We start from the raw sequence: 105,610 nt of genomic DNA, 5'->3' as shown, positions 1-105,610 counted from the left end.
GGGCGACCATAGATTTTATGTTCCTCACTGCGAAAACAGGTGAGGAATTGATGATTTTTTATCCTTAAAAATCAATTTGTTTTGTGTTCCTCACTTTTTCTGTATATATGCGAGAAAAGTGAGGAATACGGTGAGGGGTAAAATCCATTTCCTCACAGCACCTCACTTTCTGACTCACTTTTTAATCTTCATTATTCCGGTTAACAATGCTGAGTTCCTGCCCGTTACGAATAATCAACCTGTCTTGCTCTAACTTGGTTAACCAGCGACTGAAATTCTTCACATTCGCGCCCATTGCCTTTAAATCATCACGGACAAGAGCAACGCTACAAGGTTCTTTCAGGGCAGTGCGTGACCGAATGCACTGCCATAATGCTGTGTGGTTATCGGTTTTATTGGAAACATGACCGATGTCTTCTTCTTCAACCGGATCACGTGGTTTGTCAATCAGAGCCAGTGATGTAATATCCTCACCGTCTTTATCAGTAAAAAGCTCCACCACGCGCATATCATAGGCTTTGGTTTCAGGTTCTTCGGCATCTTTCATTTTGGTACAGGTGATAACCAGTGCGCCTTTTTTCCCTTCCCGGTTGATCCGATATTCAACATCCAGCGCAGCACGAAAGGCACTGGAACCCCTTGCGCCTTTGCTTTCATCTTTGCCGGAATGGTGAACCACGAGAATGCTTGCCCCTGTCTTGGCTTTTAATTCATTACAACCCCGAACAAACGCGCCCATATCTTTTGAATCATTTTCATCAGCCCCACCAAAACAGCGGGCGAGGGTATCCAGAATAATCAGGCGGACAGGTTTACCTGTTTCACATTTAACCTGTTGGGCGGTAATCACCAGTTTATGCACTTCAGCAGGCGAGACCGGAAATACTGGCTATTGATCAGATACATATTTTCAACCGTCTTAATCCATACCTAACTCAATCAGAGTTGTATTGGTGTGTTCTAAATAATAAAGGTGCTCAAGCTGAAACTCGCTCATAGCATCACGGGGATCGCCAATAATGCTATGTTGTTGCTCCCACTGTTTAGCTGTCAATCCAGCCAGAACAATACGGCTCAGCATATTTGATTTATTGGTGTAATGGCGTGGCAATGTCGTTTTTTCCAGCTCGATACGTGCCATTTCCAACGCTGAACACATGGGTTTAAATGTATTAGTTCAGATTAGTTCTGACAGTGCGTCTAAAGTCGTGAATCGTGAAGTTAGGGATGCTAGCAGGTAATGTACGTCTTACTTTGGCAAGTGCAACGGGTAGGGTGGTTTCCTGAATATGTGGGATCATGCGGTGTTGCATTTTTCTTGCTGGTAGAACGTACTGGCTACCACAAGACATTGGTTTTAATTCCATAAACCAATCGATAACTTGTGGACATAGAGGAATATCTACCGCATCACCGTTTTTGCTACGTTCTGCTGGAAAATGCCAAATACCATTAGCAAAATCGAATTCCTCCCAACGAGCAGCGCATAGCTCCATTTTGCGCAAACATAGAGCAAGTAGTATCTTAAAGCTGATTTCATTCTGGCGGCTGATTGTAGATGTTCTGAACGCTCTCAGAACAATGATTAGTTCTTCTCTGGTTAACCATCTATCGCGTGATACTTCTTTCCCGCCTGCATCCGCAACTTCAAACGCTGAACAGGGGTTAACATCAATGATCTGACGCCTGATACCATAATCAAATATGCGTCTGACCCATCTGAGAACATCTGTTGCTATGGTTGGTGCGCCCCTATCAACGATGCTTTTTAGTATTTCATCAATATGGAAGGGTTTAACATCCTCGATCTTCATGTCACCGATACGCGGGTTAATATCTTTATCTATACGTCTGCGTAATATGTCGGGGTGTTTCCAGCGAGGAAGTATCTGGCGCTCGAAGTACTCGGCTGCTAGGTCTGAAACTTTGATAGCATTCTTTTCAGCTTCAATTTTTGCCAGTGCTTCGGCTTTGCGTTCCTGTTTCTCCATCGCAACGTCATAGCCTAGTGACACACGGGCAGATAATTCTTTTGTTATCTCTCTGGCTTTAGCAAGGGATATATCAACATATGAACCAAGCAATACGGATCTGCGTTTACCCGCAAATTTATACCTGAAACGCCATACAGGAATTTTATAGTTTTCTCTATAGCTCAGATATAAGCCATTCCCGTCTGTTCTACCTTCGAATCTTTCCCCTGACTTTATCCATGCCCTGATCTGCTTATCTGTGAGTTTTGGCATTGAGTTATCTCCCATTACTAAGTCGGGTACACCTAAAATAATTTCTAACATCCTAGGTGTACACCTAGGTGTACACAATAATCATGCGCTATTGTGATTCACTCTGCAATGCTCTGATAGTAAAAAAGCCAGTCTATACAAGGTATATTCTGGCTTTGTGGTATGTTGTGAACTACTGTGAAACGTTATTCAATATTTTGAATCTGTTCTCTCATCTGCTCAATCAACACTTTTAATTCAATCGCAGAATTAGTCACATCCGCATTAATTGATTTTGATGCCAATGTATTCGATTCGCGGTTAAATTCCTGCATCATAAAATCGAGGCGGCGGCCGACAGCTTCTTTCTTTTTCAGAATATTACGAGTTTCTTTGACATGAGCATCCAAGCGATCCAGCTCTTCTGCCACATCAATACGTTGAGCCAATAAGATCAACTCTTGCTCAAGACGGTTATTTTCCAACTGAATCTGGGCTTCTTCCAACTTGGTTTGTAACCGTTCACGTTGCCATTGCAGGATGGCTGGCATCTGTACACGGACCTTGCTGACTTCCTCAGTTACGGCATCCAAACGTTGTTCAATCAGTGCGTTAAGCGCTTGGCCTTCAGTTTCTCGGCTTTGGATAAAGGCATCCAGCGCCATATCGAGTTCTGCAAGCAATTGTGTGCTGATGGCATCCAGATCTTGTTCTTCGGCAGCCATTACACCCGGCCAGCGCAGAATATCTACAGGGTTAATTTCCCCTTCATTGCTCAGTTGTTTAATCCAGCCTGCTGCTTCAACAAGTTGTTTGGCCAGATTTTCATTAAGAATCAGTGTACCCTGAGCGCGGATATCCAGCTCAAAACGTAGGTTACATTCCACTTTGCCGCGAGTCAGGCGGGAACGGATACGCTCACGGATGACTGGTTCCAGACTTCTGAATTGCTCTGGCAGACGAATATAAGTTTCCAGGTAACGTTGATTGACAGAGCGCAATTCCCAGGCTGCATTTCCCCAATCTCCCTTGATATCTCGCCGCGCAAAAGCGGTCATGCTACGGATCATAACTCATTCCCAATTTATAAAATGATGAATGATTATAACGTTCCAGGCAGATGCAGGATAGGCATTCGCCACGTTAGGCCGTATAATGCGCCCCCAATAAAGTATTAACAGCGGAGAGAACACTATGAGCCTGGTAGGAATGCGTCCGGCAGGAAGAGCGGCAGGGCAGGTTCGTCCTATTAAAATAACCCGTCATTACACTAAACACGCAGAAGGTTCTGTGTTGATTGAGTTTGGGGACACCAAAGTGTTATGTAATGCCTCCGTTGAAGAAGGAATTCCACGTTTTTTGAAAGGTCAGGGGCAGGGTTGGATCACGGCAGAATATGGTATGTTGCCACGAGCGACAAATACCCGTAACGCCCGTGAAGCCGCTAAAGGCAAGCAAACTGGTCGTACGATGGAGATTCAGCGTCTGATCGCTCGCTCACTGCGCGCTGCCGTAGATTTGAAAAAACTGGGTGAATATACCATCACGTTAGATTGTGATGTCATTCAGGCAGATGGAGGCACGCGTACCGCCGCTATTTCCGGCGCATGTGTAGCTTTGGTAGATGCGCTGGATAAGCTGGTTGCTAATGGCAAACTGAAAGAAAGCCCGTTGAAATCAATGGTAGCCGCAGTTTCTGTTGGTATCGTTGATGGAGAGGGGCGTTGTGACTTAGAGTATGTAGAAGACTCTGCGGCTGAGACTGATATGAATGTCGTCATGATGGATGATGGACGAATGATTGAAGTTCAGGGCACGGCAGAAGGTGAACCGTTTAGTCATGATGAATTGCTGTCATTACTCTCCCTTGCGAAAGAAGGATTGGCAACTATTTTTGCCGCGCAGCGAGATGCGCTAACGCAATGTTTTCCAAAAGAAGATTCTCTAAAACAAGATGAATTGAAAAAATAAATGGATCAGGCGGCTGAAGAGTCGCCTTTTTTATGTCTGAGATAATGGCGATAAGAATCAAATGATGCACAAGAGGAGAACCCCATGAAAGCCTATCAGCGCGAATTTATTGAACTGGCACTGGAAAAACAGGTGCTGAAATTTGGCGAATTTACGCTGAAATCCGGTCGTCAGAGTCCGTATTTTTTCAACGCAGGGTTATTTAACACCGGACGTGATTTGGCATTGCTTGGCCGTTTTTATGCTGCGGCATTGCAGGATAGCGGTATTCAATGCGATTTGCTATTTGGACCAGCTTATAAAGGTATTCCAATTGCAACTACAACCGCAGTGGCGTTGGCGGAACATCACGATATTGATATGCCTTATTGTTTTAACCGTAAGGAGGTAAAAGATCATGGGGAAGGAGGAACACTGGTTGGCAGCCCATTACAAGGAAGAGTTGTGGTAGTTGATGATGTGATCACAGCAGGAACCGCTATTCGTGAATCAATGGAAATTATCAAACAACATGGTGCAACGTTGTCTGGCGTTATTTTGTGTCTGGATCGTCAGGAGCGTGGACGGGAAACACTTTCGGCTATCCAGGAAGTTGAGCGTGATTATCACTGCAAGGTCTTCTCTATCATTACCTTGAATGATTTGATTACCTATCTGCGTGAAAACCCAGAAATGCAGTCTTATTTAGAGGCGGTGGAAACTTACCGCAGAGAATACGGTATTTGATAGTTCGTTCTGGTTGATTGCTCTGTAAAAATTACAGACTAAAAAAATCCCTCGCCCAATGGTGGGCGGGGTGAGTAGTAGAAATGACATCCCGCAGATAATGTGGAAGGAATGTCATTACTGAGCGATTAGGTAGTCAACTCAGCTAGCCAAAGCATGTTAACACAAATTTATACAAAAAACGTTAGTGAAAAACGCATGTTATTATTTCCATATCCTGTCATGAAAAGATCCCAGAATAAAAAATGTGCGTAACAGGTTTGGGAAATTTATTGTAGTTGGGTCAATATCAAGGGCCAGCGTATTTCAAATTCTTTCGTCGGTCGATAGCGGAACTCAGAGCGAACAAAACGAGAGAGCATGCCTTCACAAAAAGCCAGTAATTGTGATGCTAATATAGTTTCGTCATAACTGAACCCTTGTCCATCCCGTATTTTTTTCTCTTTTAAGATTTGGCGAAGCTGTACTTCAATACGCTCAAACAGTTGGTTGATACGGTTTTGTAATCTGTCTTGTTCAAACATCAGGGCATGGCCTGTCATGATACGGGTTAAACCTGGATTTTTTTCTGCAAAGCCCAAAATGAGGATCAGGATTAACCGAATTCGAGGAATGGTCTCTTTTTCATCTTGCAAAATCAGGTTGATGCGAGAAATTAAAGAGTCTTCAATAAACTCAATCAGGCTATCAAACATCCAGGTTTTGCTTGGAAAATGACGATAAAGTGCAGCTTCAGAAACTCCAACGTTGGCGGCAAGTTTTGCAGTTGTAATACGCTGGCTGCCATCGCTGGATTCAAGCATATGTGCCAGTGCCTGCAAGATTTCTTCACGTCTGTTTTTCTTTTTTGTACGTTCTTTTTCTGCCATGTGTGGTAAACCCCTGCTAAGACAGCAAAACAAATCCAGCGATACCCTTTATCTTCCAAGTCAAGACTTGAAAGATAAAGGGTATACATTTTGCCCATGTTGATGATGGGCAAAAATATAAAAGTTGGTTGACGGTATCAGGCTTTATGGAAAGTTATTGACGACCGGAATGACCAAAACCACCAGCTCCACGTTCTGTGCTCTCAAAATCTTCAACCAAATTAAATTCAGCCTGTACAACGGGCACAAAAACCATTTGGGCAATACGTTCGCCCGGTTCGATGGTGAATGTCTTATCACCACGGTTCCAAACAGAAATCATCAGTTGCCCTTGATAATCAGAGTCGATGAGCCCTACCAGATTACCAAGCACTACACCATGTTTATGACCCAAACCTGAGCGGGGAAGAATGACCGCAGCCAATTGTTCATCCGCGATATGGATAGCAATCCCTGTTGGCAGAAGTTCGGTCTGGCCAGGTGCCAGTTCCACTGCGTTATCCAGACAAGCACGTAAATCTAAGCCCGCAGAACCAGGAGTAGCGTAGGTCGGTAAAGGAAATTCTTGCCCGATGCGGGGATCAAGAATTTTAACGTCGATTTTTTTCATCATAGCGTTTGAATATCTCGTCTAATAAGCGGTGGCTGAGTTGTAATTTATTACTGTGCGGTAAGTTAATGCGGCCATCATGCCAGAACAGATGTAATGCATTAGTATCACTGTTGAAGCCATGTTCAGCCAGAGATACATTATTCGCACAAATCAAGTCCAGATTCTTCTGCTTGAGTTTTACGCGGGCGTATTCTTCCACATTCTGGGTTTCGGCTGCAAATCCAACGACAAAGGGACGATGTTTTTCCATTGCTGCAACATTCGCTACGATGTCAGGATTTTTGACTAATGTATAGGTGATTTCATCACCCTGTTTTTTGATTTTTTCATCTGATATCTGCTTGAAACGGTAATCAGAGACGGCAGCACAGCCGATGAAAATATGTTGTGAAGCTGCGATTGCTTGCACTTGCTCGTGCATTTCCAATGCGCTGGTTACGTCAATACGTTTGACATTTTGAGGCGTAGTCAGATTGACAGGGCCTGCAATCAGTGTGACTTTAGCTCCACGTTCTGCGGCTGCCTGTGCGATGGAGAATCCCATTTTACCGGAGCTATGGTTGGTAATAAAACGGACAGGATCTAAGGCTTCACGAGTTGGCCCGGCTGTAATTGTTATTTGCAGGCCCATTAAATCTTGAATAGGGTTAAAAAGTTGCGTTGCCAGTTCGACAATCGCCATAGGTTCAATCATTCTTCCCGGCCCTACGTCGCCACAGGCTTGGCTTCCCTCATCCGGCCCCCAAATCAACACATTACGTTCTCTCAGTATATTGAGGTTATGTTGGGTGGCTTGTGCACGGTACATTTGCTGGTTCATCGCAGGAACGACCGCCAGGGGGGCTACTGAAGCTAAACAGATAGTTGTGACTAAATCGTTTGCCATACCAATACTTAACCGAGCTAATAGATCTGCCGTCGCAGGAGCGAGAATAATCAAGTCAGCCCATTTTGCCAGCTCAATATGCCCCATCGCCGCTTCTGCTGCCGGGTCTAAAAGATCGTCAGAAACCGGGTAACCTGATACAGCCTGTAATGTCAATGGGGTAATAAAAGCTTCTGCTGCCGGAGTCATCACGACGCGTACCTGAGCACCATAATCACGTAAACGCCGTACTAACTCTGCTGTTTTATAAGCGGCGATACCTCCACTGATGCCGAGCACGATATGCTTACCAGAAAGCCCTTTACCGGAAAGTTCTGCCATTCTGATTGTCCACCTGTAAGTTACAATTACTCAAGATTCTATCATAAGAAAATAGAGTGTTGAGCATATGGCGTTGAGAGCTCTTGTTCTGTCGCTGAGAAATACTAAGTTTGCGAAGCGCTACGCAAACCATACGCACAAGACTGGCGGTGATTTTTTCATCATGGGATATTGATGATGTGGATATTAAAGCCATAGGGTGTCATCTTCATGGCTGTTAGCCAGCCAGCAAAAGATATTTAAGGGAGGAAGTAGAATGGATATCACAATAGTGGAAAAAGACGATGAATTGCATTCAGATCTTGCTCCCCGAGAGAAATTGCTGGCGTATGGTGCGGTTGCTCTGACGGATGCGGAGTTGTTGGCCATATTTTTACGCACAGGGGCTAGAGGTGTGCCTGTTGTAAAAATGGCGGAACATCTGCTGCAATCATTTGGCTCATTATATCACTTGCTTTCTGCCGATTATGCTGATTTTTGTGCGCATAAAGGCATGGGTGTGTGCAAATATGTTCAGTTACAGGCGGTGTCTGAATTGGCAAGGCGTTTTTTCTCCAGCCAATTTATCCATGAAGATGTTATGAGCAGCCCTGCCGCGACTCAACGTTATTTGCAGGATTTATTGTCCTGGCAGGATCGGGAAGTTTTTGTCGTGCTGTTTTTGACAAATCAGAATAAAGTGATTTGTCATGATGAGATGTTCAAGGGAACAATAAACAAAGTTGAAGTCCATCCGCGTGAAATCGTAAGACAGGCGGTTAAAGTTAATGCAGCATCTATTATTCTTGCTCATAATCACCCTTCCGGTAATCCAGAACCTAGTCTGGCAGATAAACTGGTGACAGAAAAAATCATTGATGCGTGTAATTTAGTCGGTGTTAAGGTTTTGGATCATATTGTCATAGGCAAACAATATTGCGTTTCTTTTATGGAAAGAGGTTGGATTTAATACGGTTTTTTCACGAACCGGTCAGATCTTAGTTGTGCGGGACTTGAGCATCAGCGAATGAGGGCGTATACTACGCCACCTTTGAGGATCTTGGGCTTGGCGAGAAGAGCCTATCTCAGTGAGTTTTTGGCTGAGAAAATGTGATTCTTTTCAGTAACGTTCTTTATCAGTAAAGAAAATTTGCTGAGATGGGCTCCTAAGCCTGACGAGGCGGCCATACCTAATACAAAGCTCGAGCTGATTTGATTTTTGGAGAATAGACATGTCCCGAGTCTGCCAAGTTACTGGCAAGCGCCCTGTGAGTGGTAACAACCGCTCTCACGCATTAAATGCGACCAAGCGTCGTTTTCTGCCTAACCTGCACTCTCACCGTTTCTGGGTTGAGTCTGAGAAGCGTTTTGTAACTCTGCGTGTATCTGCTAAAGGTATGCGTGTGATTGACAAAAAGGGTATCGATACAGTTCTTGCTGAACTGCGTGCCCGTGGTGAGAAATACTAAGGAGCTGAAAAATGGCTAAAGGTATTCGCGATAAAATTAAACTGGTTTCTTCTGCTGGTACTGGTCACTTTTATACCACTACGAAGAACAAGCGTACTATGCCTGAAAAACTGGAAATGAAAAAATTTGATCCAGTTGTTCGTCAGCATGTAATGTACAAAGAAGCTAAAATCAAATAATTTTAGTGGATTTAAAAAACCCAGCGAAAGCTGGGTTTTTTATACCTAAAATACACCAATCCCTCCTTAATCTTAAACTTGGTTATCGGTTACCCGTGAACGTAATATGACGTTCAGTTATACTAACGCTTTTTGATATATGAACTGTCAGGCGTGGCTCAGAAAATGACTAGAAAAACCTTGAATATCTTACATACGGAATCGTCGCGTGGTTGGGGAGGGCAAGAGATTCGTATTCTGACGGAATCTCAGGGGATGATGCGTCGTGGGCATCATGTTGTTATCATTTGTTGCCCAACTTCGACACTTTACCGTGAAGCTCACCATTATGGTGTTCCTGTCGTTGCGTTGCCAATTGAAAAAAAACGTCTTTCATGCTTTATGGCAATGCGCCGTTGGTTGAAGGCTGAAGGCCATCGGTTTGATATCATTAACACTCACAGTTCTACTGATTCTTGGCTGGTAGCTGCGGCATGTTCCACATTAAGGGGAATGCCACCAATAGTTCGAACCCGTCATGTTTCCACCAATGTTTCAACCTCCATAGCGACCCGCTGGCTCTATTTGAAATCCTGCCAGCACATTGTGACAACAGGGGAGAAGTTGCGCCAATATCTCCATACGAATAATGGCTATCCGCTATCTCATATGACATCTGTACCGACAGGTATCGACTTGACACGTTTTAAGCCTGAAAATAAACAACTGTGCCGCCAGCGTATTGGAATTGCAGATAAACCGACTCTGGGTATTGTGGCGACAATGAGAACCTGGAAAGGGCATCGTTACCTGTTGGATAGCTGGAAAATACTTCATCAACGCTATCCTGATTGGCAATTACTGTTTGTTGGAGATGGCCCACAACGAAAAAATCTTGAGCCCAGGGTTAAATTAGAAGGACTGACGGATAGTGTCATTTTTCTTGGTAATCGTCAGGATGTTCCGGACTGTTTAAATGCGATGGATATTTTTGCATTGCCTTCGTTTGGAAATGAAGGGGTCCCACAAGGTATCATGCAGGCAATGGCGTGCGGATTACCCGTGGTCTCTACATCAGTGGGCGCTATCTCTGAAGCTGTGATTGATGATGAAACAGGCTATGTTATTGAACCTAAATGTATTGAACAACTAACTGAAAAATTAGATCTGTTAATGAGAAATGCAGATGTACGTTTGCAGATGGGAAATGCTTCATTTAAACGAGCCACACGTTTGTTCAGTATGGATAATATGTTAGATAAAATGGAGTCTATTTTTGTTGTTAGTGATAATCATTAGTGGGAGATCGTATTGTTTTGCTCTCATATTACCATTTTATCTAATATGTGACTAATATACTATAAGTGAAATAGAACAAATGAAATAAAACTCTTGTTTGGCTTTTGTATGGAACAATCTATTCAATATGTCCTAAATAACTTTGATGTATGTTCTCTTGAGTTGGTCTCTGAGTGGATAATTTTATAATTCATTATTATGCAACCTAAAAACATTTTGATTATCAATATTGCACGTTTTGGTGACACGTTACTTGTAACACCGGTAATTCGGGCTTTAAAGTTAAACTGGCCAGAAGCCAATATTGATGTATTGGCGCATAAAAGAACAAAAGAGATCCTTGAGAATATTGATGAAATCAATTCAATAAATGTTTTTTCAAAAGGAAAAGCGAAGTGGGTTAGTTGGTTTTCTCGTCAGAGTTATGATTTGGCATTAGTATATAATCATGATAAACCTTTACTACAATATGCCAGACGAAAAGCAAATCGGGTTGTTTGCTTTTCTGATACATCCCGCAAAACCCCAAATGAATTGCTTATAGAAAAACCCCAAAAACTTATGCAGGCTCAGCAGGAAAGGGCATTGTTAGCTAATGCGTTAGGGATTGAGATTTATGATTGGCGGTTGCAGTATTGTGTGAGTCAAAATGAAGCAGAATATGCGAGTTCTTTTCTCCGGCATTATGGGTTGGAAGATAAACTAAGGATTGGTTTTCAACTACAAAGTTTTCCTGCGAAAGCTTACCGTGATTGGCCTGTAGAATCTTTTTATGAGTTAGCCCAGCGTATTTATGCTCGTTATCCTGCTGCCCACATTTTACTGTTGGGTAGCCAGGATGGGGCGGCAGCGGCAGAAAGATTATCTGAAATGTTGGGAGTACAGAGATGTACATCTCTGGCGGGTAAAACGACGATGCGCCAAAATGCGGCGATTATGAGCCAACTTAATTTGTATGTTGGTGTTGATACCGGGACGACACATTTGGCAGGAGCATTAGGGATCCCAATGGTTGCCATGTACCATAGTTTCCATCCTGGTCGTTTTCTTGCTCCACAACAGCATGCAAAATTGGCTGTGATTGAACATCCAATAGATTATCAACAGGCAACCCGTCAAGATAACATGTCAGACATATCAGTAGAACAAGTCTGGGATTCAGTGAAAAAAATACTAGAAGTTCAATAAAAGGATAATAAAAACGATGAAAATAGGATTTATTGATGTCACCGTTACCATGTCCTATGGTGGTATTCAAACGGCGGTCTGGGAGCTGGCTAAAGCTTTAACAGATGCAGGACATGAGATCCATATTTTCGGCGGAATAGGTGATATCAGGCCTGAGTTGAAGGATCGGAATATCTGTGTGCATACTTTCCCATTTATCCCCAGAGAACGAGTAATCAATATTGGCCGTCGTTTTCAACGTATTGTTGAACGCTACTCATTTGCCCGTCATGCCCGTGAAACAGTGATTGCTGAAAATTTCGACTGGGTAATATTGACTAAGCCTTTTGATTTCTTCTGGCCCAGAATGATGCCAACCAACTCCCATACTAAGTTTTGCTATATGAGTGGGGGAACCAGCTTTTTTAAAGGTGACAGAATATTAGGGAAAAAAATATCGGCATGGGTTGCTTGCAGCCATTTTAATGCTTGGCAGATCCAGCATCATTTCAAACAATTTCCAAATGTTATCTATAATGGTGTAGATGTTGATAAGTTCAAACCTGCCAATTCTGATGTCCGCAGCCGGCTAGGGATTCATGAAAATACATTTCTACTGACTTTTGCTGGTAGGTTAGTCGGATGGAAAGGCATGAAAATTGCTGTTGATGCGATGGACTTGTTACGTGATAAGGATGTAAAACTGTTAATTATTGGAGCAGGTGAAGAACTGAAACGGCTTGAAAAAAAAGCGGCGGAATTAAAGTTAGGACAATCAATTATTTTTCATCCTCCTGTTGGTCATGATCAGTTACCTGAGTTTTATGCTGCCGGGGATGCAGGGATCTTCCCAAGCATTGGTGATGAAGCATTTGGTATTACTATTGCGGAGGCAATGGCATGTGAGCGACCTGTCATTGCCAGTTATATTGGTGGTATACCTGAAGTGGTAGGAAATGAGAATCAGTCCGGCATTCTGGTGACGCCCGGTGATGCAGAAGCTATTGCTGGAGCTGTTAATCATCTCTTGTCTTTACCAGACAGAGGAAAAGGAATGGGTAAACATGCTCGTCAGAGAATTGAAATGATGTATACCTGGGAGCATTCGGCGGGCCGTTTATTGGATACGATAAAAAAGTCATGAAGATTGCTTATATTGATCCCTATCCTGTACCTGATTTTCGTGTTGCTTCACTGCAAATTTTGCAGAATGTGGATGCTTTTGCCCGTCAGGGTCATCAAGTCAGCCTGATTACACCAGCGGGTCAAAATGGTGTAGAGGAGATCCTTGGTAGAAAGTTGCCAACATCTGTTGCATTGATCGCTTTACGCGATGTGCGCCGTAAGTGGTATTTCCCCATCAATACGCAAAAATTATTTTATTTTCAGGTTTCCCGTTGGTTGCAAGAACATCAGGTCGATGCCATTTTTACTCGTAATATTAAAATGGCAAATTATCTCTTGCATAAGCATCCTGATATTCCACACTTCTTTGAAAGTCATGAAATTTTTTCTCAGTCTTTTAAAGAGTCCCATGACTTGAATAAACGGGCTAATAAGCGCAAATATTCTAGGCTCAGACAAATTGAACAACAGGTTTATCATCGTGCCCGGACTGTTTTTGTTCTGACTTCATTACTACGTGACGATATTTATACAGAATATGGGGTTAAAACCCCGATTATCGTTGCACCTGACGGTGTTGATTTGTTAGCCGTTGAAGCGACAAAGATGACATCTTCGGGCAAGCAATACCAGAAAGGAGAAACAACACAGGTATTGTATTTAGGTAGTTTGCATCGCTGGAAAGGCGTACCTACTGCGATGAAGTCTATGTGTCACCTTAATAATGTTGTATTGAATATTGCTGGTGGAAATAGCACGCAGATTGAACAACTCAAATCTGTAGCTCAACAAATTGGCGTAAGTGATCGGGTTAATTTTCTGGGGTTTGTCCATCCTAAAAACCGTTTCCAAGTCATTGCAGATAATGATATTTGCATCCTGCCATTGACAAAAACCAGTATTGGCAGCCGCTATACTTCCCCTCTTAAACTTTTTGAATATATGGCGATGGGCAAACCCGTTGTTATTTCTGATCTTCCTTCCATTCGTGATGCGGTTGATGAAAACGCGGTCAGCTTTGCAGACAGTGAAAATGCGACAAGTTTCGCACAACAGATTCAACTACTGATTGATAACCCAACTGAAATAATGGCTAAAGCAGAACACTCTCAGAGATTAGTCGCGGAGCAATTTAATTGGGATCAACGGGCAAAGTTGATTATGCAAGTGATAGAAAAAAATCTGTTTTGATGAATGAAAGTCAAATAATGGGACACCAGCCCGTCTCATTTATTGGATATGGGCTGGTGTATCTGAAATTAGTGGTTTTTCTGTGCTATTCTGGTTTCTTTTTGGGCGCTATATAAGGCGATCATTAATCCCAATAAGATACCTATTTCATTAATATAAGCATTTTCAAACATCCCCCTGACGATAAAAATACCAATAAATGCGGCAAGCATAATGATACCCGCTTGTCGGATTATGCCACTATTTTGACGTATGATTTGGCTTCCGGTAAATATTGCTGAGAATGTCATTAATAGTGTGGTTATTAGACCCAGGACGCCACCGGCAAACCAAAGCGATAAAAATACATTATGTGGTCCAATCGAAGTTCTGTATGTCCAGTCAGGATAATCGGCAACACGACTATTATAAACTTGGTGATATACCTGATTACCGAAACCATAACCTTTGACAGGGTTTTCCATAATCAACTGCCACGCAGAGCCTTGGGTTCCATTACTATAGCGGTGGCTGCTATCAGTTTGGGTAAGCTTATAAAGCAGTAATTTTGTGGCAGGATTCGATGCTGCCGACCAATGAGTGATCCCGGCCAATAATGCCAGACATATTGCCGCAGCAATGGTGATTTTCCATTCTCTATTAATCACAATAATAAACATTGTGGCTGCTACGATAGCAACCCAGGCACCACGAGAAAGTGTTCCAAGCAATAAGAATAGGCTGATGGCTGAAGCGATAAGCAACAATAACCAACTCAGTAAAGAATGTTTTTTCCATAATGCCCAAGTACATAACAACACAGGAAAATAGAAAATAAATCCGTATGAAAACTCCCGGTGATTAAAATTAGTAAATGGCATTTCACCTGTTGAATCGTAATTGATAATGTATTTCGCGAGATCGGTCAGTGAAATAGCTAACATACCAATAATAAAAGCAATCAAGATCATTTTTGCAATGTGTTGTTTACTTTCCTGATAGAGCACAATGGGAAGTGTGAAACTAAACAGCAGCAGGCCATTTAAGATAGGCTTATTCATCTCTTTGAAACTCAATGCAGGATCAATCGAAATTCCAATAGAGTAGAACATTGCCAGTATAAACAGCAAAATGGATAAAAAGAGAGAATTTCGTAGTGAGTTTATCACCTGACGAAAATCGGTTACCAGATAACACAGTGCTGTTATGCAGATCAGGATCATGACAAGATTTTTATATCTTGTAATATCTGGCAGATAAACAAGAATAATGTACAGTCCAATAATAGATAAGTTCCACAGGGACTTTTTATTTTCGATTATGTTTAGCCTATTTTTGATATCAAGAAGCATGGGGCGGCCTATTCTCTCAACGATTTTGACTGGATTTAGCTATAAATAATACATGAAAACGGTATCGTAATCTGCTGAAATAGGGTGCTGTAGATCGTTTATTCAAGGAGTCAGTATGCCGGAATTACCAGAGGTTGAAACCAGTCGCAGAGGAATTGAGCCACATTTAGCTGGTAATGTGATTCAATATGTTGAGGTAAGGAATTCGCGTTTGCGCTGGCCTGTTTCTGAACAGATCATGACATTATCAGATCAACCAGTGCTCAGTGTGCAGCGTCGGGCAAAGTATTTGTTGCTCGAATTGGCTGATGGATGGATTATTGTCCATCTTGGAATGTCCGGTAGCTTACGTGTCTTATTGCATGAATCTCCTCCTGCAAAACATGATCATATCGACCTGGTGATGACAGACGGTAAAATTCTCCGCTACACGGATCCACGGCGTTTCGGAGCCTGGCTATGGAGCGATGATCTTGAGAAATGTTCTGTACTGGCTCATTTGGGCCCTGAGCCCTTGTCTGATGTATTTGATGGCTCATACCTTTACACGCTTTCGCGTAATAAGAAAACGGCTATTAAGCCTTGGTTGATGGATAACAAAGTGGTTGTTGGTGTTGGCAATATTTATGCCAATGAAGCTTTGTATGTGGCCCATATCTTGCCTGAGCGCCCTGCTCATTCCCTGACACAGGAAGAGGCTTATCTATTAGCAGATACGATAAAGCAGATCTTACGTCGTTCTATTGAACAAGGGGGGACTACGCTGAAAGATTTTCTGCAATCTGATGGAAAACCGGGGTATTTCGCGCAGGAATTATTTGTTTATGGCAAGAAAGGTGAGCTTTGTCCAATGTGCGGAGAAAAAATAGAGAGTATAAAATTAGGGCAGCGCAGTGCGTTTTTTTGTCGGCAGTGCCAGCATTAATTGTATCTTTGGGGGCTGAATTGCCCCCGACGAGTATTATTTACCTAATTTTCTTAACATTGCCAGAGCAACAGGCTCCGGCAGGAATGATGAAACATCACCATCATGACGAGCAACGTCTTTGATTAAGGATGATGAGACAAAAGACAGACTTTGAGAGGGCAACAGGAAGACACTTTCCAACTCAGACATAAAATGTCGATTCATATTGGCGAGTTGCCATTCATATTCAAAATCAGAAACTGAACGTACCCCACGAATTAAGATCGTCGCCTGTTGTTTTTTAGCAAAATTAGCCATTAATTCGCTGAATCCTGCAACCTCAACATTATCCAAATGAGCAGTGACTTCTTTTGCTAATGTGACACGTTCTTCAAGGTTGAACATAGGGTTTTTTCTATCGCTATTGGCGATGGCAAGTAAAACATGATCAAACATATTTGCAGCACGGGTCACTATATCGAGATGACCATAGGTAATAGGATCAAAAGTACCGGGGTAAATTGCTTTTTTTTTCATTGTCTTTGACTCTCTGTTTGGGTCAACTCCCAGAGTGCTGCATATTTATTGAATGTGTACTGAGCATTGACAATTGCTAACATTAATCCTTGTTTACCATCAAGGAAACCCGCTCTTAACAGCCACGTTTTGAAAAATGCGCCCAGTGTATGGCTGATAATGGAAGAATAACGGGTTGTTTTACCCTGCTCGTAGCGATGTTTAGCCCAATCTTTCGCGTAATTTAATTGCTTCTGCTGGAATTCCATCAGATTTCGGCAAGTTAAATGACGTAAATCACCTTTCAATGTCACGATACGGGCGCCTTGGGTATCCAGTGATTCATGCACCTGATTATCGTTATATTGATAACGTTCACGACAATAGAGACGAATGACTTTATCAGGATACCAGCCGCTGTGCTTCATAAACCGGTGCAGGAATAAATTAAGGCGCGCGCAGGCATAGACTTTATTGTTGTCGGGATTTTCCAGAACTTGTTCAATTGAAACCTTTAACTCAGGAGTGACTCGCTCATCTGTATCAATCATGAAAATGTAATCACCACTGGCATAGGACTGTGCGAGTTGCCGCTGAGGGCCAAAACCAGGCCATTGAGTATTCGTGTAAACTTTGGCTCCCATTTCTTTGGCTATTTGACAGGTTGCATCAGTACTACCAGAATCCAGAACGATAATTTCATCTGCCCAGTCTACAGATAGCAGGCAATCACCAATCACGTCGGCGGCATTTTTGGCAATCATGACGACGGATAGACGTTTTCTCATGCTCATCAATGGCTCCGTGGTGGGAGATAAGGTTCCAGTAGTTTTAACAATCGTTGCAGTGCGCCCTGATTCTCGTGTAAGACCTCCGCGGCATGACGACCGTAATAAAGGCGATAATCTTCATCCGTCAGCAGGCTATTGACAGCGGTACTCAAAGATTGGCTATCTGTCACAGTAATAAGCCCATCAGCTTTATCCAGTTTGGCACAGATATCCTTAAAATTGAATGTGTGTGGCCCCATAATGACAGGGATCGCATGAGCCGCAGCTTCCAGTGGATTATGACCGCCACGTTCGATTAAGCTGCCTCCGACAAAGGCTAGATCTGCAATACCGTACAGTAGCATCAGTTCACCCATAGTATCACCAATAACAACCTGGACATTAGCATCGGGTATAGTAGCAGAACTCCTTAATACCGAGCTTAACCCTGCTTTTTGAGTTAATTCTTCCGCTTTAGCAAAACGTTCAGGATGGCGGGGAACCAAAATCAGCAATAAATTGGGATGTCGTTTCAATAAATTTCGATGCGCATCCAGTATGATAGTTTCTTCACCATCATGGGTACTGGTTGCAATCCATACAGGCCGATGTGCAGCCCATTGACGACGCAGAGTCACCGCCTTAGCGGCCAATTCAGGTGTAACAGAAATATCGAATTTGAGACTGCCTGTGACAGCCAGTTGGGTACGTTTTAGCCCTAATTCAATAAAACGTTCGCCATCTTCCTGATTTTGTGCAGCGATCAACGTGATTTTGTTTAAAATGGCTTTAATAAAACTGTTAATTTTCTGATACCCGGCGGCAGAACGGGCTGAAAGCCTTGCATTGGCAATAACCAGCGGTATACCACGTTGGTGTAATTGGGCTATTAAATTAGGCCATAGCTCAGTTTCCATAATAATCATCAACTTGGGATTAACGTTATCAAGGAAACGACTCATAGAGCCAGGCAAATCATACGGCAAGTAAACGTGGTTAACATCATCTCCTAGTGCGGAAAGTACCCTTTCGGAGCCAGTTGGCGTCATGGTTGTTACAGTAATTGGCAGAAAAGGATAGTGATGCCGTAAAATCCTGACGAGAGGAATAGCAGCTAATGTCTCTCCAACTGAAACTGAATGGAGTAATATCCCTCCTGGGGTAACTTTTTGGGCACAAAAACCATAGCGTTCACTCCAGCGTTTACGGTACGCCGGAGATTTACGGCTGCGCAGTAATAAGCGCAACCAGATGATAGGTTGGATAAGGTAGAGAAGTACCTGGTATAAGCGAAGCAACATTCTATCAAATTCACTAAAATAGATTGCGGCTATAGTATCACATTGGCTTGAAGAAAGTGTGCAAAATGCGGATAGGTTGTTCGTATTCCCTTAAAAAAAGTATGCCTACTTTTATGATAAGTATTGGAAATAGAAGGCACGATCTGGTCATTAGTTTAGCCTATAAAATGACTTTTAGCATCCATGACAAGGCAATGGGGAAGTGATCTGGGCAGGAAATTACGGTAAATTACCGGACCCTGATAAAATTGATACTAAAACAAATAATCGCTATTTAAGTTTGATCCCGACAGATGTTGTGATTGAAACTGCTCGGAGATATTCATCATGAAACCTGTTCGTCTTGCCATTGTTCGGCAAAAATATCGCCCTGATGGTGGTGCTGAACGTTTCATTTCCAGAGCTTTAGAAGCATTGGGTAATGAAAATCTACAATTAAATGTTATTACCCGCTCTTGGCAGGGAAGCATAAATCCAAACTGGCATGTACACTTGGCCAATCCGTTGAAATGGGGACGCATTAGCCGTGAGAAGGGGTTTGCTGATGCATCCAGGGCGCTTTGGCAAAAGGAACAATTCGATATCGTCCAAAGTCATGAACGAATTGCGGGATGTGATATTTATCGGGCTGGTGATGGCGTACATCAGCGGTGGTTGCAGCAAAGGTCAAGAATCCTGCCAGCTTGGAAAAGTAAACTGCTTTTTGTCAGCCGTTACCACCGTTATGTCATGGATGCGGAGAAGAGAATGTATTTGTCTCCAGAGTTGAAGAAAGTTATCTGTAACTCTGAGATGGTCAAACAGGAAGTTATGGACGATTTTGATTTGCCAGAAGAGAAAATTTCTGTGATTTATAATGCTATTGACCAGTCACAGTTTTTTCCTGCCGGAGAAGAGGAACGGGTTGTCTTGCGACAGCAATATGCCATCCCAGTACAGGCTAAATGTCTCGTATATGTTGGATCGGGTTTTGAAAGAAAAGGGCTGAAAGCCGCAATTGAAGCAGTTAGTAAGACGGAAGCGTATTTATTAGTGATCGGGCAGGACAAGGAAGAAAATAAATATAAACAACTCGCTCATTCTCTTGGTTGTTATACTCGCATTCGGTTTCTAGGCGTACAAAAAAAGACATTGCCATTTTATCAAATGGCTGATGGGTTATTGCTACCGACATTATATGATCCTTTCCCGAATGTCATTCTGGAAGCAATGGCATGTGGCTTACCGATTATAACCAGTAAAACCTGTGGCGGGGCTGAGTTCATTGACTCAGGAGTAAATGGCTTTGTATGTGATGCCTTGGATATAAAAGGATTATCTGAGAGGATTTCCTTAATACCTTCAGATCATTTGACCAGTCAAATCGCTATGTCAGCAAAAGAAAAGATAATGGGTTATACCCCGGCTTATTTATCTCAGCAGCTTACTGGGCTGTATAGCAAGGTGCTTTCTTTATGAAAGGGCACATTCTGTTTATCATTGATGGATTGCCAGGTGGTGGTGCTGAAAATGTTGTAATACGTCTGTGCCGTGGATTGCAACAGAAAGGCTTTGATATCACATTATTATCATTGTCTGATAAATGCGAATATTCAATTCCTGAACATATTGACTTGGTTATTGATGCTGATAAATATTCAGGCCCTTTTAGAAGACAGACTGAAATTTTTCGTAGAGCAAAATCAATGGATAAGGTTTTGGAAAAAATCTTGCGGCAAAAAGGAATTCCTGCGCTGGTAATATCCAATTTACACAAAACCGATCGTATAGTTGCAAAATCTAAAGTATTAGAAAATTTGAATGTATGGTTTTGTATTCATGGTGTATTTTCTAAATCTTACCTCGAAAATAAAACAGGTCTGGCACGTTGGCTTAAGAAGCATAAAATTCAGCGTATTTATCAGGATCGTAATTTGATTTGTGTTTCTGATGCAGTTGGCTTGGATTTACAGGAAAATCTATCTGTTGCTGCCAGAAGAATGGACACTATTTACAACCCATTCAACATAACTGAAATTAAATTGAATTCCTTAGAAAACAACCCATATTCAGGTCAAGATTATATTCTCCATCTTGGACGATTTCACGAGGTGAAACGCCATGATCGTTTGTTAGAAGCATTTGCCATAGCTGCTATTCCTTGCAACTTATTAATTGCCGGTCATGGCGATGAAAAAATGACTGATAAAATTAAACAGAAAATTGTGGAACTTGGTTTACAATCCAGAGTTAAACTAATCGGGTTTTTAACAAATCCTTTACCCGTGATACGTGAAGCTAAAGCTGTTGTTCTGAGTTCAGATAGTGAAGGCTTAGGTAATGTATTAATTGAGGCTTTGATCTGCCAGACTCCAGTTGTCAGCACAAATTGCCCTGGTGGAATCAGTGAAATTATGGTCGGGGAATTAGAACAATATAAATCAGAACTGACTTCAGAATCATTGGCAGAAAAAATGCGTTTGGTTTATCAGAATCCTCCTTTAATTACGGAAAATATGTATCAGAAATTTGACTTGGATGTTGTCGTTGGTGAGTATTTATCCCTGATAAAGCAGTAAAATTTTTGATGTTATTCTTTGAGATGTCCTAATGGCTGAAAAAAAATTTAAAAAATTACGTGAAATAAATAGAAGGAAAAATTATTTTTTCAAAAAAATAAGGTTTAATATAAGTAAAATATTTATTGATAAATGGAAAAAAAGAGAATTTTCTCTTATAGGTGTCAAAAAGGTGCTTTTTTTACGAGATGATAATAAAATTGGTGACATGATTGTATCCACACCGGTTTTAAAAGCATTATCTCAGCAAGGTTATGAATTACATGTATTATCAGGTCGAACTAATTATTGTGTGATAGAAAACAATCCACATATAGGTAAGGTCTACTTCTATCCTGATAAAAATACAGATATACTTAAGTTAGGCTTGAAATTGAAACAGGAAAAGTATGATCTTATTATTGACATGGGTGATCAAATTCCTGTTATCTATCTTTTGTTTATAAGATTCATTAATTCTAATCATGTAATTGGGTTTAATAAAGATAAAATAAATATTTATAACAAAAATATAACTTATTTAGGTTATGATTTACATATTACAGAAAGATATAAATCTTTGATGAATCATATGGATATTTATAATTATAATATGCAGTATGACATATATGTTCCTGATGGTATCAAGGATAAAGTGCGTGATTTTTACTCTCATTTGCCAGGGGAGGTAACTGTTGTTATTAATCCCTTTGCTGCTGATGAAAAGAGAGATCTTTCTAAAGAACAATTGATTGGAATAACATCTCATATTGGTTATTCATATCAGTCAGTCAATATTATATTGATTGGTAGTCCTGAAAAAATAAGTATGATTTCATATTTAGATAACTGTATTTTCAACCCATTTTGCAGTTTTCTCAGTGCTGTAGAAATAATAAAACATGCTGATTTGATTATTTCACCGGATACCTCAATTGTACATGCTGCTGCTGCATATGAAAAAAATACAATCGCATTATATGGTAATGATAAGCATGGAAATTATATCAATAATGATGTATGGGGGCCGGGAAATAAAAATGCTATCCAATTAGTTCAGAAAAATATTAATAGCAAAATCAGTGAAATACCTCTAGAGGTTATCTTAGAAAAGATAGATATCTTTTTGTCCTCGTATACTTTCACTGAGTAATAATATTTCATATTTCTGTAATAAGGTATCTTTCTTATGACCAAACCAGCATTCATCATCACAATTGATACTGAAGGTGATAATCTTTGGCAAAATAGCGATAGAATTTCTACCGAAAATACTCAATATCTGCCCAGGTTTCAAAACCTTTGTGAGCGTTTTGGATTCAAACCCGTCTGGCTAACAAACTATGAAATGGCGATGGATGATAGCTATATCGAATTTGCTAAGGATGTCATTGCCAGAAACACCGGTGAAATCGGTATGCATTTGCATGCCTGGAACAATCCCCCTATGGTTCCTCTGACTGATGATGATATGCGCTATAAGCCTTATTTGATTGAATACCCTAAAAATCAGATAAAGGCAAAAATTGATTTAATGACAAATCTTCTTGAAGAAAAACTTCAGACTAAGATGCTGAGCCATCGTGCTGGCCGTTGGGCATTTAACGAATATTATGCGCAATTATTGGCCGAGTATGGTTATCAGGTAGATTGTTCTGTTACTCCGAAGGTTAACTGGCGTTTTACCAAGGGAGATCCGAATGGAAATGGTGGAACAGATTATAGTCGTTTTCCATCTCATGCTTATTTTATGGATTTGCAGGATATTGCTAAAGAAGGCAACTCTTCTTTATTACAAGTGCCAATGAGTATTCAGTATAAGCACTCTCCGATCATGAATTTTATTAAACAAAAATATGATCATTTGCGAGGGAAGCAACGTTCTCCATCGGTTAATTGGTTACGCCCAAAAGGTGGGAATTTGCAACAGATGAAAGCTGTCATCCGGCAAACTTTGGCATCTGGTAATGATTATGTTGAATTTATGCTGCATTCATCCGAATTTATGCCGGGAGGAAGCCCGACTTTTCAGACGGAAGAAAAAATTGAGTTGCTTTATCAAGACTTAGAAGAATTGTTTGGATTCTTGAAACCACAGGTTCATGGTATGACATTGTCGGAATTTTATGACTATAAAAATAATGCACTTTTATAATTAACAGTCCAAACTATTATTGGAAATAAAAAATATTTTTTTATAAAGTCGTATAAAAATTAGCTTAATATTAAAAAGCCATTTTATGGAATAGGATATGGAAAAAGTAAAATCATTTTTCTGGGGATGGAAAAAATGTAATTTCGAACAATATAAAGAAATTCACGCTCTTTTTGGCGGTTGTGTACTAACACATCCCAACATCGTCTCTTTTTTAAATAAGCATATTGAAGGTAACCCGCTCTCCTTCTATTTTAAAGAAAAAGGAACTGCCGTTAAGGGAGCTTGCTTCTTTGTTAAAAACCAAAAATTAGTAGAAAAAATCCAGGGCACCTATCCACTCCCTTATGATGAAGTGATTTTTCCTATCGCAACAGATGCAAAGTTATTTTTACCTATAAAATCAAAGAGATTATCTCCTATTCATAAAAATAATTTTATCAATGCCAGTTATAAGGCTCCTTTTAGTAAGCGTCAAATCTGCCTGATTAAAGAAAATTTCTCCTACAAAACCCGCCGTAACCGCAAGAATGAGATAAACAAATTCACTCGCGCAGGCGGAGAAATTCGTCTTTCAAGTGAATTCAGCGCTGAAGAATTGGTTGATATTTACATCAATTTATACCAAAAGCGTTGGAGTTATCGTCATTCGCCAAAAGAACGTCAGTGTTTGCTTGAAATATACACAGAGCTTCGAGAGCACATATTTGGTTACGTATTACTTATTAATGGTTCACCTTGTGCGTATGATTTTGTATTACGTGCCGATAGTCCTAAATGGATTTCATTTGATGCTATTAATGGAGGATATGATCCTGAGTATGCACATCTCAGTGTTGGTAGCATTTTGATGTGGGTTAATATCCAGGCAGCAAAAGCATTATGTCAGGCAGCAGATAAGACTATGCGTTATTCGTTGGGTAATCCTACTCTTGAATATAAAAGCCGCTGGTGTGAGATCTTCCCACTAGGCAAGGTTCTTATTTAATATATTTTGCAAGAACAGCATGACTTCTGCCGGGGTAATACTTTGCATCGAATTATCCACTGATTTCAAGGTATGCTGTTCTTTCCCGTACCCGCCAATCAAGCCAGGATCTGTCGGGCCAAACAGAGTAATATTTGGACGATCCAGGGCGGCAGTGAGATGGCTTAATCCTGTATCAACAGATACCACCGCTTTTGTGCCAGCAAGAGCCTGTGCGACTTCTGCTAATGTTAATTTTGGTAACACATCAACATGAGAAAAACCATCTGCCAGCCGTAATGCTCTCTGGTATTCATGTCCTGCTCCCCAGGGGAGCTTGATGCGCATACCCGTTGGTTGAATCTCTGCGATCAGTTGCCGCCAATGGTTTTCTGGCCAATGTTTCTCATCACGTGTGGTGGCATGCAGGAATACCAGATAATCATTTCCATTTTCTGATTGTTGGTTCAGAAAGTGGCGAGAGATAGAATAATCACCTGATTCTATAGGTTTTTGATAACTGAGACTCTCGGCAAACAATGCGCGAATTCGTTCTACAGCATGTTGCTGTTTGCTCACAGAATGGCGTTGATCGTAGAAAAAACTGGCCAGTGGCTCACGAATGCTTTTTTTGTCATAGCCATGTTTTGGACCATGGGCTAGGCGTGTCACTAAAAAAGCACTTTTTAACAGCCCTTGAGCATCAATAATTGCATCATATTTTCGTTGCTGTAATTGTTCCCTGAAACGTGCGCGTTCTTCACGGATATCTTTCCTGAACCAATTTTTTCTCCAGCGACGAATGGCAACAGGGATAACATTTTCAACTGCACTGTGCCATGTGGGTATTTGGGCGAATCCCTCTTCAACGACCCAATCAAATTGAATACCCGGTATGTACTGCATGGCATCTGTCAGTGCGGGCAGGGTATGTAACACATCGCCCATTGAAGACGTTTTTACCAGTAAAACACGCATTAACCCTGATTCTCCGCCTGTAAAAGCTTTTCCAATGAAGCTAAAACTTGCTCTGGTTGAATATCAATAAGACTCTGATGATAACCACCCGCACTGTCACCTTTCCTGATTTTATGAAAACCCGTAATCAGACGGATCACTTCGGCTTTGTCCGATAGTGGAGGAGTGAAGTCAGGGCTACTTGGCCCATATAATGCCACCAGAGGGCGGTTCAGAGCTGCTGCGATATGCATCAAACCTGAGTCATTTGTAACAATGGCATCACACGCTGCGATAATATTGACTGCCTGTTCAAGGGAAGTTTGTCCTGCGAGATTAAGACAGTTTTCCCGTGCATCTTCACTTAGAAGCGCCCGGATATCTTCACCAGCTTCATTATCCTTAGCTGAACCAAATAACAATATTTGATAACCCTTTTGAGTAATTAACTGTTCAGCCAATGCGGCGTAATGATAATGTGGCCAACGTTTAGCCGGGCCAAACTCCGCACCGGGGCAAAAACCGATAATCGGGCGATGATCGGCGATGTTAAAGGCTGTTGTTGATTCAGCAATGTCTTCGTCACTGACAGCTAACTGAGGCCATAGCAGGGGTTGGGAAAGATCTTCAGCACTGTGTACAGTTTTCCTGTCATAGGCGAGAGCAACATAGCGCTGAACCATGAGTGGAAAGGCACTTTTATTCAGGACACGGATATCATTCAGGAAACCATAGCGCATTTCACCCCGCCAGCCTGTACGCAGAGGGATATTGGCAAAGAAAGGCACCAAAGCAGATTTGAAGGAGTTGGGGAGTACGTAAGCGTGATCATATTCACTTTCACGCAGTGTCAGTCCTAAACGACGACGTTCACCAAGCGCAAGCGCTCCGTGTCCCAGCGGCATTGCCAGCGCCTGATTAACTTCCGGCATCTTTGCCAGTAACGGGCGGCACCACGCTGGTGCCATCACATCAATTTCTGCATTTGGGTACAAAACCTTCAAGGTGCGGTAGAGGCTTTGCGACATCATCATGTCACCCACCCACGATGGGCCGATCACCAATATCTTCATAGAAGTCGATTAATTATCCTGATTGAGCCATTGCATATATTCAGTAACGCCTTCAGCAACGGTTTTGAATGCGTTGTCATAACCTGCTGCGCGAAGTTTTGTCAGATCAGCCTGAGTAAAGCTCTGATAGCGACCTTTTAGCTTTTCTGGAAATTCAATGTATTCTACAGCAGGAGATTTTTCCTTATGGAATTCAATAACAGCGTCAGCAACCGCCTGGAAAGATTCAGCTCGGCCTGTACCACAGTTAAAAATGCCGGAAACACTATTTTTCCAGAACCACAGGTTTACTGCTGCAACGTCGCCAACATAAATAAAATCGCGTTGGAAATGTTCGCTGCCTGCAAATAATTTCGGGTTCTGGCCTTGGTGGATCTGGGTGTTTAAATGGTAGGCGACACTGGCCATACTGCCTTTATGTCCTTCACGTGGCCCGTATACATTGAAATAACGGAAGCCGCAAATTTGAGAATCGGCATGTGGCAAAATATCGCGAACATACTGATCAAAAAGAAATTTTGAGTAGCCGTAAACATTGAGAGGTTTCTCATACTGGCGTTCTTCAATGAAATTATCACTGCGCCCACCATAAGTTGCGGCAGAAGAGGCGTACAGGAATGGGATCTGACGATCGAGGCAGTAATGCAATACATCTTTAGAGTACTGATAGTTATTGTCCATCATATACTTGCCATCCCATTCGGTTGTGGATGAACAAGCACCTTCATGGAAAATGGCATCAATATCGCCCAAATCATCACCTGCAACGATACTGGCAATGAAATCTTCCTTATCCATATAATCGCTGATATCTAAATCAACCAGATTAACGAACTTTGTACCGTCTTTCAGATTATCAACAACCAGAATATCCTTATAACCTTCGTCATTCAGTGCCTTGACAATATTGCTGCCAATAAACCCTGCGCCGCCAGTGACAATAATCATTTGGCCCACCTCTAACTAGTCAGTTCACTTTATTTTAATGCGTATCATATCACTTAACCCTACTAACGACAGCAGGTGAAATAGGGGAATATCCTGAAATCCTGCTGCATCGCAGTCTCAAGGCCGTGATCAGCTTTACAAAGTTGATATTATCTTTCTGGCTGTGTCGTCACTGTCAGGATCTATAAGTAAAATACACCATACCTTTCACTTATCCAGGTAATCAGGAGAGAAATAATGTCAGCGTCGTTTTATCAGAAAATTAATGATCAGTTGGAACAAACCCGTGCGGAAGGGCTATTCAAAAGTGAACGTATTATTACTTCTGCGCAAAATGCCGATATTGCTGTTGCGGATGGCAACAACGTCATTAATTTCTGTGCCAATAACTATTTAGGATTGGCTAATCACCCTGACCTGATCGCTGCCGCAAAAGCAGGAATGGATAGTCATGGATTTGGTATGGCATCCGTGCGTTTTATTTGTGGTACGCAAGACACCCATAAAGAATTAGAAAATAAAATAGCTGAATTTTTGGGCATGGAAGATGCCATTCTGTACTCCTCATGTTTTGATGCTAATGGGGGGCTGTTTGAAACATTATTCGGCCCAGAAGACGCCATTATTTCAGATGCACTGAACCACGCTTCTATTATTGATGGTATTCGCCTATGTAAAGCGAAACGTTATCGCTATGCCAATAATGACATGCAGGAATTAAGGGCACAGTTGGAGAAAGCAAAAGCAGAAGGTGCTCAGAATATCCTGATCGCAACTGATGGTGTGTTCTCCATGGATGGTGTCATTGCGGATCTGAAATCTATCTGTGATTTAGCAGATGAATTTGGGGCGTTGGTCATGGTTGATGATTCTCATGCGGTGGGGTTTGTTGGCAAGCACGGTCGTGGTACTCATGAATATTGTGATGTCATGGGGCGTGTTGATATCATCACTGGCACGCTCGGTAAAGCGTTAGGTGGGGCGTCCGGTGGTTATACCGCCGCACGTAAAGAAGTTGTGGAATGGTTGCGTCAGCGTTCACGCCCTTACCTGTTTTCCAATTCCTTGGCTCCGGCTATTGTTGCGGCCTCCATCAAGGTATTGGATATGTTGAAAGATGGAGACGATCTGCGTGAACGTCTCTGGAAAAATGTCAACTTGTTCCGTGAAAAAATGACGGCTGCTGGTTTTACACTAGCGGGTGCAGATCACGCCATTATTCCGGTTATGTTGGGAGATGCGAAGCTGGCGCAGGAATTTGCCTCTGAGCTGCTGAAAGAAGGCATTTATGTGATTGGTTTCTTCTACCCTGTGGTTCCTAAAGGTCAGGCACGTATTCGTACCCAGATCTCTGCTGCTCATACCGAAGAACAAATTGAACGTGTTGTGGCTGCATTTACACGTATCGGTAAGCAGTTGAATATCATTACATAAGGTATCACTATGAAAGCGTTGTCAAAATTAAAGCCAGAAGAAGGTATTTGGATGACGGATGTGCCTACACCGGAACTGGGGCATAATGATGTGATGATTAAAATCCGTAAGACGGCAATTTGTGGAACGGATGTGCACATTTACAACTGGGATGATTGGTCTCAGAAGACTATTCCTGTGCCGATGGTCGTAGGGCATGAATACGTGGGAGAAGTGGTCGCAATTGGTCAGGAAGTCAAAGGATTCAAAATTGGCGATCGTGTATCTGGTGAAGGTCATATTACCTGTGGTTATTGCCGCAATTGTCGTGGTGGACGCACACATTTGTGCCGTAACACAACAGGAATTGGGGTAAACCGGGCTGGCTCATTTGCTGAGTATTTAGTTATTCCGGCATTCAATGCTTTTAAAATTCCAGACAATATTTCGGACGAACTGGCTGCGATTTTTGACCCATTTGGCAACGCTGTTCATACTGCACTTTCCTTTGATTTAGTTGGAGAAGATGTACTGGTATCGGGTGCCGGTCCTATCGGTATCATGGCTGCGGCTGTGTGTAAGCATGTCGGTGCACGTCATGTTGTGATCACCGATGTAAATGAATACCGTCTTGATTTAGCACGTAAAATTGGCGTTACTCGTGCTGTGAATGTCAGTAAGGAGAACCTGACGGATGTTATGTCAGAACTGGGCATGACTGAAGGCTTTGATATTGGTTTGGAGATGTCCGGTGCTCCTCCTGCATTCCGTACCTTATTAAGCACTATGAATCATGGCGGGCGTATCGCTTTATTGGGTATACCTCCTTCAGATATGGCGATCGATTGGAGTCAGGTCATTTTTAAGGGACTGTTTATCAAAGGCATTTACGGACGTGAAATGTTTGAAACATGGTACAAAATGGCGACACTTATTCAGTCTGGTTTGAATTTAACCCCAATTATTACTCACCAATTCCCGGTAGATGATTACCAGAAAGGCTTTGATATCATGCGCTCAGGGCAATCTGGTAAAGTTATCCTGAATTGGGATTAATTGAATCTCTGACAAAATTTTAAGCAAGCCGTTAAAACAGATTGCTAAAAATCAGGGCAGACGCTCACTCTTTATGGGCGTCTGTTTTGTTTTCCAGTGTTTTATCTTTTTGTGGTCTCAAATGGCCCGTGCTATGCAGTTTCTCTTGTTTTGATGTGGAGTTTTGTAATTTTTCAAAACCCTGATTTAAGACATCAACAATGACACTGGGAACCAATGTTTCCCCAACAAGCCTGAAATACTCCAATTTGGATTCTAATACCGTTACAGATTTGGTTTCAGGAGATTTGATGCATTTTTGTTTGGTGAGCGGGCTGATTTGTGAGTTGCTCTGTTTACTGGTTAGAGAATGATTGAGCAGCATACTGGGTGTTACCAGTTCAATGTCATCTGGCAGCGTTGCTAACCCTTGCTGTAATGCCCGAATAGTAGTTGAGTAAGGATGCCCAATGGCGATGGCAGAGCCTTGTTTGCGAGCCAGAGTAATAGCCCGGTTGAGTTGGTGCAGCGCTTCTGCTTCTGTTTGTACATCGTCCAAGAAGATATTCCGGCGGAGCACTTGTACAGGTGTTCCCATGGAGGCTTTAGCGACCTGAGTCTTACCGATAGTTACGCTGTCCAGAAAATAGAGATGATATTGAGATAATGCATTCATCACTTTTTTCATACCAGTGAGATTGGAGGTCATCGCGCTGCCCATATGGTTGTTCACACCAATCGCATGAGGAACTTTTTTTATGGCATCGTGAATAATGTCTTCAATTTCCTCACTGCTCATGGCAGGATGCAGAGTATTTTTTTCTAACGGTTGTTTACTCATTGGCGCCATTGGCAGATGTATCAAAACCTCTCTACCTTGCTTATGGGCTTTTTGCGCCATTTCTCTGCCATATGGAGAATCAGGAAGTACGGCAATGGAAATTGCAGCAGGCATCTGCAATATCTTATTTTCATTGTGAACACGGTAGCCAAAGTCATCAATGACAATAGCTAAGCGTGCGGCATGGGCATTCAGCGTAAATAACAAGAGAGTGATAAACGACAGAACCCAAAACTTTAGCATCCGAAAGCGCAATATCCCAAATAATAGAGTGAATGAGTGAACGCACTTTATTAATAGATATTGCACAATTATTTCCCTCTCTTATTTTCCTAACCACGGTAATGGATTGACGGTACGCCCCTGACGGCGGATCTCAAAGTATAATGAAGGTTGCTGTTGCCCGCCGCTGCTACCAACCAGAGCTATCGGCTGACCTGCCCGGACTTGCTGGCCAACACTAACCAACAGGCTTTGGTTATAACCATAAATACTCATATCTCCCTTACCGTGTTCAAGCACGACAACCAGACCATAGCCTTGTAACCAGTCTGCCAGTAATACCCGGCCATCTGAAATTGCTTTAACTTCTGTGCCTTCGGCTGCGGAGATTACCATGCCTTTCCAGCGTAACTCGCCTTGTATTGTTTCCCCGAAGTTGTGAATAACCCGCCCACGCACAGGCCAGATTGCTTGCCCGGCAGGGCGACCAAGCCCACCTGTTCGCGCCATAAGTGCGCGTTCATCTTCTGTAGGTTTATAGCTGGAGCCTTTTTGTTGAGCCTGTTTCTGCTTGGCTGCTATTTGCGCACGGACACGTGCAGCCTCACGCGCTTCACGCTCAGCGCGGGCTTTGGCTTCCCGTTCTGCTTTAGCAATTTTATTACGCAGACGAGTTTCGTTTTGCCGAAGCTCAGCCAGGCTTTGTTGATCTTTCTTCAATGAAGATTCAAGTACAGTCAGTGTTTTTTTCCGGGCAGAACGGGCAACTTCCATTTTTTGCTTTTGTTGCTTTTGGTTGCTGAGTAACGCTTGTTGCTCATTCAGTTTTTCTTGTTGCAGCTTTTTTTGTTGGTTAAGCTTGTCAGTTGTTTTTTGCAATTTAGTGATAGTTTCCTGACGAGCCTGATTCAGATAACTGTAATAAGCGAGTATGCGTTCTTTACGCTGTGTTTCCGGGCCATTAAACAATAATTCTAAACCTTGATGATTCCCTTGCCGGAATGCGGCATCTAATTGGCTGGCAAGTAGCTTACGCTGCTCTTTTTGCTGCATTTGCAGATGGTGAATACCTTTCGTCAATGACGAAATTTCATTTCCCAGTTTATTCAGGTGGACTTGTGTACTGTGGAGGGAACGCCCGACTTCTGAAATCGTCCCCTCTTGTTCCTTGAGTTGGTTGAGGAGCTCTGTACGTTGTTTTTGTTGTTGTTTGACACTTTTCTCTTTCTCGGCAATATTCTGTTGAATATCTTTAAGTTGGTTTTTATTTTCTGAAATTTGATTGGCAAAGGCTCCCGTGCAGAAAAAAGCAAACAATAAGGCACAGAACAGTAATGCACTGTTCCTTGGTTGCCACTGTTTCTGCTGGTGAGGACAGCTTTTGAAATCCTTATTATCAGCCATTTGATTCAATACCTTGCCACGCCCTACTATATTTATAGTGTTTGATTTATAGCGCTTGCCAACATCTGTCTGTCGCGCCCGATTATTTCATGTGAAATTGCCTCTGACCAGAGAATGGTCTATTTTTTTATCTTTTTGAACCACAATATAAATTTTAGTTAACTTAGCTCATTTATTATCGAAGATCCCGTATATGTCCAGTTTGGCATGAAATATTTTAATGACGTATGACAATCAAGTGATTAGTGAGGATTTTTTATTTTTTCTCGAAACTCTCCGCAAAATCTGCATCAGGTTGATGCTAATTGGCTGTAATTGACACAACACACAGGTATACTCTGTTACCTTAGATTTTTGTTATTAACTAATGGGAGTTGTTGCCCTCCATGCTGCAAGAAATCATGCAATTTATTAGCCGGAACACGATCCTGAGCCTCGTTTGGATTGCCCTGTTGGTGGCTGTCATTGTCCTGACAGTAAAAAGTGTATTCTCTAAGAGTAAAGATATCACTCGCGCACAGGTGATCCATTTAATCAATAAGGAAGATGCTATCGTCGTTGATTTACGCTCTCGTGACGATTTCCGCAGAGGGCATATCATTGGTTCTGTTAACCTGACACCCTCTGAGATTAAAGAGAATAATCTGGGTGAATTGGAAAAACATAAAAAGCAGCCTGTGATCATTGTCTCAGCGAATGGACTGGAATCTAAAACACCGGCAGAGAATCTGGTGAAAGCAGGCTTTGAACAAGTTTATACCCTGAAAGAGGGAATTGCCGGGTGGACGGGTGAAAACCTACCATTATCCCGAGGCAAGAAATAACGAATATAGATGTAAGTAGTATATACCCAATAGATTTCCAGATGCAGCACGACGGCAAGGAAGTGAATCCCTGGGAACGGAGCATAGATAACGATGTGACTAGGGTGAGTGAACGCAGTCAACAAAGCTGCAACTTGAAAGATGAAGGGTATACTTATACTTACATTATCAAGGTTTAATAAGGACGTATCAAAAGGTAAAAATTATTATGTCAGAACAAAACAACACCGAAATGGCTTTCCAGATCCAACGTGTATATACGAAAGACATTTCTTTCGAATCACCTAAGGCACCTCAAATTTTCCAACAAGAATGGCAGCCAGAGGTTAAATTAGATCTGGATACCGCTTCCAGTGAATTAGTTCAGGGAGTCTATGAAGTTGTCCTGCGTGTCACTGTTACGGCGACACTAGGAGAAGAAACCGCATTCTTGTGTGAAGTTCAGCAGGCTGGTATTTTCTCTATTGATGGTATTGAAGGAACTCAACTGGCGCACTGCTTAGGTGCATATTGCCCGAACATTTTGTTCCCATATGCTCGTGAGTGCATCACTAGCTTGGTGGGTCGTGGTACTTTCCCACAATTGAACCTGGCACCAGTTAACTTTGATGCTTTGTTCATGAATTACTTGCAACAGCAGGCTGATTCTCAGTCTGATGAGGCAACACAGGAAGCCTAATGAATACCGCTTCTATGACAGTAATCGGTGCCGGTTCATACGGCACCGCTTTAGCCATTACACTAGCCCGTAATGGACATGATGTTGTCCTTTGGGGCCATAACCCCGCACATGTCCATGCCTTGCAACAAGCCCGTTGTAATCAGGCATTCTTACCGGATGTTTCTTTCCCTGATAGTTTACAGCTTGAAGCCGATCTAAAAAGTGCTGTTTCAGCCAGCCTTAATATTCTGATTGTGGTTCCTAGCCATGTTTTTGGCGATGTCTTACAGCAGGTAAAACCGCATTTACAACCAGATTCTCGTATTGTTTGGGCCACTAAAGGTCTTGAAGCGGAAACAGGGCGTTTATTGCAGGAGGTGGCGCGTGAGATATTAGGTCATGAAATCCCATTGGCGGTAGTCTCTGGCCCGACATTTGCCAAAGAACTGGCAGCGGGTTTACCGACAGCGATTGCCGTATCAGCGACAACACCTGAATTTGGTGAAGAACTCCAGCAGCTTTTCCATTGTGGCAAAAGCTTCCGGGTATACAAAAACCCTGATTTTATTGGCGTGCAACTTGGGGGAGCGATCAAGAACGTTATTGCCATTGGTGCAGGGATTTCGGATGGCATGGGGTTCGGTGCTAATGCTCGCACTGCGTTGATTACCCGTGGATTAGCGGAAATGAGTCGCCTTGGTGCTGCTTTGGGGGCCGATCCATCCACATTTATGGGAATGGCCGGATTGGGTGACTTAGTGTTGACATGTACTGATAATCAATCCCGTAACCGTCGTTTTGGTATGATGTTAGGGCAAGGAATCAATGTTGACGCTGCACAGCGTGAGATTGGACAGGTTGTTGAAGGATATCGTAATACAAAGGAAGTCCGGGCATTAGCCGAGCGGGTTGGAGTTGAAATGCCTATCACAGAGCAAATCTACCAGATATTGTATCGCAAAAAAAATGTAATCGAAGCCGCTCAGGCATTATTGGGAAGAGCCACAAGGGATGAAGGAGAAAGTTCCCACGCTTAATTAGATTAAAATCACCATAAATATTTTTTCCGGCATATGTCCAATAGATTCCAAGATGAAAGACATAGTTCTGGGATAAATCAGGTGCGAATCCATTCGCGATGGTGAAAAACAATCACATGAGAATGATTGATATGTCTCAAGAAGAACTGAATGAAGTTTGGAAAAATATAAAAAATGAGGCGAGAGCGCTGGCAGATTGTGAGCCCATGTTAGCCAGTTTTTTTCACGCGACATTACTTAAACATGAAAACCTTGGCAGCGCTTTGAGCTACATGCTGGCAAACAAACTGGCGACCCCGATTATGCCGGCGATTGCGGTCAGGGAAGTTGTTGAAGACGCTTACCGCAGTGAGCCAAAGATGATTGAATCGGCCGCTCGTGATATTAAAGCTGTCCGGTTGCGGGACCCTGCTGTTGACAAATACTCCACTCCTCTGCTGTATCTGAAAGGTTTTCATGCGCTACAAGCGTATCGCATCGCACATTGGCTGTGGAAGCAAGATCGTAAAGCGCTGGCGATTTACATGCAAAACCAGATTTCTGTTTCTTTTGGTGTGGATATCCATCCTGCGGCGAAAATTGGCTGTGGCATCATGCTTGACCACGCAACAGGAATTGTCATTGGTGAAACCGCAGTAGTTGAGAATGATGTTTCTATTCTGCAATCCGTGACACTCGGTGGTACAGGTAAAGCGTGTGGAGATCGGCACCCAAAAGTGCGTGAAGGAGTAATGATTGGCGCGGGTTCAAAAATTCTCGGCAACATAGAAATTGGCCGTGGTGCGAAGATTGGTGCGGGTTCAGTCGTATTAAGACCTGTACCGCCGCATACCACTGTGGCAGGTGTACCGGCACGGATTGTTGGTAAACCGGAAAGTGATAAGCCGTCTCTGGATATGAATCAGCATTTTAACGGAATGAATAATGGCTTTGAGAATGGAGATGGGATTTAAGATTTTTTCTCTTTCGTTAATAAAGAATTAAATACATTCAGCGCGGTTAGGCGCTGAATGCTTGTGTTTTAATCCCGCAACAGCGCACCCGGATAACCCAGTTGCCGCCACGCTTCAAACACGACCACTGATACAGAATTCGAAAGATTCATGCTACGACTATCCGGTAGCATAGGAATTCTTATTTTCTGTTCAGACGGCATGTTATCCAGCACATAAGGAGGTAACCCGCGAGTTTCCGGGCCAAACATCAGATAATCCCCATCACGATAATTGACATTACTGTGCGCCGGAGTACCTTTTGTTGTTAGTGCAAATAGGCGTGCTCCAGAAGGGGATTGTGCATTGGTTGGACTAAGCCCTTCACTTTCCAAAAATGCATTGTAGTCGTGGTGTTGTTTGATATTGGCAAACTCATGGTAATCCAGCCCTGCACGACGCAGACGTTTGTCATCCCATGTGAAACCTAATGGTTGGATGAGATGAAGTTGACAACCTGTATTGGCACACAGGCGAATGATATTACCCGTATTAGGCGGAATTTCTGGTTCGAATAGGACGATGTTTAGCATGTTTTGATACTTTCATTACAATAATATTAACTGCATGAAGAGAGTTCATAAAAATTGGATTAGAAATATAAAAACTGTTTACAATCACTAAAGCATTTTTATTCAAAGACTAATAAGCACCATCTCTTTTAAGTACTACATTAATTGTCTTAAATAAAATTGTAATATCATTCCAAAGCGCCCAGTTCTTTACATACCAGCTATCAAGATATACACGTGTTGCATAATCCACATCATTACGTCCACTTACTTGCCAGAGACCTGTCATTCCAGGTTTTGCCATGAGGTAATACGATTTGTCATCTCCATAACGCTCAAGTTCTTCTTGAACTATGGGTCTTGGACCAACAAGACTCATTTCTCCTTTAAACACATTTATCAACTGTGGAAGTTCATCAAGACTAGTTTTACGTAAAAAATGGCCGATAGGCGTGATTCTTGGATCATTTTTGAGTTTGAAATCTTTCTGCCATTCAGCTAAAGCATTTTGATCTGTTTTAAGTAAATTTTCCAAAACTTCCGCTGAGTTGCTAATCATAGAGCGAAATTTCAGACACTTGAATCGGTGTTCTCCTTGCCCTATGCGTTCATGCCCATAAAAAGGGGATGCTCCATCACGGGAGACTTTCCAACCGATGAAAAGAAATAGAGGAGAAAGAAGAATCAGTAGGAGAGAAGAAACGACAATATCAAATGTACGCTTAAGAATTATGGATGAACGCTTAGCTAGATTATTTTTAACTCTAAGCATTAAAAGTTCATGACTAAAGAAGTGGGACATATTTGTGCTATAGAGAGGAACACCACGTAATGTTGGGACTATCGATATATTTCGAACTCCATGAGCGGAGAGATAGCGCAACCATTCATCTTGCAATTCGTGTTGTTCATATTCAAGAGCGATAAAGATTTTATGCTGATGATATTTTTCCAGTAACTGCTCTGGAGTGATATGGAATAGAGGAAGTGTACTGACTGGACTGGTAGAACAATTATCGTTTGGAGCTACAAAACCAATGACTCCAAATCCAAGTAATTGTTCGCTGCATATAGCTAAGTAAGCGTCGCGAGCATTATTTCCGTTGCCAATGATGATAGTAGGCATACTCCAATATTTGAGTTTAATTAATAACTTCTTTGTCAGCCATCGAAATAATGGCAGGGTAAATATGGTAATCAGCCAAAACATTGCCCATTGATGGCGAGAAAAATTCCACTTAGAGATAGCAACTATTGCCAAATCAGCTATAGCCAGCCCGATTAGCATTAGGAGTGTTTCTTTCAGTTCATTCCAGAATGGCTTGCGGTAAGTGTAATGTCGTAAATGTCCCCAGGACCAAAAACATGTGACTAAGACAATGATCAGAAAACTCCAAGCTCTGGCTATATCTGATCCACTTTTGAAAACTAGAGAAAATGGAACATTTGTGCGAGTACTTTCAACCCACCATGAAAAAATAAAAGCGCCTGCCATAGCCAATAAATCGCTTGCCATCAGAGAGAAGCGATTAACAGATGCTGAATAGTTTCTATATTCAAGATGTTCTTCTTTTGAATGCTGGAACATTTCCGTTAATGCCATAATATTTACCTAAATTTAAAAGGGTGTTCGATAGGGCATTGAAGTGATTCCTCTACCGAAGTTGTTATTATTTTTGCGTCGCAAGTGTATCTAAGCAAGTTTTAACAATTTCTTTTGCTTTGTTTATATCATCAGCCTCAACATAGCAACGTAGCTCAGGTGCATTACCGGATGGTCTCAGATGAACAATGGTGTTGTTACTAAGAGTCATCCTTAAACCATCAGTGAGATTAATATGAAGAATTTGATGGTTACCTAACCCTAATAAAGTCAATAGCTGTTTCGGATCCTTAATCCCCTTATTTAAAAGTTCCTTACTTAATATCGTTGGAAATTCTTTAAGTCTGTCAGAATGGGTATAACGTGAAGGTAGTGCATTTACTAGTGAAGAAATTCCTTTATCTTTACTTGAATTCAATACGATAAGTGCGGGTAAAAGCGCATCACGAGTGGGTAAAGCGGTCAATTTACTGCCTTCTACATCAATATCACTACCGAGTAAGAAGCCACCATTAGCCTCAAAACCAGCAATACGTTTAAATTGATGTGAAAGGGAGGCAAATTCGGCAATAACATAGGGGGAGCCGATTTTAGTTGAGACAACATCAATGAAGCGACCACAACTCTGTACTACGCTGTTGCAGCTCACAGGAACAGCCAGGGCTTCAATATCTAATGCATCAGCACATAGTAATCCAAGTATGTCACCCCTCAGCCATTCTCCGTGTTCATCTGCCAGTAGTGGGCGATCTCCATCACCGTCGGTAGAGAAGATAGCGTCCAGATCAAATTCTTCTGACCAGTTTTTAGCTTTGAGCCTATCTTCTTCTGTTACAGCTTCTGTATCAATAGGAACAAATTCATCGGTACGTTCAAGCGAAATAACTTCTGCTCCTAGTGATTTGAAGAGAGGAACATAAAGATCACGCCCAGCACTGGAGTGTTCATAAATACCTATACGTTTCCCTGTCAGCCGATTTGCGGAAAACAGAGAATGATAGCGATTTATATAGGCTTCTGCTGCATCTGGTAAGACGGACAGAGTTGTCATTTCAGTAAGTGGTTCAAAAATAACCTCGGCTGATAGGATAGCCATTTCATCGTCCTTAGAAATTTCTCCATCAGGCCGATAAAACTTGAGTCCATTACGGTCAAAAGGAATATGGCTACCAGTAACCATGATGCACGGCATTCCATCTTGCATTGCTTTATAGGCAAGTGCAGGTGTAGGGACCACACCATAATAAATGGGCTCAACGCCAGCTTGTCGGAGGGCAGTTGCACAAGCTACCGCTATGTCAGGACTGCTCGGACGATTATCGATCGCTAGTGCAATCTGAGAAGTTGCGTATCGCTTTTGCATTACGGATATAAAAGCATGAGTAAAAGCCGCACATGCATCTGGAATGAAATCAACAACCAGGCCACGGGCTCCGCTAGTACCAAACGCGATACCACTACCAGAAATAACTTCTCGACTATTTAGCTTCTTATTATTCATTTTCTTCTATTTCTACTCTGCCATAACGATCACTGAGACGAACGATATCATCTCCTCCAAGGTAAGCGCCCGATTGTATTTCTATTACTTCCAGCGGAACCTTACCAGGATTTTCCAGAGTATGTACAACCCCTACTGGTATATAGGTAGATTCATTCTCGGTAACCAAATAGGAGTTATCTCCTTGAGTTACTCTGGCCGTCCCCGCGACTACAATCCAGTGCTCTGCACGATGATGATGCATCTGGGTAGACAGGCTTTCACCTGGCTTCACAGTAATGCGCTTAACTTGATAGCGTTTCCCTTTATCTATGGAATCGTATTTTCCCCAAGGGCGATAAATCTCCCGATGCAAACGATGTTCTGAACGACCAGATTGTTTCAGATTTTCGACAATCTTTTTGACATCTTGAACCTGAGTTTGATCTACAACCAACACAGCATCTTTGGTCTGAACTACAACCAGATTTTTTACACCAACGAGACTGACAAGGCTGTTTTCAGAATAGACATAATTACCGTTGCTGTTGTACTGTAGGACATCACCCTTAAATACATTACCATCTTCGTCTTTTTCTGATATATCCCACAAAGAAGACCATGAACCGACATCAGACCAGCCAGCCGATAAAGGAACGACAACGGCATCCGTTGTGTTTTCCATCACCGCATAATCAATTGATTCACTTGGACAGGCAAGAAATGCTGACTTATCTACCCGGACAAAGTCGAGATCGGGATTAACAGTTCCTACAGCAGTAACACAAGCTGAATAAATATCGGGTCGGAACGTTTTAAGTTCTTGTAGAAAGCGACTGGCGCGAAACAGAAACATGCCACTGTTCCAGTAATATTCACCACTTTGTAAATATTGTTCTGCTGTAACAGTATCTGGTTTTTCAACAAATTGTGCTACTGCAAAGGCACCTTTCTGCTCAGCTCCACGTTGAATATAGCCATATCCAGTTTCTGCATGAGTAGGAACTATACCGAAAGTAACAAGTTTTCCTGCAGTTGCATGGGGAATTGCTTGCTGTACTACCTGTGTAAAGGTTTTTTCATCTCGAATTACATGATCTGCCGCTAAGACTAATAACAGAGGATCTTCATCATTGTCTACGGTTTGAAGAGCGGTAAGTGCTGCTAAGGCAATTGCTGGCGCCGTATTACGCCCTAAAGGCTCTAGGATAATGTTGTGCCCTAATTTGCCTACGTGTCGTAGCTGTTCGGCGACTAAAAAGCGATGTTCTTCGTTGCAAATAACTAAAGGTGATTTTGTTGATAGTTCATTCAAGCGTTGCACAGTTGTCTGCAACATAGTAAATCTACCATCGAGTTTAAGAAATTGTTTTGGGTATAACTCGCGGGAAAGAGGCCATAACCGACTGCCGGAACCACCAGCCATGATGACGGGAACAATTGAACTCATAATATACTCAATTAATTAATAATGAATTTGTTTTTTTGCTTGGAACTCTTGCCACTTATTTTCGACAAAGGAAGTAAATTCCTGAGAAAATCTTGCTTCCGAAAAACGTTCGGCATTTTTCCGGCAAAATTGAGGGTGAAACTGACTAATATTATGTTCAAAATGTTCCACTGCTGAACAGAGTGATTCCACATTCTGTTCTTCGAAAAACAATCCTGTCGGCTTGTCATTTCCTAATGGACGAACTGTTTCGAGAGCACCACCTTTACCAAATGCAATAACAGGGGTTCCACAGGCTTGTGCTTCAACAGGTGTTATACCAAAGTCTTCTTCCGCAGCGAAGACAAATGCTTTGGCCCGTTGCATATGAGATCTGAGTTCTTCAAATGGTTGATAGCCGAGTAAAGTAATATTAGCGTGTCCATCAGCTAGTGCAGCAATCCGTTTGTATTCACTGCCATCACCTATCACAACAAGTTTTTTGTCCGGCATCTTAGTGAAGGCTTCAACTATCAGATCCATCTTTTTATAAGGTACCATTCGTGAAGCAGTAAAATAGAAGTCTTCCTTTTGTTCAATACAAGGGAAGTCTTCTACAGCAACTGGTGGATAGATAACTGTTGCATCACGACCATACACTTTTTTAATTCGTCTAGCGATAAAATAAGAATTAGCAACAAAATGGTCAACACCATTAGCTGTGCGATAATCCCATAGCCGTAATTTATGTAACAGCCATTTGGCGATCCAACCTTTGAAACCTTTATTTAACCCCGATTCTCTTAGGTATTGGTGTTGTAAATCCCATGCGTAACGCATTGGTGAATGGACATAACTGATATGTAATTGATCTGGACCTGTTAGTACTCCTTTGGCAACGGCATGGGAGCTTGATATCACTATATCGGCATGAGAAACATCAAGTTGCTCGATTGCTAAGGGCATTAGTGGTAAATACTTTTGATAGTGCTTCTTTGAACCTGGAATTTTTTGAATAAAAGTAGTTTTGGGATGAATATTATTAAAATGACTACGTTGGGAATCAGTTAAAAAATCAACAACAGAATACATATTGGCAGTGGGATACAAATTCAATATAGCAGAAGATACTTGCTCAGAACCCGCGTAACTCTGTAGCCATTCATGGACCAATACTACTTTTTTTTCATTTAACTTGCTCATTAGCTACTTGCTCCAAAACTTGCTGAATCCGTTCCGCAACCTTATCCCATGTAAACATTTTGGCTCGTACTGTGCCTCGTTCAACTAACATAATTCTTAGATCCTGATCTGTAACTAATTGATTAATTCCATTAGCCATATCATCAATTGAATAAGGATCAATTAACAAAGCTGCATCACTAGCCACTTCAGGCAAGGAAGTAACATTTGATGTCAATACTGGAATCCCACACGCCATCGCTTCTAGGATTGGAAGCCCAAATCCTTCATAAAGCGAAGGAAACAGTAGCCCTAACGCACCGCGGTAAAGGGAAGGAAGATCACTATCATTTACAAATCCGTGAAAAACGATTTTTTCAGATAGATTGAGTTCATTAATCAATTTTATTAATTCAGTGGTTGGGTTACCTGTGAAGAGTAATTTAATACTTGGGTTAATATTGGCTTTTGCAAAGGCTTGAATAAGAGATGGCTCATTTTTATGTAGCTTTCTGTTGCTGACACAAAGTAGATAAGGATGTCCTAATTTTAATGGTTTTACTTTAATATTAAATGAATCATCAACACCGTTTCCGACATTAATAACTTTATGTTCAGAAATACCACTCCACTCTATAATTCTTTTTTTAGAAAACTCTGATACTGTTAATATCCTATTGCTTGTGAAACATCCTCTTTTTATTACGTAATTATAAAAAATTTTTTTTAAAAAACTGCTATTTTCTTTACGATCCAGATGATTTAAATCATGTATGGTGAAAACAAAACTACATTTTGAAGTTAAAGGAGGAATATACCCAGGATAAAAAACAACATTGTTTTTGGAAAACCTTAAAGATTTAAAAGCTAGCAATATAGTTGAAATAGGACTAGAAGGTTTGCATTTAAGATTGAACGCTCCATCCCATTGTCTTCTCTCATATATTTCTCTGGAAAAACGACCGATTCCTCCCATGGAAAACCATGAGTTATCGAACCATATTTTTTTATACATTAGATTTTACCATCACATGTTAATATTTATTTCTAGATTTTAATTAGCAATACAGATAATGCACGTGTTACTTTAATCCTACTTTAGGGTTAAAGTAACACGTGATTCAATACCAAAAGAATCGTAAGTAATGCAATGAAGAAAGGTGGATTTTCATTTTTACTATCAAGAATATATATGATGTCGGGAATGCAATGCTAAAAGATCAATTAAAAGTAATTTTCTATCAGTTTAATATATTTATACTAAAAATCTTCTTTGTGACTAAATATGTTCATCCTTAAAGAAGTCATTTATTTCTTGCTGCAATTGATTATTATTCATAAGCATTGAGAACTAAGTTATATAGAAGGGTAGCTATTATTGTTGGTATTAATATAATTAATTGTATCTTATAGGGTGTTAATGATGGAGGGGCTTTTCTTTATATTATCGTTGCATTTGATTGTCATGTAAAAACCGAGATAAATCCAAGGGTAAAACATATATAATTGAGCTCCGAAAATAAATGGAACAAAAAATAAAACAATAAATACAATTCCAATAATGTCAAATTTAAATAACAGGGATATGATGAAAATAAATCCTAGAAAACCAAAAAGTCCATTTTCTATCAGAAGAGTTAGTAGCCCTCCAAAACCTGTCAAATCCCATTCTTTAACTTCAGGAAATTCACCTCGATATTTTGGGTCGTTTCTTACTAACGAATAAGCTCCTAGTCCAACCCCTACTACAGGGTTATCCAAAAAAATTTTAGGTCCTATATATGATGCAGATATTCTTCCCATGACAAAGTTATTGTCATCAGACCTGTCTTTTAAAATCTCTTTATAATTGTTTATATCTGCTATATAGTTGTAAGCCACCTTATAGATTGTGAATGTTGATACTAGCAAACTAAATATTATAAAAAAAGAAAATCTTATAAAATTTCTTGGAATCAAAAAATTCTTAAGAAACCTATTTTTCATCATAAAATAAACAGTTAATAAAATCGAAATAGACACTATACCTGCTTTTGATTGTGTCAATCCCATGGCTAATGTGAATGTTAGTATATATACTATTTTCCTGTTTCCAACTAACTCCAAAAAAAGTAATGTGCTTATGAAAAGTCCATAAGGACCTCCTTCTACGTAAAAACCCCTCAGTCTATGCACTTCCCCGTAACTTACAAAGTTAGTTTCCATGGTTAGGTCAATGAAAAAAATAATGAGTATTGATATTGTTAAATAAAAGTTATACCTAATGAACTTTGATATAAGTGAACTTCCATTTTCCTTTCTATCCATTGCTAAATTCATTATAACTATTGCAGTTGAAATGCAGAGTATTAATTCTACAAATCTAACTAGTGATATAATATACTTTGATTTTAGACCACCATAGTTTGAATATAAAGACGTTGGAAAAGAAGCAACAATAAAAGAAAAGAATAATAGAAAAATGAAAAATAATATTGGATGAATAAACTTTTTATTGACTCTACGAATGAAAAATGGAGAGATCGATAAAGCGAATAGTTCCCATAATTTTAATCCTCCAATAGTAACATTTGTAAATTGACTCCCAATTGCATAAATAAAAATTATAAGTGATGAGTATTTAATAGAGAATGTATTCATTTATATAGCCCGCAAATCCTAGGTAACCGTTCGCCAGCACTTCTTGACAAACTATATTCTTACTATCTTTAAATTATATGTGACATAAAAATTCAAATTTAAGGTAGCATTACTGCAATTTCGCATAACTAGAAAATAAGTAATACTTAGTTATGGAAGGCCAGTGTATGGTTACTCTGAGGGAACCTACAACAAAGCATGTGTATGCTGCTGAATTTGTTCAGAGGATAGAAGCAGATCTGTCTCATAAATAGGCGGTTTCAATAATGACGACCAGTATTGCTTCAGCCGGATATTGAGTAGTGGTTCTGACGTGGCTTTTCCCTCCTTATTTGCATAATTACTCCAACTTATATGTATGAATTAGGAAATGTTTTCTATACAGTTTGTGTAACTGTGTCTTAAGATCTTAGCTATATTCGTTCATATTAGTGAATTGAATTAATAATTAAAATTTTCAATGGGGCACTTAAATCTTTTCTCAAAAAAAATATGTTATATTGCTATTTCCATCGTTTGGTGATATCAACGTCAATGAATTTGATAGAGTCAGTTTTGATATTCTCCTGAAATTGAATTCACTGAGTACAAAGGTGACAGAGTTTCCGATGAATAAAAGAATCGGTCATCGTATCACTGCATATTTATATTAAACATAATACGTAGACACGTTTTCATTTTTTCGAACTCTTTTCTTCTGGCCCGATTTATGGCTACGCCGAATAATGAAAGCCAAACGAATATATAGAATTTTGGAAAGAATTTTCTTGTGACTATTAATCTATTTCTTATGGAGTAATAATCAGCAATATTATTTTTTCCACCACCAGTACTTGCTCCCTCCTTATGATAAACATGACTTTCTGAACAAACTCCGATTAGAAATCCTTTTGATTTTGCTCGCAAACAGATATCCAATTCTTCAAAATAAAGGAAATAATCTTCACTTAATAAGCCAACATTATTGAGGCATCTTTTAGTGAGAAACATGGCAGCACCAACGACATAATCTATTTTTTCGGCAACTTCATTGTCATTATACTTTATAGAAGCATTTTGCATCCACGCATATTGTTTTGTAGTGCATAACAATTTATTATGTATTCCCCCTAAACTTTGCATCTTGGTTCTGTCATCGAAAAGTATAAGGCGAGAACCGCATATTCCTATTTCAGAGTTACTCTTGCATTTTATTATTAGTTCTTCGATTGCAGATGGATGAACTTCCGTATCGTTATTTAAAATCCAGACATACTCCATATCAGTTTGATTTAACGCAAACAGTATACCTATATTATTTCCACCTGCATATCCAAGATTAGAACCTGATTGGATTAATAAAATTTCTTTATTTCTTTGACATTTATGTTTTTTGATATTTTCAATGGATATTTCAAAAAAATTAGTTGGATTACCTGCAATAATAGGTAATTCATACTTTAATTTCAAATAAGAATTATCTGTTGATTTATTATCAACAACTATAATATTATAATTATCATAGTTTGATTTTAGTAGGCTTTTAACACATGAAATAGTATCTTCGGCACCATTCCAGTTTAGCACAATTATATATATCATAACCTTATTTCCAACTAAGAGTCTACTTCGATAGGACAATATTCTAAATAATCACATTACAAGCCAAATAAAGCACGGATTCATAATTTTAAACACGCTTTTTCTAACGAACCAAAATACGAAGAAAGGCAATTGAGTCAGCTATACTATACTCAATAAACTTGGATATGTATGCCAAGAAATTGATATTTCATTGATTTTTTTAAAGATTCTTTATTAAAATAAAACAGCATCTTGAAGTTAAATTACTATATGAGTTCTTTCAACAACGACTCACTTTGAGATCGTTTTTCCCCTGATAGAGCTCTTATTCTCCTTATTCTCCTTATTCTCCTTTTTCTCGATTGTATACAGGGTGTATAAGCGTGTGCTTTTAACCTTTTTTCAACCAATTTGTATCATAAACCTTATCCAGATGAAGCGAAACTTCATAACTATGTCGTTCTGACTATACCAGTCTAACTTGAAGATGCCGATTTTAAAATCTGAAAGTTGTCAGTTAGTCGAGTCGTGAGTTCTTTCGCCTTTTCTAGCAAAGTGACATGACAAAAGTAACGAAGGGTTTCACGGAATGTCTTCGCATCCGGAAAATAGACATTGTTACACACCTCATTCATATATTTCCATAATTGCTCTATAGGATTAAGGTTTGGGCTGTAAGCAACTGTCTTGAACATAAAAATTATGGCGCAACGTGATGGTAAGATTCATTCCATTCTTCGTTCTTTCTGAGCATTGCATTCAGGATAGTCAGCAACTTACGCATACAGGCAACCAGCGCCACTTTTTTGGCTTTTCCGGCGGCAAGCAGACGCATGTAAAACGCCTTTATCACTGGATTAAATCGGGTACAAGCGCAGAGATGTACAGTGCTGTTCTTACCCCAGCCCTGCCGCCAAAAATGGTTCGCCGACCGCGCATAGTGCCTGAGTCGCGGTTTACGGGCGCAACACCCACAAGTGCGCTGATTTCACGCCGTGAGAGGTGACCCAGTTCCGGAACCTCAGCCAACAAGGCGGCAACCGTCATAGTGCCAACACCTTTAACGCTGCTCAACCGTTCAGAAAGCGCTTTAAAGTGGCTCTTGAGATGCGGGTTCATGTCTGTATCGATTCGGGCAAGTTCACTTTCCAGCGCTTTGATAATGATATTAATGCTTTTTCTGTTTTGCGGATGGGAAGGGTACAGCCGGTTACGTTCAGCCACCAACACCGTAATTAACTGGCGTCTGCGCACCACCATAGCCGCAAGAATCTGACGTTCAGCGTCTGGCAGAGCCCGGATAAAACGTTCCCGTTCCGGATGACGATTAATGACCTCCGCCATCTGTGCGAGTACTCTGGCGTCAATACGGTCAGTTTTTGCCAGATATCCCATCACACGGGCAAAGCCACGTGCCTGTCTGGGGTTAATAACAGCAACGTCAAAGCCTTCTGCCTGAAGCGAGCAGGCCACGGCGGCTTCAAGCCCGCCAGTGGCCTCCATCAGAATCAGCGCAACGAAATGCGTTCTCAACGCAGCAAGAATGGTATCAAAACATCAGAGTCGTTACTTGCAGTGAACTGTGCAAACTCATGACTGGCAGCGATGTCCAGTATTGCTTTAGAAACATCAATTCCCACACGGAGTGGATTTGGCAGACTCATTATTACCCCTCCTTGCAAATACGTTATGGAGTACGGACAACTGTTCGGGTTTCAGATGGTATGCGCCAATCGCTTACAGACGGGCTAGGAACCCTAGGCGGCATCAGGCTGCATACACCGCACCAAATCTAATCGTATTTATTTTAACCTACATTTAAGATACAAGGCGGCAGGTAATACAATTCAATATTAAGGACATACGTAATCTCTTTCACTAATTCTGCCCAGTGGTAACCTGCACCATCCAGAATAATATGGTTTTTTTGCGAAAGCGGGTAAGTTTCCCGGATTGCCCCGAAAAAATACGCGATGTTTTCAGCATTGATACTCGGATATTCACGGATCACCGTGTCTTCAATGCGTTGTAAATTGAGGGCATCCAGAGTATTGAGACGGGTACGACTACCTGTGGTTTCGACCCCTTTACCTGATTTTTTCCTGCTTTCATCCAACCATAGCTGAATTTTGTGGACTAGGGAGGATGCACCGCATCAATAAATAGGTTCGGTTCATTCTGACCCGCCCGGTTTTTCAGAGACAAGTAGTCATCAATAAATTGTTGCTGCTTATCCGCATCGAATTTATGAGGAACTTACTTGGGTTTTTTGTAGTTGAAACTCTGGCAATGAAGCCATTTCGTCATTCCACCCTCGCTGAAAGGCACCTGCCAATGTGATCGAACATAGGGCACAACTTGAGTTGTAGTATGCACCAAATTTGCCGTTAAATAATCAATCAGGTCAGCGGGTTTTTCGGCAGAGAGATGGCTTTCAGAACCGCCATTTTCCGAGGTGAGCTTTTCCTGAACGATGAAGTTTTTTAGGTGACGGCTGACCGTACTTTCATGAATACGCAAGACCTAGGCGTGTCCAGCCCTTTGATGCCAACAGCACGACCTTGATGTGATCATAGACTCGACTATCACGAGTGGTATCATGCATCAATTCGAGGGTACGTTTTTGTTCTGGTGTCAGATGAATTTTCATGGTTGCAAGTATGATCTGGTTTGGATAAGAAATTAAGCATTTTCAATGGTGATTGGTATAGAAATTGATATTTAGATTCGAGTTTTGAGCGATTCAGCTAAAGCAATAGAATACATGATATAGTTTTGCACAAAATATATTTAATACTGCATTTTTCATAATTAGAAATTATCTTTTTTTGATTATTTTAGCAGGTATTCCACCAACCATAGTGAATGGAGGTACATTAGTATTTACAACTGATTGAGCCGCAATAATAGCACCTTTGCCAATTTTAATGTTGCCAAGGATTACAGCGCCATCACCAATCCAAACATTTTCTTCGATAAATATCGCTCCTTTGGAAACCAATGGGCGTTCATTTGGCCTGATAATGAATTCTTTTTCGAGATCTTCAGTATAACCATGAGAATGATCTGTGATTATAACTTTAGAACCTATTAAGCATCCTGAACCAATTACAATGGAGTCTAAAGCGGTAATATGAGACCAATCAGATATGCTTACATTATCACCAAATTCTATTTTTGAGTTATCATTAATTGGTTGTATCCATGTTCCTTGACCGGAAGAAAAATTGTCACCAAAAATGATTTTCTCATGGTTAAGTATCCTAGAGCTTCTCCAATCTATATTGATTTTTTTTCTATATAGAAAGGATAGTAACAGATTTAATAATTTGTTTTTTAATCTATATGATAATGAGATAAAAATATAGAAAAATTTGATCATAAGTACTACTCAGTTAAATTTTAATATGTCTTCACAAGGGAAAATTATTCTTAGGTCAATTGGTTGGGCTTGTGAGATAATAAGATAATATTATTTGAAACTATTTATAATACATGAAAATATAAAGTACATATCTTCAATGGAAGACAGATTTCTCAACTTGTTATATATATTCTTAATGTATATAATTTTTAATTTAGTTTTCATCTTTATTAAGATAGCTAGAAAGATCCCGTTGTTTTATCTTACTTTCGCCATCGTGCATGATGAAAAAATCACTAGCTTTTAACATTGTTAGAACTTGGTTTTTATCATACACACCATTCCCAACTAAATTATATTCTTCAGAATTATATTTCAACCAAAGAAGATCGACTGTTTCTTTATCTATTAAATAGAAAAATTTAGTTATGAAATCATAATAGCTATTATGATCAATGCTATCACATACACCAATATTCTTAGCTAAATTTCTATGAACGAATATTTCAGCTACATTTTCCTCAACGATGTCCCGAACTTTATACTTGGTTTGGGCAAATTCATATGCAGTTCGGGTTCTTTTATCATCAGTGAATGACCACATCTTAATTAAATCATCTGTCAACCCAAATTGAAACATATCACACATTGACCAAGGACGAAACTTACACACGGACATTGTAAGTTCGATTATTCTGTTTTCTATAAAATTATTTGGATACGGAGGATTATTAACAAGAATTTTTCTAAAAAATGGTAGAGTTGTCCAAGAGTAAAACCTTTGATCAGTTCGAGTTTTGAGAGCATATTTACACTTCAATTTTCTGGCTTGCATCAACCCCTCGAGTGTTGTCTTTTTTTGTAAGTTTATATTATGCGAACCACTTATTTTTGGTTTTTTGTTTAAGATAACATAGGATTCATTCTGTAACTTACAAATAATATCTGTATTGGAATCATCCCAGGTTGATACAATTATATTTATATTATTATAAAATTTTTTATAGAGTAGTACAGTTTCGTATGTGAAGTCTCTTTCAGAAGCTATTGGACCTTGAATTATAATAGCGAAATCCGAGAAATCGACATTATCGGTATCCCATATATGTTCTACTGGAACATCTTTAGCTTTGGCCGGTCTTTTATGATGAGAAAAAAAATATTTAGATTTTGATCTTTTATTAATAGAATAGATAACGAAATCTTGAAGTTTATCCAGAAAGAAAACAATTAACGGAGAGAAAAAACAAATAATAATTTCTAAAGATTCTTTAATTTTTTGTCTTCTCTCGTATTTAATTTTCATTATATCTTTTACCTATTGAATATAAATTAGAAATATAAGAAGTGATAATGTATATAAGTAATGATATGCAGATTACAAATGTTTTATAAAAAGTATTTGTAATAATTTCATATTTACTGTCATCTAAAATAATAAATAAAAGTGTTGAAATAAAAATGACTCCTCCTCCAAGAGGGAGTAATTTAAAGATAAGCCATTTATTGAATTTAAAAAAAGTTAGTGCTCTCTTGATATTAAAAATTTCACAACTTATTGACTGAGATAAGAGAACTCCGCCTATAGCGCCCTCTAAACCATATAATTTAGAACCTAAAAAACTAAACAATACTGAGAATATACCAGCAACAGCTGTAATTTTGATATAATTTGTTTCTCGGCAACTAAAACAAGCTGAAGTCAAAGTTGCTTGTATAGATTCAATATAGATGAGAAGTGAAAAAAATAGGAAACAAATAAATCCAATAGTGCTGATATTAGGTTTTATAAAATGTATAATTTCATTACCAAATGCATTTAAAAATAAACATCCGATCAGGGCGATAATCGATACTTCAAAAATAACACTCATTATTTCTTTGTTAAATGAACCAGCCCCATTTCTTGCAAAATTTTGAGACCATTTCGGTGAGTTCAGTTGTATAGGTATGTTACATACAGCAAGTACACCAAAGAATAGTTGATAAATTATAGAGTATTTTACAACATCTTCTGCTGCTAGGGTAAATGATATGACATAGATTGTCGAATTAAATACAAAAAGTGAAGGTACGTAGGTTAATGTCCAATCTCGCAAATTTGGGAAAATTTTTCTTATAATTTTCTTGTCATAATGGTAGTTCCATGCTTGATATAAATCTTTTCTACTTATAAAACAACTCAAGGATATAATAACTAAAGATTGAAACAAAATAGCAATATGTAGAGAGTATATATTAAATTGTAAATATAAAAATGCATATACACTGAATAGGAATATTAATGAAGATAATAGTCTAATTGTTTTTTCTATTAAAGCACTTATATTGACAAAAACAAGTGATAGAAGAATGTTGGAAAATATTCTTAAACAAGATAAGGTTACAAATAGACATATTAATGTGGTTATTTTATTAATGCCTGTTATGCTTATTGTTAGTGAAGGTATTACAAGTAGAAGAATAACTGTTCCCGAAAACGTAAGTAAAGTTTTAATTATAGTATAATTAAAATTTTCGGGTTTAGATATTTCACCCTTTTTAGCAATTGAAACTTCTCGAATAATAGCTTGTGATATACCAAAATCAAATATAGATATATAGGGTATCAACGCAGCAAGCAATACCCAAGTTCTCATCTCTGATATATCGAGAAAGTGAGCTGCAATTTTTATTGTTAATATACCTTGTATTGTTTGAATAGCAATACATAGAAGAGATACTATACGCGTTAACAATTGCTTCTACCTTATCTATGATGATGCAAAAAATTGTAATATTCATCTGGGGTACCACAGAAAATAACATTTTCTCGCTCAACTATATTGAATTTTATTTTACTTCCTTTTTCTATTAAATAATTATACATGGGAGCAATATAAAGTTCGTTATTTGTCCACTCTTGAGAGGGTAAGCTTGCCATGAAATCAAAAGTATTAATATAATCAGCTGCTTTAGAAAAATGATATAATCCTGTAGAGCATAGATTAGAAACAGGCACTTTTTCAGTAGTTAGTTCAACAAACTCGGATTTATCATCAGGTTTTACATATGACCAATTATTACCATTGCCTATAAAAACCTCAAGATAGCCATCTACATCAAGCTTATTCTTAGGATAAATGAAATTAGGTCTGAATGTGTCTATGTTAAATATAGTGATTGAATCATTTAGGAGCTGATTTCCTAAATTTTTAAGAGCTAGCGCTGCTGTTTCTGCTTGCCCCCTTGTTGTGGATTCTAAGATATGAATATAGTAATCCTTTATACCAAGTTGTTTGATTTTATCAGTTACAAATTCAGGGGTATCATATATATCACGAATAATAAAAATAAACTTTTTTGACTGGAAGTAATTAGAAAAACTTAGTATGGAATGTTCAAAAAGCGTTTTCCCATGGGCATCTAGCATATACTTTGGTTTATCGAAACCGGCTGAGAAAAAACGCGAACTTGAACCAGCCATTGGTATTATTATCATAATTATGCCTCATTGAATTCTTTGAACAATCTAAATGCATTTGCTAAAAGTGCATATTGTCTTCTTTGATTATCATTATGTAGTGGCAACATAGATATAAAAAGATGGACTTGCATAGCACAAAGAGCTTTATAAGAGATATTATATTTTTCGTTTATTAACAAAACGAAATTACTTTGTATTTGGCTAATATCTTTATTTAGATTAATTGTAAAGTTAATATTTCCTGATGTGGTATCGACATTAAAATCATAGAACCCTGAAATAATCCAATCGTATAATCCAATAACTGAATGTGCTAATTTTGTTATATCATAATATATGCTTCCATATATTGTTAAATTACCTTTTGCATCTATTCCTCTTGGGTCAATAACTTTTATTCTATCAGTTCTAAAATCATATAGAATATTGCTAAAACAAAAATCTCCGTGAATGATAGATTTATTTCCGACTGGGATACCATCAATAAAATCTTCTGTTTTACTTATTATTGTTCTTAAAGATATTGGTTTGTCTGAGTTTAAACTCCATTCTTTATCAATGGAAAATTTTTGCTCTTTTAAGAATATATCTATTCGTGAACGGGTTTTATCAGAAAATAGACTTTTTAAACAATCGGAACCTGAAGTTTTTTTCTCAAATTTATGGCAGTCATCTATAAATGTAAAACATTTTTTTATAATTTTATCCCAAATTGTAGGTTCGATCTCTGAAAAAATATATAGTTCATTTAAAGGCGTATTATATAAATATTCTAATTTATATGAATAATTACCGTGATCGTCAATGTTATCACCTAAATATTGAGGTGTATAAATTTTCAATTGGAGGGGAATAGAGGAAAACCAATTAGCTTCTGCTTTAATCTTTAGATTGTTGCTACTTCTCTTTTCAATATAATCTCTATTTATCTTTAAATCATTAAAAGCTCTTTGAGTAGTGAATTCAGCTTTTGACTGATAGTACTTATTTATATGTCCAAAGTCATACCAATTTAAATTTTTTTGTACCTCCAATGTCTTATTTTTGTTGTATATTTTTATACCTTCAACAAAATCCCATCTTGCCTTTATTATTGATCTGATAAGTAATCCTGGATCAGATATAGAAAAATATCCTGCTATTATACTTTCATTTTCTTCGAAAGAACCCCATGTGTATCCATCATTTTTTTCTGATGTAACGATAATATCTTCACCCCAAGGTATAGGTTTTATTAAGGTATCTCCAAATAGTATTTTGAGAGTTTGAGAGTCCTTAAATATTATGCTATTAATTGCAGTGACTAAAGATTCACCTAAGGTTATACTATCAGGTAAATAAATTATTTCGATATTATTTTTAACAAACCATATTTTATCATCATGTGATAGTTTATAGCTTTCAGGAAGAGATATATAAATATCTTCGTTCTTTTGTGCTAGTTCAACCTGGTATTTATAGAGTCTTTTATTGCCAAGAGGTAATAGACAAGGGGGAATATCACCAAACTCAGCTTTTAAATCTTGCCCAACATAGGCGGCTGACATTATTAATAACATTTTAAAGGTTAATTAGTTTAGATATTTCATTTTCAGAAAGTTTGACAAATTCGTCCGGTCTTATTGCTTTATCATCTACATAAAAACCATCAGTCCCACACCACGGTTTTCCTACCACAATTTCATCATATGGAACACTATGTTTATTTAACCATTCAGTAATTATAGGAATTGTGTGAATATTTATCTTTCCTATATTGCCATCAAAAGAGTTCATATTTCTTGCAGTATGGATAACTATATAATATCCAAGTTTTTTAAAACTCAAAAGTCTTTCAATTACATCCAATCTAGGTGATACATTCTGATAATCCCTTGTATCAGTATTTGTTAATGTACCGTCTAGATCAATTATAATTTTCTTCATATTATTATGAGACATAGTATCCTCAAATTTGTGATAGTTAGGTATGATTTGTCTAACTAAGAATCAAAATAAATCGGCTAAATTAAATAGAGATGCCTTTTCATCTTTTGAAGAAAGTTTTAATTTAGTGTTATTTGGCCAGTCAATAGATAATAAATCATCATTCCAGATGATACTTCTTTCATGGCTAGGAGTGTAATAATTAGTTGTTTTATAAAGAAACTCAGCTGTGTCACTGAGTGTTAAGAATCCATGAGCAAATCCCTCAGGGATCCAAAAATGGCGTTTATTGTCAGCACTCAGATTAACCCCAATCCATTGCCCAAATGTGGGAGAATTCTTGCGAATATCAACAGCTACATCAAAAACTTCGCCTGATATACACCGCACCAGTTTCCCTTGAGTGTAAGGTTCTAACTGATAATGAAGCCCACGTAATACTCCTTTACTGGATTTAGAGTGATTATCTTGAACAAATGTTACGGAGCGTCCAACAGCTTCTTCAAAGACTTTCTGATTGAAACTTTCGAAGAAAAAACCGCGCTCGTCTCCAAATACCTTAGGTTCGAATATTAATACATCAGGGATTGCTGTTTTAATTACATTCATCGGGGGAAATCTCTGGATATGAGGATTGAGAAGGGTCTTACCTACTAATTTGATTGCTGATCTCTTTCCACTATTTTTAGCAGATATTGACCATAGTCGTTCTTAGCCAGCGGAGTAGCCAGTTTTTTGAGCTGAGAAGCATTAATAAACTTTTTACGGTAGGCAATTTCTTCAGGACAGGCAACTTTTAGTCCCTGACGTATTTCAATAGTTTGGATAAAATTACTTGCTTCTATCAGGCTTTGATGAGTACCAGTGTCTAGCCAGGCATAACCACGTCCCATCATAGCTACCGATAATTCGTTTTGTTCAAGGTAGAGGCGGTTAATATCGGTAATTTCTAGTTCACCTCGTTCGGAAGGAGTGAGACTTTTAGCCATTTCTACCACGCGGTTGTCGTAGAAATAGAGCCCAGTCACTGCATAGTTACTTTTAGGTTTCAGCGGCTTTTCTTCCAGAGAGATGGCTTTTCCTTCTTTATTAAACTCTACTACACCATAACGTTCAGGATCATGTACATGGTATGCAAAAACTGTTGCGCCGTTGGTTTTTTCAGAGGCCTGTTCCAGCTGCTTTTGTAGATCATGACCGTAGAAGATATTATCTCCTAAAACTAGAGCGCAATTGTCTTCACCAATAAATTCCTCAGCAAGGATAAATGCCTGAGCCAAGCCGTCGGGGCTTGGCTGCACTTTGTATTGAAGATTAAGTCCCCATTGATTGCCATTCCCCAGCAATTGTTCAAATCGGGAAGTATCCTGAGGTGTACTGATAATAAGAATGTCCCTAATCCCAGCTAGCATCAATGTGCTTAAGGGATAGTAGATCATAGGCTTATCATAGATAGGCAGTAGTTGCTTACTTACTGACATCGTGACAGGATAAAGGCGGGTGCCAGATCCTCCTGCCAGAATAATACCTCGGCGTGTTGTCATATTGTTTAACTTACTATTATAAAATGAAAATATTGCAGTGCTTTAACTTATTGTCCCAGAATTTCGGTTAGCATGCGATCTACTCCTATCTTCCAATCAGGAAGTATTAGATCAAAAGATTGCTGAAATTTGTCGGTATTGAGTCGAGAATTATGTGGACGTTGTGCTGGGGTAGGGAATGCGGAAGCTGGTATTGGCTTAATTTCTTTGATAGCTAGTTCAGCACCAGTCTTTTGCGCCTGTTCAAATATGTATTGAGCATATTTAAACCAGGTGGTCTCACCTGACGCAATTAAATGATAGAGTCCAGCTAATTCTGGCTTCTGCTGTGTTACTCGGATCGCATGGGCTGTGCAATCAGCTAGTAACTCAGCCCCTGTTGGTGCTCCGAATTGGTCATTGATGATAGAGAGAGTTTCTCGTTCTTTGCCTAGTTTTAGCATTGTTTTAGCAAAGTTAGCTCCACGAGCTGCATAAACCCAACTGGTGCGGAAGATAAGATGTTTTTTACAATGAGTTTGTACTGCAATTTCACCGGCTAGCTTAGTCTCTCCATAAACATTGAGGGGAGCAGGAATATCATTTTCATGCCAAGGTTTCTCTCCACTACCATTAAATACATAGTCAGTGGAGTAATGTACTAACCAAGTTCCTAGTTTTTGAGCTTCTTTGGCAATAGCCTCTACACTGCGAAAATTTAACAGTTCGGCTAGTTCTCGCTCTGATTCTGCCTTATCCACTGCCGTATGTGCAGCTGCGTTTACGATTACATCAGGCTTCAGTAACTGGACAGCTTTTGCAACGCCCTCTGGATTGCTGAAATCACCGCAGTAATCATTCGAAGTGAAGTCAAGTGCTGTAACCTTTCCCAAAGGTGCCAATGCACGTTGCAACTCCCATCCTACCTGTCCATTTTTACCAAATAGTAGTATATGCATTATTGGTTTTCTCCATAATGCTGGTTAACCCAAGACTGGTAAGCACCACTTTTCACGTTTTGGACCCAAGCCTGATTATCTAAATACCAATGGATGGTTTTACTGATACCTTCTTCAAAGGTTTCTTGTGGCAGCCAACCTAAATCATCATTAATTTTACTGGCATCAATAGCATAACGACGATCATGACCGGGGCGATCGGCTACGTAAGTAATTTGCTCCTGATAGGAACCTTGAGATTTTGGCTTAAGTTGATCAAGGAGTTTACAAATGGTTTGTACTACCTCAAGGTTTTTCTTTTCGTTATGGCCGCCAATATTGTAGGTTTCACCAACTTTTCCCATAGTAACTACTTTGTAGAGAGCTTTGGCGTGGTCTTCAACATACAACCAGTCTCGAATTTGGTCACCTTTACCATAGATAGGCAATGGTTTTCCTTCTAATGCATTCAGGATAACGAGGGGAATTAACTTTTCTGGAAAATGGTAAGGTCCATAATTGTTGGAGCAGTTGGTAACTATTGTTGGTAACCCATAAGTTCTGTGCCACGCTCTAACTAAATGATCGCTGGAGGCTTTCGACGCTGAGTATGGGCTACTTGGAGCGTAGGCTGTATTTTCAGTAAATAAAGGAAGGGAAGAATGTTCTGGAAATTCGTCTGGGTGAGGTAAATCACCATATACTTCATCTGTTGAAATATGGTGAAAAATAAATTTATTTTTTTTGCTTTCGGGTAATTTTTGCCAGTAATTTCGAGTGGCTTCCAGAAGAGTGTAAGTACCAATAATGTTGGTTTCAATAAAATCACTAGGGCCACTGATTGATCGATCAACATGGCTTTCCGCAGCTAAATGCATAATAGCATCGGGCTGATGTTGCTCTAATATTTTATCTAATTTGTTTCGATCGCAAATATCTGCTTTTTCAAATGAATAACGCGGACTATGGTCAATTTCTTTGAGTGATTCTAAATTACCTGCATAAGTAAGTTTATCAACATTAACAACATTATCATTAGTATTGTTAATAATATGTCGAATTAAGGCAGAACCAATAAAACCTGCCCCACCAGTTACTAGAATTTTCATTTTTAAGTTTTTCAGCTGATTTTAGGATCGATGCAGAATTTGGAAAGGAATGTTTATAAAAGAGATATTTTATGCTTGATTAAAGCTACCGCACTAGGTTACGGCTCCCAGAGTGCTCATCATTAATCATAGATTAGTTATCTAGTTGATATAAAAATATTTTTTACAAATGTAAAGAACTATATGAGTAATTTTCATTAATCCGCGACGAGAGTAGACTCTCAATGCCTCAAGGTCAAGCATAATAGTCTTTTTTTTTAAATTATTACATACTGTTATTAACTAAATTTCGGTCAGGGCGCCATCTACCTACCGCCCATGCAACGGTAACCAAATCACCAACCGTAGCCCCCCTAAAGGGCTATCTTCTGCTTTAACCCAACCTCGATGCTGTTCTACCGCAGTTTGTACTATCGCTAACCCCAATCCAGTTCCGCCTGATTCTCTATCCCTCGCTTCGTCTGTCCGGTAAAACGGGCGGAAGATATGTTCACGGTCTTCAGGGTTGACCCCAGGGCCATCATCATCAACTGTAATCGTCACGCCATGATTATCAGCTTTAAATGCAACAGCGATATGGCTGCTGGAATAGCGAAGGGCGTTGCGGACGATGTTTTCTAGCGCACTGCCAAGTACTGCCGGGTTGCAGTAAATAGTCCATGAACCAGGGGGAGAAACGATATCCAGCATTTTGTTCATCTGTTCGACTTCAAATTTGGCATTCTCCAATATGTCATTCCATATCTCACTGGCTTTGACATTTTCACGCAGTAACTCGTTCTTATGTTGGTTGCGGGAAAGTATTAAAAGGTCATTAATCATGCCATCCAGACGCTGAGTTTCTGTTTCAATTCGCTCTAGTTCTTTGCTTTCTCCATGACGGCGGCGTAGCAATGCTGTTGCAAGTTGTAAACGGGTAAGGGGAGTGCGTAATTCGTGCGAAATATCGGATATCAGCCGTTGTTGGGCGGTTACCATTCTTTCTAATGCACTGATCATCTGGTTGAAACTGCTGCCAGCAGCCAGAAATTCTTGTGGGCCTGATTCCAGTTCGGGATGTTGTCTTAGGTTACCTTTTGCCACTTCATCTGCCGCGTTTTTTAACTTACGGGCAGGTTTTGCTAAACTCCATGCCAGCCATAGGAGTAGTGGTGCACTGATTAACATGGTTGCCGCAGGCAGCAGGAAAGGGCGATCAAACATCAAATTAATAAAATCTGATTGTGGGCTGCCTGCCGGCCGAAGCTGGTAGAGATGATAGTAATCTCCACCATCACGTATTGAAAATGGCCCAAGTATTTCTATGCGACCATATTTTTTCTTTTTAGGATGGTCTGTATTGTCAGATTGGCCGAGGAAATTGCGAACAACCTGCATAAAATTTTTCTCATGACCAACGACACGCCCTTCAGTAGTAGCAAGATATAAGAATTGATCTGGTGGTGCCCATTGGGCAATGGCGCGATCTAGCCTGAGCCACCAGAATAGATCATTGGGTGGATAACGAGTTAATTCTTCTCCAATATGTTTGGCTATCTGGTTGCCTTGCTGATATTCACTGTCTAATAGTGGGGTTAATTGCCTTGAATCCAGTTTGGGCACCATTAGCGCGACCATCAAAACGAGCGCCAGCGTTAGCCAGAAAATGGCAAATATGCGGGCTGTTAGGCTATTGATCATTTCGCTGAAACCATTAAATATCCGCGTCCACGTAACGTTTTAAACCAAGGTAATTCATCAGTCCGGTTGGGTAATTTACGACGAAGGTTAGAAATATGCATGTCTATGGCTCTGTCAAAAGGTGTGAGTCGTTTTCCTAATACTTCTTGACTTAAATGTTCACGGGAAACAACTTGCCCCAAATGTTGAGCCAATAAGTAGAGAAGTGTGAATTCTGTTCCAGTTAAATCCAGAATATTGCCATCAAAGCTAGCTTCCTGGCGTCCAGGGTTGAGTTGCAGTTTATCGACTTCGAGCACAGGTGTACCGTTGTCAGCTTGTTGTTCGTTCCAGTTGGAACGACGTAAAATCGCACGTATACGGGCTACCAGTTCACGATCGTTAAAAGGCTTAGGTAAGTAATCATCTGCCCCCAGTTCTAACCCCAGAACGCGGTCTAAATCGCTTCCTCGAGCCGTTAACATAATAACGGGAGTTTGGTGGTATTGACGTAGCTCCTTCAATGTCTCGATGCCGTTTTTACGTGGCATCATGATATCCAGTAGTAATAGGTCAATTGAAGAATCGATAAATTGTAATGCCTGCTCACCATCATGGGCGATCACTACACTGAATCCTTCCATTTCTAGTAATTCTTTTAACAAAGATGTTAGTTCGCGGTCATCATCAACTAATAATATCTTATGCATTCATTCTTCCTCCAAGAGCAAAATACGATAACAAATTTTGCTATTCCATGACTTTACGTACTTTTACATGCTCTGACGCTAGTTTGCAGCCATAAGGCTATATTACCCGCACTGAATCGAATAGTACTATTCGATAAAGCGAGGGATTATTAAATGCGTAAAATAGCAACATTAGCTTTAGCGTCAATGTCTGTGTTTGGAACAGCAATGGCCCTAGCTGAAATTGCTGATGCGTATAATGTCTCCGAGGCTGATTCCTCACTGTTTTGTCTGCCATACGATAAGGGTGATTCTGGTTATTACCAACGTAACTATAACTATAGTTGTGTCTTTGGGGGAATTACATTAACTGAACAGCAACGACAGCAGATGTGGGATTTGGTGAAAAAACGGCATCTGCATGAGCAAGTAAGAGCGGATATACAGGCAGAACGTTGGAAGATGTATGATCTTCTGACTGCAAAGAATTTTGATGAAGCTGCGGTAAGATCGCAGCTTGAAAAAGTAGTAAAGCAGAATATTGATCTCAGTGTAGAAATAGCGCGTATTCGTCATCAGATGTATCAATTGCTGACATCGGAGCAAGGACAACAGCTCCGAAAGTGTTATAAAGCGCGAATTATTCGGGAATTGAACTGATTCTGTTATACCTATATGACGTGAAGTAACATCAATAACAATTTTCCTTGCCATAGACACCATCCCTGTCTTTCAGCCCCCTTGAGGGGCTTTTTTTTGTCTTCATATAGGGTATATCATAAGTTGTTTTCCTACTGATAATTTATGAGAAATAGCTTGCGGGTTACTGGATTTAATTGAATTTATTAGCTGTTTACACATCATGTATAGGCTATCTGAAGCCTTGTCATATCTGAATAGGCCATAGGCCTGTTGTTATCTCAAACAATCTTGATTATCTTACCTTCTTGCAAGCCCTTAATTAAACAAATCTTATCACTGTTACTCTATATAAAAATAAATAGGGATAGGGATACCCTGTATGAAAAAAACTCATAAAATTAGCTTCCTGTCAAAATGTATGGGGGCGATGTTATCGGGCCTATGTCGTATCTTGACTGGTGTGCGGGTGCGATGGATAGGTTGTCAGCCTTCGACCAAAAGTCGTATTTATTATGCTAATCACACCAGCCACCTTGATGGATTAGTGATTTGGTCTGGGCTCCCTTCTGCGTTGCGTCATCTGGTTCATCCCGTTGCGGCCCGTGATTATTGGGATAAAACCCGTCTACGTCGTTATCTGATGCATAAGATATTTTGTGCGGTTTTAATCGAGCGCCAAGGCGAGAATACTCACAAAGAAGAAGTTCTTGCGCCGTTGACGGGGATTCTGGAGCGAAAAGAATCTTTAATTTTCTTTCCAGAAGGGACTCGCGGAGATGGTGAACAAATCAATCCATTCAAGAGTGGCCTGTATTATTTGGCTCGTAAGTATCCTGATGCTGAACTCATTCCGGTTTATCTGGAAAATTTAAATCGCGTTTTACCAAAGGGAAAGATATTGCTGGTGCCAATTATTTGTTCGGCCAGATTCGGTCAGCCATTGGATAAATTGACTGAGAATGAAAGTAAAGCCGCATTCTTGCAACGTGCCCAGGCTGCATTGGAGGAGTTAGTGCTATGATGGGAGTAGGCCATAATTTGATGCTGCTATTTGGCGGTATATTTGGTGCATTAATTATTGCTAGCGTGATTGGTGGGGTTTTATCATTTCGTTATGCGGGAGAAAAGCGTAATGCGAGTATCGATAACCTGAATGCCCGCATTCGGGGCTGGTGGATGATGTGCATCGTCTGTGTCCTGGCTGTGGTTGTTGGGCCTGTCGGGTCAGTTATATTATTTGCTGTTATGTCTTTTTTTGCCCTGCGCGAATTTATCACTTTAACGCCGACTCGCCGTGGTGACCATGAGGCTTTATTCTGGTGCTTCTTCTGCTTTATACCTGTGCAGTATGTTTTGGTGGGCATGCAGTGGTATGAGTTGTTTTCGATATTTATTCCTGTTTACGTATTTCTGTTTTTACCTGCCCGCATCGCTTTGGTTGGTGATACTACTCGTTTTCTGGAGCGCACCGCAAAAATTCAGTGGGGTATGTTGGTAACTGTATTTGCCCTTAGTCATGCGCCCGCTTTGTTGATGTTGGATATTCCTGGGTATGAAGGTCAAAATATTGAGTTATTGTTGTTCCTGATGATTGTGGTGCAGATGTCTGATGTTTGGCAGTATGTGTTCGGGAAATTATTTGGTAAACGTCCCATTGTGCCGAAATTAAGCCCCAAAAAAACGGTTGAAGGGTTTTTTGGCGGTATCTTGGCTTCGGTATTGCTAGGGATGTCACTGTATTGGGTGACACCCTTTTCTCCGTGGGAAGCCGGACTGATATCATTGGCTATTACACTGACGGGGTTTATCGGCGGGTTATGTATGTCTGCAATCAAGCGTGACAGCGGAGTGAAAGACTTTGGTGAAATTATTGAAGGTCACGGCGGCATGCTGGATAGAATCGATTCGCTTTGTTTCTCTGCCCCTATCTTTTTCCATCTAACACGCTATTTTTATACCTGAAATAGACCATCCTGAATAATCCTAAGGGCTTTCGCTGATAAACATAAATTTTAATTGATGGTTCAGTATTGCTGCATTGGCTGTGACAGTACTGGGCTGTGTATTGTTGATTGGAAACATTTTTGCGTAATCAGTGTTTCAGTGCCGATATTATTTATTTACCAAGATCCTTGCCTATTGTGCCAGTGGCACGTAAAAATTGTTGGGATTGATGGGAGAATTTATTCATAATCAAAAAATCGTCAAAAAGTAAACAAAATATTAATGCAGACTGAGTATTTTTCCGTATCATGGGCATTGTTGAATCAATTCAGCTAATGAAGTGACAATCAGGTTTGGCAAAATCTGCTGTAAATCTTCCTGTCAGGGAAGGCTGTCAGCAGATTGGCAAATATTACATCTATAAGTCAGAGGTCATCATGATCAACAAGATTAAAAGAATCGGAGTCTTAACGAGTGGCGGAGATGCGCCGGGTATGAACGCCGCTATTCGTGGAGTTGTTCGTGCCGCTTTAACCGAAGGGTTAGAAGTTTATGGTATTTATGATGGCTATCTGGGGTTGTATGAAAACAGGATGAAGAAGCTCGATCGCTTTAGCGTTTCCGATATGATTAATCGTGGCGGAACATTTTTAGGGTCAGCGCGTTTTCCTGAGTTCAGAGATGATAAGGTGCGGGAAATTGCTATTGAAAACATGCGCAAAAGTGAAATTGATGCGCTGGTGGTGATTGGTGGTGATGGCTCTTATCTGGGAGCGAAAAAGCTGACTGAGGCAGGTTTTCCATGTATCGGTTTGCCCGGTACGATCGACAATGATGTGGCGGGAACCGATTATACAATCGGTTATTTTACGGCACTGGAGACGGTTGTTGAAGCGATTGACCGTCTGCGTGATACTTCAACTTCCCACAAACGTATCTCTATTGTCGAGGTAATGGGACGTTATTGTGGTGATCTAACACTATCCGCCGCGATTGCCGGTGGATGTGAATTTATTGTCCTGCCTGAACGTGAAATTCCTTTTGATCGTGAAGAACTGTTAGCAGAAATTAAAGCGGGTATCCAGAAAGGTAAGCGTCATGCCATTGTCGCTATTACTGAACATGTTTGTGATGTAGATGAGTTGGCAAAATATATTGAAACAGAAACACGCCATGAAACTCGTGCAACGGTATTAGGCCATATTCAGCGTGGTGGTGCGCCGGTGGCTTATGACCGCATTCTGGCATCACGCATGGGGGCTTATTCTGTCCAGTTGCTACTGGAAGGTCATGGTGGCCGCTGCGTTGGTATCCAGAATGAGAAACTTATCCATCATGACATTATTGATGCGGTGCAAAATATGCAGCGTCTCTTTAAGAAAGACTGGTTGGAAACAGCGAAAAAACTCTACTGATTCCGGTTGTTCCTCTTCCCCTACTAATAAGTTCATTTTTCAGATACAGCCATATGATGTCTATATGGCTGTTCTTTTTTGTTTGTCATATTCCTGTTGTGAATAAGTGGAAATTTTAAATTATTTCTGCGTCAGAACGCTTTCTGTCAGTTTTTATGGAGAAAATCATAAATAATTTAGGAGAGCATTTTACGATGGTTATGCAATGGGGGATTACGCTATGGAAGATAATGAATTGGAGCACGACAAGGTATTCTGCTCTGATAATGTTATTGCTGGTCATGCTGACAGGAGGAAAGGTATGGGCGAAAGATGTGCAACTCTTGAATGTTTCTTATGATCCGACGCGTGAGTTATATCAGCAATATAATCAGGCATTCAGTCAATATTGGCAACAGAAAACCGGAGAACGGGTAACGATCCGGCAATCGCATGGTGGTTCAGGCAAGCAGGCAACTTCAGTGATCAATGGCCTTCAGGCAGATGTCGTGACATTGGCGTTGGCATATGACGTGGATGCGATTGCAGAACGTGGCAGTATTGCTAAAAACTGGCTCCAGCGTTTACCGGATAATTCCGCGCCTTACACATCAACGATTGTTTTTTTGGTGAGAAAGGGGAATCCCAAACAGATTAAAGATTGGTCAGATTTGATCCGTCCTGATGTTTCTGTTGTCACACCAAATCCCAAAACATCCGGTGGTGCACGTTGGAACTATCTGGCTGCCTGGGGATATAGTTTGGTGCACAACAACCAGGATCAAGCTAAGGCAAAAGCATTTGTGAAGGCGTTGTATAAAAATGTTGAAGTATTGGATTCTGGTGCTCGTGGGGCAACCAATACTTTTGTTGAACGCGGTATCGGTGATGTACTGATTGCATGGGAAAATGAAGCATTGCTGGCGATTAATGCTCTAGATAAGGAAGGTGAAGGAAAATTCGAAATTATCACTCCAAGCATTTCTATTCTGGCAGAACCAACGGTGGCTGTTGTCGATAAAGTGGTTGATAAACGAGGTACACGCGAATTGGCAACTGAATATCTGAAATACCTTTATTCACCGATTGGGCAGGAAATTGCTGCAAAAAATTATTATCGTCCCCGTGATAAAGCCATTGCAGAAAAGTACCGTGCTATTTTCCCTGAGTTGAAAGTATTTACAATTGATGAGGTATTTGGTGGCTGGAAAAAAGCACAGAAGGAACACTTTTCTACTGGTGGCATATTTGATGAGATTATTCGGCGTTAATAATGGCTAGAAGAAATAAGAATTAGAAAAATAACCGCGACCAGATAACTTGGTGGCGGTTATTTTGTAACTGTTTGAGGTGTCTTAGGCTTTTTTCGCTTCCGCAGCCGCTTTCACGATAACAGCAAAGGCATCAGCTTTCAGTGATGCACCACCAACCAGAGCACCGTCGATATCTGGTTGGGTAAACAATTCAGCCGCATTGCCGGCGTTAACAGAGCCGCCGTATTGGATGATAACTTGCTCAGCAATGGCTGCATCTTGTTTAGCGATGTGGTCACGAATGAATTTATGGACAGCCTGGGCTTGCGCTGGTGTTGCTGATTTGCCGGTGCCGATTGCCCAAACGGGCTCGTAAGCAATGATTGCACCTTCGAAGGCCTCTGCGCCCAATGTGTTAAGAACAGCATCGATTTGGCGTGCACATACTGTTTCTGTCTGGCCCGCTTCGTTTTCTTGTTCGGTTTCACCAATGCACAGAACCGGAATAAGGCCTTGTTCTTTCAGGACAGCAAATTTTTTTGCTATGAATTCATCGCTTTCTTTGTGGTAAGTGCGGCGTTCAGAGTGGCCGATGATAATATATCTTGCGCCCACATCTTTCAGCATTTCTGCGGATGTTTCGCCTGTGAATGCACCAGAAAGGTTAACGCCAACATCTTGTGCACCCAGAGCGATACGGCTGCCGGCCAGTGCACTTTTTGCCAGAGAAACATACACAGTTGGTGGTGCGATAGCGACGTCACAGCCATCAATGTTGCTCAATTCTTTACGCAGGCCTGTGATCAGGTCGTTAACCATGTGGGTACTGCCATTGAGTTTCCAGTTACCCATAACTAATGGATGTCGCATATTTTTCCCTCCAACCAGAAAATAATTAAATTGCGAACTGAATTAATATTCTTCAATGAATGGCTTCATGTCATTTAAGTGGAAGGCCGACAGTATAAAGATCATCGGCCAGAATAGCTCTGCGCTATGTCACTAATTTTCATTTACTGGTACGTCAGATAGCGATAGCTTAATCGGTTCAATAGCGAAGGTCATTATATTTTCGCTGCTGTTTACGATGATATAGCGTATTGCCCCCATTTTTCGGCTGTAAAATGACTGCTTTTCTGCCGTCTTGAGGAGTTTCTCCGTTTTCTCTTTAATTTGTTCTGGGGAAAGTGTTGGTTCAAATTGGCCGATCAAGGCAACGATATACTGTTTGGTCAGCAAAAGGTTCTGTTCTTTTTCCTGCTCATTTTGGGATGGCAATAAAGTAATTTGCAGGCTTTTAATTTTCTCGCTACCTCTCTCCAGCACGGCTGAAGAGTAGATTTTTTCGTTGATTTTACTGGCGGCGCGGATAAAAGGCAGTGAGATATCTTTGCTCGTAATGACTTTATATTCATGCAGAAGAGTTTCAGGGTGTTTTTTGTTGTATTTTTCCCGGAATGTCGGGATGGTATCTTCAAAAGCCGGGGAATCTGGCAAGAGATACATGAGTTGCGGGTGTATACCTGATGTGACAGAAGGCTCACCCGCAGCAGTTGAGAATGGTAAACCGATGCTAAAAGCGATTAATATTGTCACCAGAAGTTTATTTATGTCTGTTTTCATGTTGTTACTCGCCGAGTGTCAAGCGCGGAAATAAAGTGTAAATAGCAGAAAAACAGCATCCACAATTGGAAAAGAGTACATGACATTACAACAATGGGGATTCTCATTCAAAGGTCGCATCGGGCGACGGGAATTTTGGGTCGGAATCGGTATCTGTTTCGCTCTGATTTTTATACTCCTGACTCTGCATGGAATGAATGTTCTCCCCATGAATTATGCAGCGGTAAGTACGGCCTTGATATTGTATCCGACAACAGCAATTTTTTCGAAACGCTTGCATGACCGTAATAAACGTGGTGGCTGGACGTTGCTGCTGGCATTGGCCTGGGTGTTGCTTTCCCTTAATTGGAGCGCAATGGCACCGATATGGCAATGGGGTATTGGTCGTTTTATTCCGACATTGATTTTTGTCATGATTATGCTGGATTGCGGTGTATTTCGTGGAACAGAAGGGCCAAACCGTTTTGGCAAATCGGCAGAAAGGGTTGATCACATTTCTGCTGACAATCCGGTACAAAAACGTTGATTAACTGTATATACCGAATAGATTTATCTACCCAACAGATTTCAAGATACCGCCAATAAAGCGGTGTCTTGAAAGATGAAGATCTTTGAAGAGGTGATAAGAAGTAAAAGTTATGGTTGATCGTTACCAGTATTGTTCGCTGGTAACATGGCCCGGTTTACGGCGCAGGTGTTTTTCCATGCCGCGTTGCTCTTTCAGTAGTTGCCGGGTATCTCTGACCATCTGAGGGTTTCCGCACAGCATCACGTGGCTGTTTTCTGCCTGCATAGGTAAACCGACGGCTGCTTCCATTTCACCATTTTCAATGAGTGCCGGGATCCGCCCCATCAATGAATACTGGCATTTTTCCCGACTGACGATAGTTTGGATCCGCAGTTTTCCCTGAAAAGATTTCTCTAATTGCTGCATGAGTGGTAAATAACTTAAGTCCTGCTCCAGCCTGACGGCATGCACCAGAATGATATTTTCAAATCGTTCCAGATCACTCCCTTGCTGAAGAATAGAAAGGTAAGGCCCGATGGCTGTCCCGGTCGAGAGCATCCACAGGTTTTGGCAGTCAGGAATTTCATCAAGGATAAAAAAACCTGCCGCTTGTTCTGTGACCAGCAATTCATCACCTTTCTGCAAGGCAGCAAGTCGTGGACTGAGCTTTCCTTCCGGCACAGTGACTAAATAAAACTCAAGGTTATCGTTATTGGGAGAATTGACGTAAGAATAAGCTCGTTGGATGCGCTCTCCTTCAACTTCGAGAGCAAGTTTTGCAAATTGTCCAGCAGTGAATTTTTCTATTGGTGCACATAGCTTGATACTGAATAGTGAGTCTGTCCAATTGATTATCTCTGTGACTTTTCCTGTAACCCAGTTTGCCATTGCATTTAGCCTCTCTACACGATACTGAGTGAGTAACAATACGGAGTGAAATAGATGGAGTGAATTGGCGCTCCTTTGACGAGATCTTACGCGATTGAGTGAAATAGCCTTATCGATTACGTGTCACAGTCTCATTGACTATATTTTTGCTATTTTCATGGAGTATATGTACATTTTTATTGACATTTATGGGAAATATGACTGCCATTTTTTCCATGTGTGAAATTGTATACTGCCAAGAAAAAATATAAATTGACCGGGAAAATTCAATCTAATGAAGTCAGTATGTCAGGTTTGTTTATTAATAACCTGGGGGCTTTGTTATTGCTGTTATTCCTTAAATGAAACCGGGTACACGTGTATTTTGTTTAAATAACATTGTATGTGAGTGCGATGAGAAAAATAGTGCATTTTAATTTATTGCTAATGTTAATTGCGTTGGCCGCTGTCGGGCAGATGACCCAGACAATTTATGTTCCAGTTATTGCAGATATGGCGAATTACTTCGGGAAACCTGCGGGTGAAGTACAGCGTGTTATGGCGGCATACTTATTCTCTTATGGACTCTCACAGCTCTTTTATGGACCATTATCGGATAAAATTGGTCGTCGTCCCGTTATTTTGACAGGAATGTCAATTTTTCTGGTTGCCACAACTTGTGCACTGTTTTCCTCCAGTTTATTGATATTAGTAATAGCCAGTGTATTTCAAGGCTTAGGCACGGGGGTCGGAGGAGTAATGGTGCGCACTATGCCAAGAGATTTATACACGGGGACAGAATTGCGTTATGCCAATAGTCTGTTGAATATGGCGATATTGGTCAGCCCTTTATTAGCACCGATGGTAGGCGGTATCGTAGGCCATTATTTTGGTTGGCGTGCTTGCTATTTGTTTTTATTGCTGTTGGGGGCAACTGTAACTTTGTTTTTATTCCGGCATTTACCGGAAACCCGCCCGGAGCAAACAAAGCAGAGCACGATGCTGATCTCTTTTCACCAATTGTTATCCAATGGTGTTTTTGTTTCTTACCTGATTATGTTGGTTGGTAGTCTGGCGGGTGTGGCTGTTTTTGAGGCCAGCTGCGGGGTTTTGATGGGGGCTGTTTTAGGATTGGACAGTTTAACTGTCAGTATTCTGTTTATCCTGCCGATCCCTGCTGCATTTCTGGGCTCATGGTATGCAGGACGTGAAAACAAAACGTTTTATCAATTGATGTGGAATTCCGTCATCTGTTGTTTGTTAGCAGGCACGTTGATGTGGTTGCCAGGATGGTTGGGGATTATCAATATCTGGACGCTGTTGATCCCGGCTGCATTGTTCTTTTTTGGCGCTGGTATGTTGTTCCCGCTGGCAACGACGGGGGCTATGGAGCCATTTCCTTATCTGGCTGGTGCAGCGGGGGCGTTGGTAGGTGGATTACAGAATATAGGGTCAGGCGCGGCTACATGGTTATCGGCGATGTTGCCACAAAATGGCCAGTTCAGTGTTGGTATGCTGATGTTTTTTATGGCTCTGCTTATTCTATTGTGCTGGTTGCCAATTTCTCAGCGGATACAACATCAGGAACAGACAGTCGGATAAAGGCGGCGAATATTGGTAGTAGGCAAAAATATTGAAGTGAGAAAGCTCTGACAGAGCAGTACTGCCATATAAAAAGTACTGTAATGTCAGAGCATTATGTTTCAATTTGGGGGTTATTTCACCTTAAAGGTTTGTTTTTCAAGCGCGGTCTTCCCATTCTTGAGCACGGGCAACCGCTTTTTTCCAACCGTTGTATCTGTGATTACGTTCTGTAGTTTCAATACTTGGACGGAATTCTTTTTCGATAGTTGCCTTACTCTTCACTTCGTCAAGATCTTTCCAGAAACCGACAGCTAAACCAGCAAGGAAGGCGGCACCTAATGCTGTGCTTTCGCGTATTTCAGGGCGCTCGACACGTGTGCCGAGAATATCAGACTGGAATTGCATCAAGAAATTATTGGCAACCGCACCACCATCTACGCGCAGTGCTTGCAGGCGTGTACCAGAATCGGCTTGCATTGCATCCAATACATCACGGGTTTGGTAAGCGATGGATTCGAGTGTGGCACGAATAATATGGTTACTGTTTGCACCACGAGTCAGGCCGAAAATGGCGCCACGGGCGTAAGGATCCCAATAAGGGGCTCCAAGACCGGTAAAGGCCGGAACAACATAAACGCCATTACTGTCTTTTACTTTTTTGGCGAAGTATTCGGAGTCTGCTGCATCTGCAATAAGTTTCAGTTCATCACGCAGCCACTGAATAGACGCACCACCTACAAATACGGCACCTTCCAGCGCATAGTTGACTTCACCTCGTGGCCCACAGGCGATGGTAGTCAGCAGCCCATGATTGGAACGTACGGCATCAGTTCCCGTATTCATCAGCAGGAAGCAGCCTGTGCCATAAGTGTTTTTTGCCATGCCAGGATGGACACATAACTGACCATAGAGTGCAGCTTGTTGATCCCCTGCAATTCCTGCAATAGGAATACGAGTACCACCTTTACCACCGATGTTGGTTTGACCATAAATTTCAGAAGATGCGGCAACTTTTGGTAACATAACGCGAGGAATACCCAACTCATCAAGGATTTTCTGATCCCAGTCGAGATTATGGATGTTGAATAGCATAGTACGGGAAGCATTGGTGTAATCGGTGACATGCACGCGACCTTGTGTCATTTTCCAAACCAACCAAGTATCAACTGTGCCGAATAACAGTTCGCCATTTTCAGCACGCAGGCGGACACTCTCGATATTGTCCAAGATCCATTTTATTTTTGTGCCGGAAAAATAGGGATCAATCACCAGGCCAGTGTTATGACGGATATATTCTTCCAGACCTTCTTTTTTCTTCAGTTTTGTACAAATATCTGCTGTCCGGCGACATTGCCATACAATGGCATTGTAAACAGGTTTACCTGTTTCTTTTTCCCAGATGATAGTTGTTTCTCGTTGATTAGTGATACCAATACTGGCAATTTGATCTGTGCGGATATCTGCTTTTGCCAGCACTTCGACCAATGTTGAGCTTTGGCTGGCCCAGATTTCCATTGGATCGTGCTCCACCCAGCCTGGCTTAGGATATATTTGTGGAAATTCACGTTGTGAAATACAGACAATATTAGCGTCGTGATCAAGTATTACTGCCCGTGAACTGGTTGTCCCTTGATCCAAAGCAACGATATATTTTTTATCCGTCATATTTTCTGTTGTCATAACTATAACCTGGTTTTATTCAAAAATTTTTTTACTTTTTATCTGTTATCATCTGTCAAGGGCAGCAAAACTAAGCTCCATAGGGTGAATGGCGGGTAATCAGTTTGCGATAACCAAATGCCCCCAGAATTGCACCAACAACGGGGGCTACCAACGGAACAAGGAAATAAGGGATGTCCCGACCACCAGTCAGAGCAATATTTCCCCATCCGGCTAAATAAGCAACTAACTTAGGGCCGAAATCACGAGCGGGATTCAGGGCAAATCCGGTCAGGGGGCCAAAAGAACCACCGATAACAGCAATTAAAATACCGATAACCAGTGGTGCCAAAGGACCACGTGGAATGCCATTGCCATCATCTGTTATTGCCAGAATCAGGCAAAGCAAAACAGCCGCGATGATAACTTCAACAATAAATGCATGGAATACGGAAATTTGTGATGCAGGGTAAGTGGAAAATACTCCAGCCGTGAAAAGACTTTCTTGTGATCCACGAACAATGTTGTGAACTTGCTCATAATCAAGGAAAAGGTTGTAATACATCATATAGACGATAGCTGCGGCAACAAAACCGCCTAACATTTGAGCAATGATGTAAGGGAGTACTTTTTTTCTGTCAAAACTGGCAAATAGGCATAGCGCAATGGTTACTGCTGGATTCAGGTGTGCACCAGAAATTCCGGCAGTAAGGTAAACAGCCAGGGCAACACCAAAGCCCCAGATAATGCTGATTTCCCATAGACCCAGTTGTGCTCCTGCAAGACGGGCAGCAGCAACACAGCCTAAGCCGAAGAAAACAAGTAATGCAGTACCCAGAAATTCTGAAATGCATTGACCTGATAATGTTGGAGTGGTGGTCTGACTCATTTCTATATCCTATAAAAAGTACAGAGAGGAGATTAATTATTAGTCCTTTCTTGCTGCGTTCTGGTTACGCAGAGAAAGGCGATGTGAATTTATCGTTAATGAGCGGAAACGAGAAATAGCGAAATTGAAATCTGCGTGTTGCGTCAACAAAATGAGCGAATTCGCATTTAATTGTGGTTTTATTGGTCGCTGAAATGTGATCTTATCTCCATTTAGGATTAGTCACTATATTTCTCGTTATGCCACACATTAGAAGTATGAAACTAGACAGTCGTTAACAGGCTAAATACAATCAAGGCATTGCTTATAAGAGGGGCTAAAGAATGTCATTTGAAGTTTTTGAAAAGCTAGAATCTAAAGTTCAGCAGGCAATTGATACCATCACTTTGCTGCAAATGGAAATTGAAGAATTAAAAGAAAAGAACACAGTGTTATCTCAGGATGTCCAAAATATAACAGATAGCCGTGATTCGCTGGTACGTGAAAATGAACAGCTCAAACAAGAACAATCAGCATGGCAAGATCGCTTACGTACCTTGTTGGGTAAGATGGAAGATGTTCAGTAAGGTATCCGATAGTTTTGCGAAAAAAGGGCGATAACTGCGCCCTTTTTTATATATCGTGGAGATTGATGATAGGGTATAGGTTTATGCGGATATTACATTTCATCATCATCATCATCATCATCATCGCTATCGTCATCCATCACCAGCGGAACTTCTGATAAGATCATCCCTGTATTATCTGCATAAAGATAATCACCAGAAAAGAAAGTTACGCCACCAAAATTCACCCTGATATCACTTTCTCCGATGCCTTCGCTGTTGGAACCAGCAGGAATAGCAGCCATTGCCTGAATGCCAATATCGAGCTCAGCAAGGTGATCTACCTGACGCACAGCACCGTAGACGACGATACCTTCCCATTCATTATTGACAGCAAGTTGAGCCAGCTCGGCATCGACAAGAGCCTTGCGTACCGATCCACCACCATCGACGAGCAAAATGTGTCCACGTCCGTGTTCTTCCAGTAAATCATAAAGCAATCCATTGTCTTCAAAGCATTTCACTGTGATGATTTGACCACCAAATGAAGTACGCCCACCAAAGTTGGAGAATAATGGCTCTACCACGTTTACATCTTCTTGATAGATATCACAAAGTTCGGAAGTATCATATTTCATGGGATTTACGTCTGGTTTATGCAAGGAACGAACAGTATATCCTTTTAAGACCAGTGTTGGCAAAATCATCAATCTTAAAACGTGTGTATAAAATTGATATGTACTCGCCTAATTAAGTATCAATCCAATGGAAAACAGGATGTTAGTCAATAATGCAGCTTTGACCATTTGTACCAGCTTGGGGCGCATACCTTTGGCTGTTGGATCGTGCAGTACCTGTAACATATGCTGCAATAACAAGGGGAAAGCCAGCAAAAATAACCAATTATACCAATTGATTAGGTATAAGAGGGTAAAGAGGACAAAGCAGAGCATAGCACCTGTAAGCAGTGTTGCATGGTAGTAGCGGGCTTTTTTTCCACCTAGCCTGACCGCTAGTGTATTTTTACCGTTTTGGCGATCTGTTTCGATATCACGCAAATTATTAATATTCAACACTGCCACGGAGAGTAAGCCACAGGCTGTTGCGGGCAGAATGGTGTCCAGAGAAAAAGTATTGGTTTGCAGATAGTAAGTACCAAGGACACTGAGCCAACCAAAGAAAATAAGGACGGAAAGGTCACCCAACCCCATATAACCATACGGTTTAGTGCCTACCGTATAAGTAATCGCAGCGATGATCGCCAGTAACCCCAGGCCCAGAAAACCGATAATATCGCTTGGGCTATGACAAGCAACGATAATGAGAGAAATTCCTGAGAGACAAGAGAGCAACACGGTAATTTTTAATGCGGCTTTCATTTGTTGTGCTGTGATCAAGCCCTTTTGCATACCGCGCATTGGGCCGATGCGTTTTTCGGTATCACTACCTTTGGTGACATCACCATAATCATTGGCAAGATTGGACAGAATTTGTAGCAGGGAGGCGGTTAATAAGGCCAGCAACGCCACCGACCATTTGAAATGACCCGCCCATGATGCAAGGGCAGATCCGGTCATAATGGCTGCTACAGCAAGTGGAAGAGTTTTGAGGCGTAAGCTTTCCAGCCATGCCTGTATCTGATTACCCGTTGTTATTGAACTCATATTGCTATCAAGCATTTCAGTGTAATAGATTTTGGTTTAAGAAAAAGAGAAATGGGAGGTAAGCCTCCCATTCCATTTTTTACTGCTGTTGAATCAGGCTCTAAACCGATTATAAGATAAAACGGCTCAGATCTTCATCAGCTACCAGCTCATCTAAGTGTGTTTTGACATAGTCAGCATTGATTTCAACAGATTGGCCCTGACATTCGCTGGCTTCGAAAGAGATATCTTCCATCATGCGTTCAAGCACAGTGTGCAAACGGCGGGCACCAATATTTTCAGTAGTCTCATTAACTTGCCATGCAGCTTCTGCAATTCTGCGAATACCGTCAGCGGTGAACTCAATATTCATACCTTCAGTGGCCATCAATGCTCTGTATTGTTCTGTCAGTGAAGCATTCGGCTCAGTCAGGATGCGCTCAAAGTCTTCAGTTGTCAGCGCCTGCAATTCAACACGGATAGGCAGACGTCCTTGTAACTCTGGGATCAAATCAGAAGGGCTGGCAACCTGGAATGCGCCTGAAGCGATAAATAGAATGTGGTCAGTTTTTACCATACCGTGTTTGGTGGAGACAGTACAGCCTTCAACCAATGGCAATAGGTCACGCTGAACGCCTTCGCGAGAAACATCCGGGCCGGAGCTTTGACCACGTTTACATATTTTATCGATTTCATCAATAAAGACGATACCGTGCTGTTCAACTGCATCAATTGCCTGCTGTTTCAACTCTTCAGGGTTAACCAGTTTCGCAGCTTCTTCTTCCACCAGCAGTTTGAACGCATCTTTGATCTTCAGCTTACGACTTTTTTGACGCTGACCAGCCAGGTTTTGGAACATAGACTGTAATTGATTGGTCATCTCTTCCATACCCGGAGGTGCCATGATTTCAACACCAACAGGAGCAGCAGCAACTTCGATCTCGATTTCTTTATCATCCAGTTGGCCTTCACGCAGTTTCTTGCGGAATGTCTGGCGGGTTGAGGATTGCTCTGGTTGAGCTTCAGGTTGTCCCCAGTTATTTTTTGCTGGTGGCAACAGAACGTCCAGAATACGCTCTTCAGCCAGTTCTTCGGCACGGTGGCGGTTTTTCTCAATGGATTGCAGGCGAACCATTTTCACTGCAGCGTCAGTCAGATCACGAATAATGGAATCAACTTCTTTACCGACATAACCGACTTCAGTGAATTTTGTTGCTTCAACTTTGATAAAAGGTGCATTGGCCAGTTTTGCCAGACGACGGGCGATTTCGGTTTTACCAACACCGGTTGGGCCAATCATCAGAATATTTTTCGGAGTTACTTCGTAACGCAGTGATTCATCCAACTGCATACGACGCCAGCGGTTACGCAGCGCAATGGCAACAGCACGCTTTGCTTTATCCTGACCGATGATATGATTGTCAAGTTCGCTGACAATTTCGCGAGGAGTCATTTCAGACATACTATCTATCCTTACGCTTTTGAGGGTAATTCTTCGAAGTTATGATTTTGGTTGGTGTAGATACAGATATCGCCAGCGATAGTCAGGGCGCGTTCTGCGATTTCCCGGGCGCTGAGTTCGGTGGTTTCCAGCATTGCGCGGGCTGCTGCTTGTGCATATGAGCCACCGGAGCCAATAGCGATAAGATCATTTTCTGGCTGAATCACATCACCATTACCTGTAATAATCAGAGAGGTATTTTCATCTGCAACGGCAAGCAAGGCTTCCAGCTTGCGGAGCATTCTGTCTGTCCGCCAATCTTTAGCTAGTTCAACTGCTGCTTTAGTCAAATGCCCTTGATGCATTTCGAGCTTACGTTCAAACAGCTCAAACAGGGTGAAGGCATCTGCAGTACCGCCGGCAAAACCCGCTATGACTTTGTCATTGTAAAGGCGGCGTACTTTACGGACATTGCCTTTCATAACGGTATGACCCATTGTTGCTTGTCCATCACCACCGATGACAACTTGGCCATTACGGCGAACACTTACGATTGTAGTCACGAGTTAGCCCCTGGTTAAAAAATAGAAGATGGCACACACGGTACTTTGGCTGACAATGCCACGATTATTTATCTAAAGCACCGTATGTTCGTTATTAGAGATCAAGATGGGGGAATTTTTTGATTTTTCAACCCCCAGCAGGGCGGAGAATACAGTTGGAAATCCCCGTATTGGCAATGCGATTGCGCATTTTTTCCGCACTACCTTTGCTCTTATACGGTCCCACTACAACCCGATTCCAACTGTCTTTTATTGTAATCTTACTCTCAATACCGACCAACGCGAGGCTGGCACGGACGGACTCTGCCTGCTCTATAGTACGGAATGAACCACATTGTAGCATTAATCTGGATTCATTTAGCGTTGTCTTTGGCTTACTGGTCTCATTGGATGTTTGAGACCGAGGTATTTGAGTCTGAGGCATTTGAGTTTGAGGTGATTGAAATTGCACCGATGGCTTATTCTCCTGTTGAAGCACAGGATTTTGCTGTGGAGTATATTCTGGCGATGGTTTTTGTACTGGTGGATTCACAAGAACGCGTGAGCGAGGAACTGGCTCACTGTTATAGGGTACTTCAGCCAATTGTGTTGGTGGCTGGCGCATATCTGCCTTCATTTGTTCAAGTAATTGGCGCTGTTCTGGTGTCAGTTCCGTTGGGCTGTTGTTCTGTTGATTAGGGATTGAAGAGGGTTCCTGCATTGATGGCAGACCAACAGGTCGATTTTCCAGCTCCTTGATATAACTCCAGCGTTCTTCTGGTTTTGGTGGCAAACCATGGCTTTTAGGTTGGTGAGTGATTGGTGGTGTATCTTGTACACTTCCATTTTTAGTATGTACGATGAAATAAAGTCCACCAATGAATGTGACCACCAAAGCGACGGCGATAGCTAATGTCGTTTTAGGTAGTCCTTGAGCCTGATTTTTTTTCTTACCAGTACCTTTCCGACGGGGATTGGAATGCCCGCGACTCACATAATCTCGTTGTGCCACTGTGTTTAATTCGCTGAGTTATTTAAAAAATTAAGGAGTAGATACCTAATGTTACTGAACATGTAGTTATTTGCCTAGCTTTTAGGCGAACAAGTACTCTCACGAATAAGCAATTCTGCATCTAATAATCGTGAACCTTTCGAAACCATACGGCCCTGGAGCTGTTCCAGCAACAAAAGCATTGCGTTATGCCCAATTTCATAACATGGCTGTGCTACAGTTGTCAGCGGTGGTTCGCTGTATTGCGCCATGTTGATATTATCAAAACCAACAATGGACAGGTCTTCTGGTAATTTTAATCCCATTTTTTTAGCTTGCCACATTGCACCAATTGCCATGACATCACTGTGGCAGAAAATGGCGCTGGGAGGTTCTGGCAGGGTCAGCAAGGTTTCTACTGATTCAGCACCACTTTCATGGGTGAAATCACCTCTGACTATATATTCATCACGGATAGGAACGCCGGTACGACGTAATGCCTGAATATAACCTTGAAGCCGATATTGGCACAGTGGCATTGTATCTGGTCCGGTGATACAGGCGATGCGTTTGTGCCCGATTTTTTGCAGGTGATGGGTGGCATTGAAAGCGGAGGTCAGATTATCGATATGGACAGTAGGAAGCCCTAGTTCAGGTGCAAATTCATTGGCCATCACCATGGGAGGCATATTTTTCTGTTCTTCTTTAGAGACATCGAAAGGAACATTTGAGCCCAGTAAGATCATGCCATCAATGCGTTTGGTAATGAGAAGATTGATAAAAGCATGTTCTTGCTGTTGTTGGTGTTTGCAGTCACCGATCAGAACCAGATAACCATGTTTTGCCGCAGTTTCTTCAATGCCGCGGATACTTTCATTGAAGAAAGGATCGCTGATATTGGGAACGATAACCAGGATGGCTCTGGACTCATTTCTCCTCAAATTCTTGGCGAGATTATGCGGATAGTAACCCACTTCCAGTACAGCATTTTCGACTTTCTGGCGGGTGTGCGCAGAAACTTTATCAGGATTCATAAGCGTTCTTGATACAGTTGCAGTAGAAACCCCCGCTACTTTGGCGACATCTTTCATTGTCGCTAATGCGCAATTCTTTTTTTCCATAGTTCACTCCTCATGTTCTAATAGGTAGCGAAACGATTGCTATCCGAAATGAAAGTAAAAAAATCGAAAGTAAAAAAACGCCAGTTATTCCTGTGGGGAAGCACTGGCGGTTCGTTTTCTACAGTCTTACTAATAAATTCATTTTAAACCGATTAACAGTTCAACCCGTTACTTTGTTTACATAAAAAATGTGATATACATCATTTCTTAGAGCTACTTCGCAAATTAAGGAAATAATTGCCACTGTTTTTTCATAGACTTCTGTTCAATTTGGAGTTTTTACTGCAATAATCAATTGCTTTTTTATCAACCTTCTGTGGGATCAACATCAATATTCCATTTTACTTTACGTGCTTGTGGCAACGCTGTGATGTGTGGGTAGAGCTCTGCCATCATTTTTTGTAGAAAAATGCGCGAAGGGTGTTGCACCAGTAATTGCCAACGATATCGGCCACCCCGTTTGGCCTGTAATGCGGGAACTGGTCCCATAATCCATACATGTTCATCATATTGTGGATGATATTCAAATAGTTGGCGCATTTGTTGCAAAAAAGCAGGCGCCTGCTGATTATCGTGATCTTCCGACCGTAGCATGATATGGCTGACAAAAGGGGGCAGAAGTGCTTGCCGGCGCTCTTCCATTGCCTGCTGAGCAAATGCGTCATAGCCTTTCTCCAGCAACACCTGTAAAAGTGGATGTTCTGGATGGTGAGTCTGAAGTACAACTTCTCCGCGTTTGCCTGCTCGTCCTGCTCGACCGGAAACTTGAGTATACAATTGTGCAAACCGTTCAGCCGCACGGAAATCAGCAGAAAACAGGGCACCATCGACATCCAATAAAGCGACTAGTGTGACATCAGGAAAATGGTGGCCTTTTGCCAACATTTGAGTGCCGATCAAAATACGGGCATCCCCCTGATGAATATCAGCGAGTTGTTGTTCCAGTGCTCCTTTGCGATTGGTCGTGTCTCTGTCGATACGGGTAACCGGAACGTCAGGAAACAGTTGAGTAATGCCATCTTCAAGTTGCTCAGTACCTAGCCCCACAGGGATGAGATGTGTCGTTCCGCATTGGGGGCATTGACGAGGAATGGGTCGCTGGCTATCACAGTGATGGCAGCGCAGATAGCGATGATTCTGATGCAGGGTATAGTAGTGATCACAACGCTGGCATTCGGCTATCCAGCCACATTCATGGCACAGCAGGGCAGGGGAATAACCACGGCGGTTCAGAAATAGGATGACTTGATTATCTGCTTGCAAATGTTTGCCAATGCGGTTAACGAGAGGTTGAGATAAACCGACGGTCAGCGGCAATCCTTTCATATCCAGCAGGTGTTGGGTTGCTGGCATGGCATGACCGGCTCGTTTCGTCAAAGTAAGTTGTTTGTATTTTCCATGTCTTACATTAAATAGTGTTTCCAGTGCTGGTGTTGCTGTTCCCAGAATGATAGGAATTTTCTCTTTTTTGGCGCGGAAGACCGCCAGATCACGAGCGTGATAGCGCCAGCCATCTTGTTGTTTATAAGAATTATCATGCTCTTCATCAATGATGATGACACCTAAGTGAGCGAAGGGAGTGAACAGTGCAGAACGCGTACCGATGACAATGGCGTTTTCTCCTCGTTTTGCTCTTAACCATACCGATAACCGTTCACTGTCATTTAAGGCGGAATGCAGAACATCAACGGGCGCGTTGAAACGCTCTCTGAACCTGCGGATAGTCTGGGGAGTCAGACCAATTTCGGGAACTAAGATCAGTGCTTGTTTTCCCTGTGTCAAAATGTTTTCCAGAACACTCAGGTATACTTCGGTTTTACCTGAGCCAGTGATGCCGGCAAGTAACCAGGGAGAAAAAGTATGATCTTCTGCGCGAACGGCTCCAATTGCGGTGGCTTGCTCTGTATTGAGTTTTAGCCGTTCCCCGATGATGCGAAAATGTTCATGCCAATTTTCAGTTTCCGGTTGTACCGGATGTAAATTAATTAATCCCTTTTTTTTCAGTGATTGCAATGCACTTTCACTCAATTCTAATTCAGGGACTTGATGGCGATAAATGGATGTTTGGCGCAATTTAGCTAAAGCTTGTTGCTGTTTGGTGGAGCGTTTAAGTTGTTCAAGAGGCAATTCACGGCCTGCTTCTGTCACTTGCCATTGCCAGAGAGGGGAGAATTCTGCGGGTTTACCTTGTCGTAGCAAAACAGGCATGGCATGAAAAAGGACTTCGCCAAGTGGATAGTGATAATAGCAGGCAGACCATAGGAGCAACTGCCAAAGATCCTCAGAAAAAAGTGGCGATTCATCAAGCAGTTCAGTAATCGGTTTGAGTTGCTCAAGGGGAAAATCGCTGTTGTCTGCAATCCCTGTAACTACACCTATTGCATTGCGTTTGCCAAATGGCACACGTACCCGGATCCCATGGGCGGGGATCGGCAATCTTTCAGGTAACAGATAATCAAAAGAGCGAGCTAAAGGGACAGGTAAAGCAACCTGAACAACGGTCATAAGGCGATTTCCGAATGATGATTAATGGCAAGACTAAAGCAACATATAATGACAAAGAGTATCATAGCAAATCAGTGGATTTCATTGCGCAATAAAACGATATTCTGTATGATTCGCCGCCTTTGGTATGAAAATTACCGAACTTATTTTAATCAACACGACGTGTGGTGTCTGGCGGCTATAGGGCTGGATAGCGACACGGCCTTAACAGAGGTTTTCCCCATGAAACAAGGTATTCATCCTAAGTACGAAGAAATTACTGCATCTTGCTCTTGTGGTAATGTTATCAAAATCAAATCTACCGTAGGTCACGACCTGAATCTGGACGTTTGTGGTGCATGCCACCCGTTCTACACTGGTAAGCAGCGTGACGTTGCGACTGGTGGTCGTGTTGATCGCTTTAATAAACGTTTCAGCGTTCCAGGTTTCAAGAAGTAATTCTTGCTTCCAACAAAAATGCCCGATGTTTTCCATCGGGCATTTTTGTTATATCTGATTGATTTCAAGTCGCAGTACAGCATACAAACAACGACTTGAGATAAAGGAGATATCAATATTCCCAAGTTTCGGGATCGATCCCATGTTCACGCATTATGGCTTTTGCAGCTTCAGGGATTTCATCATGACGTTCTTTACGTAAATCATTATCGTCAGGTAGAGGTTGCCCAGTGAACGCGTGGAGAAATGCTTCACACAGCAATTCGCTATTTGTTGCATGACGCAGATTGTTTACCTGACGACGGGTACGCTCATCCGTCAGTATTTTCAATACCTTTAATGGAATTGAAACCGTAATTTTTTTGACCTGTTCACTTTTTTTGCCATGTTCAGCATAAGGGCTGACATACTCACCATTCCACTCAGCCATGAGATACCTTAAATAGTTTTAAATCAAGCAACTGAAATCAGAAATAAAAGAAATTATTTCTGAGCTATGTTCGTGTCGATAATTCGGCATTTTAGCATATTTCCCCTATCGACTATATCGCTATGGTTAATCAATTCACAAAATATGCCCTAATTTGGCATAAAAAATGGGGGTAATGATTGGGTTGTGTTATTAAACCGTAAATTATTTTGGATGTCTAGATGTATTGACGTCTATCTTTCTGGAGGGTATTCTTTTGTGACTCCGAAAACAAGAAACGGGTAAAGATTATGGGGTGTAAACAAGCTACGGTCGCAGTACAAAGCGGTACAAATATTGATGAACAATATGGTTGTGTTGTCCCGCCTATCTATCTTTCCAGCACATACAATTTCACAGGGTTTAATGAACCGAGAGCACATGATTACTCACGGCGTGGTAATCCCGGTCGTGATGTTGTCCAGCAAGTTTTGGCTGAACTGGAGGGCGGAGCTGGTGCTGTGATGACCAGCAGTGGTATGTCAGCCATCCACCTGTTGTGCACCGTTTTCTTGCAACCGGGAGATTTATTGGTAGCACCTCATGATTGTTATGGTGGAAGTTACCGCCTGTTTGATAGCTTAAGCCGCCGTGGCGCTTATGATGTTATTTTCGTTGATCAGGCGGATGATTTGGCGCTGAAACAGGCAATTGCGCAAAAGCCTAAATTGGTCTTGATTGAAACACCAAGTAATCCATTGCTGCGTATTGTGGACATTAGGTACATCTGTGGTCTGGCCCGTGAAGCAGGTGCTTTGACGGTAGTTGATAACACGTTTTTAAGCCCTGTGCTGCAAAAGCCATTGGATTTGGGTGCAGATTTAGTTGTCCATTCCTGCACAAAATACCTGAATGGGCATTCTGATTTGATTGCTGGTGCAATTATTGCCAAAGATCCTACTCTGGCTGAGGACTTGGCATGGTGGGCGAATAATATCGGTGTGACCGGAGGCGCTTTCGACAGTTACTTGTTGTTGCGGGGCATTCGTACTTTGTCTGCGCGGGTACTTCTACAGCAAAGCAACACGGCTGCCATAGTGGAATATTTACAGCAACAGCCACAAGTGAAAAAACTCTATTATCCAGCACTGAAAGATCATCCAGGGCATGAAATAGCTCTTCAACAGCAAACAGGTTTTGGCGCGATGTTGAGTTTTGAACTTGATGGTGATGAACAAACAATGCGCCGCTTTTTATCTGCATTAAAATTATTTACTCTGGCGGAATCGTTGGGGGGTGTGGAGTCATTGATTTCTCATACAGCTACGATGACACATGCTGGTATGTCGGCAGAAGCAAGGAAACAGGCAGGGATTACGGATTCACTTCTTCGTGTCTCTGTGGGAATAGAAGATAGTCAGGATTTAATTGCTGATTTGAATAATGCATTTCAGGCAGCGGTAACGAGGTAATCATGATTGAACTGGCAACAGCAGGGGCGGAATCTGGCCGCCAGTTACATAAATTTGGCGGCAGCAGCCTTGCAGATGTGAAATGTTATAAGCGGGTTGCGGATATTATGGCGAATTATAGCCAGCCAGGTGACTTGATGGTGGTATCAGCAGCAGGCAGTACGACTAATCAACTGATTGATTGGCTGAAATTGAGTCAGAGTGACCGTATTTCAGCTCATCAAGTTCAGCAATCCTTACGGCGCTACCAGCAAGAGTTGATCCGCGGATTATTGCCAGAAACCGTTGCTGAAACTCTTATCGCACATTTTATTGCTGATTTGGAAAGGTTGAGTGCGCTGTTGGATAAACCAATTAGTGACATTACCTACGCTGAAGTTGTTGGCCATGGCGAAATATGGTCCGCTCGCTTGATGGCCGCTTTGCTTGAATCACAAGGTATCCCTAGCACCTGGCTGGATGCGCGCCAATTCCTGCGCGCAGAACGGGCAGCACAGCCACAAGTTGATGTTAATCTTTCTCAGCCTTTGCTGAGTCAGTTATTAGTCCAGAATTCCAATAAGCGCTTAGTGGTGACAGGTTTTATTTCCAGTAATCAGAAGGGTGAAACTGTACTATTGGGGCGCAATGGCAGTGATTATTCTGCAACACAGGTTGGTGCATTAGCTGGCGCTAAAAAAGTGACAATCTGGAGTGATGTGGCTGGAGTTTACAGTGCAGATCCGCGCAAAGTTAAGGATGCGTGTCTCCTGCCATTATTGCGTCTGGATGAGGCCAGCGAACTGGCTCGCTTGGCGGCTCCTGTACTTCATACCCGTACATTACAGCCAGTTTCTGTCAGTGATATCGATTTACAATTACGTTGTAGTTATCAGCCTGAGCAAGGCTCTACTCGTATTGAACGAGTTTTAGCGACAGGAACAGGAGCTAAAATCGTTACCAGCCACGATGATGTTTGCTTGATTGAGTTGCACTTTTCTTCTGCCCATAACTTTAAACAAATTTATAAAGATATCGATTCGTTGTTAAAGCGTGCTCAAATCCGTCCTTTGGCAACGGGGCTGCATGCTGATTGCAATCTGATCCAGCTTTGTTATACCTCTGAAGTTGTTAATAGTGCCCTTGATGTTTTGCAGGATGCATCTTTGCCAGGAAAACTTTCCTTGCGTGAAGGATTATCATTGGTGGCTTTGGTGGGAGCAGGCGTATGCAAAAATCCGCTACATAGCCACCGTTTTTATCAGCAATTGAAAGACCAACCGGTTGAATTTATCTGGCATGCAGAAGATGACATCAGTCTGGTTGCTGTATTGCGTCTGAACCAGACATCACATTTGATTCAGGGATTGCATCAGAGCCTGTTTCGGGCAGAAAAACGTATTGGGTTGGTTCTGTTTGGTAAAGGGAATATCGGGTCACGTTGGCTGGAATTGTTTGCACGTGAACAGAAAAATATCTCTGCCCGCAGTGATTTTGAATTCATTTTAGCGGGAATTGTCGATAGCCGCCGGAGCCTGCTGAACTATCAGGGCATTGACGCAAGTCGGGCATTGGCATTCTTTAATGATGAAGCCACCCTACATGAAGGTGATGAACTGTTTTTATGGATGCGGGCACATCCTTATGATGATTTGGTGGTGTTGGATATAACGGCAAGTGAAGCATTGGCGAGTAACTACATAGATTTTGCCAGCTATGGTTTTCATGTGATTAGCGCCAATAAAGCCGCTGGTTCATCTGACAGTAACACTTACCGCATGATCCGGGATGCTTTTGTAAAAACAGGCCGTCATTGGTTATACAATGCGACCGTTGGTGCCGGGTTACCAATTAACTATTCCGTCAGGGACTTGCGGGAAAGTGGGGATACTATCCTGTCTATCAGTGGCATTTTCTCCGGTACTTTATCGTGGTTATTTCTGCAGTTTGATGGCACAGTGCCTTTCAGTGATCTGGTAGAACAGGCATGGCAACAAGGGTTGACGGAGCCTGATCCTCGTATTGACCTTTCCGGTCAGGATGTGATGCGCAAATTGGTTATCTTGGCTCGTGAGGCAGGTTATGAGATAGAGGCGGATCAGGTACGGGTAGAATCACTTGTGCCGGCAGAAGCCAGTGTTGGTTCTATTGAAGAGTTCTTCGAAAACAGTTCTGCTATTAATAAGCAGATGCTGAAACGGTTAGAAGCTGCGCGTGAAATGGGAATGGTACTGCGTTATGTTGCGCGTTTTGATGCTAAAGGTAAGGCGAAAGTTGGGGTGGAAGCTGTGCACTTAGAACATCCTTTAGCTTCGTTATTACCGGGGGATAATATTTTCGCCATAGAAAGCCGTTGGTATCGTGACAATCCATTAGTTATCCGTGGTCCGGGAGCCGGGCGAGATGTGACTGCCGGGGCAATCCAATCAGATCTGAACCGTTTATCACAACTCTTATAAAATACAACGCCTTCGGTCGGGATATTGCGTTTTCTGTCCCGACTAATCCTCCCAATTTGTTTGTTTTCTGATATGACCAAATTGTTTGTTTTCTGGTATGAATAGTGTACTTAGAAATAATGTGTTAGAAACAAACAAAACACGCATACAGCAACACAAGGTCAGGAATCACATGAATCAGCAATATTCCGCAATGCGCAGTAATGTCAGTATGCTTGGTAAGATACTGGGCGACACGATCAAAGAGGTTCAGGGAAAAGATATTCTTGATAAAGTTGAAACAATAAGGAAGTTATCTAAATCATCTCGTGCCGGAAACGAAGCTAATCGCCAGCAACTTTTATCAACACTACAGAATTTATCTAATGATGAATTGCTGCCCGTTGCCAGAGCGTTTAACCAGTTCCTTAATCTGGCCAACGTTGCTGAACAATATCACAGTATTTCGCCGCATGGTGAAGCTGCCAGCAATCCTGTGGCATTGGCTGCACTATTTGATCGACTGAAAAGTAAGAATTTTCATAATGATGATCTGGTTAAGGCAGTTAATGAGCTTTCCATTGAGCTGGTGCTGACAGCTCATCCAACAGAAATCGCCCGCCGTACTCTGATCCATAAACTGGTTGAAGTGAATGCGTGTCTGGCGCAGCTCGATCATGATGATTTAGCAGATTATGAGCGTAATAATATTACGCGTCGTTTACGTCAGCTTATTGCTCAGTCATGGCATACCGATGAAATCCGCAAAATTCGGCCTACACCGATTGATGAAGCTAAATGGGGTTTTGCGGTGGTGGAAAATAGCTTGTGGGAAGGCGTTCCTGCATTTTTGCGTGAATTTAATGAGCAAGTAGAAGAATCTATTGGTTATCGTCTGCCAGCAGAAGCTGCTCCTGTCCGTTTTACTTCTTGGATGGGGGGAGATCGGGATGGAAATCCTAATGTTACAGCAGAAATCACCCGCCATGTGTTGTTGCTCAGTCGCTGGAAAGCGGCGGATCTGTTCTTGAAAGATATTCAGATTTTGGTATCAGAACTTTCCATGTCGAAATGTACGCCAGAACTGCGTCAGATAGCAGGAGGCGATAATGTTATAGAGCCGTACCGTGAAATTGCTAAGCAGTTGCGGGCACAATTAAATAGCACACTGGCATATCTGGAAAAACGCCTGAAGGGTGAGCAGGTTATCCCCCCTACGGATTTATTGCTGCATAACGAACAATTATGGCAACCACTCTATGCTTGTTATCAATCGTTGAAATCCTGCGGTATGGAAATTATCGCTAACGGCCAATTACTGGATACTTTGCGCCGTGTTCGTTGTTTCGGTCTGTCATTGGTGCGTATTGATATCCGGCAGGAAAGTACCCGTCATACTGATGCCATTGCAGAACTGACCCAATATCTGGAAATGGGGGATTATGCGAGCTGGTCAGAAACAGAAAAACAGGCATTTTTACTGCGTGAACTGAACTCCAAACGTCCGTTGATCCCCCATAATTGGCAGCCAAGTGCCGAGACGCAAGAAGTTTTAGAAACCTGTAAAGTGATTGCAGAAACACCACAAGATGCGATTGCGGCCTATGTCATTTCCATGGCAAAAATGCCTTCAGACGTATTGGCAGTGAAGTTATTACTGAAAGCAGCAGGCTGCCCGTTATCATTACCTGTTGCGCCATTGTTCGAAACCCTTGATGACTTGAATAATGCAGAACGGGTGATCCAGCAATTGCTCCGTATCGAGTGGTATCGTGAACTGATTCAGGATAAACAAATGGTCATGATTGGCTATTCTGACTCAGCAAAAGATGCGGGAGTCATGGCTGCATCTTGGGCTCAATATCGGGCTCAGGATGCGCTTATCAGATTGTGTGAAAAAGAGGGTGTGAAGCTGACACTGTTTCACGGACGGGGAGGCACAATTGGTCGTGGTGGAGCTCCGGCGCATTCGGCATTACTTTCTCAACCGCCGGGAAGCCTGAAAGGGGGATTGCGTGTAACGGAACAGGGCGAAATGATCCGCTTTAAGTTTGGCTTACCACAGGTGACAATCAGCAGCCTGGCTATGTACGCCAGTGCCATTCTCGAAGCTAACTTACTGCCGCCACCGGAACCCAAAGCTGAATGGAAACAAGTCATGGATACACTCTCTGATGTTTCCTGCAACATGTACCGTGATTATGTTCGTGAACAGCCGGAGTTTGTGCCTTATTTCCGTTCGGCGACACCTGAGCCGGAATTGGCGAAATTACCGTTGGGTTCGCGCCCTGCTAAACGTCGTCCTACAGGCGGTGTTGAAAGCTTGCGGGCAATCCCGTGGATCTTCGCGTGGACACAAAACCGTCTGATGCTTCCGGCATGGTTGGGAGCGGGTGCAGCACTACAACATGTAATAGATACGGGAAAACAGGATATTTTGTCAGAAATGTCCCGTGATTGGCCTTTCTTCACTACTCGTATTGCCATGTTGGAGATGGTTTTTGCCAAAGCGGACTTATGGCTGGCGGAATATTATGATCAACGTTTGGTTGATGAGAAACTGTGGTCATTGGGGATTAAACTTCGCAATCAACTTGTCGCGGACATAGAAACGGTTCTGACTATCTCACAGGATGAGCAGTTGATGGCAGATTTGCCGTGGATAGCCGAATCTATCGCATTACGTAATGTGTATACCGATCCATTGAACGTCCTACAGGCAGAATTATTACAACGCTCCCGTCAGCAGGAACAACCCGATCCTCGTGTGGAGCAAGCGCTGATGGTAACAATAGCAGGCGTTGCGGCAGGAATGCGTAACACCGGTTAGCTTTTCGTTTGTTTGATAATTAAAGGCCGAATGGGAAACTGTTCGGCTTTTATTATTGGTGGGTATGGTAATGAGTTATCAAACTGGGAGGGTGGTATATAACCACGCCGAACTACCATCTAGCTAGTCCGGCTTTTTTAAGGATAAAAATCAACAAGGACGAACACCTAACGTATGGCAAATAGCGTAACTCAATTCCGCGCGATTCAGTGTATAAAAATGGAAATCCTTCACCCCTTCACGACTCAGAATTTTCACCATATCCATCGCAATAGAAGCGCCAACTAAATTGCGGCTTTCAGGATCATCATCCAAACCCTCGAACATCCTGGTCATCCAGCTTGGGATGCGAACATTAGTGATGGCAGCAAATCGCTGTAACTGACGGAAATTCGAGACAGGCAAAATCCCCGGCACAATTTCCACATCAATCCCTGTCGATACACAGCGATCACGAAAACGCAAATAACTTTCCACATCAAAAAAGAATTGGGTAATAGCGCGATTTGCTCCCGCATCAATTTTTCTTTTCAGGTTAATGAGGTCAGACTGTGCGCTTTTTGCCTCTGGATGCACTTCCGGATAAGCCGCGACGGAAATATCAAAATCTGCCTCTTTCTTTAAGAGCTCTACTAAATCAGTGCCATACATTTCTGGTTTGCAGCTACCATTGGGTAAATCACCACGCAAAGCCACAATATGACGAATACCGTTTTTCCAGTAATCGCGAGCGATATCACGTAATTCTTCGCGGCTGGCATCAATGCAAGTTAAATGCGGAGCTGCATCAAGACCCGTTTTGTCCTTAATTCCTTTGATAATGCTATGAGTACGGTTACGTTCGCCGGAATTGGCACCGTAAGTCACGGAAACAAAATTAGGTTTCAGTTTGCTCAGTCGGTCAATGGATTTCCATAGAGTTTGTTCCATTTCAGTGGTTCTGGGGGGAAAGAATTCAAAGGAAACACGGATCTGGCCTTCAAGTTCAGCCAGATTCTGATTTAGTGCCTCTTGATGATTTGCATGAAAAAAACTCATATCCTGCGCCCTCCTGAACAAACGGAACCTATATCTGTCCACGTTTAGATGTTTAAGTGTTTATATGTCTATCCATTTAGATGTCCAAATAGAATGAGCGAAGCAGGGTTTTTAGTCAATTAGGAAATGGCTTATTTCCGATGAGGAATATTCAAAGTGATCAGGAAAGAAATTCATGTTGGAAAAACATGTTTATGAAAAATGCGTTACCCCTCATTAACGGGTGTGGATTGTTTTTTGTACAAAATGGTTGAGTTTTATAGACTATAGTCTATGATGTTTTTGTAGGCTACAGTCTATGGTTAACCTTGGAAATTATAACTGTATAGGGAGAACAGAATGTGTGGGAGCTAATAACAACAGAATTGTTTGACCAATGGTTTGATGAACAACCAGATGAATTGCAGGAAAATGTTTTGGCAGTAATGCATGTGTTAGAACTAAAAGGTCCGATGCTGGGCCGACCATTGGTTGATACACTGAACGGTTCCCGGTATCCGAATATGAAAGAGCTACGAATCCAGCATAATGGAATGCCAATTCGTGCTTTTTTCGCATTTGATCCAAAACGTCAGGCAATTATTATTTGTGCAGGTAATAAAGCAGGGCAAAATCAACGATTGTTCTATAAAGAGATGATTGAGATTGCTGATGAACAATTCAGAATTCATCTAGAGGATCTGGAGAGATGATATGGCTACGTTAAAAGAACTGATGGAAAAGCGCAGTCCCGAAAGCCAAGAGAGAATTAAAGAAAAAGCAGCAGAATTGCTGCTTGAAACACAACTTTATCAAATTCGTGAAGCGTTAGAGCTTTCACAAACTCAGGTCGCAAAAAATTTAGGTATTGCACAGTCATCGGTTGCTGCGATCGAGCAACGGGGAAATGAATTAAAAATTTCCACACTCAAAAAGTACATTGAGTCTATGGGGGGGGAAATGACTCTTGGTGTTAAATTACCCAATGGTAATTCAATGAATTTTTCTATTTAAAATTAAGTGGGACCGTGGTCCCACTCAGAGAATAGGTTTTAAACTTCACTCAAACAAAAATGCGCCACAATCTGAGAAATCAATTTTTTCGTTGGTTCAATCATCGACACGTCTAAATACTCATCAGGTTGATGAGCCTGTTCAATTGAGCCCGGTCCTAAAACCAACGTTGGGCATAACTCCTGAATAAAAGGAGCTTCGGTACAGTAATTGACCGTGTCTGCTTTTGTTCCCAGCAGTTTTTCGATGACACCTACCAGCTTGTGATTAGTCGGACATTCATAACCCGGAATGGGAGGATGAAGCGCTGTAACATTTAGGCGTCCCGGCCAGCGCTGTTTGACAGGCTCCAGTACCTCATTTAGTGCTTCATTCAAATCCTGCAAAGTGAGTCCGGGGAGCGGACGGATATCCATATGCAGTTCGCAACAGGCACAGATACGGTTTGCCGCATCTCCACCGTGGATATGACCAAAATTCATCGTGGGATAGGGAATAGCGAAAGCCGGATTGTGGTAACGCTCTTGCAAAGTATTACGTAGTTTCATCAACTGAGTGATGGATTCGTGCATCAAGTCAATGGCATTGACACCTCGGGCAGGATCGCTGGAGTGTCCAGATTTACCTTCAATGCGGATCGCGTGGGCAACATGCCCTTTGTGGGCGCGGATAGGTTGTAATGACGTAGGCTCGCCAATGATGGCAAAATCAGGCCGGAGAGTAGAATTGGCCGCAAAATAGCGTGCTCCCGCCATTGATGTTTCTTCATCTGCGGTAGCCAGAATATAAAGAGGATGAGATAGTTTGCTGGTATCGATATTCCGCAATGCATCAATAATAAAGGCAAAGAAGCCTTTCATATCAGCAGTGCCCAGTCCATATAATTTATCGTTGCGTTCGATCAGCGTGAATGGATCTTGAGTCCAGCGCCCGTCGTCAAATGGTACGGTATCTGTGTGACCACATAATAGTAAACCTCCGGAACCGCTTCCCAATGTTGCCAGCATATTGAATTTGCGATGGGTTTCCGGAACAGGCTGGATCTCAATTTCAAAACCCATCTCTTTCAGCCAACCCGCCAGTAGATTGATAACCATTTCATTGCTTTGATCCAATTCCTCATCTACTGCACTGATAGAAGGTGTAGCAATAAGCTGGTGATATAACTCAATAAATGTTGGTAATTTAATATTCACTGTTGACAGCCCTTATTCAAGATAGTATCAATATTAATGCAATATTATTGAATATAAATGCAATTGTATATTTGGGTTACTACATTGGGTTAATACATACATTGGGTTAATACAAGGTGAATAAATCCCATGCTTAATACGCTGATCGTTGGTGCCAGTGGTTATACCGGAGCAGAGTTAGCAGCATATCTGCAACGTCATCCTCATGTCCATCTTTCCGGTCTGATGGTTTCTTCTCAAAGTACTGATGCAGGGAAATGTTTTTCAGAGCTTTATCCACAATATAAAGGGTTCCTGGATTTACCCTTACAGCCACTGATGAATGTTGCCGAAGCCGCGGATGGTATTGATGTCGTTTTTCTTGCTACGGCTCATGAAGTCAGCCATGACATTGCACCAATATTTTTGCAGGCGGGTTGTATCGTATTTGATTTATCTGGTGCTTATCGCGTACAAAATACGCAATTTTATTCAAAATACTATGGATTTGAGCATAAAAATACAAACTGGCTTGAGCAAGCGGTATATGGATTGGTGGAATGGCAGGCGGAAGAAATCAAGACTGCCCGGCTTATCGCGGTTCCGGGCTGTTATCCCACAGTTTCACAGCTTTCGCTGAAACCTTTGTTGGAAGAAGATTTGCTGGATACAGAACAGTGGCCTGTGATTAATGCTGTCAGTGGTGTAAGTGGTGCCGGGCGTAAGGCTTCATTGAATAACAGTTTCTGTGAAGTCAGTTTGCAGCCTTATGGGGTTTTTAGTCACCGCCATCAACCTGAAATCGCAGCACATTTAGGTACAGAAGTCATCTTCACACCCCATTTAGGCAATTTTGCGCGGGGGATCCTTGCCACAATTACCTGTAAGCTGAAATCAGGTGTGACAGAGGAACAAATCTGGCAGGCATATCGGCAGGCTTATCACAATAAGCCACTGATCCGGTTATATGAAAAAGGTGTCCCTGCATTGAAAGCCGTTGTGGGGTTGCCATTTTGTGATATTGGTTTTGCTGTACAAGGACAGCACCTGATCATTGTCGGGGCTGAGGACAATTTGCTGAAAGGTGCAGCAGCACAGGCTGTTCAGTGTATGAATATCCGGTTCGGATTCGAAGAAACTCAGGCATTGCTTTAATTCAACAATCTCATTTAATACCGACAGAGGATAAATCTGATGGAGCCGTTAGTTATCAAGTTGGGTGGTGTGTTATTAGATAGTCACGAAGCGCTGGTGCGGTTATTTTCTACATTACAGTCATATCGAAAAACGCATAAGCGCCCACTGGTAATTGTACACGGAGGGGGTTGTTTGGTTGATGACCTGATGCAGAAATTACAGTTACCGATTATGAAGAAACAAGGTCTGCGTGTAACGCCAGCAGATCAGATCGACATTATTACCGGGACACTGGCAGGTACAGCCAATAAAATTTTGCTTGCCTGGGCGACAAAGTACCGTTTGCCTGCTGTTGGCCTGTGTTTAGGGGATGGCGGTGTTGTGAAAGTTTCTCAGCTTGATGAGGAGCTTGGTCATACTGGCAGAGCTTATCCCGGTAATCCGGATTTACTGAAACTTTTACTGGATCTCGGTTACATCCCTATTATCAGTTCTATTGGTATTACTGAAAATGGCGAGTTAATGAATGTCAATGCAGATCAGGCTGCCACAGCTATTGCGCAGGTGTTGCATGCGGATCTGGTTTTGTTGTCGGATGTCAGTGGTATTTTGGATGGAAAGGGGCAAAGAATTGCTGAAGTGACGGAAGGAAAAATAAAGCAGCTTATTGAGCAAGGAGTCATTACCGACGGCATGATTGTGAAAGTTCATGCAGCATTGGAAGCCGCAAAAACATTAGGGCATCCGGTAGATATTGCTAGTTGGCGTTATGCTGATCAACTGATTGCGCTATTTAATGGTATACCCGTTGGCACTCGCATTCTGGCATAACAAGATAGAACAGATTTGATTTAGTGTTCAGCTGAGATGAATAAAAAAGTAAAAGGCTATCTCTATGACAATTACCTCAACGAAAAGCAGTATTAAAAAAATTGTTCTGGCATATTCTGGCGGTTTGGATACTTCTGCCATCATTCCATGGTTAAAAGAGAACTATGGCAATTGTGAAGTTATCGCATTTGTTGCGGATGTTGGTCAGAGTCGTGAAGACTTGGAGGGTATAGAACAAAAAGCGTTACTCTCTGGCGCTTCAGAATGTCATATCGTCGATCTACGTGAAGAATTTATCAAGCAGTATGTTTATCCGGTGCTGAAAACGGGGGCATTGTACGAAGGCAGTTATTTGCTCGGCACTTCAATGGCACGTCCTGTCATTGCTAAAGCACAGGTTGAATTAGCACTGAAAGTGGGAGCTGATGCTCTTGCTCATGGTGCAACAGGTAAAGGTAATGATCAGGTTCGTTTTGAGAGTACTTATACTGCGTTGGCTCCACATCTGAAAGTAGTTGCTCCATGGCGGGAATGGGATTTGCGCTCCCGTGAAGCTTTACTGGATTATCTGAAAGTTCGTGATATTCCCACAACCGCCACGCTGGAAAAAATCTACAGCCGTGATGAAAACGCATGGCACATTTCGACCGAAGGCGGCGTATTGGAAAACACGTGGAATGCGGCCAATAAAGATTGTTGGGTATGGACTGTGGATCCAGAAGATGCACCTGATGAACCGGAATATGTCTCTGTCACTGTTGAAAAAGGGGAAGTGGTTGGAGTGAATGGTAAGGCATTGTCGCCATATCAATGCCTTAATGAGTTGAATACACTGGGGGCTAAATACGGTATCGGCCGGATCGATATTGTGGAAAACCGTTTGGTCGGAATGAAATCCCGTGGTTGCTACGAAACTCCGGGAGGAACCATCATGATGGCTGCACTGCGTGGTATTGAACAGCTAGTGCTGGATCGCGATAGTTTCAAATGGCGCCAACAATTGGGGCTTGAGATGTCCTATGTTGTCTATGATGGTCGTTGGTTTGTACCATTGCGCCAGTCTATTCAAGCTGCGGCGGAAACACTTGCTGAGAATGTCAGTGGTGAAGTGATCTTGAAACTGTATAAAGGGCAGGTAACAGCAATACAGAAACAATCGCCTCATAGCCTCTATTCTGAAGAATTCGCCACTTTCGGAGAAGATGAAGTTTATGATCATAGGCATGCGGAAGGGTTTATTCGCCTCCATTCGCTTTCTTCCCGTATCCGTGCGTTGAACAGTAAAAAATAATTTCCGGGCAATCAGAGAAAAAAGGTACGCAATTATGGCACTTTGGGGTGGACGTTTCAGTCAGGAAGCCGATCAGCGGTTCAAGCAATTTAATGATTCTCTGCGTTTTGACTATCGTTTGGCGGAGCAGGATATTATCGGCTCTGTTGCGTGGTCAAAGGCGTTGGTTACAGTCGGTGTTTTGACGCCAGAAGAACAACAAAAGCTGGATTTGGCACTGAATGAGTTACTGGATGAAGTCCGGGCCAACCCCAAGGCTATTTTGCAAAGTGATGCGGAGGATATTCATAGCTGGGTGGAAGGGCAACTCATTGCAAAAGTGGGGGAGCTGGGCAAAAAACTGCATACAGGACGCAGTCGTAACGATCAGGTTGCTACAGATCTGAAACTATGGTGCAAGGATCAGATAGCGGATATTCAGCAAGCGCTTCTAGAGTTACAACACGCACTGGTGATTACCGCTGAAAATAATCAGGATGCAGTAATGCCGGGTTATACCCATTTGCAACGGGCGCAACCAGTTACTTTCGCACATTGGTGTCTTGCTTATGCAGAAATGCTTAGTCGTGATGAGACTCGTTTGCAAGATACTCTGAAACGGTTGGATGTCAGCCCATTGGGATGCGGTGCGCTGGCGGGAACGGCGTACGATATTGATCGGGAACAATTGGCGTCATGGCTTGGTTTTGCTTCTGTAACCCGTAATAGTTTGGATAGTGTTTCAGACCGTGACCATGTTCTGGAGCTGCTATCTGATGCCAGTATCAGCATGATCCATCTTTCACGTTTTGCTGAAGACCTGATTTTCTTCAACAGTGGAGAAGCTGGCTTTATAGAATTGTCGGATCGGGTAACTTCTGGCTCATCCCTGATGCCCCAAAAGAAAAATCCTGATGCCCTGGAATTGATCCGTGGTAAATGTGGTCGGGTACAAGGTGCATTAACAAGTATGATGATGACGCTGAAAGGTCTTCCCCTTGCTTATAACAAAGACATGCAGGAAGACAAAGAGGGCTTGTTTGATGCATTGGGTACATGGCGGGATTGCCTGCATATGGCAGTGTTGGTATTGGATGGTATTCAGCTAAGGCGTGATCGTTGCAAGGAAGCTGCACAACAGGGCTATGCTAATGCTACTGAACTGGCAGATTATTTGGTGGCAAAAGGTGTTCCGTTTCGTGAAGCGCATCATATTGTTGGTGAGGCAGTGATTGTTGCGATAAAGAAAGGTAAGGCATTGGAAGAACTGTCATTATCTGAACTGCAACAATTTAGTGAAACTATTTCGCTAGATGTATATGACATTTTATCGTTACAGTCTTGTCTGGATAAACGTTTGGCAAAAGGTGGTGTAGCACAGAAACAGGTGAAATTGGCTATTGCTGAGGCGAAGCAGAGGTTACATATCAATTAATTTTCTCTGGCTGGACAGCCTGTTTATTATGACAGGCTGGTTTGTCACGCTGTTGTAATAACTTTTGTTTTTTTATTTTTCAATAAAAAACACCAGAGTTCACAAGCATTTGATAGTTCTATTACCTCGTGCATATAATGTCTTACTAAACAATTCTATCATTGATATAAGACAATGAGGTTGGGAATGAATATCCGCGATCTGGAATATCTTGTGGCTCTTGCTGAGTATCGGCATTTCCGGCGAGCCGCTGATTCTTGCCATGTTAGTCAACCAACACTCAGTGGGCAGATACGTAAACTTGAAGATGAATTGGGTGTGATGCTGCTGGAACGCACAAGCCGTAAAGTCCTGTTTACACAACAAGGTATGTTGCTGGTGGAGCAAGCCAAGACGGTATTACGGGAAGTAAAGGTTTTACAAGAAATGGCTGCCCTGCAAGGTGAAAGCATGTCCGGGCCACTGCATATCGGTCTTATTCCTACAATCGGCCCTTATCTTCTGCCACTGATTATTCCTGAGTTGCATAAATTGTTTCCCAAACTGGAAATGTATCTGCATGAAGCTCAAACTCAGAATTTGTTGGCACAACTTGATAGTGGAAAACTTGACTGTGCTATTTTGGCTTCGTTGAGAGAAACGGAAGCATTCATCGAATTGCCCCTCTTTGAGGAATCAATGAAACTTGCAGTTTATGAAGAGCACAAATGGGCGAACCGGACTGAGGTCAAAATGGGAGATCTTGCCGGGGAAAAATTATTGATGTTGGAAGATGGTCACTGCCTGCGTGACCAAGCAATGGGGTTTTGCTTTCAGGCTGGAGCTAAAGAAGATACTCATTTCAGGGCAACCAGTTTGGAAACCTTGCGTAATATGGTTGCGGCGGGAAGTGGCATCACTTTATTACCAGCTTTGTCTGTTCCTAAAGAGAGAAAACGGGATGGTATTTGTTATCTGGAGTGCCATAAACCCGTGCCAGAGCGTTCTATCATTTTGGTTTATCGTCCCGGCTCACCTCTGCGTGGTCGCTATGAGCAATTGGCAGAGGCGATTCGTGTCAGAATGGGAAATTATTTTGAAGCCAACGGAACAGCCTCAAAATAATCGATTTAGCCCGTTGAGAGCTGCAACACGGTATGCTTCAGCCATAGTGGGATAGTTGAAGGTAGTATTAACGAAATATTCGATATTATTGCCTTCACCTTTTTGCTCCATAATTGCTTGACCAATATGAATAATCTCTGCGGCTCGTTCGCCAAAACAGTGAATACCCAGTATCTGTTTTGTCTCGCGGTGGAATAGTATCTTGAGACTTCCTACATTCATTCCTGCAATCTGCGCTCTGGCCAAGTGTTTGAATTGGGCTCGTCCGACTTCATACGGGATTTTCATCGCTGTCAATTGTTGCTCAGTTTTTCCTACCGAACTAATTTCCGGTATGGTGTAGATGCCTGTTGGGATATCTTCCACCAGATGCATTTCAGCATCTCCGGTCATGATGGCTTTTGCTGCAATGCGTCCTTGATCGTAGGCAGCGGAAGCGAGACTTGGGTAACCAATCACGTCACCAACTGCATAAATATTTTCATTGCTGGTTTGGTAGACCCGGTTCACTTTCAATAAACCACGGTTATCTGTTTTCAGCCCGACATTTTCCAAACCGAGTTTGTCTGTATTACCTGTTCGTCCATTGGCGTACAGTAAACAGTCTGCTTTAACTTTTTTTCCTGATTTCAGATGGATAATCACGCCATCATCAAGGCCTTCGATCTTTTCATATTCTTCATTATGACGGATGACAATACCGCTATTCCAGAAATGGTAAGACAAAGCGTCAGACATCTCTTGATCGAGAAATGACAGCAGATAATCGCGGGTATTGATCAAATCTACCTTAACGCCTAATCCACGGAAGATAGAAGCATATTCACAGCCAATCACTCCTGCGCCATAAATAATAACGTGGCGCGGTTCATGTTCCAGTTGCAGAATAGTATCGCTGTTATAAATACGTGAGTGAGTAAAATCGACATCGGGTGGGCAGTAAGGTCGGGAACCTGTGGCAATAATTATTTTGTCTGCGCTTAATATGTCAACACTATTATCGGCATAACGTACACTGACATGGTGTTCATCAATGAAAGTTGCTTCACCTGCAAACATCCGGCACCGATTGCGTTCATAAAACCCCTGCCGCATTTTAGTCTGCTGATTAATGACAACTTCTGCATGCCGTAAAATTTCTGAAAATGAGGAGCGGAGAATGCGGGAATTATCACTATAGAGGGGGTTTTGATTAAATTCGATAATACGACTGACAGCATGACGTAAGGCTTTTGATGGGATAGTGCCCCAATGGGTACAGCCACCGCCGATATTATTGTAACGTTCTATAACTGCAACGTTTTTTCTTTGTTTTGCCAACCCCATTGCTGCCCCTTCTCCACCGGGTCCGGAGCCAATTACAATGGCATCAAAATGAGTATATTGCATAGAGGAAAGACCTATTTTTACACAAAATAACAACTCTATATTAACATTGCTTGGCATAATAACCTAATCAGCATATGGCTTTTGTTTTCTGAATAAGGAATAAAACAGGGAAATATGGGTTAATATCTTTAAGAGAACAATCACAGCAAATACAGCAGAATCTGATATATTTGCTCCATAATATAGTCGAGTGATATATCAGGATTGTTGTGAATAATGTAACTGGTGTCAGAGCGAAACAGAAAGAGAAAACCCGTCGTTCCCTGATTGAGGCTGCATTTAGCCAACTAAGTGCTGAGCGTAGTTTCACCAGTCTGAGTTTGCGGGAAGTGGCGCGAGAGGCAGGGATTGCACCGACTTCATTTTACCGTCATTTTCGTGACGTAGATGAATTAGGGCTTACCATGGTGGATGAAAGCGGATTAATGCTGCGTCAGCTAATGCGCCAGGCACGTCAGCGTATCGAAAAGGGGGGTAGTGTCATCCGCACCTCTGTTTCAACCTTTATGGAATTCATTGGTAATAATCCTAACGCATTCCGGTTATTACTGCGTGAACGTTCCGGAACATCAGCTGAGTTTCGTGCGGCTGTCGCACGGGAAATCCAACATTTTATTGCAGAGCTGGCAGACTATCTTGAACAGGCCAGTCATATGCCGCGTCATTTTACCGAAATACAAGCAGAAGCGATGGTAACAATTGTGTTCAGTGCTGGTGCAGAAGCGCTGGATATTGATGAAAAGAAAAGACGTCGCCTCGAAGAACGTTTGGTATTACAACTCCGCATGATTTCCAAAGGCGCTTTTTATTGGTATCGGCGAGAACAAGAAAAAACGGCTAATTCAAAAAACACTGCCCTAAAAACCGCTGTTTCTAAAACAACTGTCTCTAAAGCAACTATCTCTAAAACAACAGCAGCCCCTAAAACCTCTTAAATAATCTGAAAGGAGAAGAATACGATGGAACAATACCGCCAAGATAAAAGCACAATGTTGCTGGCTCTTATCGTTGGACTGGCAACACACGGAACTTTCTCGGCATTTTTTAATTCATTGGTGCCTTTTTCAATTTTCCCGATTATCTCATTGGCCTTATCTCTGTATTGTCTCCATCAACGTTATTTGAACTACCCAATGGCAGAGGGATTACCAAAATTAGCTATCGGCTGTTTCTTCCTGGGGATTCTTGCTTATAACGCAATCATTCGGGTTAAGCACCCGGAAATTGGCTCCAATTTCTTATCTGTTGTGATTGGAACTGCATTGGTATTTTGGATTTACAGAAAGGTTAAAGGGCGCAGACAGCAGGCTATGCTTTCAGAAAAGCAAAATTAATGACTTTTTGATAATGATTTTATGAAAACGCCATAAGGATTGATTATGGCGTTTTCTGCTTTCTGGTCTGGAAAAATTCAGTAACGTGAAAGGAGTGTTATAAACGAACTGATTAATCGCGTCTTTCCAGTAATACACCACATTCCATATGGTGGGTATATGGGAATTGATCAAAAAGCGCGAGCTTGCTGACTTGATGAGTTTGCGTCAACGTTTCTAAGTTCTGGCAGAGCGTTTCTGGGTTACAGGAAATATACAGAATACGTGGATACCCTTGTACCATTTTGACAGTTTCTTCATCCAAGCCGCTGCGGGGCGGATCTACAAAAATAGTTTCACATTGGTAACTTTTTAGGTTAATTCCCTGAAGGCGGTTGAACTCCCTTTCTCCATTCATTGCCTGAGTAAATTCTTCCGCTGACATACGGATAATCTGCACATTATCAATTTGATTCGCTTTGATATTAAATTGCGCGGCAGCAACAGAAGGTTTGGCAATTTCTGTTGCCAGTACGCGCTCAAAATTTTGAGCTAATGCCAGAGAAAAGTTGCCGTTACCACAATAGAGTTCAAGCAGATCGCCTTTGGCATCTTTGGTAATATTTATTGCCCATTCCAGCATATGGATATTGATACTGGCATTTGGCTGAGTGAAACTATTTTCAACCTGACGATAAATCATTGTCCTACCCGCAACGGGTAACTCTTCATCTATATAATCATGATCGAGTGTAACCTTGGTTTTTGATGCTCGACCAATAAGCTGAACATCAAAGCCTTCTGCCTTTAACTGATTGCGTAAAGAGATTGCATGTTCGCGCCATTCATCCCCCAGTTTTTTGTGGTAAAGCAGGGAAACAATGATTTTGTTGCTACGGGTAGAAAGATAGTCCACCTGAAACAATTTATGACGCAATACCAGGTTATTTTTTACGCCCGCAATAATTGCCTGCATCATGCTATTAATCAGTTGGCTGGCAACTGGAAATTGATCAACACGGATACGCTGTTTCGTCTGTTGATCAAACATAATGTGATAGAGGTCATCTTCCTCATGCCAGATACGGAATTCTGCTCGCATCCTGTAGTGAGATGCAGGGGAACGGAAAACTTCGGGCTCAGGTGCGCTAAAGGGGGCCATCATTCCTTTCAGGCAATGGGCCTTCTCCATCAATTGATTTTCATAATCTTCCGTTGGCAAGATATTCTGCATTATCTGGTTCTCGTATGATCACGTTAAGAAAAATTTCCGAGCGGCATTGTAGGGAAAGTACAAAGGATGTCCAGTTTTCTGGTTCATCAATTCTCTTTTTTGATGGAGAGGCATTCTGGACACGCTATTACCTTCATCGTAGCATGACTCTTAATAGTTAGACTCACGACAAGATTCCATTCTCTCATGACAAATAAGAAACGTATTTTTTTACCAACTGCTTCGATAGTGATGCTTTCTTGTTGGAGCAATTTCTCCGTTGCTAATAATCAAGATCCGTTGGTGGTAACAGCAAACCGCTTTAAACAACCTATTTCTTCTGTTTTAGCACCGATGACCGTAGTTACACGTGAAGAAATCGAACAATGGCAATCTAATAGCTTGGTTGATGTACTACGCCGTTTGCCGGGCATTGATATTGCACAAAATGGTGGGCTCGGACAGAATGCTTCTTTGTTTGTTCGTGGTACAGAATCTCGCCATACTTTAGTGCTGGTGGATGGTATCCGATTCAATCAGGCAGGTATCACGGGAGCTGCGGATTTTAGTCAGATCCCAATTTCAATGGTGCAAAGAATCGAGTATATCCGTGGTGCGCGTTCTGCGGTATATGGCTCCGATGCTATCGGTGGTGTTATCAATATTATCACCAGTCGGGAGCAACAGGGGACGACATTGAATGCAGGGATCGGTTCATATGGATACCAAAATTACAATGGTGCAACACAACAAAAAATTGGTAGAAATACTTCCCTGCATGCCGCAGCAGGATATACCTATACCAGAGGGTTTGATGTTGTAGCAGGTCATGGAACTAATGAGCCGGATCGCGATGGGTTCATGAGCAAAATGCTGTGGTTAGCACTTGATCATAAGTTCAATGATCAGTTCAACGGGTTTATACGTACATACGGCTACAATAATAGAACAAAATATGATGGAGCCTTTACTGATACCCGAAAATTATTCAGCCGAAGTTATGAAGCCGGAGTTCAGTTCAATCAGGGAATTTACTCGTCTCAATTCATAGCCAGCTATAGTCATGTTAAAGATTACAATTTTAAGCATAAGATTTATCAAGGAAACACTACGTTAAGTGATTCCGAACAATACAATGTCCAATGGGGAAATGTATGGCAGATTGGTCATGGCGCAATGAGTGGTGGTGTGGACTGGAAAAGAGAATCTGTCGCGGCAGGCTCTAACAATATCCCGATACAAAAAGATGTTGATAATACCGGAGTATATTTAACTGCTCAGCAAAAAATACATGACTTCATTTTGGAAGGAGCTGTACGCTCAGATCGCCATTCTGAATATGATTGGAACACAACTTGGCAAACCGGAGCGGGTTGGGAGTTCATTGATGGTTATCGTTTTACCGCCTCCTATGGAACCGCGTTTAAGGCACCGACGCTTGGGCAATTATATGGTTGGGGGGCAAACCCAAATTTGAATCCAGAGAAAAGTAAACAACGAGAAGTGGGTCTTGAGGGAATAACAGGAGCGCTTAATTGGCGTTTATCTATTTATAAAAATAACATTGAACAACTGATAGATTTCTCCAACAACCGTTACTTGAACATAGGACAGGCAAAAATCAAAGGTGTCGAGTGGACAGGAACTATGGATACCGGCATTTTCCAGCACCAACTGACACTACAGTATCTTAATCCACGTGATGGTAATAATCAGCAGTTAACCCGTAGAGCTAAACAGCAAGTGAAATATCAATTAGATTGGGAAGTCTTCGATATCGATTGGGGAATAACTTATCAATATATTGGGTCGCGTTATGATCAAGACTTTAATACGTTTCCTCCTAAAAGATTGAGATTAGGCGGTGTTAGTTTATGGGACATCAACATGTCTTATCCAATCACTAACCGCCTAACAATACGTGCTAGAATAGCTAATCTGTTTGATAAAAATTATGAGACAGCTTATGGCTATCGCACTCCAGGACGAGAATACTTCCTCACCGGCAGCTACAACTTCTAATTTGCATACAACTGGTCGCCCAACCATTCTGATTTTTGATTCCGGTGTGGGTGGGTTATCTGTATATCAAGAGATTCGACAATTGCTGCCGGATCTCCACTATATATATGCTTTCGATAATGAAGCCTTTCCTTATGGAGAGAAAACTGCGGAAGTGATCATTGAGCGAGTTGTCAAAGTTGTCGATGAAATCCAGAAAAGGCATCCTTTAGCAGTTGTAGTGATCGCCTGTAATACAGCCAGTACGGTCAGTCTGCCGACACTGCGTGAACGTTTTTCCTTTCCCGTTGTAGGCGTTGTACCTGCGATCAAGCCTGCGGCAAAACTAACTTGTAACCACGTAGTGGGATTATTGGCAACTCGGGCTACTGTTAATCGTGGTTATACAAAAGAACTTATTGCACAATTTGCTACGGATTGTCAGGTTCATGCCATAGGCTCCGCTGAACTGGTGGAGTTGGCTGAAAGAAAGTTACATAATGAAACTATTTCGTTGGAAAAAGTAAAAAAAGTATTAAAACCGTGGCTGAGAATGAAAGAACCACCAGATACCGTTATCTTGGGATGTACTCACTTCCCTTTACTTGCAGAAGAGCTGTCACAAGTTTTACCCGAGGGAACACGATTGATTGACTCAGGTGCGGCTATTGCACGTAGGACAGTGTGGTTGATTAAAAATCGAGAAAATTTATCTTCAACAATAGAAAGTAACTTAGCTTATTGCACCAAAATAGATCCTAATAGCGAATCTTTGCGCCCGATTTTACATGGTTATGGCTTCATAACGCTGGAAAAACTATCAACTTAAGTTAAATTTGGCGTAATAATCAGCGGTCGATAAAATTTTTCAAAAAAACTATTGTCAGCGCCGGAAAACTCCCTATAATGCGCATCCGTTGTCCGACGCTGTGCTGACACCAGCCGCTGAGGCCAGGGAGGAAAAAGCAAAAATAAACGCTTGACTCCGGAGGCAAAACGCGTAAGATACGCAGCCTCG

At 41.6% G+C, this 105,610-nt stretch carries 98 protein-coding genes and 5 pseudogenes; 45 read left to right on the top strand and 58 right to left on the bottom strand.

The genetic code is table 11. From position 1 onward, the window contains the following. Positions 1–181: 181 nt before the first annotated feature. The 4 genes and pseudogenes from AAC147_RS15935 to AAC147_RS15920 form a co-directional block, all read right to left on the bottom strand. Positions 182–915: pseudogene (locus AAC147_RS15935) on the bottom strand (AAA family ATPase); the annotation flags it as partial. Between the two features lie 4 nt (positions 916–919). Beyond that, on the bottom strand, positions 920–1,141 hold the full coding sequence (locus tag AAC147_RS15930; RefSeq protein WP_052189585.1) for a hypothetical protein: 222 nt from the start codon (positions 1,139–1,141) through the stop codon (positions 920–922). A gap of 37 nt (positions 1,142–1,178) precedes the next feature. Beyond that, positions 1,179–2,246, bottom strand: a pseudogene (locus tag AAC147_RS15925) (tyrosine-type recombinase/integrase); the annotation flags it as partial. A gap of 185 nt (positions 2,247–2,431) precedes the next feature. After that, positions 2,432–3,295, bottom strand: a complete 864-nt coding sequence (locus AAC147_RS15920; RefSeq protein WP_047682795.1) for a YicC/YloC family endoribonuclease — start codon at positions 3,293–3,295, stop codon at positions 2,432–2,434. Between the two features lie 139 nt (positions 3,296–3,434). Here AAC147_RS15920 and rph point away from each other — a divergent pair, with 139 nt between their 5' ends. Both rph and pyrE read left to right on the top strand, forming a co-directional pair. Next, positions 3,435–4,196 (top strand): ribonuclease PH, encoded by a 762-nt coding sequence (gene rph, locus AAC147_RS15915; protein ID WP_047682820.1) that lies wholly within the window; start codon positions 3,435–3,437, stop codon positions 4,194–4,196. 84 nt (positions 4,197–4,280) lie between these two features. Beyond that, on the top strand, positions 4,281–4,922 hold the full coding sequence (gene pyrE, locus AAC147_RS15910) for an orotate phosphoribosyltransferase (protein ID WP_047682793.1): 642 nt from the start codon (positions 4,281–4,283) through the stop codon (positions 4,920–4,922). A gap of 269 nt (positions 4,923–5,191) precedes the next feature. On the opposite strand, the gene slmA is transcribed toward pyrE, so the two are convergent. From slmA to coaBC, 3 genes are all read right to left on the bottom strand, one after another. Then, positions 5,192–5,791 carry a nucleoid occlusion factor SlmA gene (slmA, locus tag AAC147_RS15905; RefSeq protein WP_047682790.1) on the bottom strand — a complete coding sequence of 200 codons (600 nt, stop codon included), beginning with the start codon at positions 5,789–5,791 and terminating at the stop codon, positions 5,192–5,194. Positions 5,792–5,945: 154 nt separating this feature from the next. Continuing rightward, positions 5,946–6,404, bottom strand: a complete 459-nt coding sequence (dut, locus tag AAC147_RS15900; protein WP_047682787.1) for a dUTP diphosphatase — start codon at positions 6,402–6,404, stop codon at positions 5,946–5,948. Then, on the bottom strand, positions 6,382–7,611 hold the full coding sequence (gene coaBC / locus AAC147_RS15895) for a bifunctional phosphopantothenoylcysteine decarboxylase/phosphopantothenate--cysteine ligase CoaBC (protein ID WP_047682784.1): 1,230 nt from the start codon (positions 7,609–7,611) through the stop codon (positions 6,382–6,384). Before coaBC ends, dut begins: the two co-directional genes overlap by 23 nt. A gap of 256 nt (positions 7,612–7,867) precedes the next feature. On the opposite strand from coaBC, the gene radC reads away from it, so the two are divergent. The 7 genes from radC to AAC147_RS15860 all read left to right on the top strand — a co-directional run bounded on the left by radC (position 7,868) and on the right by AAC147_RS15860 (position 13,999). After that, complete coding sequence (gene radC, locus AAC147_RS15890; protein WP_047682781.1) at positions 7,868–8,560, top strand: RadC family protein; 693 nt, start codon at positions 7,868–7,870, stop codon at positions 8,558–8,560. Between the two features lie 262 nt (positions 8,561–8,822). Next, positions 8,823–9,059, top strand: coding sequence for a 50S ribosomal protein L28 (gene rpmB, locus AAC147_RS15885; protein ID WP_038239873.1), 237 nt, complete (start codon positions 8,823–8,825; stop codon positions 9,057–9,059). Positions 9,060–9,070: 11 nt separating this feature from the next. After that, positions 9,071–9,238, top strand: coding sequence for a 50S ribosomal protein L33 (rpmG, locus tag AAC147_RS15880; protein ID WP_010847629.1), 168 nt, complete (start codon positions 9,071–9,073; stop codon positions 9,236–9,238). Positions 9,239–9,403: 165 nt separating this feature from the next. Next, the gene (locus tag AAC147_RS15875; RefSeq protein ID WP_047682777.1) at positions 9,404–10,516 is read left to right on the top strand and encodes a glycosyltransferase family 4 protein; all 1,113 of its coding nucleotides are present in this window, start codon (positions 9,404–9,406) and stop codon (positions 10,514–10,516) included. 198 nt (positions 10,517–10,714) lie between these two features. Continuing rightward, positions 10,715–11,704 carry a glycosyltransferase family 9 protein gene (locus AAC147_RS15870; protein WP_047682774.1) on the top strand — a complete coding sequence of 330 codons (990 nt, stop codon included), beginning with the start codon at positions 10,715–10,717 and terminating at the stop codon, positions 11,702–11,704. 16 nt (positions 11,705–11,720) lie between these two features. Continuing rightward, on the top strand, positions 11,721–12,827 hold the full coding sequence (locus tag AAC147_RS15865) for a glycosyltransferase family 4 protein (protein WP_047682772.1): 1,107 nt from the start codon (positions 11,721–11,723) through the stop codon (positions 12,825–12,827). Then, a complete protein-coding gene (locus AAC147_RS15860; protein ID WP_047682770.1) occupies positions 12,824–13,999 on the top strand; it encodes a glycosyltransferase family 4 protein in 1,176 nt (391 codons plus the stop codon). Before AAC147_RS15865 ends, AAC147_RS15860 begins: the two co-directional genes overlap by 4 nt. A 68-nt stretch (positions 14,000–14,067) precedes the next feature. Here the strand turns inward: AAC147_RS15860 and rfaL are convergent, their stop codons facing one another. Beyond that, the gene (gene rfaL / locus AAC147_RS15855; RefSeq protein ID WP_052189584.1) at positions 14,068–15,330 is read right to left on the bottom strand and encodes an O-antigen ligase RfaL; all 1,263 of its coding nucleotides are present in this window, start codon (positions 15,328–15,330) and stop codon (positions 14,068–14,070) included. A gap of 115 nt (positions 15,331–15,445) precedes the next feature. On the opposite strand from rfaL, the gene mutM reads away from it, so the two are divergent. Next, a complete protein-coding gene (mutM, locus tag AAC147_RS15850) occupies positions 15,446–16,255 on the top strand; it encodes a bifunctional DNA-formamidopyrimidine glycosylase/DNA-(apurinic or apyrimidinic site) lyase (RefSeq protein ID WP_047682768.1) in 810 nt (269 codons plus the stop codon). Between the two features lie 36 nt (positions 16,256–16,291). Here mutM and coaD read toward each other — a convergent pair whose 3' ends face one another. Genes coaD through waaA form a run of 3 tightly spaced genes read right to left on the bottom strand, consistent with a single transcriptional unit; the run spans position 16,292 to position 18,824 of the window. After that, positions 16,292–16,774, bottom strand: a complete 483-nt coding sequence (gene coaD, locus AAC147_RS15845; RefSeq protein ID WP_047682766.1) for a pantetheine-phosphate adenylyltransferase — start codon at positions 16,772–16,774, stop codon at positions 16,292–16,294. Then, on the bottom strand, positions 16,771–17,547 hold the full coding sequence (locus tag AAC147_RS15840; protein ID WP_047682763.1) for a glycosyltransferase family 2 protein: 777 nt from the start codon (positions 17,545–17,547) through the stop codon (positions 16,771–16,773). The genes coaD and AAC147_RS15840 overlap by 4 nt, the downstream gene beginning before the upstream one ends. Further along, the gene (gene waaA, locus AAC147_RS15835) at positions 17,547–18,824 is read right to left on the bottom strand and encodes a lipid IV(A) 3-deoxy-D-manno-octulosonic acid transferase (RefSeq protein WP_047682760.1); all 1,278 of its coding nucleotides are present in this window, start codon (positions 18,822–18,824) and stop codon (positions 17,547–17,549) included. Before waaA ends, AAC147_RS15840 begins: the two co-directional genes overlap by 1 nt. 187 nt (positions 18,825–19,011) lie before the next feature. On the opposite strand from waaA, the pseudogene AAC147_RS15830 reads away from it, so the two are divergent. The 6 genes and pseudogenes from AAC147_RS15830 to AAC147_RS15805 form a co-directional block, all read left to right on the top strand. Further along, positions 19,012–19,155: pseudogene (locus tag AAC147_RS15830) on the top strand (putative lipopolysaccharide heptosyltransferase III); the annotation flags it as partial. Continuing rightward, the gene (locus tag AAC147_RS15825; protein ID WP_047682758.1) at positions 19,152–20,282 is read left to right on the top strand and encodes a glycosyltransferase family 4 protein; all 1,131 of its coding nucleotides are present in this window, start codon (positions 19,152–19,154) and stop codon (positions 20,280–20,282) included. The pseudogene AAC147_RS15830 and the gene AAC147_RS15825, both read left to right, overlap by 4 nt. Then, the gene (locus tag AAC147_RS15820) at positions 20,279–21,382 is read left to right on the top strand and encodes a glycosyltransferase (RefSeq protein WP_047682755.1); all 1,104 of its coding nucleotides are present in this window, start codon (positions 20,279–20,281) and stop codon (positions 21,380–21,382) included. Before AAC147_RS15825 ends, AAC147_RS15820 begins: the two co-directional genes overlap by 4 nt. A gap of 31 nt (positions 21,383–21,413) precedes the next feature. Beyond that, the gene (locus AAC147_RS15815; protein WP_047682751.1) at positions 21,414–22,514 is read left to right on the top strand and encodes a glycosyltransferase family 9 protein; all 1,101 of its coding nucleotides are present in this window, start codon (positions 21,414–21,416) and stop codon (positions 22,512–22,514) included. A gap of 36 nt (positions 22,515–22,550) precedes the next feature. After that, the gene (locus AAC147_RS15810; protein ID WP_047682748.1) at positions 22,551–23,516 is read left to right on the top strand and encodes a polysaccharide deacetylase family protein; all 966 of its coding nucleotides are present in this window, start codon (positions 22,551–22,553) and stop codon (positions 23,514–23,516) included. 97 nt (positions 23,517–23,613) lie between these two features. Beyond that, the gene (locus AAC147_RS15805; protein ID WP_047682745.1) at positions 23,614–24,504 is read left to right on the top strand and encodes a GNAT family N-acetyltransferase; all 891 of its coding nucleotides are present in this window, start codon (positions 23,614–23,616) and stop codon (positions 24,502–24,504) included. On the opposite strand, the gene rfaC is transcribed toward AAC147_RS15805, so the two are convergent. From rfaC to rfaD, 3 genes are read right to left on the bottom strand one after another with little or no spacing between them, the layout of a single operon-like run. Next, the gene (gene rfaC, locus AAC147_RS15800) at positions 24,484–25,461 is read right to left on the bottom strand and encodes a lipopolysaccharide heptosyltransferase RfaC (RefSeq protein WP_047682742.1); all 978 of its coding nucleotides are present in this window, start codon (positions 25,459–25,461) and stop codon (positions 24,484–24,486) included. The two genes, AAC147_RS15805 and rfaC, sit on opposite strands and share 21 nt — an antisense overlap. Then, the gene (gene rfaF / locus AAC147_RS15795; RefSeq protein WP_047682740.1) at positions 25,461–26,513 is read right to left on the bottom strand and encodes an ADP-heptose--LPS heptosyltransferase RfaF; all 1,053 of its coding nucleotides are present in this window, start codon (positions 26,511–26,513) and stop codon (positions 25,461–25,463) included. The genes rfaC and rfaF overlap by 1 nt, the downstream gene beginning before the upstream one ends. A gap of 9 nt (positions 26,514–26,522) precedes the next feature. Beyond that, positions 26,523–27,461 (bottom strand): ADP-glyceromanno-heptose 6-epimerase, encoded by a 939-nt coding sequence (gene rfaD / locus AAC147_RS15790; protein ID WP_047682738.1) that lies wholly within the window; start codon positions 27,459–27,461, stop codon positions 26,523–26,525. A 237-nt stretch (positions 27,462–27,698) separates the two neighbouring features. Between rfaD and kbl the strand changes: the two genes are divergently transcribed. After that, positions 27,699–28,895 carry a glycine C-acetyltransferase gene (gene kbl, locus AAC147_RS15785; RefSeq protein WP_047682736.1) on the top strand — a complete coding sequence of 399 codons (1,197 nt, stop codon included), beginning with the start codon at positions 27,699–27,701 and terminating at the stop codon, positions 28,893–28,895. Between the two features lie 9 nt (positions 28,896–28,904). Then, positions 28,905–29,930 (top strand): L-threonine 3-dehydrogenase, encoded by a 1,026-nt coding sequence (gene tdh, locus AAC147_RS15780; RefSeq protein ID WP_047682733.1) that lies wholly within the window; start codon positions 28,905–28,907, stop codon positions 29,928–29,930. A 64-nt stretch (positions 29,931–29,994) separates the two neighbouring features. Here tdh and AAC147_RS15775 read toward each other — a convergent pair whose 3' ends face one another. Together AAC147_RS15775 and envC are read right to left on the bottom strand one after the other, a co-directional pair. Next, a complete protein-coding gene (locus tag AAC147_RS15775) occupies positions 29,995–30,993 on the bottom strand; it encodes a divergent polysaccharide deacetylase family protein (protein ID WP_072032525.1) in 999 nt (332 codons plus the stop codon). An 81-nt stretch (positions 30,994–31,074) separates the two neighbouring features. Further along, positions 31,075–32,376 carry a murein hydrolase activator EnvC gene (gene envC, locus AAC147_RS15770; protein ID WP_047682731.1) on the bottom strand — a complete coding sequence of 434 codons (1,302 nt, stop codon included), beginning with the start codon at positions 32,374–32,376 and terminating at the stop codon, positions 31,075–31,077. A gap of 386 nt (positions 32,377–32,762) precedes the next feature. On the opposite strand from envC, the gene AAC147_RS15765 reads away from it, so the two are divergent. The 4 genes from AAC147_RS15765 to cysE all read left to right on the top strand — a co-directional run bounded on the left by AAC147_RS15765 (position 32,763) and on the right by cysE (position 35,854). Then, the gene (locus AAC147_RS15765; protein ID WP_047682729.1) at positions 32,763–33,200 is read left to right on the top strand and encodes a rhodanese-like domain-containing protein; all 438 of its coding nucleotides are present in this window, start codon (positions 32,763–32,765) and stop codon (positions 33,198–33,200) included. A gap of 208 nt (positions 33,201–33,408) precedes the next feature. Then, a complete protein-coding gene (gene secB / locus AAC147_RS15760; RefSeq protein ID WP_047682727.1) occupies positions 33,409–33,879 on the top strand; it encodes a protein-export chaperone SecB in 471 nt (156 codons plus the stop codon). Further along, positions 33,879–34,898, top strand: a complete 1,020-nt coding sequence (gene gpsA / locus AAC147_RS15755) for an NAD(P)H-dependent glycerol-3-phosphate dehydrogenase (protein ID WP_047682724.1) — start codon at positions 33,879–33,881, stop codon at positions 34,896–34,898. The genes secB and gpsA overlap by 1 nt, the downstream gene beginning before the upstream one ends. A gap of 134 nt (positions 34,899–35,032) precedes the next feature. Next, on the top strand, positions 35,033–35,854 hold the full coding sequence (gene cysE / locus AAC147_RS15750; RefSeq protein WP_047682812.1) for a serine O-acetyltransferase: 822 nt from the start codon (positions 35,033–35,035) through the stop codon (positions 35,852–35,854). Between the two features lie 68 nt (positions 35,855–35,922). Here the strand turns inward: cysE and trmL are convergent, their stop codons facing one another. From trmL to cpxR, 24 genes and pseudogenes are all read right to left on the bottom strand, one after another. Further along, positions 35,923–36,426, bottom strand: a complete 504-nt coding sequence (gene trmL / locus AAC147_RS15745) for a tRNA (uridine(34)/cytosine(34)/5-carboxymethylaminomethyluridine(34)-2'-O)-methyltransferase TrmL (protein WP_047682722.1) — start codon at positions 36,424–36,426, stop codon at positions 35,923–35,925. A gap of 109 nt (positions 36,427–36,535) precedes the next feature. After that, positions 36,536–38,008, bottom strand: coding sequence for an undecaprenyl-phosphate galactose phosphotransferase WbaP (gene wbaP, locus AAC147_RS15740; RefSeq protein ID WP_081989057.1), 1,473 nt, complete (start codon positions 38,006–38,008; stop codon positions 36,536–36,538). A gap of 67 nt (positions 38,009–38,075) precedes the next feature. Beyond that, positions 38,076–39,509 carry a phosphomannomutase gene (locus AAC147_RS15735; RefSeq protein WP_047682720.1) on the bottom strand — a complete coding sequence of 478 codons (1,434 nt, stop codon included), beginning with the start codon at positions 39,507–39,509 and terminating at the stop codon, positions 38,076–38,078. After that, a complete protein-coding gene (locus AAC147_RS15730) occupies positions 39,502–40,938 on the bottom strand; it encodes a mannose-1-phosphate guanylyltransferase/mannose-6-phosphate isomerase (RefSeq protein ID WP_047682718.1) in 1,437 nt (478 codons plus the stop codon). The genes AAC147_RS15735 and AAC147_RS15730 overlap by 8 nt, the downstream gene beginning before the upstream one ends. Positions 40,939–40,953: 15 nt before the next feature. Next, positions 40,954–42,120 carry a glycosyltransferase family 4 protein gene (locus AAC147_RS15725; RefSeq protein WP_047682715.1) on the bottom strand — a complete coding sequence of 389 codons (1,167 nt, stop codon included), beginning with the start codon at positions 42,118–42,120 and terminating at the stop codon, positions 40,954–40,956. Then, on the bottom strand, positions 42,104–43,075 hold the full coding sequence (locus AAC147_RS15720) for a glycosyltransferase family 4 protein (protein WP_262947631.1): 972 nt from the start codon (positions 43,073–43,075) through the stop codon (positions 42,104–42,106). Before AAC147_RS15720 ends, AAC147_RS15725 begins: the two co-directional genes overlap by 17 nt. 431 nt (positions 43,076–43,506) lie before the next feature. Continuing rightward, positions 43,507–44,739, bottom strand: a complete 1,233-nt coding sequence (locus tag AAC147_RS15715; RefSeq protein ID WP_052189582.1) for an O-antigen ligase family protein — start codon at positions 44,737–44,739, stop codon at positions 43,507–43,509. Positions 44,740–45,372: 633 nt separating this feature from the next. After that, positions 45,373–46,320: a glycosyltransferase family 2 protein gene (locus tag AAC147_RS15710; protein ID WP_047682711.1), complete on the bottom strand. Its 948-nt coding sequence runs from the start codon at positions 46,318–46,320 to the stop codon at positions 45,373–45,375. 458 nt (positions 46,321–46,778) lie between these two features. Then, positions 46,779–46,979, bottom strand: a pseudogene (locus tag AAC147_RS15705) (IS630 family transposase); the annotation flags it as partial. A 23-nt stretch (positions 46,980–47,002) separates the two neighbouring features. Further along, positions 47,003–47,966: pseudogene (locus AAC147_RS15700) on the bottom strand (IS110 family transposase). A 143-nt stretch (positions 47,967–48,109) separates the two neighbouring features. Continuing rightward, positions 48,110–48,418, bottom strand: coding sequence for a transposase (locus tag AAC147_RS15695; RefSeq protein WP_052189581.1), 309 nt, complete (start codon positions 48,416–48,418; stop codon positions 48,110–48,112). Between the two features lie 140 nt (positions 48,419–48,558). Continuing rightward, complete coding sequence (locus tag AAC147_RS15690) at positions 48,559–48,822, bottom strand: winged helix-turn-helix domain-containing protein (protein WP_231571440.1); 264 nt, start codon at positions 48,820–48,822, stop codon at positions 48,559–48,561. Positions 48,823–49,120: 298 nt separating this feature from the next. Next, on the bottom strand, positions 49,121–49,684 hold the full coding sequence (locus tag AAC147_RS15685) for an acyltransferase (protein WP_052189579.1): 564 nt from the start codon (positions 49,682–49,684) through the stop codon (positions 49,121–49,123). A 196-nt stretch (positions 49,685–49,880) separates the two neighbouring features. Next, positions 49,881–50,972: a WavE lipopolysaccharide synthesis family protein gene (locus tag AAC147_RS15680; RefSeq protein WP_047682704.1), complete on the bottom strand. Its 1,092-nt coding sequence runs from the start codon at positions 50,970–50,972 to the stop codon at positions 49,881–49,883. Then, positions 50,962–52,404: a lipopolysaccharide biosynthesis protein gene (locus AAC147_RS15675; RefSeq protein ID WP_047682702.1), complete on the bottom strand. Its 1,443-nt coding sequence runs from the start codon at positions 52,402–52,404 to the stop codon at positions 50,962–50,964. Before AAC147_RS15675 ends, AAC147_RS15680 begins: the two co-directional genes overlap by 11 nt. Positions 52,405–52,415: 11 nt before the next feature. Continuing rightward, positions 52,416–53,147, bottom strand: coding sequence for a glycosyltransferase family 2 protein (locus AAC147_RS15670; RefSeq protein WP_047682700.1), 732 nt, complete (start codon positions 53,145–53,147; stop codon positions 52,416–52,418). A 2-nt stretch (positions 53,148–53,149) separates the two neighbouring features. Beyond that, positions 53,150–54,679, bottom strand: a complete 1,530-nt coding sequence (locus tag AAC147_RS15665; RefSeq protein ID WP_197056389.1) for a capsular biosynthesis protein — start codon at positions 54,677–54,679, stop codon at positions 53,150–53,152. A 13-nt stretch (positions 54,680–54,692) separates the two neighbouring features. Continuing rightward, positions 54,693–55,073, bottom strand: coding sequence for an HAD hydrolase family protein (locus AAC147_RS15660; protein WP_369793162.1), 381 nt, complete (start codon positions 55,071–55,073; stop codon positions 54,693–54,695). Positions 55,074–55,121: 48 nt separating this feature from the next. Further along, on the bottom strand, positions 55,122–55,667 hold the full coding sequence (gene rfbC, locus AAC147_RS15655) for a dTDP-4-dehydrorhamnose 3,5-epimerase (RefSeq protein ID WP_047682696.1): 546 nt from the start codon (positions 55,665–55,667) through the stop codon (positions 55,122–55,124). Positions 55,668–55,711: 44 nt separating this feature from the next. After that, positions 55,712–56,602: a glucose-1-phosphate thymidylyltransferase RfbA gene (gene rfbA / locus AAC147_RS15650; protein ID WP_047682694.1), complete on the bottom strand. Its 891-nt coding sequence runs from the start codon at positions 56,600–56,602 to the stop codon at positions 55,712–55,714. A 47-nt stretch (positions 56,603–56,649) separates the two neighbouring features. Then, positions 56,650–57,540: a dTDP-4-dehydrorhamnose reductase gene (gene rfbD, locus AAC147_RS15645; RefSeq protein WP_047682692.1), complete on the bottom strand. Its 891-nt coding sequence runs from the start codon at positions 57,538–57,540 to the stop codon at positions 56,650–56,652. Further along, positions 57,540–58,628: a dTDP-glucose 4,6-dehydratase gene (rfbB, locus tag AAC147_RS15640; protein WP_047682689.1), complete on the bottom strand. Its 1,089-nt coding sequence runs from the start codon at positions 58,626–58,628 to the stop codon at positions 57,540–57,542. Before rfbB ends, rfbD begins: the two co-directional genes overlap by 1 nt. A 309-nt stretch (positions 58,629–58,937) precedes the next feature. Then, entirely contained in the window at positions 58,938–60,308 is a 1,371-nt protein-coding gene (gene cpxA / locus AAC147_RS15635) for an envelope stress sensor histidine kinase CpxA (protein ID WP_047682686.1), read from the bottom strand. Next, positions 60,305–60,997, bottom strand: coding sequence for an envelope stress response regulator transcription factor CpxR (cpxR, locus tag AAC147_RS15630; protein ID WP_047682683.1), 693 nt, complete (start codon positions 60,995–60,997; stop codon positions 60,305–60,307). The genes cpxA and cpxR overlap by 4 nt, the downstream gene beginning before the upstream one ends. Before the next feature lie 153 nt (positions 60,998–61,150). Here cpxR and AAC147_RS15625 point away from each other — a divergent pair, with 153 nt between their 5' ends. The 5 genes from AAC147_RS15625 (at position 61,151) to AAC147_RS15605 (ending at position 66,227) form a co-directional block, all read left to right on the top strand. Then, entirely contained in the window at positions 61,151–61,636 is a 486-nt protein-coding gene (locus tag AAC147_RS15625; protein WP_047682681.1) for a Spy/CpxP family protein refolding chaperone, read from the top strand. A gap of 361 nt (positions 61,637–61,997) precedes the next feature. Then, positions 61,998–62,639, top strand: coding sequence for a lysophospholipid acyltransferase family protein (locus tag AAC147_RS15620; protein WP_047682679.1), 642 nt, complete (start codon positions 61,998–62,000; stop codon positions 62,637–62,639). Further along, the gene (locus AAC147_RS15615) at positions 62,636–63,580 is read left to right on the top strand and encodes a phosphatidate cytidylyltransferase (protein ID WP_047682677.1); all 945 of its coding nucleotides are present in this window, start codon (positions 62,636–62,638) and stop codon (positions 63,578–63,580) included. Before AAC147_RS15620 ends, AAC147_RS15615 begins: the two co-directional genes overlap by 4 nt. 419 nt (positions 63,581–63,999) lie before the next feature. Next, positions 64,000–64,977, top strand: coding sequence for a 6-phosphofructokinase (gene pfkA, locus AAC147_RS15610; RefSeq protein WP_047682675.1), 978 nt, complete (start codon positions 64,000–64,002; stop codon positions 64,975–64,977). A 266-nt stretch (positions 64,978–65,243) separates the two neighbouring features. Continuing rightward, positions 65,244–66,227, top strand: coding sequence for a sulfate ABC transporter substrate-binding protein (locus AAC147_RS15605; protein WP_047682672.1), 984 nt, complete (start codon positions 65,244–65,246; stop codon positions 66,225–66,227). Positions 66,228–66,311: 84 nt separating this feature from the next. On the opposite strand, the gene tpiA is transcribed toward AAC147_RS15605, so the two are convergent. Together tpiA and AAC147_RS15595 are read right to left on the bottom strand one after the other, a co-directional pair. Beyond that, positions 66,312–67,079, bottom strand: coding sequence for a triose-phosphate isomerase (gene tpiA / locus AAC147_RS15600; RefSeq protein ID WP_047682669.1), 768 nt, complete (start codon positions 67,077–67,079; stop codon positions 66,312–66,314). A 132-nt stretch (positions 67,080–67,211) separates the two neighbouring features. Continuing rightward, on the bottom strand, positions 67,212–67,832 hold the full coding sequence (locus AAC147_RS15595; RefSeq protein WP_047682667.1) for a DUF1454 family protein: 621 nt from the start codon (positions 67,830–67,832) through the stop codon (positions 67,212–67,214). 79 nt (positions 67,833–67,911) lie between these two features. Here AAC147_RS15595 and AAC147_RS15590 point away from each other — a divergent pair, with 79 nt between their 5' ends. Continuing rightward, positions 67,912–68,358: a DUF805 domain-containing protein gene (locus AAC147_RS15590; protein ID WP_047682665.1), complete on the top strand. Its 447-nt coding sequence runs from the start codon at positions 67,912–67,914 to the stop codon at positions 68,356–68,358. Positions 68,359–68,481: 123 nt separating this feature from the next. On the opposite strand, the gene fpr is transcribed toward AAC147_RS15590, so the two are convergent. Further along, positions 68,482–69,228, bottom strand: a complete 747-nt coding sequence (fpr, locus tag AAC147_RS15585) for a ferredoxin--NADP(+) reductase (protein WP_047682662.1) — start codon at positions 69,226–69,228, stop codon at positions 68,482–68,484. Between the two features lie 393 nt (positions 69,229–69,621). On the opposite strand from fpr, the gene emrD reads away from it, so the two are divergent. Continuing rightward, positions 69,622–70,809, top strand: a complete 1,188-nt coding sequence (gene emrD / locus AAC147_RS15580; protein ID WP_047682658.1) for a multidrug efflux MFS transporter EmrD — start codon at positions 69,622–69,624, stop codon at positions 70,807–70,809. A 138-nt stretch (positions 70,810–70,947) separates the two neighbouring features. On the opposite strand, the gene glpK is transcribed toward emrD, so the two are convergent. Together glpK and AAC147_RS15570 are read right to left on the bottom strand one after the other, a co-directional pair. Next, positions 70,948–72,471 carry a glycerol kinase GlpK gene (glpK, locus tag AAC147_RS15575; RefSeq protein WP_047682655.1) on the bottom strand — a complete coding sequence of 508 codons (1,524 nt, stop codon included), beginning with the start codon at positions 72,469–72,471 and terminating at the stop codon, positions 70,948–70,950. Between the two features lie 70 nt (positions 72,472–72,541). Beyond that, positions 72,542–73,339, bottom strand: a complete 798-nt coding sequence (locus AAC147_RS15570; protein WP_047682652.1) for an MIP/aquaporin family protein — start codon at positions 73,337–73,339, stop codon at positions 72,542–72,544. 323 nt (positions 73,340–73,662) lie between these two features. Between AAC147_RS15570 and zapB the strand changes: the two genes are divergently transcribed. Continuing rightward, positions 73,663–73,905, top strand: coding sequence for a cell division protein ZapB (zapB, locus tag AAC147_RS15565; RefSeq protein WP_047682650.1), 243 nt, complete (start codon positions 73,663–73,665; stop codon positions 73,903–73,905). A 92-nt stretch (positions 73,906–73,997) separates the two neighbouring features. Here zapB and rraA read toward each other — a convergent pair whose 3' ends face one another. The 7 genes from rraA to priA all read right to left on the bottom strand — a co-directional run bounded on the left by rraA (position 73,998) and on the right by priA (position 82,127). Next, positions 73,998–74,522 (bottom strand): ribonuclease E activity regulator RraA, encoded by a 525-nt coding sequence (gene rraA, locus AAC147_RS15560; protein WP_047682647.1) that lies wholly within the window; start codon positions 74,520–74,522, stop codon positions 73,998–74,000. A 108-nt stretch (positions 74,523–74,630) separates the two neighbouring features. Beyond that, positions 74,631–75,548, bottom strand: coding sequence for a 1,4-dihydroxy-2-naphthoate polyprenyltransferase (locus AAC147_RS15555; RefSeq protein ID WP_047682645.1), 918 nt, complete (start codon positions 75,546–75,548; stop codon positions 74,631–74,633). 109 nt (positions 75,549–75,657) lie between these two features. Further along, positions 75,658–76,989, bottom strand: coding sequence for an HslU--HslV peptidase ATPase subunit (gene hslU, locus AAC147_RS15550; protein ID WP_047682642.1), 1,332 nt, complete (start codon positions 76,987–76,989; stop codon positions 75,658–75,660). Positions 76,990–77,000: 11 nt separating this feature from the next. Continuing rightward, a complete protein-coding gene (gene hslV / locus AAC147_RS15545) occupies positions 77,001–77,531 on the bottom strand; it encodes an ATP-dependent protease subunit HslV (RefSeq protein ID WP_047682640.1) in 531 nt (176 codons plus the stop codon). A 127-nt stretch (positions 77,532–77,658) separates the two neighbouring features. Next, a complete protein-coding gene (gene ftsN / locus AAC147_RS15540) occupies positions 77,659–78,522 on the bottom strand; it encodes a cell division protein FtsN (protein WP_047682637.1) in 864 nt (287 codons plus the stop codon). Positions 78,523–78,596: 74 nt separating this feature from the next. Continuing rightward, positions 78,597–79,622, bottom strand: coding sequence for a DNA-binding transcriptional regulator CytR (gene cytR, locus AAC147_RS15535; RefSeq protein ID WP_047682634.1), 1,026 nt, complete (start codon positions 79,620–79,622; stop codon positions 78,597–78,599). A gap of 306 nt (positions 79,623–79,928) precedes the next feature. Continuing rightward, positions 79,929–82,127 carry a primosomal protein N' gene (gene priA / locus AAC147_RS15530; RefSeq protein WP_047682631.1) on the bottom strand — a complete coding sequence of 733 codons (2,199 nt, stop codon included), beginning with the start codon at positions 82,125–82,127 and terminating at the stop codon, positions 79,929–79,931. A 222-nt stretch (positions 82,128–82,349) separates the two neighbouring features. Here priA and rpmE point away from each other — a divergent pair, with 222 nt between their 5' ends. After that, positions 82,350–82,565, top strand: coding sequence for a 50S ribosomal protein L31 (gene rpmE / locus AAC147_RS15525; protein ID WP_047682798.1), 216 nt, complete (start codon positions 82,350–82,352; stop codon positions 82,563–82,565). Between the two features lie 112 nt (positions 82,566–82,677). On the opposite strand, the gene metJ is transcribed toward rpmE, so the two are convergent. Then, positions 82,678–82,995 carry a met regulon transcriptional regulator MetJ gene (gene metJ / locus AAC147_RS15520; protein ID WP_047682628.1) on the bottom strand — a complete coding sequence of 106 codons (318 nt, stop codon included), beginning with the start codon at positions 82,993–82,995 and terminating at the stop codon, positions 82,678–82,680. 290 nt (positions 82,996–83,285) lie between these two features. Between metJ and metB the strand changes: the two genes are divergently transcribed. The 3 genes from metB (at position 83,286) to ppc (ending at position 89,693) form a co-directional block, all read left to right on the top strand. Beyond that, positions 83,286–84,446 carry a cystathionine gamma-synthase gene (metB, locus tag AAC147_RS15515; protein ID WP_047682625.1) on the top strand — a complete coding sequence of 387 codons (1,161 nt, stop codon included), beginning with the start codon at positions 83,286–83,288 and terminating at the stop codon, positions 84,444–84,446. 2 nt (positions 84,447–84,448) lie between these two features. Next, positions 84,449–86,884 (top strand): bifunctional aspartate kinase/homoserine dehydrogenase II, encoded by a 2,436-nt coding sequence (locus AAC147_RS15510; protein WP_047682623.1) that lies wholly within the window; start codon positions 84,449–84,451, stop codon positions 86,882–86,884. A 172-nt stretch (positions 86,885–87,056) separates the two neighbouring features. Further along, complete coding sequence (ppc, locus tag AAC147_RS15505; protein WP_047682621.1) at positions 87,057–89,693, top strand: phosphoenolpyruvate carboxylase; 2,637 nt, start codon at positions 87,057–87,059, stop codon at positions 89,691–89,693. A gap of 150 nt (positions 89,694–89,843) precedes the next feature. Here ppc and metF read toward each other — a convergent pair whose 3' ends face one another. Then, a complete protein-coding gene (metF, locus tag AAC147_RS15500; protein ID WP_047682619.1) occupies positions 89,844–90,731 on the bottom strand; it encodes a methylenetetrahydrofolate reductase in 888 nt (295 codons plus the stop codon). 341 nt (positions 90,732–91,072) lie between these two features. On the opposite strand from metF, the gene AAC147_RS15495 reads away from it, so the two are divergent. Next, positions 91,073–91,423, top strand: a complete 351-nt coding sequence (locus tag AAC147_RS15495) for a type II toxin-antitoxin system RelE/ParE family toxin (RefSeq protein ID WP_047682617.1) — start codon at positions 91,073–91,075, stop codon at positions 91,421–91,423. Between the two features lies 1 nt (position 91,424). Further along, entirely contained in the window at positions 91,425–91,724 is a 300-nt protein-coding gene (locus AAC147_RS15490; protein WP_038259688.1) for a helix-turn-helix domain-containing protein, read from the top strand. Positions 91,725–91,762: 38 nt separating this feature from the next. Here AAC147_RS15490 and argE read toward each other — a convergent pair whose 3' ends face one another. Beyond that, positions 91,763–92,920, bottom strand: coding sequence for an acetylornithine deacetylase (gene argE / locus AAC147_RS15485; protein ID WP_047682615.1), 1,158 nt, complete (start codon positions 92,918–92,920; stop codon positions 91,763–91,765). A 129-nt stretch (positions 92,921–93,049) separates the two neighbouring features. On the opposite strand from argE, the gene argC reads away from it, so the two are divergent. The 5 genes from argC (at position 93,050) to oxyR (ending at position 98,676) form a co-directional block, all read left to right on the top strand. Further along, positions 93,050–94,054 (top strand): N-acetyl-gamma-glutamyl-phosphate reductase, encoded by a 1,005-nt coding sequence (gene argC, locus AAC147_RS15480; RefSeq protein WP_047682613.1) that lies wholly within the window; start codon positions 93,050–93,052, stop codon positions 94,052–94,054. A gap of 36 nt (positions 94,055–94,090) precedes the next feature. After that, entirely contained in the window at positions 94,091–94,867 is a 777-nt protein-coding gene (gene argB, locus AAC147_RS15475) for an acetylglutamate kinase (protein ID WP_187650071.1), read from the top strand. 64 nt (positions 94,868–94,931) lie between these two features. Then, positions 94,932–96,158, top strand: a complete 1,227-nt coding sequence (locus AAC147_RS15470; protein WP_047682608.1) for an argininosuccinate synthase — start codon at positions 94,932–94,934, stop codon at positions 96,156–96,158. Between the two features lie 34 nt (positions 96,159–96,192). Next, positions 96,193–97,572 carry an argininosuccinate lyase gene (gene argH / locus AAC147_RS15465; protein WP_047682606.1) on the top strand — a complete coding sequence of 460 codons (1,380 nt, stop codon included), beginning with the start codon at positions 96,193–96,195 and terminating at the stop codon, positions 97,570–97,572. Between the two features lie 186 nt (positions 97,573–97,758). After that, complete coding sequence (oxyR, locus tag AAC147_RS15460) at positions 97,759–98,676, top strand: DNA-binding transcriptional regulator OxyR (RefSeq protein ID WP_047682604.1); 918 nt, start codon at positions 97,759–97,761, stop codon at positions 98,674–98,676. Here oxyR and sthA read toward each other — a convergent pair. After that, positions 98,668–100,065, bottom strand: coding sequence for a Si-specific NAD(P)(+) transhydrogenase (gene sthA, locus AAC147_RS15455; RefSeq protein WP_047682602.1), 1,398 nt, complete (start codon positions 100,063–100,065; stop codon positions 98,668–98,670). The genes oxyR and sthA overlap by 9 nt on opposite strands. 209 nt (positions 100,066–100,274) lie before the next feature. Here sthA and fabR point away from each other — a divergent pair, with 209 nt between their 5' ends. Both fabR and AAC147_RS15445 read left to right on the top strand, forming a co-directional pair. Then, positions 100,275–101,000: an HTH-type transcriptional repressor FabR gene (gene fabR / locus AAC147_RS15450; protein ID WP_231571438.1), complete on the top strand. Its 726-nt coding sequence runs from the start codon at positions 100,275–100,277 to the stop codon at positions 100,998–101,000. 24 nt (positions 101,001–101,024) lie between these two features. Next, complete coding sequence (locus AAC147_RS15445; protein WP_047682600.1) at positions 101,025–101,399, top strand: YijD family membrane protein; 375 nt, start codon at positions 101,025–101,027, stop codon at positions 101,397–101,399. 112 nt (positions 101,400–101,511) lie between these two features. Here the strand turns inward: AAC147_RS15445 and trmA are convergent, their stop codons facing one another. Beyond that, on the bottom strand, positions 101,512–102,612 hold the full coding sequence (trmA, locus tag AAC147_RS15440; protein WP_047682598.1) for a tRNA (uridine(54)-C5)-methyltransferase TrmA: 1,101 nt from the start codon (positions 102,610–102,612) through the stop codon (positions 101,512–101,514). 186 nt (positions 102,613–102,798) lie between these two features. Between trmA and btuB the strand changes: the two genes are divergently transcribed. Further along, positions 102,799–104,613 carry a TonB-dependent vitamin B12 receptor BtuB gene (gene btuB / locus AAC147_RS15435; RefSeq protein ID WP_047682596.1) on the top strand — a complete coding sequence of 605 codons (1,815 nt, stop codon included), beginning with the start codon at positions 102,799–102,801 and terminating at the stop codon, positions 104,611–104,613. Beyond that, on the top strand, positions 104,558–105,421 hold the full coding sequence (gene murI, locus AAC147_RS15430; RefSeq protein ID WP_047682594.1) for a glutamate racemase: 864 nt from the start codon (positions 104,558–104,560) through the stop codon (positions 105,419–105,421). The genes btuB and murI overlap by 56 nt, the downstream gene beginning before the upstream one ends. Here the strand turns inward: murI and AAC147_RS15425 are convergent. Then, positions 105,418–105,610, bottom strand: a 193-nt coding sequence (locus tag AAC147_RS15425) for a hypothetical protein (RefSeq protein WP_047682592.1), incomplete at its 5' end; no start/stop codon positions are given. The two genes, murI and AAC147_RS15425, sit on opposite strands and share 4 nt — an antisense overlap.

This window comes from Xenorhabdus sp. NBAII XenSa04, from assembly GCF_963866145.1.
GTDB classification, from domain to species: Bacteria; Pseudomonadota; Gammaproteobacteria; order Enterobacterales; family Enterobacteriaceae; genus Xenorhabdus; species Xenorhabdus indica.
This window is presented reverse-complemented; position numbering and strand designations above follow the sequence as displayed.

Excerpts from the sequence above, each read along its gene's own strand:
- AAC147_RS15930 (WP_052189585.1), bottom strand. The coding sequence starts at position 1,141 with ATGGCACGTATCGAGCTGGAAAAAACGACATTGCCACGCCATTACACC.
- AAC147_RS15920 (WP_047682795.1), bottom strand. The coding sequence starts at position 3,295 with ATGATCCGTAGCATGACCGCTTTTGCGCGGCGAGATATCAAGGGAGAT.
- rph (WP_047682820.1), top strand. The coding sequence starts at position 3,435 with ATGCGTCCGGCAGGAAGAGCGGCAGGGCAGGTTCGTCCTATTAAAATA.
- pyrE (WP_047682793.1), top strand. The coding sequence starts at position 4,281 with ATGAAAGCCTATCAGCGCGAATTTATTGAACTGGCACTGGAAAAACAG.
- slmA (WP_047682790.1), bottom strand. The coding sequence starts at position 5,791 with ATGGCAGAAAAAGAACGTACAAAAAAGAAAAACAGACGTGAAGAAATC.
- dut (WP_047682787.1), bottom strand. The coding sequence starts at position 6,404 with ATGATGAAAAAAATCGACGTTAAAATTCTTGATCCCCGCATCGGGCAA.
- coaBC (WP_047682784.1), bottom strand. The coding sequence starts at position 7,611 with ATGGCAGAACTTTCCGGTAAAGGGCTTTCTGGTAAGCATATCGTGCTC.
- radC (WP_047682781.1), top strand. The coding sequence starts at position 7,868 with ATGGATATCACAATAGTGGAAAAAGACGATGAATTGCATTCAGATCTT.
- rpmB (WP_038239873.1), top strand. The coding sequence starts at position 8,823 with ATGTCCCGAGTCTGCCAAGTTACTGGCAAGCGCCCTGTGAGTGGTAAC.
- rpmG (WP_010847629.1), top strand. The coding sequence starts at position 9,071 with ATGGCTAAAGGTATTCGCGATAAAATTAAACTGGTTTCTTCTGCTGGT.
- AAC147_RS15875 (WP_047682777.1), top strand. The coding sequence starts at position 9,404 with ATGACTAGAAAAACCTTGAATATCTTACATACGGAATCGTCGCGTGGT.
- AAC147_RS15870 (WP_047682774.1), top strand. The coding sequence starts at position 10,715 with ATGCAACCTAAAAACATTTTGATTATCAATATTGCACGTTTTGGTGAC.
- AAC147_RS15865 (WP_047682772.1), top strand. The coding sequence starts at position 11,721 with ATGAAAATAGGATTTATTGATGTCACCGTTACCATGTCCTATGGTGGT.
- AAC147_RS15860 (WP_047682770.1), top strand. The coding sequence starts at position 12,824 with ATGAAGATTGCTTATATTGATCCCTATCCTGTACCTGATTTTCGTGTT.
- rfaL (WP_052189584.1), bottom strand. The coding sequence starts at position 15,330 with ATGCTTCTTGATATCAAAAATAGGCTAAACATAATCGAAAATAAAAAG.
- mutM (WP_047682768.1), top strand. The coding sequence starts at position 15,446 with ATGCCGGAATTACCAGAGGTTGAAACCAGTCGCAGAGGAATTGAGCCA.
- coaD (WP_047682766.1), bottom strand. The coding sequence starts at position 16,774 with ATGAAAAAAAAAGCAATTTACCCCGGTACTTTTGATCCTATTACCTAT.
- AAC147_RS15840 (WP_047682763.1), bottom strand. The coding sequence starts at position 17,547 with ATGAGCATGAGAAAACGTCTATCCGTCGTCATGATTGCCAAAAATGCC.
- waaA (WP_047682760.1), bottom strand. The coding sequence starts at position 18,824 with ATGTTGCTTCGCTTATACCAGGTACTTCTCTACCTTATCCAACCTATC.
- AAC147_RS15825 (WP_047682758.1), top strand. The coding sequence starts at position 19,152 with ATGAAACCTGTTCGTCTTGCCATTGTTCGGCAAAAATATCGCCCTGAT.
- AAC147_RS15820 (WP_047682755.1), top strand. The coding sequence starts at position 20,279 with ATGAAAGGGCACATTCTGTTTATCATTGATGGATTGCCAGGTGGTGGT.
- AAC147_RS15815 (WP_047682751.1), top strand. The coding sequence starts at position 21,414 with ATGGCTGAAAAAAAATTTAAAAAATTACGTGAAATAAATAGAAGGAAA.
- AAC147_RS15810 (WP_047682748.1), top strand. The coding sequence starts at position 22,551 with ATGACCAAACCAGCATTCATCATCACAATTGATACTGAAGGTGATAAT.
- AAC147_RS15805 (WP_047682745.1), top strand. The coding sequence starts at position 23,614 with ATGGAAAAAGTAAAATCATTTTTCTGGGGATGGAAAAAATGTAATTTC.
- rfaC (WP_047682742.1), bottom strand. The coding sequence starts at position 25,461 with ATGCGTGTTTTACTGGTAAAAACGTCTTCAATGGGCGATGTGTTACAT.
- rfaF (WP_047682740.1), bottom strand. The coding sequence starts at position 26,513 with ATGAAGATATTGGTGATCGGCCCATCGTGGGTGGGTGACATGATGATG.
- rfaD (WP_047682738.1), bottom strand. The coding sequence starts at position 27,461 with ATGATTATTGTCACTGGCGGCGCAGGGTTTATTGGCAGCAATATTGTC.
- kbl (WP_047682736.1), top strand. The coding sequence starts at position 27,699 with ATGTCAGCGTCGTTTTATCAGAAAATTAATGATCAGTTGGAACAAACC.
- tdh (WP_047682733.1), top strand. The coding sequence starts at position 28,905 with ATGAAAGCGTTGTCAAAATTAAAGCCAGAAGAAGGTATTTGGATGACG.
- AAC147_RS15775 (WP_072032525.1), bottom strand. The coding sequence starts at position 30,993 with ATGCTAAAGTTTTGGGTTCTGTCGTTTATCACTCTCTTGTTATTTACG.
- envC (WP_047682731.1), bottom strand. The coding sequence starts at position 32,376 with ATGGCTGATAATAAGGATTTCAAAAGCTGTCCTCACCAGCAGAAACAG.
- AAC147_RS15765 (WP_047682729.1), top strand. The coding sequence starts at position 32,763 with ATGCTGCAAGAAATCATGCAATTTATTAGCCGGAACACGATCCTGAGC.
- secB (WP_047682727.1), top strand. The coding sequence starts at position 33,409 with ATGTCAGAACAAAACAACACCGAAATGGCTTTCCAGATCCAACGTGTA.
- gpsA (WP_047682724.1), top strand. The coding sequence starts at position 33,879 with ATGAATACCGCTTCTATGACAGTAATCGGTGCCGGTTCATACGGCACC.
- cysE (WP_047682812.1), top strand. The coding sequence starts at position 35,033 with ATGTCTCAAGAAGAACTGAATGAAGTTTGGAAAAATATAAAAAATGAG.
- trmL (WP_047682722.1), bottom strand. The coding sequence starts at position 36,426 with ATGCTAAACATCGTCCTATTCGAACCAGAAATTCCGCCTAATACGGGT.
- wbaP (WP_081989057.1), bottom strand. The coding sequence starts at position 38,008 with ATGGCATTAACGGAAATGTTCCAGCATTCAAAAGAAGAACATCTTGAA.
- AAC147_RS15735 (WP_047682720.1), bottom strand. The coding sequence starts at position 39,509 with ATGAATAATAAGAAGCTAAATAGTCGAGAAGTTATTTCTGGTAGTGGT.
- AAC147_RS15730 (WP_047682718.1), bottom strand. The coding sequence starts at position 40,938 with ATGAGTTCAATTGTTCCCGTCATCATGGCTGGTGGTTCCGGCAGTCGG.
- AAC147_RS15725 (WP_047682715.1), bottom strand. The coding sequence starts at position 42,120 with ATGAGCAAGTTAAATGAAAAAAAAGTAGTATTGGTCCATGAATGGCTA.
- AAC147_RS15720 (WP_262947631.1), bottom strand. The coding sequence starts at position 43,075 with ATGGGAGGAATCGGTCGTTTTTCCAGAGAAATATATGAGAGAAGACAA.
- AAC147_RS15715 (WP_052189582.1), bottom strand. The coding sequence starts at position 44,739 with ATGAATACATTCTCTATTAAATACTCATCACTTATAATTTTTATTTAT.
- AAC147_RS15710 (WP_047682711.1), bottom strand. The coding sequence starts at position 46,320 with ATGATATATATAATTGTGCTAAACTGGAATGGTGCCGAAGATACTATT.
- AAC147_RS15685 (WP_052189579.1), bottom strand. The coding sequence starts at position 49,684 with ATGATCAAATTTTTCTATATTTTTATCTCATTATCATATAGATTAAAA.
- AAC147_RS15680 (WP_047682704.1), bottom strand. The coding sequence starts at position 50,972 with ATGAAAATTAAATACGAGAGAAGACAAAAAATTAAAGAATCTTTAGAA.
- AAC147_RS15670 (WP_047682700.1), bottom strand. The coding sequence starts at position 53,147 with ATGATAATAATACCAATGGCTGGTTCAAGTTCGCGTTTTTTCTCAGCC.
- AAC147_RS15665 (WP_197056389.1), bottom strand. The coding sequence starts at position 54,679 with ATGTCAGCCGCCTATGTTGGGCAAGATTTAAAAGCTGAGTTTGGTGAT.
- AAC147_RS15660 (WP_369793162.1), bottom strand. The coding sequence starts at position 55,073 with ATGTCTCATAATAATATGAAGAAAATTATAATTGATCTAGACGGTACA.
- rfbC (WP_047682696.1), bottom strand. The coding sequence starts at position 55,667 with ATGAATGTAATTAAAACAGCAATCCCTGATGTATTAATATTCGAACCT.
- rfbA (WP_047682694.1), bottom strand. The coding sequence starts at position 56,602 with ATGACAACACGCCGAGGTATTATTCTGGCAGGAGGATCTGGCACCCGC.
- rfbD (WP_047682692.1), bottom strand. The coding sequence starts at position 57,540 with ATGCATATACTACTATTTGGTAAAAATGGACAGGTAGGATGGGAGTTG.
- rfbB (WP_047682689.1), bottom strand. The coding sequence starts at position 58,628 with ATGAAAATTCTAGTAACTGGTGGGGCAGGTTTTATTGGTTCTGCCTTA.
- cpxA (WP_047682686.1), bottom strand. The coding sequence starts at position 60,308 with ATGATCAATAGCCTAACAGCCCGCATATTTGCCATTTTCTGGCTAACG.
- cpxR (WP_047682683.1), bottom strand. The coding sequence starts at position 60,997 with ATGCATAAGATATTATTAGTTGATGATGACCGCGAACTAACATCTTTG.
- AAC147_RS15625 (WP_047682681.1), top strand. The coding sequence starts at position 61,151 with ATGCGTAAAATAGCAACATTAGCTTTAGCGTCAATGTCTGTGTTTGGA.
- AAC147_RS15620 (WP_047682679.1), top strand. The coding sequence starts at position 61,998 with ATGAAAAAAACTCATAAAATTAGCTTCCTGTCAAAATGTATGGGGGCG.
- AAC147_RS15615 (WP_047682677.1), top strand. The coding sequence starts at position 62,636 with ATGATGGGAGTAGGCCATAATTTGATGCTGCTATTTGGCGGTATATTT.
- pfkA (WP_047682675.1), top strand. The coding sequence starts at position 64,000 with ATGATCAACAAGATTAAAAGAATCGGAGTCTTAACGAGTGGCGGAGAT.
- AAC147_RS15605 (WP_047682672.1), top strand. The coding sequence starts at position 65,244 with ATGTTATTGCTGGTCATGCTGACAGGAGGAAAGGTATGGGCGAAAGAT.
- tpiA (WP_047682669.1), bottom strand. The coding sequence starts at position 67,079 with ATGCGACATCCATTAGTTATGGGTAACTGGAAACTCAATGGCAGTACC.
- AAC147_RS15595 (WP_047682667.1), bottom strand. The coding sequence starts at position 67,832 with ATGAAAACAGACATAAATAAACTTCTGGTGACAATATTAATCGCTTTT.
- AAC147_RS15590 (WP_047682665.1), top strand. The coding sequence starts at position 67,912 with ATGACATTACAACAATGGGGATTCTCATTCAAAGGTCGCATCGGGCGA.
- fpr (WP_047682662.1), bottom strand. The coding sequence starts at position 69,228 with ATGGCAAACTGGGTTACAGGAAAAGTCACAGAGATAATCAATTGGACA.
- emrD (WP_047682658.1), top strand. The coding sequence starts at position 69,622 with ATGAGAAAAATAGTGCATTTTAATTTATTGCTAATGTTAATTGCGTTG.
- glpK (WP_047682655.1), bottom strand. The coding sequence starts at position 72,471 with ATGACAACAGAAAATATGACGGATAAAAAATATATCGTTGCTTTGGAT.
- AAC147_RS15570 (WP_047682652.1), bottom strand. The coding sequence starts at position 73,339 with ATGAGTCAGACCACCACTCCAACATTATCAGGTCAATGCATTTCAGAA.
- zapB (WP_047682650.1), top strand. The coding sequence starts at position 73,663 with ATGTCATTTGAAGTTTTTGAAAAGCTAGAATCTAAAGTTCAGCAGGCA.
- rraA (WP_047682647.1), bottom strand. The coding sequence starts at position 74,522 with ATGAAATATGATACTTCCGAACTTTGTGATATCTATCAAGAAGATGTA.
- AAC147_RS15555 (WP_047682645.1), bottom strand. The coding sequence starts at position 75,548 with ATGAGTTCAATAACAACGGGTAATCAGATACAGGCATGGCTGGAAAGC.
- hslU (WP_047682642.1), bottom strand. The coding sequence starts at position 76,989 with ATGTCTGAAATGACTCCTCGCGAAATTGTCAGCGAACTTGACAATCAT.
- cytR (WP_047682634.1), bottom strand. The coding sequence starts at position 79,622 with ATGGAAAAAAAGAATTGCGCATTAGCGACAATGAAAGATGTCGCCAAA.
- priA (WP_047682631.1), bottom strand. The coding sequence starts at position 82,127 with ATGACCGTTGTTCAGGTTGCTTTACCTGTCCCTTTAGCTCGCTCTTTT.
- rpmE (WP_047682798.1), top strand. The coding sequence starts at position 82,350 with ATGAAACAAGGTATTCATCCTAAGTACGAAGAAATTACTGCATCTTGC.
- metJ (WP_047682628.1), bottom strand. The coding sequence starts at position 82,995 with ATGGCTGAGTGGAATGGTGAGTATGTCAGCCCTTATGCTGAACATGGC.
- metB (WP_047682625.1), top strand. The coding sequence starts at position 83,286 with ATGGGGTGTAAACAAGCTACGGTCGCAGTACAAAGCGGTACAAATATT.
- AAC147_RS15510 (WP_047682623.1), top strand. The coding sequence starts at position 84,449 with ATGATTGAACTGGCAACAGCAGGGGCGGAATCTGGCCGCCAGTTACAT.
- ppc (WP_047682621.1), top strand. The coding sequence starts at position 87,057 with ATGAATCAGCAATATTCCGCAATGCGCAGTAATGTCAGTATGCTTGGT.
- metF (WP_047682619.1), bottom strand. The coding sequence starts at position 90,731 with ATGAGTTTTTTTCATGCAAATCATCAAGAGGCACTAAATCAGAATCTG.
- AAC147_RS15490 (WP_038259688.1), top strand. The coding sequence starts at position 91,425 with ATGGCTACGTTAAAAGAACTGATGGAAAAGCGCAGTCCCGAAAGCCAA.
- argC (WP_047682613.1), top strand. The coding sequence starts at position 93,050 with ATGCTTAATACGCTGATCGTTGGTGCCAGTGGTTATACCGGAGCAGAG.
- AAC147_RS15470 (WP_047682608.1), top strand. The coding sequence starts at position 94,932 with ATGACAATTACCTCAACGAAAAGCAGTATTAAAAAAATTGTTCTGGCA.
- argH (WP_047682606.1), top strand. The coding sequence starts at position 96,193 with ATGGCACTTTGGGGTGGACGTTTCAGTCAGGAAGCCGATCAGCGGTTC.
- oxyR (WP_047682604.1), top strand. The coding sequence starts at position 97,759 with ATGAATATCCGCGATCTGGAATATCTTGTGGCTCTTGCTGAGTATCGG.
- sthA (WP_047682602.1), bottom strand. The coding sequence starts at position 100,065 with ATGCAATATACTCATTTTGATGCCATTGTAATTGGCTCCGGACCCGGT.
- AAC147_RS15445 (WP_047682600.1), top strand. The coding sequence starts at position 101,025 with ATGGAACAATACCGCCAAGATAAAAGCACAATGTTGCTGGCTCTTATC.
- trmA (WP_047682598.1), bottom strand. The coding sequence starts at position 102,612 with ATGCAGAATATCTTGCCAACGGAAGATTATGAAAATCAATTGATGGAG.
- btuB (WP_047682596.1), top strand. The coding sequence starts at position 102,799 with ATGACAAATAAGAAACGTATTTTTTTACCAACTGCTTCGATAGTGATG.
- murI (WP_047682594.1), top strand. The coding sequence starts at position 104,558 with ATGGCTATCGCACTCCAGGACGAGAATACTTCCTCACCGGCAGCTACA.